The organism is uncultured Microbacterium sp. (assembly GCF_947488465.1).
Classification (GTDB): Bacteria; Actinomycetota; Actinomycetes; order Actinomycetales; family Microbacteriaceae; genus Microbacterium.
The window spans coordinates 56579-171921 of the sequence record NZ_CANKZA010000001.1; the positions used below are offsets into that span (position 1 = coordinate 56579).

Genomic DNA, 115343 nt, shown 5'->3' on the forward strand with positions numbered 1-115343 from the left:
GTTCGCGTGTCGCCGCATCGACGCGCGGTGCCGGAGCGGCGGGGGCGGGCGCAGGCAAGAGCGCGAGGTGCTTGTGCACTTCGTCGCGCACGCGCAGTTCGGTCGCGAGGTCTCCGGCGACCTGCAGTGCGGTGCGCGCGGTACCTTCACCGAAGGGCGCCGGCATCCATGATCCGCAGTACAAGACACCGCGGGCGCGACCGGCCACAAGAACGGGTACCGCAAAGAGGGTTGAAATCCCCTCACCCAGCACGGCGCGGTCGTAGTCGTGGGTGATGTTGCGGGATGACCGGTAATCGAGGGCGAGTCGCGGACGCTTTTCGACGAGCGCGCGTCCACCGAGACCGCGGGAGGCGTGGACGACCAGCCCGGCCAGGTGTTGTGTGCGATTTCCGACGACCGACGTGACTTCGACCATGTTGGCGGTTTCGAAGCCGCCGAAAGCCACCGGCAGCCCGGTGCGCTGGGCGAGATCGCCCACGGCCCGAGAGAGCAACTCGGTGTCGCTGGCGAGGGCGGGGAGTGCCATCGCGTGCTACCTACTTCCGGGGGTGACGGCCACGTCACCCGTTTTCGTAGCGTCGAGGCTAGCACGCGACCCGTCGAGGAAGACCGGCCCCTCGAGCGTCAGGAGGCGGGCCGATGACCCTCGCTGCCGCAGCGACCAGCGGTGCGAACGATCCGGTGCTCAACATCGCGATCTTCGGCGCCTTCGTGGCCGTGACGCTGTTCATCGTCATCCGCGCCAGTCGCAACAACAAAACAGCCGCCGACTACTACGCGGCCGGGCGCTCGTTCACCGGTCCGCAGAATGGGTTCGCGATCGCCGGGGATTACCTCTCGGCAGCATCCTTCCTCGGCATCGTCGGCGCGATCGCGATCAACGGATACGACGGGTTCCTCTACTCGATCGGGTTCCTGGTCGCATGGCTCGTCGCTCTCCTTCTCGTCGCCGAGCTCATGCGCAACACCGGCAAATTCACGATGGCCGATGTGCTCTCATTCCGGCTCAAGCAGGGGACGCGATCCTCGGACCCGGGTTGCAGTATGGCCAGAACCCGTGGGACTTCATCTCGCTCGCCATCGCGCTTGTCCTCGGCGCGGCGGGTCTGCCCCACGTGCTCATGCGCTTCTACACCGTGCCGACGGCGAAGGAAGCGCGTCGCTCGGTCGTCTGGGCGATCTGGCTGATCGGTCTGTTCTACCTGCTGACGCTCGTCCCCGGTTACGGGGCCGGCGCTCTCGTCGGACCCGACGTGATCAAGGCCGCGTCCGGTGGTGTGAACTCAGCTGCACCGTTGCTGGCGCAAGCGCTCGGTGGGCCGTTGCTGCTCGGATTCATCTCGGCGGTCGCGTTCGCCACGATCCTCGCCGTCGTCGCCGGACTCACGATCACGGCGGCCGCGTCGTTCGCGCACGACATCTACGCGAACGTCGTCAAGAAGGGCAACGTCCCGCCGGACGGCGAAGTCAAGGTCGCCCGCCGCACCGTGATCGTCATCGGGATCCTCGCGATCGTCGGCGGCATCGGCGTGCAGGGGCAGAACGTGGCGTTCCTCGTGGCGCTGGCCTTCGCGGTGGCGGCGTCGGCGAACCTGCCGACGATCATCTATTCGCTCTTCTGGCGCAGGTTCACGACCCGCGGTGCGGTGTGGAGCATGTACGGAGGCCTTGCGGCCGCCGTCATCCTCATCGTGCTCTCGCCCGTGTTCTGGGGCACCGAGACGAGCGTGTTCAAGAACATCGGCACAGCGATCTGGCCGCTCAACAACCCCGGCATCGTCTCGATCCCGCTCGGGTTCTTCCTCGGCTGGCTGGGGTCGGTGACCTCGACCCGCAAGGAAAGCCCCGAGAAAGCCGCAGAAATGGAAGTCCGCTCGCTGACCGGCTACGGGGCCGAGAAGGCGGTGGATCACTGATCCGCTGATCGCGATCGACACAGCGAGGCCGGGGTGATGTCGTCACCCCGGCCTCGCTCGGTGTCGTCCGGCGGCCTACACGCCGGACGGGTCTGCGGCGGCGACGCGTTCTTCGAGGGCGAGGAGGCAGCGCTTGCGTTCGGGGTGACCGCCGTACTCGCCGATCGAACCGTCGCTGCGGACGACCCGGTGAGCCGGGATCACGAGCGAGATCGGCGTGCGCGCACACGCCGATCCCACCGCACGGTTCGCGCCGGGGGAGCCCGCATCGATCGCGACCTCGGCGTACGACGCTGTCTGCCCGAACGGGATGCGGGTGACGGCCTCGAGCGCCGCACGGACGAACCCCGTCGTGTCGCCGAGATCGAGAGGCAGATCGAAACGGCGCCGCGCGCCCGCGAAGTACTCGTCGAGTTGCGTGCGCACGTGCGCGGTGGCCGCGGCATCCTCTCTCAGAACGCTCCGGCGGTGCAGCCCGATGCGCTGCACCGCGTCGCCGGGCGGACCGTCGAGGAACTCAAGGTGGGCGAGGCCCTCATCCGTGATGACGATGAGGGCCTCGCCGATCGGTGTCGGGTGCACCGAGAACGCTGCGTGAGTCATGCCTCCATGATGACCGGATGCCCGGTCGCCACTGGTCTCTCCAGCCCCGATCCGTGGACAACCGGCCGGAACACCCGGTTGGGGAGGAAGCTCTGCTGGCCAATTGCGGCGATATCGGCCGGTCTAGCGCCCTTCTGCGCCGCGGCAAGCCTAAGGTGGCACGTGTGTGGCGAGCAGATGGCGGAGCTGTGCGAGGCGTGAACGAGGCCGAGCACGAGATCTCGGTGTCCCCGGGCGACCTCGATCTGTCCGAACCCGGGGTGACCGTGCAACATGTCGCGGCCTCCGAACGCGGACGCATCCGCGAAGAAGCCGCGCAGCTGGGTGGCCTGTCGACGCTCCTGCGTTACACGGACGTCGGCGATGCGGGCATCGACATCACGAAAGCCCACCCGGGTAGCCTGCCGCAGTTCATCACCGGCCGCTCGACGCTCCTCTCCAATCTCTTCCGCGACGAAGTGGCGCTGCGGACGGCCCGCATCGCCGCCGAGCGCATCGCCGCCAAAGACGTCGAGCTCCGTACGACCCGCGGACTCGATACCGTCAACCTCGCCGTCGGTATCGCTGCGTGGCGCATCGGTGGTGTGGCCTACGCCGCTCCCGTGTTGCTGCGTCCACTGGCGATCCGTCGTCACCACACCGATTTCGATCTGAAGCTGCACGGCGCGTTCACGATCAACCCCGAGCTCGTCGAAGCGGCTCGCACCCACTTCGGCATCGTGATCGACGGCCGAGCGCTCGCCGGGCTCGCCGATGAGGGCGGCGTCTTCAAACCGCAACCCGTGATCGATCACCTGCGCGCCCTCACAGCACACATCGACACGTTCACGGTGCAGCCGCGTCTGGTCGTTTCGACCTTCACCGACGTCGCCGGGGCGATGGAGCGGGATGCCGCCGACCTCGACCACCCGTTCCTCAACGCCCTCGCCGGGCACGTTTCCGACCGCGAGGCCGTCTCGCTCGTGCGGGGTCTTCCGAAGATCATCGGCGCCGACGACCGGCCCCCGGCATCCGACCGTCTTCTGCTCGACGCCGACGCCGAGCAGGAAGCCGTCCTGGCGCGCATTGCAACGGGACAATCGCTCGCCGTCCACACACTGCCGGGTACGGGTGGCACGCAGACCGTCATCAACGCCGTCGGTGAGCTCGTGCGGGCCGGTAAGCGCGTACTCGTCGTCAGCGCGCGCCGGTCGACCCTCGAGGGGGTGCGCCACCGTCTCGCCGGCATCGGACTGCCGGGCCTCGCCGTCTCGCCCGGGCAGCTGCGGCGCGATCTCATCCGCGCCATCGCGCGGAACGAAAAGGCCGCACCTCCCAAGGTCGCCGACGTGGACGATGCGCTCGTGCGCCTGCGCACCGTGCTGCGTGACTACCGCGTCGCGCTGACCCACCGGCATCCGCAGATCGGCGTCTCGCCGCTTGAAGCCCTCCGTACCCTCACGACCATCGCCGCCGGCGTTCCGCAGCCGAGCGCGCAGACGCGGTTCGACCTCGCCACCCTCCGCACGCTCAGCACACGGCGCGCCGAAGCCGCGACGACCTTGTCGACGGCGGCCCGACTCGGAGAATTCCGGTTCGGTCCCGACGACTCGCCCTGGTATGGCGTCGCCTTCTCGACGACCGAAGAGGCCCGTGCCGCGCACGCGCTCGCCGGGCGCCTGCACCGCAGCGACGTGCCCTCGATCCTCGAGCGTGGCTACGAGCTGATCGGTCAGACCCGCATGCGCCCGTTCGCGACGGTGAGCGAGCTCGGCGGCTACATCCAGCTTCTGCAGGGCATTCGCGCCTCGCTCGACCGCTTCAGCATGACCGTGTTCGAGCGCCCGCTGGACGAACTCATCCAGGCGCACGGTCCGCGACGCGATTCGACCACGATGTCCGGTCCGCAGCGCCGCCGCCTGAAGCACCTGTCGAAGGAGTATGTCCGCCCGGGCATGCACATCACGGACATGCACGAAGCTCTCCTGCGCGTGCAGCAGCAGCGTGCCCAGTGGGAGCGACTGGTGGATGCGGGGGTCACCCCCGAGATTCCCCTCGGACTCGACGACGTCGCCACCGCGTGGCAGCGTGTGAGCGCCGACCTGGGCGACCTCGACCGCGCGCTCGGTCGCACGGACGCCCTCGCCGCCTTGCCGATCCCGCAGCTGGTGCGCACGCTCGCCGGTCTCGCCGCCGAGTCGGACGTGTTCGACAACCTCGTCGAGCGGGCGACCCTCCGCGGAGAACTCGCGGACATGGGTCTCGAACCGCTGCTCACCGAACTGTCGATGCGCCACGTTCCGGAAGGCGACGTCGCCGCCGAGTTCGAGTTCGCCTGGTGGCAGTCGGCTCTCGAAGCGATGCTGCGCTCGGACCGCGCGCTTCTCGGCGCCAACACCTCGGTCGTGGATCGCCTCGAGCGCGACTATCGTCTGGTCGACGAAGCCCACGCCGGATCTGCCGGCCCGCTTCTCGCGGCGGAACTCGCGACGCGCTGGAAGATCTCGATCGTCGACGAGGCGAACGAGACCTCGGCGCTCAAGCACGCTCTCCGCGGCACGACGGCCACGACGGCCGAGATCGTCCATGCGGCGCCGACCCTCCTGCGCACGCTCGCGCCGGTCTGGCTCGCCTCACCGTACGAAGCGCCGGCGATTCCGGATGCCGTCGACTTCGACGTCGTCATCATCGCCGACGCAGCCGCCCTGTGCCTCAGTGAAGCTGCCCCGGCCCTGCGCCGCGGACGTCAGATCGTGGTCTTCGGTGACCCGGTCACGCAGAAGCCGACGCCGTTCCGGATCTCGGCCGGCATGCCCGCCGACGACGAGGACGAGCCCGAGGTTCCCTTCGACGAGGTCAGTGTGTTCGCGCGCCTGGCGGAGCTCATCCCCGTCGAGACGCTGACCCGCAGTTACCGCGCCGGCGGGGAAGATCTCGCTCAACTCGTGAACGACGCGTTCTACGGGGGCGAGATCGTCTCGCTGCCGTGGGCCGGTTCGTACCTCGGTCGCGGCAGCCTGAGCGTCGACTACGTCGAGGGCGGGACGGGAACGCCCGATCCGATCACCGGCGCGGTCGAGAGTCCCGATGCCGAGCTCGCCCGCGTGGTGACCCTGGTCGTCGAGCACGCCGTCAACCGCCCGAGCGAGTCGCTCATGGTGGTCACGGCATCCACCCGTCACGCCGAACGTGTGCGCGCCGCGGTCGCGTCGGCCTTCGCGGGACGCGCCGACGTCGCCGACTTCGTCGGACGCGACACCGCCGAGCCGTTCGCCGTGCTCGGCCTCGAAGAGTCGGTGGCGGAAAGCCGCGACCGGGTGATCTTCTCGCTCGGGTTCGGGCTGACCAAGCACGGCCGGGTGCTGAGCGACTTCGGCGATCTGTCCGGCCCCGACGGGGAGCGTCTGCTGACGGTCGGGATGACCCGTGCGCGCCGGTCGATGGTGATCGTGTCGTCGATCCGGCCGTCGGCATTCGACGAAGGACGCCTCGAATCGGGCGCCGCGACACTCATGTCGATCCTCGGGGGCATCGCCGCCCGCGCCCGCGAATCGCGCTTGGAAGACCTCGCCGATCCGCTCACCCTCACCCTCGCGCAACATCTGCGCAGTCTCGGGGTGTCGGTTGACGTCGACTATCACGGGCGCCTGCCGCTCGTCGCGCAGTACAAGGGCAAGGCCGTCGTCACCGAGAGCGATTCGGATGCGATCGGCGAGAGCCTGCGCGAGACCCTGCGTCTGCGCCCCCAGATCCTGCGGCGCCTCGGCTGGCACTACATCCGTGTGCACGCGTTCGATCTCTACAGCGACCCGGCCGGCGTGGCATCGCGCATCGCGGCGATCCTCGGCGTGCAGCCCGAGACGCCCACTGCGCAGACCCCCACCCAGCCGATCGATGTCCCCTGACCGTCAGCGCATCGAGCGGGTCCGCGGATCGCGGCGCGCGCGTCTGACCCCCGCGCCGGGGACCGACCCCTCTCCCGACGTGCCGGGAGAACACGGCGATGCCCCGCCACCTCAGGGTGACGGGGCATCGGGTCCGAACGACGAGCGGATGCTGCGGGACGTCCCGCCGCACTACTAGCCCCCGCGCGGAGCCGGAGCGCGTGGCGTTTCGACTCGCTTCGCTCGCGGGGCGACCGGGAGTGGAAACGCGCTCAGTTGGCGGCGGTGTTCTTGCCGAGCAGGTCGCGGATCTGCACGAGGAGTTCCTGCTCGGTGGGGAGCTTGTCCTCTTCGGGCTCGACGACGCCCGCCTTGGCAGCCTGACGCTCCTTGAAGTGGTTCATCGGAACGACGAACACGAGGTAGACGACCAGTGCGACCGCGAGGAAGCTGATGACCGCGTTGACGAGCCCACCGATCGGGAAGGTGACCGGGCCGTACAGGCCCTGGACCGTCGGTCCGACCGCGCCGGTTTCTTCGTCGGCCGCCCAGACGAGCGAGATCAGCGGAGTGATGAGGGCGGCGACGATCGCATTGACGACGGCGGTGAACGCCGCGCCGATGACAACAGCGACCGCGAGGTCGATGACGTTGCCGCGCATGATGAAGTCTTTGAAGCCCTGGATCATGTCAATGACCTTTCTGTGAGACGGCGAGTCGCCGTGCGGTCCCGATTATACGGGTGAGGATTTCGCCTCGGTCTTTGATGATGTCGGAGAAGTCGTGGCCGCGCCACCGGACGCGTCCGCGGAGCTCGAGGCGGCTGCGCGCGAATCGGTGCGGTAAAAACCTCCGCCGTTGAAGGTGACGCCGATCGAGCCATACTGCTTGCGCAGTGCGCCGCCGCACTCGGGGCATTCGGTCAGCGCGGCGTCGGAGAACGACTGGACAGCGTCGAAGCGGTGGCCGCAGTGCGTGCAGGCATAGGCGTAGGTAGGCATGGGTCCTCGGTGAGTTCAGCGCCGGTGCGGCGCGAGGGTGACAGTACGAGTGGGGGTGACGACACCCGTGACGGGCTGGTCGTGCAGGTCGCGGGGCACGTCATCGACGAGTTCGGAGTCGAAGATCACGGCGTAGACGGGCGGGCAGTGCTCCATCGACCCGAGGGTCTTGTCGAAGTAGCCGCGTCCCCAGCCGAGTCGCATGCCGGTCCGGTCGACCGCCGCGGCAGGAATTACGAGGAGATCGACGTCGTTCACCGCCAGCGGGCTCAGCACCTCACCGGTTGGTTCCGGCATCCCGAAGAGACCTTCTGCAATCTCACCGTCCGGGTCGGCGACCGCCCAGTCGAGTAACCCGTCGACGCGGGTGATGGGCAAGAGCACCCGGATGCCGCGCGCGACCGCGCCGCGGATGAACTCCTGGGTGCCGGGCTCGGTGGGCGACGACAGGAAACACGACAGCGACCGTGCGCCGAGCGCGTCGACGAGGGCGTCGAGTTGCGCTTTCACGCCCGCCGCGGCCGTCTCGTGGGCGGCTTCGGAGCGGAGCTGTCGGCGTTCGCGCAGATCGGCGCGGAGCGCCCGCTTCGCGTCGTCGATGCCGTCCGTCATGGTCCGATTCTAGGCGGCGAACATGTGGCCACCTGTTTCGTCCCGGATACGTCGTTGTCACATGCGCTGGCTAGGGTGTACTCATGAGCCGCACTCCGATCAAGGCCGTCATCCCCGCTGCGGGGCTCGGCACCCGATTCCTTCCGGCGACCAAGGCGATGCCGAAGGAAATGCTCCCCGTCGTCGACAAGCCAGCCATCCAGTACGTCGTCGAAGAAGCGGTCGCTGCCGGGATCGATGATGTCCTCATCATTCTCGGGCGCAACAAGAACAACATCTCGAACCACTTCGACTCCATGCCGGAGCTCGAGTCGAACCTCGTCAAGAAGGGCGATCAGGAGAAGCTCGACCGTGTCGTGCACTCCAACGATCTTGCCGACATCCACTACGTCCGCCAGGGCGAGCCCAAGGGGCTCGGTCACGCGGTGCTTCGCGCTCGCCACCACGTCGGCGATTCCACGTTCGCCGTCCTGCTCGGCGACGACCTGATTGACGAGCGCGACCCGCTGCTACCGAAGATGCTCGCCGAGAACGCGGCATCCGGCCTCACGGTCGTCGCGCTCATGGAGGTCGATCCGGAGCAGATCCACATGTACGGCGCCGCCGCGGTCGAGCCGACGGATGACCCGGATGTCGTGCGGGTCACGGGTCTCGTGGAGAAACCCAATAAAGAAGACGCGCCGTCGAACTACGCCGTCATCGGCCGGTACGTCCTCACTCCGGGCGTGTTCGAGATTCTCGAGCGCACCGAACCCGGAAAGGGCGGCGAGATCCAGCTGACCGACGCGCTCCAGGAGCTGGCCACGACCGACGGCGTGCTCGGCGTCGTGTTCCGCGGTCGCCGCTACGACACCGGCGATAGGGTTGACTACATCAAGGCCATCGTGCAGTTGGCTGCGGACCGTACCGACCTCGGCCCCGACCTGCGCCCCTGGCTGAAGGACTTCGCGGCGCAGCTCTGACGTCGCCTCGCCGAGGGGAACGACCGTGGATCTGACGGGACCTCGGCAACACGGACCGATCTCGATTCGGCTCGTGAAGCAGCGCGATGCCCGCATCATCCAGAACGAGTTGCTCAGCAACCGCGGATGGTTGCGCCCGTGGGAGGCGACGAGCCCGGACGGACCGGTGTCCTTCGACATGCGTTCCGGCATCCGTCGCCTCTTGCAGCAGTACCGCGACGGTGGCGGGATTCCGCTCGTCATGGAATACAACGGCGAGATCACCGGGCAACTGAACGTGTGGGGGATCGCACGCGGCTCTCTGGCGTCGGCGACGATCGGCTATTGGGTCAGTGAGCGGTTCGCGGGCCTCGGCATCACGCCCACGAGCGTCGCGCTGGCCACCGACCTGTGTTTCCGCGAGATGCGGCTGCACCGGATGGAGATCTGCATCCGCCCCGAGAACGTCGCGAGCCTGCGCGTCGTCGAGAAGTTGGGGTTCCGGTACGAGGGGCTTCGCCGCCGGTACATCCACATCGCCGGTGATTGGCGCGACCACTACGTGTTCGCCCTCGTGCGCGAGGACGTCCCCGACGGTGTGCTCGAGCGATGGATCTCGGGCCTGGTTCCGGCGAATGCCGCGGCCATCCCCCCGGCGGATCGCCTGCCCATCTGACGGTGTGACCTTCACCTTCGAGTCGAACTTCAGACACGCGGTCGGATGACCGTGTGTCGCGGGCATCGGGACCTAGCGTGGTCCCCATGGGTGGGCAGGTTCTCGGAGGCGGCGTGGTCGTCCTCGTCGCGGTCGTGCTGTGGCTCGTCTATCTGTTGCCGTCGTGGAATGGTCGTCATCAGTACAACGCAGCCGAACGCAATGCCGTGCGCCTGAGTCAGGCGCTTCGAGTGCTCGCCGAAACGAGCGAAACGCCCCGCGAGGTGCAGCTCGAACTCAACGCCCGCACGGCGCTCGCTCAGCAGCGCCTCGCCCGGCGCATGCAGTCCGAGCGCGAGCACGCGCAACTCGAGAACGCGAAAGCCGAGTTGGCCGTCGAACGCGCGCAGGCGCGGATGGATGCCGCCCTCGCCCGCGAGCGCGCGGCCGCCGAGGCAGCTGCCGCCGCGGCCATCCCCGCCGTCCGCCGCGCGCGCGCACGTCGTCGCGCCCGGCTCGCAGCCACGATCGTCGGTCTGGTCGCCGTCGCACTCGCCGTCTGGGGTGCCGTGGATCTGATCCTCACCGGGTCGCAGCTTCTGCTGTGGTCGTCGGTCGCCGTTGCCAGTGCCGCGGTGCTCATGCTGCAGCGCATGGCCACCGTTCAGCGCCGCACCGTGCAGCGTGAGGTCGTCGCGATGACACCGCGCATTGCGGGCGATGTGCAAGATGTCGCGCTGGCGACCGACCGTGTGGCCTGGACGCCGCGTGAACTGCCCCGGCCGCTGACCGCTTCGGCGGGATCACGCGCGGCCGCTGTGCTCGATCAGGCCGACGCGCGCGCGGCGCTTCGTCGCGCTGCCCTCGAAGAAGCCATGCGTGCGCGTGCCGAACGCGCGCGCCCCACGTCGTTGGATGCCGCACGAGCGGCACGCGTCGACGAGTTCGCCGGGGGCGCCGCGGCCGGAGATGACGCGATCGAAGCACACGTGCGGCAACTGCTCGAGCGCCGCGCGTCGGGTCAGTGAGCCGAGTTCGGGGAGCCCCCGGCGGCGTGATAACCTGACGGAGGTTCACGGGCCTATGGCGCAGTTGGTAGCGCGCCTCGTTCGCATCGAGGAGGTCAGGAGTTCGAATCTCCTTAGGTCCACCAACGCAGAAGTGCCCCCGCTTGCGGGGGCACTTCTGCGTTAACGGTGCGCTCAGCGGAAGGTCAGGACCTCGTCGCCCCGTCGGTGCGACCCGCTTCGTACCGGTCCCACGCGGGCGCGCCGTCGACATCGGGCGCGAGACCGTGGGCGAACGCGGTCCAGCGGCTCTGCATGCGCTCGGAGATCTGCTCGGCCGAGCGGGTCAGCGGGGTTCAGCTGCTGGGGGCACGCGGGGCCGAAGATGACGGCATCCGTCACGCCGTCGAGATCGGTGGCGGGCGCAGGGTCCCGCCAGCGCAGGTCACCGGCGGGCGCCTGCGCGAAGGGCGTGCCTCTCGTTCGGGCGGTCTACAAGGACGGGATCGCGCTGGGCTGAACGGGCTCAGCGCCCGGGGGCGTCGAAAGACCAGGCATCCGGGTCGATCGCCGTCGCGACGTCCCACTCGGGCGTCTCCCACCGGAAGGTCGCGACCGCGCACGTCGGCATGTGGCCGATGCCGCCGTCCGACAGTCCGGCCGCCAGCATGGTCATCCCCGGATCGTGCGCGACGATCATCACCGATGCGGCTCCGCGCCCGGCGGCGGCGGCCAACAGTGTCTTCGGTGACGAGCCGTAGAGGTCGGGCGACAACTCGGGGTCGAGCTCGAACCGTGCGCCGAAGAAGCCGGCCGTCGTCCGTGCGCGCAGGGCCGTCGAGGCGAGGATCGCGTCGATCGTGATTCCGGTCGCCGCGAGCCGCTCCGCCATCGCGGGGGCATCGCGCAGTCCGCGCGGGTTCAGCGGGCGATCGTGGTCGTCCAGCTCCGGGGTGCCCCAGTCGCTTTTCGCGTGCCGCACCAGGATGAGGGTCGTCATGTCGTCGCCTTTCGGGTGTGGACTCCCGCGAGAAGTTCCAGCACGCACAGCGCGGCGAGGCGCACCGTCCGGCCGTCGGGAGCATCGGCCGTCGCATCGACCTCGACGATGTCGGCACTGCGCACGCGCGCATCGCTCGACACCGTGCGGACGAGAGTGCGGAGTTCCCACGCCTGCAGACCGCCGGGCACGGATGCCGGGCATCCCGGAGCGACGGAGCGATCGCACACGTCCACGTCGATGTCGAGATGGATGCCGCCCTCTCCGGCCCCGGCGACCGCGAGCGCCTCGGCGGCGACATCGGGGAGCCCGCGGCGGCGGACGTCGTCGATCGTGATGACCGTGATGCCGAGATCCGCGGCGCGCCGGGCGTACGCGGCGGAATTGGCGAAATCCGCGATGGCGACCTGCACGATCCGTCGCGGATCGAGCCCGTCTTCGACGAGCCGCCGCACGGGGGAGCCGTTGGAAACACCGTCGCGCAGATCGAAGTGGGCGTCGAGCGTGACGAGTCCGCCGGCATCCGCTCCCTGCGCGTGCGCGCCGGTCGGCGACAGGGACGTCCGGAACGCGGGCGCGCCGAGGAGCACGGCATCCATCGCCTCATCGGACGGATCGGGCCAGTCGCCGGCGCGCGGCCAGAGGGCGTCGTGGGAGAACGCCATCAGCCGACGTACACCCAGGCCGCCCGGCCGCTGCCGAGCATCACGCGCTCGCGGCGGTACAGCTGCACCTCGTACTCGTCGGCGGCGTCGATCTCATCGAGCGTGACGTGCAAGACCTTGCCGACCACCTTGTCGACGGGGTTGCCGGTGTGCCGGATGACGGGGTGAACCGAGAGCCCCGACACATCGACGACGCGCTGATCGGTGATTTCGGTGTAGTCGATCGTGTAGCCGGGCAAGGTATCGCTCTCGCCCGCGACGATCCGTCCGAACGTGTCGAGTTGCACCTCGGCGAATTGGAGCGTGCCGTAGGTGAACAACAGCTGGTCGTCCGGTCCCTCGCTCACGACCCCAGGCTACTCGCGCCGCGCGCGTCAGCCCAGTAGTGCGTGGGCGATCGAGAAGATCGCGAGTCCAGCGAGAGCGCCGACGATCGTGCCGTTCAATCGGATGTACTGAAGGTCGCGTCCGACCATGAGCTCGATCTTCTCGGTCGTCTCGGCGGGATCCCACTTCTCGACCGTGTCGGTGATGATCGACGCGATGTCGTGGCGGTAGCGATCGACGAGGAAGACGGCGGCGTCGGCGACGCGTTTGTCGACGCGGTGCTGGAGGGCGGTGTCGGTCGACAAGCGCGAACCGACTTCGCCGAGTGCCGCGGTGACCCGGCGGCGCAGGGCGCTGTCCGGATCGTCGAGGGAGCGCAGGAGTCCCGCTTTCGCCGTGTTCCAGGCTTCGGCGGCGAGGGCCTGCACGCGGGGGCTGTCGAACACGGCGATCTTCGCGTCTTCCAGGCGTGCGATCGTCGCGGGATCGTGCTGCAGGTTGCCGGCGAGGCGAGTGAGGTACGCGTCGATCGCGATCCGTGCAGGGTGGTGCGGGTCGGCCTGAACGGCGGCGGCGAACTTCACGGCTTCGTTGTAGACGGTGTCATCGACGAGGCGCATCGCGACGGAGGGCACCCACGAGGGCAGACGCCGCGAGACCAGTCCGCTGAAGGAGTCGCGGTTGGCGGTCAGCCACGTCGAGATCGAGTCGATTCCGAGGTCGACGGCGCCGCGGTGGGCATCGGCATCCACCACTCGCTCGAGCCATCCGCCGAGCGCTTCGGCCCACGAGGGGCTCAGGAGATGTTCGCGAGCGAGGTCGGCGATGAGGTCCTGCACTTCGTCGTCGCTCAGAGCCGTGAGGACGCCCGAGGCCATCGCCGATGCTTCGCGTGCGACGGTCTCGGCGTGCGCGGGATCGCGCAGCCACTCGCCCGCCTTCGCGGCGATCCCGGTCGACTCGAGTTTGGCGCGGACGACCGAACCCTCGAGGAAGTTGGTCTCGACGAACTCACCCAGGCTCCGGCCGATCTCGTCCTTGCGCCGCGGGATGATCGCGGTGTGCGGGATCGGAATGCCGAGCGGATGCCGGAAGAGCGCCGTCACGGCGAACCAGTCCGCGAGGGCACCGACCATGCCGCCCTCCGCGGCTGCGCGCACGTACGCCATCCACGGGTACTGCTCCTGCAGCACGAAAGCGATCACGAACACGACCGCCATGAGGATCAGTGCACCGAGCGCGACGCCCTTCATCACGTGGAGGGCTCGGCGACGCTCCTGATCTGCGGGGCTGAGGAGCTCAGTCGGGGTGCGGGCCATCAGGCTATGGTGTCACGCGCACCGCCCCGGAGCGCGCGGCGCTCCCGGCGCGTATTCTGGCGGGCGTGATCGACGACATCAAGAAGCGCGCCCGGCACCGCACCAGCATCCTGGAGGGACAGGTGCGTGGACTTGCGAAGATGATCGAAAACGAGGACTACTGCATGGACATCATCGCCCAGTCCCGGGCGATCCAGAAGGCACTCGCGTCGCTCGACAAGCTCCTCCTCGAGAATCACCTGCGCACGCACGTGGCGCACATGTTCGCCGAGGGCGGCGAGGATCGCGAGCGGGCAATCGCGGAGCTGCTCAAGGCCTACGATCTCGAGACCCGCTGAGGTTCAGCTGCTGACGGGACCGAGCCACGCCGAGGCGACTGTCGCGTGCGCCGACTCGGGGTCGGACGGGTGGAACATCCCGGCCAGCACGTCGCGGTACAAGCGGCTGAGCTCGGAGCGGGTGAAGTAGGACGATCCGCCGGTGACCAGCATCGCCTCGTCGACGATCTGCTTGGCCGCGACGACCGCGCGATGCTTGAGCCCGGAGAGCTTCGCGAACCAGAGGGCGCCGTGATCGGCCTGCGCGTCGACGTCGCGCGCGAGGCCGTCGATCTGGGGGAGAAGGCCGTCGTAGGCGAGGGCCATCTCGGCGATGCGCCAGCGGATGTCGGGGTCGTCGCTGTAGGGCTTGCCGGTCTTTTTCGAACTGCGATGTTTCGCGGTCTCGACCGCGAGATCGAGCGCGCGGCGCGCGATCCCGGTGTAGACCGAGGCCAGCAGGACCTCGAAGACGCTGAAGATGCCGAAGACGATCGGATCGGGGTTCGGACCGGGAGCGACCCGGCGGACGACCCGGTCCGCCGGGGCTACGGCCCCGCGCAGTTCGGTCGTGCGCGACTGGGTACCCCGCATCCCGAGCGTGTCCCAGTCGTCGCGGGTGTGGACGGCGTCCGTCCGCGGCACGAACGCGTAGATCAGCTGCGGATCGTCCGGATCCGTGGTGTCGAGACCGTGGAGCCCCAGGTGCGTCCAGACGGGACCGAGCGAGGTGAAGATCTTCGTGCCGGTGAACGCGTAGCCGCCGTCTTCTTGCGGCACGGCGGTCGTGTCGCTGCCGAAAAGCACCAGGTCGTTGCCCGCCTCGCTGATCCCGAACGCGAACACCTCACCGGCGGCGGCGCCCTCCTGCACGAATCGCAGATCGTCGATCCCGCGGTCGGCGAGCACCTGGGCGACACCCGTCCACACGAGGTGCATGTTGATCGCGAGAGCGGTGGATGGCGCCGCGGATGCCAGGCGCTGCTGCAGGATGGCAGCCTCGGCGAGTCCCAGGCCTGCTCCACCGAGCGCCGTGGGAACGAGGATCGCGAGATATCCGGCGTCGCGGAGCTCGGCGAGGTCTTCCCCCGGGAACCGGTTCTCGGCATCCACGGCCGTCGCGCGAGAACGGATGCGCTCGAGGAGGTCGTCGGGGAGCAGGAGGGTCGGGTCGAATGAGCTCACGATCCCATCCTGCCCCTGTCGGCGCGGGACGGGGCAGGATGGAGGGATGATCTCCACCGATTTGGCCCTCGCCCTGCGCGACGCGGGGCTCGTGTGGCGGCCCACCTCCGGAGATCGGTTTCAGCTGGATGAGCCGGAGTTCGAGGCCGATGTCTTCACCGTGAGTGAGATGACGATCGAGCCGCGCGAGTATCCGACGGGAGCGATCCTCGCCTTCAACGGCACGACCGAGTGGGCCCTGGATTCCGTCGCTCAGGGTGACGCCCTGTGGTTGACGCGGGAGGATCAGCTGCGTGAACTGCTGCGCGGCGCGTTCCGGCTCCTCGAGCGCACGGACGATTCGCACCGCGTCGAGATCGTGTTCGCGGGGGAGCGGAGGGCGTTCGAGCATCCCCAACCGGAGGATGCATATGCGCTCGCGCTCCTGCACGTGCTCCGTCGGATCGCCTGAGCCGGGTCAGCGCAGCGCCGCGCGCAGGTGCGCGAGGGTGTCCTCCGGCTTGTCGCGGTGCGGTGAATGTCCGGCGCCGGCGACGATCGACATCGTCACGACCGGATTCTGCCGCACGTCGTCTGCCAGTGCCCCGGTGAAGATCGAGTAGACCTTCGGGTCGCTCGCGATGATGTGGGTGGGCACGGTGAGCCTCGCCGCGGCCGCCCGCACGTCCCACGGCGTGTTCTGGATGCTGGTCTGTTCGACGGCCCAGCGGCTCGCCTGCCGGGCCGACAGTGCCTTGAGTTCGATGTCGTGCGGATGCCAGTCCGGGTGCTCCGCGCGCACGGCATCTTCAGTCGGATCGGCGAACGCGCGCCGCTGGCTGTTGCGGACCACCTGTCGGTCACGGTCGGCCAGGTGGACGGCCGGATCGATCAGAACGAGCCGGCGCGTCCAGGCCGGCACGTCCGCGCTCGCGAGCGTCGCGGCGGCACCGCCCAGCGAGTGTCCGATGACGAGATCCCACGGTTCGCCGTCCGGTGCACCGGTATGGACGACATCGGCGGCATAGGCGGCGATCGAGTAGTCGAGCGCGCGCGGCGCGAGCCCGTGACCGCGCAGATCGACGGCCTGCGCCTGCCAGCCGGCATCCGCCAACGCGACCCCGTAGCGCCACATGAGCGCGCCGTTCGAGCCGAGACCGTGGATCAGCAGCGCATGCTGGCGGGCATGCGGAGATCCCCAGGAGAGCGTCGGGAGCGTGACGGGTGCAGGCATGGATCCAGCGTACGAGCGTGCGGTCAGGTGATGACGTCGACCGGCGCGGTATCGGGGATCGGGCTGACGTCGCGGCCACGGAGGTCGGGGAAGCCCCCGACGAACACGGCCGAGACGATGACGCCGGCAATGGCGAAGGCGGCGGCCGCCCAGTATGCGCCGGCGGGGCCGACGCCGTCGATCAAGAAGCCGGCGATCGCCGAACCGAGAGCCGCGCCGATCAGCTGCCCCGTACCGATCCAGCCGTAGGCCTCGGCGGTGTCGCTGAATCTGACGCTCGCCGAGGTCATCGCGAACATCATCGCCAGCGCCGGGGCGATGCCGACACCGGCGACGAGGAGAGACGCCGAGACCCACCACGCGGTGGTGTCGGTGATGTCGATCACCGCGAACACCGTCAGCACGAGGCCGAGCGTCACCGCACCGAACCGGCGGGCCATCGACCAGGGCCCGATCGGCACGTGCCCGAAAGCGAGGCCGCCGGCGAGGCTGCCGATGGCGAAGACGGCCAGAACCAGGCCCGCCTCGAGGCCTCCGTGGCCGAACGTCGCGACGACGCCGGCCTCGACCGCCGCGCACGCGCCGATCAGAAGGAAGCCGGTAACGGTGGCCAGGAGCACCACGGGACTGCGGAGGACCTTTCCGAATGCGCGGCGACTGCGCGGGATGCGTACCCGACCCACCTCGGGGGAGAGGATGAACCACGCGCCGCCGCCGAGGAGGATCACGACGATCAGCAGGAGTCCGGGCACCGTGCCGACCTGGGTCGCCACCACGGTGATGACGACGGGCGCGAGGATCCAGATGATCTCCTGCAGGCTCGCGTCGAGTGAGAACAGCGGGGTGAGCTGGCGCGAGTTCACGAGCTTCGGGTAGATCGTGCGGACAGCGGACTGTACCGGGGGCGTCGACAGGCCCGCGAGCAGGCCGAAGAACATGTATCCCGCAACCTCCATCGGCACGAGGGCCAGGACGAGGATCGCGGCCGCGCACACGGCGGTGGTCAGGGTCAGGACGCGACGGATGCCCCAGATACCCATCCAGCGGCTCGTCACTGGTCCGCTGGTTGCCTGCCCGATCGACGCCGCGGCAAGCACGAGACCCGCGGCGCCGTAGGAACCGGTCGTCTGTTCGACGTGCAACAGGATCGCCAGGCTGGTCATGCCGTTGGGGAACCGCGCCGTCAGTTGCGCCGCAATGATGCGTGCCACGCCCGGCACGCGCAGCAATTCCCGGTATCCCGCCACCTCTCCACGCTACCGCTCGCGCGGCGCCGGCCGACACGCCGACGACACGCCCACCCGTGTTTCCACAGGGGAAGTGATGTCGGTGGCCCGGCGTAGCGTGCGGTCTGTGGATGGATGCCGGAGCCGCGCACGAAATGCGCGTGATTCAGGCGTTTTCCGATGCGAAGAAAAGGGGCGCTGTTGTGGATGAAACGGTGGACAACATGTGTTGTACCTGTTGAGAACGGTGCAAAACTACACGGATGTAACTACTACCCCTTGTGGTGCTATCCAATGTCCGTACCCATATGTAGTATTGGACTCCCGGTGGAGGTTTGCCGGTCACCGGCACCTCACGGGTACCACCCACGGGACGATTTCAGGGGAGAAAACAGAGAACATGGCGATCACGGTTTACACGAAGCCTTCATGCGTGCAGTGCAACGCGACCTACCGCGCACTCGACTCGAAGGGCATCGAATACGACATCCTCGACCTGTCGGAAGACCCGGCGGCGCTCGAGCACGTGAAGTCGCTCGGCTATCTGCAGGCACCCGTCGTCGTCACCGACGAGGGTCACTGGTCGGGCTTCCGTCCCGACAAGATCGACGAGCTCGCCAGCCGCTTGGCCTGACGTCCCGTGTGACGACGCTCGATCAACGACGGCAGGAGAGCGGACATGCTGACAGCGACGCGCGCTCCGTTGCTCGTCTACTTTTCGAGCATTTCGGGGAATACGGCACGCTTCGTCGAGAAGCTGGGTCTTCGCGCCGTGCGCATTCCGCTCCTGCCGTCCGACCCGGCCGCGGTGGTCGATGAGCCCTACGTGCTCGTCACCCCCACGTACGGGGGCGGGCAGGGACGCGGAGAGGAAAAGGGTGCTGTACCCAAGCAAGTCATCCGCTTCCTCAACGATGAGGGACACCGGAAGAACATCCGCGGAGTGATCTCGGCGGGCAACACCAACTTCGGCGAGGCGTTCTGTCTCGCCGGCGACATCATCAGTCGCAAGTGCTCCGTGCCGCACTTGTATCGACTAGAACTTTTCGGCACGCCAGAGGACGTCACCCGCGTGGGCGACGGATTGGAACGATGGTGGAAGCTGCAGTGACCGAGGCGATTGTCAAGAACGACGCGCGATTCGACGGGATGGACTACCACGCCCTCAACGCGATGTTGAACCTGTACGGCGAAGACGGGAAGATCCAGTTCGACGCCGACAAGCGCGCCGCGCGGGAGTACTTCCTCCAGCACGTCAACCAGAACACGGTGTTCTTCCACTCGCTCAAGGAGCGCCTGGACTACCTCGTGGAGAAGGAGTACTACGAGGGCGCTGTGCTCGAGAAGTACTCCCTCGAGTTCATCCAGAAGCTCAACGACTTCGCCTACGGGAAGAAATTCCGCTTCGAGACGTTCCTCGGCGCGTTCAAGTACTACACGAGCTACACGCTGAAGACCTTCGACGGCAAGCGCTACCTCGAGCGTTTCGAAGACCGCGTCGTGATGACCGCGCTCGGTCTCGCAGACGGCGACGAGAAGCTCGCGCACGATCTCGTCGAGGAGATCATCTCCGGCCGCTTCCAGCCCGCGACGCCGACGTTCCTCAACTCGGGCAAGGCGCAGCGCGGTGAGCTCGTCTCGTGCTTCCTGCTGCGCATCGAAGACAACATGGAGTCGATTTCGCGCGGAATCAACTCGTCGCTGCAGCTGAGCAAGCGCGGCGGGGGTGTCGCGCTGCTGCTCTCGAACATCCGCGAATCGGGTGCGCCGATCAAGCAGATCGAAAACCAGTCCTCGGGAATCATCCCGGTCATGAAGCTCCTCGAGGACAGCTTCAGCTACGCTAACCAGCTCGGCGCGCGTCAGGGTGCCGGAGCGGTGTACCTGAACGCCCATCACCCCGACATCATGCGATTCCTCGACACGAAGCGTGAGAACGCCGACGAGAAGATCCGCATCAAGACGCTGTCGCTGGGTGTCGTCGTGCCGGACATCACGTTCGAGCTGGCGAAGAACGGCGAGGACATGTACCTGTTCTCCCCGTACGACGTCGAGAAGGTCTACGGAGTGCCATTCGGCGACATCTCGGTCACCGAGAAGTATCGCGAGATGGTCGACGACGCACGCATCAAGAAGACCAAGATCAACGCCCGCGAGTTCTTCCAGACGATCGCCGAGATCCAGTTCGAATCCGGCTACCCGTACATCATGTTCGAAGACACGGTGAACAAGGCGAACCCGATCAAGGGTCGCATCAACATGTCGAACCTCTGCAGCGAGATCCTGCAGGTGAACACGCCGACGACCTACAACGAGGACCTCTCGTACAAGGAGATCGGTAAGGACATCTCCTGCAACCTCGGGTCGATGAACATCGCGTTGTCGATGGATGCCGATGACCTCGGCCAGACGGTCGAGACCGCCATCCGCGCCCTCAGCGCCGTCAGCGAGCAGAGCCACATCGCGTCGGTTCGCTCGATCGAGGACGGCAACGACCGCTCGCACGCGATCGGCCTCGGTCAGATGAACCTGCACGGTTACCTCGCGCGCGAGCACGTGCACTACGGCTCCGAAGAAGGCATCGACTTCACGAACATCTACTTCTACACGGTGCTCTTCCACGCGCTGCGTGCATCGAACAACCTGGCCATCGAGAAGGGTGAAGCCTTCGACGGGTTCGAGGACTCGACCTACGCAAGTGGGGCGTTCTTCGACAAGTACATCGAGCGCGCCTGGGTTCCCGAGACCGAGAAGGTCGCAGAGCTCTTCGCCGGCAAGCACATCCCGACGCAGGAGGACTGGACGGCGCTGAAGGCATCCATCCAGCAGCACGGTATCTACAACCAGAACCTGCAGGCCGTGCCGCCGACGGGGTCGATCTCGTACATCAACAACTCGACGTCGTCGATCCACCCGATCGCCTCGAAGATCGAGATCCGCAAGGAAGGCAAGCTCGGCCGCGTCTACTACCCGGCCGCGTTCATGACGAACGACAACCTGGAGTACTACCAGGACGCGTATGAGATCGGCTACGAGAAGGTCATCGACACGTACGCCGCGGCGACGCAGCACGTCGACCAGGGCCTCTCGCTGACGCTGTTCTTCAAGGACACCGCCACCACGCGCGACATCAACAAGGCGCAGATCTACGCGTGGCGCAAGGGCATCAAGACGATCTACTACATCCGCCTGCGGCAGATGGCGCTCGAGGGCACGGACATGAGCGAGTGCGTCTCGTGCATGCTGTGACCCCGCGTCCGACGACTCGAATCTGGAACTGATATGACTCCCGAACCGCTCAAGCTCCTGACGAACGTGCAGGCCATCAACTGGAACCGCATCGAGGACGACAAAGACCTCGAGGTCTGGAACCGTCTGGTGAACAACTTCTGGCTGCCCGAGAAGGTGCCGCTCAGCAACGACATCCAGTCGTGGAACACGCTGACGCCCGACGAGCAGCTGCTCACGATGCGCGTGTTCACCGGGCTCACGCTGCTCGACACGATCCAGGGCACCGTCGGGGCGGTCTCGCTCATCCCCGACGCGATCACCCCGCACGAAGAAGCCGTCTACACGAACATCGCCTTCATGGAGTCGGTGCACGCGAAGAGCTACTCCTCGATCTTCTCGACGCTTGCGTCGACGAAGGAGATCGACGAGGCGTTCCGCTGGTCGGTGGAGAATCCGAACCTTCAGAAGAAGGCTCAGATCGTCATGGACTATTACCGGGGCGACGAGCCGCTCAAGCGCAAGGTCGCCTCGACCCTGCTGGAGAGCTTCCTGTTCTACTCGGGCTTCTACCTGCCGATGCACTGGTCGTCGCGAGCGAAGCTCACGAACACGGCCGACCTCATCCGCCTCATCATCCGCGATGAGGCCGTGCACGGGTACTACATCGGGTACAAGTTCCAAAAGGGCCTCGAGAAGGTCACGCAGGCCGAGCGTGATGAACTCAAGGACTACACGTTCTCGTTGCTGTACGAGCTCTACGACAACGAAGTGCAGTACACGCAGGATCTCTACGACGGTGTCGGTCTCACCGAGGACGTCAAGAAGTTCTTGCACTACAACGCGAACAAGGCGCTCATGAACCTCGGCTACGAGGCGATGTTCCCGGCGACCGTGACGAACGTGAATCCGGCGATCCTGTCGGCGCTCTCACCCAACGCGGATGAGAACCACGACTTCTTCTCGGGATCGGGTTCCAGCTACGTCATCGGCAAGGCGGAAGCCACCGAAGACGACGACTGGGATTTCTGAGAACCGCGGACTTCCTGCGGCGTATCGGATGTCGAAAGGCCTCCGGCTTCGCGCTCATCTCGAGCGGTGCCGGAGGTCTTCGCCGTGCGTGGGTGATTCAGCCCGCGGCGACGGCGAAGAGAGAGCGGATGTTGCCCTCTGGATCTGCGAAGAACGCGGTGTGGTGACCCCAGTCGGTCAACACCGACGCAGCGACGAGGGCCCCGCCGTGGGCGGTGATCTTCGCCAGGTGAACATCTATCTCGTTGACTCTAGATCCACGTACCGGCACCCGGTGCTCGCCGCTCCCGCGTGGGAGCTCAGTCGTAGCCGAGGACCACGCAGACGGCGGTATCGGTCGATGGTTCGAGAGTGCGCGGGGGTTGGTCTTCGTCCACGCTCCCACGGTAGGGCTGTCCGCCTCTGCGACCATCAGCGGCTCGCCGTGACAATTCGCACGGCCGACCTCCGGCCACGCAGCGGCGCGGCCTTCTAGAATCGGTGTCGTGGCAGAGAATCCCGCATCCGCTGACGCGCCGCGCTTCAGTCCGGTGATCGCGTTGCTCGCGGTCTCGGCGATGTGGGAGGGACAACTCTCGGTGGTGCTGAAGGACCTCGGCATTTCCACCCGCAAGTTCGCACTCCTTGGCCATATCTACGCAGAGCCCGGGATCTCCTTCTCGGAGCTCGCCCGCCGCTCGCACATCACGGTGCAGTCGGCGCATACGGCCGTGCGCACGCTCGTAGATGACGGACTGGTCGAGGATGCCACGTCCCACGCCGGTGCGGCCAGTGACCTCAACGTCACTGCGCGCGGTGTGCAGGTCCTGCGCGATGCGAAAGACCGGCTCGCGCAACTCGACGGGGCGCTGGCTGAGCGTCTACCGAAGGTCGCGCAGTCTCTCGACGGTATCCGTGCGGGGATCGTCTAACCTTCACATAGACTGAAGGAATGTTCCGTACCCCGCACGCCCTCTTCCGCACCCTCGCGATCGCTGAAGTGGTGTCGTGGACACTGCTGATCACCGGCCTCATCCTGCGCGCGACGCTCGGATGGAACATCGCCGTGACGATCGGAGGCGGCATGCACGGGTTCGTGTTCCTGTCGTATGCGGCGACGGCGATCCTCGTGGCACTCAACAACCGCTGGCGACTGGGACCGACGCTTCTCGCGCTCGTCGCCGCGATCATCCCCTACGCCACCGTTCCCGTGGAGCTGTGGCTGCAACGCCGCGGGCTGCTCGCCGGCGAGTGGCCGACTGTCGCCGCGCCCGCCGACACGCGCTGGTACGACGGGCTGTTGGTCTGGTTCCTTCGCCGTCCGTGGGTGCTCGCGCTCCTGATCGCGGGCGCGGTCGCGACGCTCTTTGTGATTTTGCTGCTGATCGGACCTCCCGGCGGAAGTAGGGTGGCGGAATGATCCGCCTCCTCGCTCGCTTCGCGCTGGCCGCTGTGCTCCTCGTCGCCGGTGCGGCGCACCTGGGGCCGATGCGTCGCGGATTCCGCATCGTCGTACCCGACTGGGCCCCGCGCGCGCTGCGCACGGACAAAGATACGATCGTGGTGGCCTCGGGGGTCGTCGAACTCGGGCTCGGCGCGGCGTTGATCGCCCTGCCGCGCGAGCGGCGCCGGGTCGGCATCGCCGTCGCGGCACTGTTCGTCGCGGTGTTTCCCGGCAACGTGCACCAGTGGCGCACCGGTGCATCGGCACCCGGACTCGACACCGACGCGAGACGGCTCGCGCGCCTGTTCCTGCAGCCCATCCTCGTCGTCTGGGCGCTCTGGTCTACCGCACGGGCCTGACCGTCGCCCGTCTGACTCTCACGCGCGCCCGGTTTTCTCGCCGGCATGGCGGCGTGCCGGCATCCGTCCCCGCGGTCGCACCATCATCCGCCGCCTCGTCTCTCGCCGCCGCGGCCTCGCCTCTCGCCGCCGCGGCCTCGCCTCTCGCCGCCGCCGCCTCGCCTCTCGCCGCCGCCGCCTCGCGCCGCCGCCGCCTCGCGCCGCCGCCATCTCGCCTCTCCGACCCGGTCCGTATTCAGTCTGTGCGCGATGGCGGCGCGGGTGGATTCCTGTGATTCCGCGGGCGGCACCGCGTTCTCCTAGCGCCCAGACTGAATACGGTACGGCGCGGTACGGCGCGGCGGCTGCACGTGCCCAGAGGTGGGAGATGTCGCGGGCTTCGGATGACGTGACGGGATTCGGAGAATGTCGCCGGATTCGGGACGCCGGAGTGTGGAATGATCCGAATCCGTGACATATGTCCGATTCTGGCGCGCGCCCCGCGCGCGAGGCTGGCGCTGGCGCGCGCGGCGAGCGCGGATCGGCGGGGTCAGCGCCGGGTGGACACCGTCACCGTGAATTTGGCGTCGCGGGCGATCTGGCGGGTCGGGCCCACGAGTCGCTCGAGCGTCGGCCGATAGCCGAGCGCGGAATTCCACACGCACCAGAGCTCGCCGCCGGGCCGCAGCACCCGGGCCGCATCGGCGAACAGGTGCGGCGCGACCTGACCGGTGACCGCGGCGCCGCTGTGGAACGGGGGGTTGAGGACGATGAAGGATGCCGAGGCATCCGCGCGCGCCGAGAGCGCGTCGTCGCGGTGGACCGCGACCTGCCCGTCGACGCCGTTCGCCCGGAAGGTGGCCGCGGCGGAAGCGATCGCGACGGCCGACTGGTCCGTCGCGAGAATGTGAGCGCCCGGATGCGTGCGGGCGAGGTGAGCGGCGATGAGCCCCGTGCCGCAAGCGAGGTCGATCCACGGATCGTCCGCAGTTCCGCCCGGGGGAGTGCCGGGGAGATGGCGGAGGAGGAACCGGGTGCCGATGTCGAGGCGCGGACCGGCGAACGCACCGCCGTAAGCGCAGACGGTGAGCGCATCGATCGCGGCGGTGGCGGGCACCGGGTCGCGCCCGTCGTGCGGGCCGCGCGCGATCAGCACGCGGGACTTCTGGCGCGCATGCGTCACGTCGACCGTGTCGAAGAACTCGCCGAGCACCTCGTTCATCGCGCGCGTCATATGTTTGAGCCGTCCGCCCGCGAACACCTGCACGTCCGGTTCTGCATGTGCGGCGATCAGGCCGGCGACATCCCGCAGCTGCTCGAGGGAGCGCGGCAGGCGGAGCAGCACGATCCTCGCCCCGCGGACGAGGTCGGCGCTCAGCGGGAGCGAATGGAACCCCGACACAGCGAGGTCGGCAGCGTTGGCGGCGAGAGCGCGCTCTCCGGTCAAGGCATCTTGATGCACGCGCACCGCGGTGGCGCCGTCGTGGATGGCGGCGAGGGTGAGCGCGCCGTATCCGTCGCCGATCACGACGACCGTGCCGGCATCGCCGTCCGCACGCGCCGCGGCGGACTCGTCCAGCAGCAGCCGGTCCGCGGCATCTGTCGCAACGAGACCGGGCGCTTCGATGTCAGGACGACGGCGCAGCGCGTCGAACGGGAAGCTCACTCCGAACCCGTGTCGGCATAGCGCAGGCGCGCATCGTCAGGCGTGCATTCGTCGCCGATGCGGATGCCGGGAGCGAGCCTGCCGGCCGCCCGCAACTCGAGCAGGGTCTCCGCGGTGCGCCGGCGCAACTCCCACGGATCGATCGTGTTCACGTAGATCTTCGTCCCGCCCTCGAAGCCGGCGGGCGTGGAGATCCGCCACTTCAGCACGACGCGCCACGGCATGGGCCACGGTGCGCCGGGAGGGCGATAGTGCCACTCTTCGTTCGTCGGCACGTGCACACCGGTGGCCGCGTGGAGCGCGTGGACGAGGTCGGAGACGGCGCGGACGCCGCCATCCGAGTGGTCCTGAGGGAGGTTCGCAGTGGATGTCGAAAAGACCTCGAGCGCCGGGTAGCGGTGCCCGACGCCCGCGAACGCCACCGCGCCGTCGGTGGCGGCCACGATCAGCCGTTCTTCGACGGCGAGATCGGCGATCTCGTGCTGGTAGAGCAGTCGATCGGCCGAGAGCAACCGGAGCTCGTGATCGACCTGGGGTCCGTGTTCATCGATCGCGACGAGCTGCTTGTGCAGATGCTCGAACGAGGCGCCCGCGGGGCGGAGCCAATTCTGGAAGACGGTGACATACGCCGCGTTCGGTTGCGCCTGCTGGATTTCGGCGAGCGATCGGACGGTGAACGCCGTGTAGGCAGCGTGTTCGTCGGGAGTGAGGGTGCCGGCCGAAGCGAGCTGATCGTCGCTGTGGGCACCGTCGACGACGTGACGCCGCGCGACGATGACGTCGTGCGACCCGCCCAACAGATCGAGTGCCGCTTCTTCGAGTGACGGATGCTGGATGCCACTCGAGTTCGCGCGGATGTCGGCGAGTGCCTCGATGTGCGCGCGACCCTCCGCCGTCGACAGATACTCCTGCGCCCACTCGAACAGCGATGACGGCTGCCGGAACCCGTGGTTCTCGCGCCAATACTCGGCCGAGACGATCTCGAAGAGGTTGCCGAAGCGTCGGAACTCCGCCACGGTGTGATCGAGCTCGGCCGCAGGAACGTGGCGGAGCAGAGTGAAGTCGTCGCCGACGAGACGTGCTTTCTCGGGGGTGGTTTCCAGATATCGGTCTTCGCAGAACGCACACAGCCGGCGGTGCTCGCCGCGACCGAGCGGGAGGATTTCGTCCCGAGGGGCGGCGATCGGGCGGTTCGCGCGGCCGGGAACCGTCCACACACGGGTTCCGGTCAGCGGTCCGATCTGCTTGACCGTTCCGTCCGGAAGTCGTTGGATCGCCGGTCGTGCTCCATCGCTCACCCCTTCACCCTACCCAGTGCAGGCATACTGGCCGTATGCGGAGCGTGGCGCGATGGATGCTGGCGGGGGGCATGGTCTTCGCGGGCCTGTCCCATCTTTTCTGGGCGCGGAAGGAGTTCCAGGCGCAGGTGCCGGACCTCGTGACCGACGTTCTCCCGATCGATAAGGACGGGGTCGTGGTGGCCTCCGGCGCTGTGGAGATGATGCTCGGCGCGGCCCTCGTCGTCCTCCCGAAGGAGCGAGGTCGGATCGGGGCGATCCTCGCGGCCTTCTTTGTCGCGATCTTCCCGGGGAACATCGCGCAGGCCGTGGGTAAGCGCCCGGCGTTCGGCCTCGACAGTGACGCGGCCCGGTGGGCGCGATTGGCGTTCCAACCGCTGCTCGTGGCGTGGGCCCTCTGGTCCACCCGCGACTGAAGAACGACGAAGGGGTGGATGCTGCGGCATCCACCCCTTCGTTGTTCATGACGTGCGCTCAGCGCCCGGCGGGCACCCGCACCGATTCGGTCTCGGCTTTGAGGCGCTCGCGGTCGACCCGGTCGATCTCGTGGAGCGAGATCCCCTTGGTCTCGCGGAGCGAGATCACCGCGACGAGCGTGATGGCGGCGGCAGCGGCGAGATAGAACGCGACGCCGACCCACGATCCCGTCGCCGACAGGATCGCGGTCGCGATGATCGGTGCGAGCGAGCCTGCGAAGATCGAGGTGACCTGGTAGCCGAGAAACATGATCGGACCGAAGACGAGCGTCGCGGCCGTGGCATAGAGGAAGAACTCATACCATTCGACGACGGTGCCGGCCATGGATGCGGTGACGACGCGACGAAGGCTGGAGACCTTTTCGTCGGATGCGGGCGCTGTGGCCATGCGCTGATACCTCCTTGTAGAGCGCGGGACGGCACCCGGGGGAGTGTCGATCAGCGACGCTACCTGAAATGTGATTCAGGTACAAGGTTCAGATGCGCACACCGCGTGTGCGCGGGCGCACAGAGATCAGGCGACGGGCGTTTCCGTGGGATGCAGGCGGACGCGGACGATGTTCGTCGTCTCGTCGATGTCGGCGACCGTGGGATAGGCCTTCACGAAGTCGGAGAACGAGCGGTGCCCGAGCGCCTTCTCACTGAAGGACGGATCCATGCGCTTGAGCAGGTTCTTCACCGCAGAGAGGTGCAACCACTCGTCGTCGGTGCGCACCTGTTCGAGCTTGAGCGCGCGGCTCAGGAGCTCCGATGCCGGGTCTTCCGCGGGCTTGCGGCGGCGCGACGACGAGGAAGACCCGGCATCCGCCTTCTTCTGCGCAGCCTGCGTTGCCGGAGGCGGCACGACGCCGGGAAGGGAGTCGTAGGAGTCGAACTGATCGCACGCAGCGGCGAGCGACTTCGCGGTCGACCCGGCCACCCCGACACCGACGACGATCCGGCCGAGTCGCTTGCAGCGTTGCGCGAGCGGCACGTAATCGCTGTCACCGGCGACGATCACGACGTGTGTCAGGTCGGGAAGACGGAACATGTCCTCGACCGTGTCGACGGCGAGACGGATGTCGGCGCCGTTCTTCGCGTAGGCGGCGGCGGGGAAGAGCTGGACCAGATCGACGGCGCGCGCGACGAGCTGCGACCGGTAGAACGCGTTGACCGGCGACGACCAGTCGGCGTACGCGCGGGTGAGCACAAGGGTGCCGAACGATGCCGCGTAGTCGATGATCGCGCCGACGTCGATCGTCGCGTCCTTCAGGCGCTGGGCAATTGTGGGCTCATCGGGGTCGGCGATGATCTTCTGCCGGTCGCCGGCGTAGGCATTGCGGCCATGGACGCGGTCGTACCAACTCATCACGATGTTGTCGAAATCGAGATACACCGCGACACGGGGATTCTGCGGATCGGGCATGTCATCGCTCCTGGGGGTAGGCCACGCCCAGCTGGGCACGGATCGAGTCGAGCGCGCGCATGATCGCGACGGATTCGCCGAACGGCAGCAGGTCGCTGTCGGTGCGGCCCGCCGCGATGATTTCCTCGGCAGCGAGGGCTTGGAACTGCATGCCGCGGCCGGGGACCTCGGAGACGTACTCCTCGAGGACGGTGCCATCGGTCGCGGTCACACGGAAGGACGTCGGCGTGTACCAGACCGTGTCGATGTCGATGCGCGCGCGGGTGCCCACGATGTGGGCGATGTTGGGGCCCGCAGCGCGTGACGAGGTGATGAGCGACGACACCCCGCCGGCCGTGTGGGTGCTGGAGATGACGGCTTCGGTGTCGGCGCCGGTCTCGGCGAGACGTCCGACCGCGCGGATCTCGTCCATCGGGCCGAGGATGTCCCACGCGAACGACACGGGATAGACGCCGAGATCGAGCAACGCGCCGCCGCCGAGTTCCAGGGCGTTGAGTCGGTGCGTCGGATCGGTCGGCAGGCTCTGTGTGTGGTCCGCGATGACGGCACGCACGTCTCCGAGGGTGCCGTCGGCGACGAGTTCACGGATCCGGATCATGTGCGGCAGGTAGCGCGTCCACATGGCCTCCATGGCCAGCAGACCCTTCGAGCGCGCGAGATCCTGGATTTCGGCGGCTTCACCGGCATCCAACGTCACGGGCTTCTCGATCAGGACGTGCTTGCCGGCGCTCAGCGCGAGCAGCGCGTGCTCCCGGTGATGGCTGTGCGGTGAGGCGACATAGATGATGTCGATCTCGGGATCGGCGACCAGGTCTTCGTAGGAGCCGTGAGCGCGCGGGATCTGGAACTCGGCCGCGAAGGCTGCCGCGGCGTCAGGGCGGCGGGAGCCGACGGCAACCAGGTCGAGGTCCGCCGTGCGCAGGTCCTTCGCGAAAGCGTGGGCGATGCCACCCGGAGCAAGGATTCCCCAGCGCAGTCCAGTCATGCCTCGAGCCTATCGGCGTGCGGCTCGCCGGCGGTGCGTGCCGCGTACAGGAAGATTCCGCCGAGTACCGGAGAAACCGGGTGGAAACGGAGCTTTCGGACCAATGTTCCTGTACGCGATACACGGTTTGGGGAGCGCCCGACGGGGCGCACCTTGTGCGTAGGCTCGGACGGTGACCGAATACCGTGACCTCCCCGCCGACGCCGCGCTGGAGCGCTTCCGCGAGTTGCTGCGCATCCCGACGGTGTCGCATGCCGATGAAGTCGACATCGACTGGGCACGCTTCGATGAGTTCCTTGCCGCGCTCATCCGGCTGTACCCGCAGACACACGCGACGCTGGACCGCGAGGTCATCGCCGGGCACTCCGTGCTCTACCACTGGGCCGGGGCGACCCCAGCCGACCCGCTCGTGTTGATGGCCCATCTGGATGTCGTTCCGGTCGCCCCGGAGGAATGGACGCATCCACCCTTCGCCGCCGAGATCATCGGGGCGGGGGAGGATGCCGAGATCCACGCGCGCGGCGCGATCGACGACAAAGGGTCACTCGTCGCGATCCTGGAAGCCGTCGAACACCTCGTCGAGAGTGGCCATACGCCCGCCCGCGATATCTATCTCTCGTTCGGGCACAACGAAGAGACCGCCGGCGAGGGCGCGCAGGAGATCGTCCGGGCGCTGCAGTCCCGTGGCATCAGGCCCGGGCTCGTCCTCGACGAAGGCGGGGCGGTCGTGGACGGCGTCGTTCCCGGAGTCACCGTGCCCACGGCGATGGTCGGCGTCGCCGAGCGCGGCGTCATGACGGTGCATCTCACGGCGCGCGAGGCGGGTGGGCATGCCTCGACCCCGCCGGCGACGCCGGCGACCGTCCGTCTAGCCCGGGCCATCGACCGCGTACACCGGCATCCGTTCCCCACTCGCATCGCGCCGCCCGTGCGAGCCCTCTTCGCGACCCTCGCTCCGCACACGCACGGGCCGTTGCGCTGGGTCTTCGGTCATCTGGCTCTCACCGGGCCGCTGCTCGCGGGCGTCTTCCCGAGGCTCGGGCCCGAGATGAACGCGCTCGTGCGGACAACCGCCGTCACGACCGAGCTGTCCGGCGCCCCCGGCGAGAACGTCCTGGCGACGACAGCGCGCGCGTCGATCAACATCCGGCTCCTCACCGGCGACACCGTCGCGTCGGCCGAGGCGCACATCCGACGTGCCGTGGCGGACCCTGCCATCGAGGTCGAGGTGCGGCACGGATCCGATCCGTCGCCGGTCTCGCCCTGGCAGGGCGAGCCCTGGCGCCGCATCGCGACGGCGGTGGCCTCGGCTCTCGGCGAGGACATCGTCACGACGCCGTACATTCAGCTCGGTGCGAGCGACAGCCGCTGGTTCACGCCGATCAGCGCGCACGTTTACCGGTTCACGCCTTTCCATCTCACACGCGCCGAGCGCGATGCCCTCCACGCGCACAACGAACGCATTCGGGTCGAGGTGTGGCTGCGCGGGATCGGGTTCTATCGGGATCTCATCCGCGCGAGCTGACCGCGAGCGCAAGGATCGCCGCCTGAGCGGGGCCATGCGGCCGACTCGGCATGACGATCTCCGCAGAATGTTGCGATCTCCGCATCCGAAAGCGCTTGCGCGTGCGGAGGAGGCGACATTCTGCGGAGTTCGTGCGAGTGGATGCCGGAGACAGGGATGCCGGAGAAGGATCGGGGCGTTCAGTGCGGGGCGTGGTACTCGGTCTCGCCGTGCTTCCAGTAGCCCTTGATGATCACCTGGTCCGGCGCCAACGCCCAGCGGTCCAGGAGCAGCGCGCGGCCCGGCTTCACGATGGCCTGCTCGGCGGCGATGAAACCCAGCACCGCACCCGGCGGCCGGTCGCCAGCCGTCAGCGCGTCCAGGTGTTCGGCGAGCGCCGAACCCGGCGCGGCGGAACTGCGATGGACGAAGGAGACCTCTATGCCGGGGGGCGTCTCGAGCGGCACGGCATGCATGCCCTCGATGATGACCCGGCCGGATGCCGCGGCATCCATCTGCGCGACGAATCTGCGGATCGCGGGGATCGCCGTCTCGTCTCCCGCGAGCAGCCACGCGTCGGGACGACCGATGAGGACCTTCGAACCGCGCGGTCCGCCGATCGCTGCCGTCGAGCCGATCGGGGCGCGTGCCGCCCACGGGGCCGCGATGCCGTCGTCGCCGTGGATCGCGAACTCGAGGTCGAGCCACCCCGCCTCCGCATCCCACGCGAGCGGCGTGTACTCGCGGCTCGGCGCAGCGCGCAGGTCGTCGATCGATGCGTCGGCGGCGTCCGCGAAGAAGACCCGGATGTGGTCATCGGCGCCGAGCGAGGTGAAGCCGACGAGCTCATCGCCCTCGAGGCGCACGCGTACGTAGGTGGGCGTGATCCAGGTGCGCGCCGCGAGGCGTACGCGACGGAAGCGGAGGTCGAGTCCGCGCGGCTCCAGGCGGAAGGTGGTGTTCATGTCACTCCGATTCATCGAGGGGGTCACTCCCACAGCACGACGAGGCGCTCGCCGAGCTTTTCGACGCGGGCTGGCGTGTCGTAGAGGGCGGTGAGCTGCGTCGCGGTGATGACAGAGCCGACCGGGCCGTGGTGCACGACGCGGCCGCTGCGCATCGCGATGATGTCGTCGGCGAACTGCGCCGCGACGTTGATGTCGTGGAGCACGACCACGATCGTCATGTCGCGCTCGGCGCACTCGCGCCGCAGGAGTCGCATGAGGCTGACCGCATGCCGAGGATCGAGGTTGTTGAGCGGCTCGTCGAGGAGCAGGTGATCGGTGTCCTGTGCGATCGCCATTGCGACGAACGCGCGTTGCCGCTGCCCGCCGGAGAGCTCATCGAGGAACCGGCCGCGCACCTCGCCCAGGTCCAGCAGGGCGATCGCCCGCTCGATGCGGGCGCGATCTTCGGCCGTGCGGCCCGATCCGCCATGCGGAAAGCGGCCGTAGGCGACGAGATCTTCGACGCTCAAGCGGATCGCCAGATGATTGTCCTGGCGGAGGATCGCCAGGCGACGCGCGATCTCGCGCGATCCAGCGGTGTGGACATCCACACCGTCGACCGTGATCGTGCCCTCCGTCGTCTGGATGAGCCGCCCGATCGCGGAGAGCAGGGTCGACTTGCCGGCGCCGTTCGGCCCGATGATCGCCGTGAGGCCGCGCCCGATCTCCAGCGTGACGTCGTCGACGGCAACGAGGCCCCCGTGTCGCTTGATGACGGCATCCGTCCGAATCATGTCAGCGGGCCCTTCCGGTGAGAACGAGGATGATGAAGAAGATGCCGCCGGCGAACTCGATCACGACCGGCAGTTCGGTGGAGAAACCCAGCATCCGATCGAGGATCAACTGGCCTCCGACGAGGGCGATGACCCCGATCGCGATCGCGGCGGGGATGCTGCGCACGTGCCGGTGCCCGACGGCACCGTAGGCGAGGTTCGCGACGATCAGCCCGAAGAACGTCACCGGACCCACGAGAGCGGTGGATGCCGCCACCAGCGCCGCGATCACGATCACGACGTGCATGACGGTGCGCCGATGCTCCACCCCGAGCGAGATCGCGGTCGTCTCCCCGAGCGAGAGCACGTCGAGCGCGCGCCGAATCGGCCAGAGCGAGGCGATCGCGAGCACCACCAGCACCCCGGTCGGCAGGAGAAGCTCCCGGTCGACCGAGGTGAAGCTCGCGAAGGCCAGGTTCTGCACGATCGCGAACGTGTCGGGGTCGAGCAGGCGCTGGAGGAACGAAGTGACGGAGCGAAAGAGGACACCGAGCACGAGCCCGGCGAGGACGATGACATGCAGGTCCAGTCTCCGCCGGAGGAACAGCCAGGAGTAGAGCAGCACGATCGACCCCGCCATCAGGACGAGTTCGACCGTCCACGACGCGAGCGGCGGGGCCGAGACCAAGAGCGCGGGGCCGATCGCGAAGGCGACGACCACCTGGATGGCGAGGAAGACGGCGTCGAAGCCCATGATCCCGGGCGTCAGGATGCGGTTGGCCGTGATCGTCTGGAACAGCACGGTCGAGACTCCGACGGCTGCGGCCGCGATCACCATTCCGGCAATCGTGCGGGTGCGGATGTCGAGCGCGTACTCCCAGCGGCCGGGGAGATCGGTGAACAGGTACAGCACGATCACGAGGACAGCGAGCGCGGTCAGCGCGGTAAGCCTCAGGGCGGGAGAGCGGAGAGCGGCTCGGGTTGTGGCGATCATCGGACGCTTCCCGCCACGGAACGGCGCCGGCGTGCCGGCCGCGCCGCATCCGACGGCTGCGCGGTGCCGAGGAGCATCCACAGGAAGACGATGCCGCCGAGAACGCCCATGACGATCGAGATCGGCAACTCGAACGGAAAGCGCACGAGACGCCCGACGATGTCGCACAGCAGCACGAGGGAGGCGCCGAGCAGGGCGACGATCGGCACGGATCGCCGCATGTTGTCACCCACCCAGCGGCTGACGATGTTCGGAGCGATCAGGCCGAGAAAAGGGATCGCGCCGGTGATGACGACCATGACGCCCGTGACGATCCCGATGATGCCGACCCCGAGCGCCATGACGCCGCGTGTGTTGAGCCCGAGTCCGCGTGCGGTGTCCTCACCGAGACCCGCGACGGTGAACCGGTCGGCGGCGATCCAGGCGATGAGGGCCGCCGCGGCGGCGACCCAGAGCATCTCGTACCTCCCGCGGATGATGCCCGAGAAGTCCCCGATGCCCCAGCTGAGGAGCTCCTGCAGCATGTCGGCACGGTAGGCGATGAAGGTCGTGACGGCGCCGATGACGCCCGCGTAGAGGATGCCGACGATCGGTACGAGGACGCTCGAACGAGAGGGGATGCGGCGGATCAACGCGAGGAACCCGATGACGCCGACGAGCGCTCCGACCGATGCGATGATCGCCGTGATCCCGAGCGGCAGGCCGGGGGAGAGGAGGAGAAGCAGCAAGAGGGCGAAGCTGGCGGCATCCGTCGCTCCGGTCGTGCTGGGCTCGACGAAGCGGTTGCGGGTGAGCAGCTGCATGATCAGCCCGGTGACAGCGAAGGCGATGCCCGCGAGGATGAGGGCGACCGTGCGGGGAACGCGGCTGGCGACGAGGATGAAGCCGTCGAGTTCGGCGACACCGATCAACAGCGAGATCGTCGCGAGGGCGGCCGTGGAGACCACCCCCGCGACGATCAGCGTCGTGGGGGACAGGCGTTTCAGAAGTCCGCTCCCCGCGAGTCAGGGAACAAGGTCAGCTCGCGACGGCGTCGTGGACCGAGGAGAGGACGGTCTGGATCGCGGTGAGGCCGTTGATGACGATGTAGAGCTCGCTGGCGGGCAGGTAGATGATCTGTCCCTCCTGAGCAGCGGTCGTCCGGTCGACGATCTCGTTGGAGAGCGTCTCTTCGGCGGTGCTGCCTTCACCTGTCGCCGCGCCACGGTCGAACGCGATGATCCAGTCGGGGTTCGCGGTCAGGAGGAACTCGTTCGTGACGGTGTCGCCGTGAGGTGATCCCTCGGCGCCGGGGAGCTCGGCCGCGGCGACCGCGGGGGTGAACCCGAGCTCGTCGAAGAAGTAGCCGAAGCGCGAGCCCTCGCCGAACGCACCGTACTCGCCGCCGGAGATCGAGAGCACGAGCGCGGTGCCCGATGCCTCGGACTGGATCGTGGAGGTGAGTTCCTCGATGTCCGCCGTCAGCTCAGCGACCTTCTCCTCCTCGCCGAAGATCTCGCCGAGCTGAGCCGCCCGCACGAGGCCGGCTGCCGGGTCGAACGTGCCGCCGTAGGTGCCGGTGAGGTCGATCGTCGTGGCGATCTTCGCGAGCTCGTCGTACTGTCCCGTGCTCCGGGCCGCCGTGACGATGAGGTCGGGCTCGAGCTCGTTGACGGCCTCGAAATCGGGCTCGAAGAGCGTGCCCACGGTCGGAAGATCCGCGTACTCGGAGAGGTAGTCCGGAAGGGCGATCTCCGGGATGCCGATGACCGAGTCGCCGGCGCCGATCGCGTGCAGGGTGTCGAGGGTCGCGATGTCGAAGGTCACGACGGCCTGCGGCTGGAAGGGCACCTCAACCGAGCCGCGCGCGGCGTCGGTGTCTTCCTGCCAGGACGTCTCGCCCTCTTCCTCGACCTGGATGAGGGTGGGCTGGGCGTTGTCGACAGCGACTGTCGATGCGGTGGTCGGGGCCTCGTCATCGGCGTTGGCGGCCGGGGAGGAGCAAGCGGTCACAGTCAGGGCGACGGCCGCAAGACCGACGAGCGGCCAGAGCGTGCGAGATGAGGTGATCATGTAGGTAAGCCTAGCCTTACCCGACCCCGGTCTCAAAACGCAGGGTCAGGGGATGAGCACGACCTTGCCGTCGATGCCGTCTGCCACGAGGTGGTGCGCCGCCGCCGCGTCGGCGAGCGGTACCTGGGCGCCGAGCTCCACCGTGAACCGCCCGGCGGCCAAGAGCGCGAGCGTGACGGGGATCGCCTCGGCCCGCCACGCCTTCTCCTGAGCACTGAGGGGCACCGGACTACCACCCATGAAGGCGCGGATGCCGAGGTCAGCGGCATCCTTCCCCCGCACGAGAGTCGCGATCCGGTCGCGGTCGGCGACGAGGGTGAGCGAGGTCTCGAGAGCCTCGTCGGTGCCGGCGATGTCGATCGCGGCGGTGACACCCTGCGGTGCGGCGGCGCGAACGCGACCTTCGAGCCCCGGCGCGTACGAGATCGGCGTGGCACCGAGGGAGCGCACCCGATCGGCGCGGCGATCGCTCGTCGTCGCGAGGACCGTGGCGCCCCAGAGCACGGCGAACTGGATGACGGCCTGACCGACGGCGCCCGAGCCGCCGTGCACAAGCAGCGTGTCGCCGGGTCCGACGGCGAGCGAGCGGAGGGTTTGGTACGCGGTGCCCGCAGGGATGCCGAGCGCAGCGCCCTCCGAGGCGGACACCTGCGGCGGACGTTTCGCCGCCTGACCGGGCGTGACGACGACATCGGTCGCATAGAGCCCGGCCGCACCGAAGAGGACGACAGTATCGCCGACACGGAATCCCTCGACGCCGTCACCCACCGCGGTCACCACCCCGGCCCCGTCGCCGCCCACGCGGCGTGGTTCGACGATGTCACCCGATGCGCGAGCGCCGGAGCGCAGCTTGAGGTCGAGCGGATTCACCCCCGCCGCCTCGATGCGCACGCCCAGCTCGCCCGGACCGGGCAGAGGCGTGGGAATGTCGGTGACGGTGAGGACCTCGGGCTCTCCGAACGCGGTGTATGTGATGACGGTGCTCATCAGGCAGTCAACCTCCTTGTCGTCGCGGCTTGTCTGCCGCGTATCACCCTCCGGCGAGGGCCTTCGTGACGCGTTGCAGCGAGACCGCCTCCGCGGTGCCCAGCTGCTGAGCGAACACACTCACGCGCAACTCTTCCAGCAACCAGCGAGCTCGGGCGAGGGGTGCCGCCGCATCGGAGGGGAGGGGTACAATGCCCCCGGCATCCGCGTATGCCGCGCTCGCGCGCTCGAACTCGGTCATCCGCTGCCGGTCGCGCCCCGGATTGTCGGCGAGACCCTGCACCCGCTGCAGGGCACCCTGCAGGTAGCGGGGAAGGTGCGCGAGCCGCGCGAGGCCGGTGCGCGAGATGAACCCGGGGAAGATGAGGGCGCTCACCTGTGCTTTCACATCGCCCAGGGGAGTGAGGAGCGTCAGGGAGTTCTGTGCGCGGACCGCTCGATCTACGTCGCGCTGCAGCGCGAGGATGCGCGCCGCGAGGGAGACGGCCTGGAAGAGTTCGTCGACCACGGCGGCGGAAAACGCATCCCGCACCGCCTCGAACTGTTCCGGATCGCGCGGGTTCGGCACCGTCCGGTCGAGTACGGCGTCCGCGACGGCAACTCGAGCGTCTTCGATGAGGGCTTTCGCCGACGGGTAGGGCGAGGTCGCGAGCACGAGCTTCTCGGCGGCGGTGAGATGTTCGAGGACGTACGCGCTCGGTGACGGGACGGCCAGAAGAAGGAGCCGCCGCACACCCGCCCGCGTGAGGCGCGCGGCGCGCTCGGGCGTCGCCTCGATGCGGAGGGCGACGCTCGTCTTCTCGTCGACCAGGGCGGGGTAGCCGCGCACGACACCGCCGGCTACCCGAGAGTCGACGACGTCCGGGAGGGTCCCGACATCCCACGTGGTGATCCCCGCGCGCTCGGCAACCCCCGTCGTCCCACTTTGTGCGGGCCGTGTCCCACTTTCGGCAGGGAGTGTCCCACTTTCGGTCGATTCTGGTGCTCCAGACCAGCCTTTTGTGGGACGAGGGCCTCGGGGCGAGTCCGCGGGATGCGCGAGGGAACGTGCGACCTGCTCGCGTGCGCGGCCGGCAAGCTGCGCCTGCAGCTCGGCGAGGTCATGCGAGCTGCCGATCGTCCGGCCCCGCGGATCGACCGCGCGAAAGCCCATCGTGAGGTGGGCGGGCACGCGCGAGAGGTCGAAGTCGGCAGGTGTCACGGGTTGATTCGCGACGCGTTGGATGCGGGAGGCCAGCGCCGCCCGCAAGGACAGCGGAGGGAGCCCCGCGTGCGACTCGGGACCGGCGCCGGCGAGGTCGTCGCCGAGGGTGGTGGCCCAGTCCGCCGCGGGCACGACGTGGCGCCTGATCGCCTTGGGGAGTGCGCGCAGGAGTGCGGTGATGAGTTCCCCCCGCAGCCCCGGCACCTGCCAGTCGAAGCCGTCCTCGCGGAGCTGGGCGAGGAGCGCGAGCGGAACGACGACGTTCACACCATCATCCGGTGCGCCCGGTTCGAAGCGATACGCGAGCGAGAGCGTCTGATCGCCCTGAATCCACCGCGTCGGGAAGTCGCGCTCGTCGGCGCGGGACGAGTCATCGAGAAGGTCGGCCTCGGTCATCTCGAGAAGGCGCGGAGTCTGTGCCGATGTCTCGCGCCACCACGTCTCGAAGGACCGGACGTCGAAGACATCGCGGGGGATGCGGGTGTCGTAGAACGCGAAGACGGCTTCGTCGCCGACCAGGATGTCCCGCCGTCGCTCGCGCTCTTCGACCTTCTCCAGCCGTCGCCGCAGGTCGTGGTTGCGCCGCTCGAACGCCGTCAGACGCTTGTCGAGGTAGTGCGTGTTCCACTCGCCCTCGACGAGCGCATGGCGCACGAACAGTTCGCGGGCGAGGTCTCGGTCGATCCGAGCCAACTGCACGCGCCGCCGCGGGATGATCTCGATCCCGAACAGCGTGACTTTCTCGGCTGCGACGGCGGCCCCCGCATCCTTCGACCAGTGCGGGTCGGTGATCGTGCGGTGTGCGAGGTCGCCCGCCAGCTCTTCTGCCCAGGCCGGGTCGATTGCGGCGACGGTGCGGGCGTAGAGGCGCGAAGTCTCGACGAGTTCGGCCGCCATCACCGCATCGGGAGACGCTTTGCGCAATCCCGATCCGGGGAAGATCGAGAACTTCGCGCCGCGCGCCCCGCGATACTCCGCCAGCGGGCGCCGTTTGGGATCGGTGCGCTGCGTGGAGCGCGTGTCGAGGATGCCGATGTGCGACAGCAGACCGGACAGGATCGCCCGGTGGATGAGCGCGGGGTCCGCAGCCGACCCGGTCGCCGAGTCGGCGTCGGTGCGCGAACGCGCGTCGGACTCGCGGGTGAGCTGGCGGAGCTGACGGTGGACGTCGAACCATTCCCGCACCCGCACATAGTTGAGGAACTCGCTGCGGCAGAGTCGACGGAAGGCGCTCGAGGAGAGCTCGCGCTGCTGTTCCTGGAGGTGGTTCCACAGGTTCAGCAGAGTGAGGAAGTCGCTCGTCGGGTCGATGAACCGCGCATGCATGCGGTCGGCCTGCTCGCGCTGTGCGCCGTCCTCGGCGGACGGGCGCTCGCGGACGTCCTGGATCGAGAGCCCCGCGACGATCGCGAGGACATCGCGTGTGACACCGAGCCGTCGGGCTTCCTGCAGCATCCGAGCGAAGCGCGGGTCGATCGGCAGCCGGGCGATCTCACGCCCCCACCGCGTGAGCTTCGGCGTGCTCCGGCCGGTTTCGATCGCGCGGAGCTCGGTGAGCAGGTCGAGCGCCGCCTTCACGCCGCGTGAGTCCGGGGGAGTGAGGAAGGGGAATTCCGAGATGTCGCCGAAGCCGAGGGCGAGCATCTGCAAAATGACGGAGGCGAGCGAGGTGCGCAGGATCTCCGGCTCGGTGAACTCCGGACGGGCGTCGAAGTCGTCTTCGGCGTAGAGACGGATCGCGATGCCGTCGGACGTGCGACCCGCGCGACCCGAGCGTTGTTGCGCCGAGGCCTGCGAGATCGCTTCGATGGGGAGCCGCTGCACCTTCGAGCGAGCGCTGTAGCGCGAGATGCGGGCGGTGCCTGCGTCGACGACATAGCGGATGCCGGGGACCGTCAGACTCGTCTCGGCGACATTTGTCGCGAGGATCACACGCCGGCGCACCCCGGCGATCGACGAGGCTTCGAAGACACGATGCTGGTCGGCGGATGACAGACGTCCGTAGAGCGGCAGGACCTCGGTCGGCCGAGCATCCTGCGCGTACATGCCGCGGACGGCATCCATCGCGTCCCGGATCTCGGCCTCCCCGGGGAGGAAGACCAGCACGTCGCCGCTGGACTCGCGGTCGAGCTCCCTGAGCGCCGCGGTCAGCGCGTCGACCTCGTCGTCCGTCTCGGTCGCCGGGCGGTAGCGGATCTCGACCGGGTAGGTACGCCCGGAGACCTCGATGATCGGCACCTCACGAGTGCCGCCTGCTGAGAAATGCCGCGCGAAGCTTTCCGGGTCGATCGTGGCGGAGGTCACGATGACCTTCAGATCCGGCCGTTCCGGGAGGATGCGGGTCAGGTAGCCGAGGAGGAAGTCGATGTTGAGCGACCGCTCGTGCGCCTCATCGATGATGATCGTGTCGTAGCGCCGCAGCAGTCGGTCGCGGTGGATTTCGTTGAGCAGGATGCCGTCGGTCACGAGCGCGACCTTCGTGTCGGCGGAGACCTGATCGGTGAATCGGACCTTGTACCCGACCGCGCCGCCGAGTGGCACCTGCATCTCCTGCGCGATGCGCTCCGCGATCGTGCGCGCCGCGATCCGGCGGGGCTGTGTGTGTGCGATTTTCTCGCGACCCAGTTCAAGGCAGATCTTCGGCAGCTGCGTGGTCTTGCCCGACCCCGTTGCGCCGGCGACGATCACGACCTGGTGGCCCTCGATCGCGCGCGCGATCTCGTCGCGCGCGGCGCTGACAGGCAGCTCCGGCGGGTACGAGATGACGGGTTCGGCGGAAGGCATAGCCCTCCATCGTATGCGGCCTCAGCCGGCGGTGGGCACCGGCCCATTCGTTCGCGAGACGCCAGATCCCTGGTGAGACGCGACGCAGGGCGTTCCGTCTCGCCGCCGATCTGCCGTCTCGCGGGAGGTGGTGCGGATGCCTACGCTGGGGGTATGACGACGATCCCCACCCTCACGCTCAACGACGGCCACACGATTCCGCAGCTCGGCTTCGGGGTGTTCAAGGTCGACCCCGCCGAGACCGAACGCATCGTTTCGGATGCGCTCGACGCGGGCTACCGGCACATCGACACGGCCGCGATCTACGGCAACGAAGAGGGCGTCGGCCGCGCGCTCGCCGCGAGCGGCATCCCGCGTGACGAACTCTTCATCACGACCAAGCTCTGGAACGACCGGCAGGCCGGCGAGGCACCGCTCGCCGCGATCGATGAGAGCCTCGGCAAGCTCGGACTCGACCACGTCGATCTCTACCTCGTGCACTGGCCGGCGCCCGCAAACGGCAATTACGTCAACGCGTGGGAGAAGATGGTCCAGATCCGGGATGCCGGAAAGGCCACGAGCATCGGCGTCTCGAACCACCTTCCCGCACACCTGGAAGAGGTCATCGCCGCGACCGGGGTCACCCCGGCGGTCGATCAGATCGAGCTGCACCCGGCGTACCAGCAGCGTGATGTGACCGGATTCGCGGCAGACCACGGCATCCTCATCGAGGCATGGGGTCCGCTCGGTCAGGGCAAGTACCCGCTGTTCGACGAGCAGCCGGTCGCGTCCGCGGCGGCCGCGCACGGCAAGACCCCGGCGCAGGTCGTGCTCCGCTGGCACGTGCAGCAGGGATTCATCGTGTTCCCGAAGTCGACGAGTGCCGCCCGCATCCGCGAGAACCTGGATGTCTTCGACTTCGAGCTCACCGCGGATGAGCAGTCCGCGATCACGGCGCTCGAGCGGGACGGCCGCGTCTCGGCGCACCCGGACGAGGTGAACTGAGCGGCTAGATCCACCCCGGCATCCAGTTGTGCAGGCGGTAGAAGTCGTAGGGCACCTGCGTGGCCGACCACAACGGATACCAGAAGATCGATAGCGCGATCACGACGCCGAGGAACACCAGCACGACCCGCTGACCGGCCAGACGCCGGTCAGCGGGGGCGTGCGCGGCACCGATGACGTCGCGGAGTGCGAACGTCAGGGCGAGCAGCAGGAACGGCCAGATGACGATCGTGTAGAACTGGAAGATCGTGCGCTCCGGATACATCACCCAGGGCAACCAGGTGGCCGCGATCGCGACGAGCACAACCGCATGACGCCAGTCCCGGGCAACGACGAAGCGGTAGACCAGATAGATCATCGCCGCCATGCTCGCGTACCACAGCAGCGGATTCGGCATGCTGTACAGGATTTCCAGGCATCCACTCGCACCGCCCGTGCAGCCGTTCTCCCCGTCGGCGGAGCTACCGGCATACATCGACGTCGGCCGCCAGAGCAGCGGCCACACCCACGCCGGACTCATGTAGCTGTGCGGTGAGCTCATGCCGGCCATCGAGGTGTAGATGGTCTCGTGATAGCGCCAGAGGCTCTGCAGCGACAGGGGCACCCAGCCGAACACGCCGGTCGCCGGAGAGCCGTCGGCGGCGTGGCGGTCGTAGCCGCCGTCGCTGGTGAGCCAGCCGGTCCACGAGGCGAGATACACAACCAGGGCGATCGGTACGAGAAGGACGAAGGATGCCGCGCCCTGGCGGACAGCATCCATCGGCCAGAACGTCACCCCCAGACGTCGACGCTCCAGCGCATCGGTCACGACGAGGTAAAGGCCGATCGCAGCCAGCACCCAGACGCCGGACCATTTGACCGCCGTCGCCGCTCCCGCCGCCGCGCCGGCGGCGATGACCCAGGGACGGTTCCAGAGGACGGCGCCCCACGCGGGAGGCTCATCACCACGCAGGCGCGAGGCGATGGCGGCCGCGAGGCGATCGAGATGTCGCCGGCGATCGATGACCGTGAACCAGAAGGCGAGGAGCACGAAGAAGGTGAGGAAGATGTCGAGCAGCGCGACCCGACTCATCACGATCCCGAGGCCGTCGATCGCCAAGAGGAACGACGCCACGCTCGCGAAGACGGTCGAGCCGGTCAGGGCCCTCGCGAGGAAGAACAAGACGAGGACGCAGGCCGTGCCGAACAGAGCCGTCGCGACGCGCCAGCCGACCGACGATTCCGGCCCGAAGAGGGCCATGCCAGCGCCGATGAGGAACTTTCCGAGCGGCGGGTGGACGACGAAGCTCGCGGCCGTCGTGAAGATGTCGGTCTCGCCGGCGGCGAAACGTGCGTCCGCACCCTCGGGCCACGTTGCGGCGTAGCCGAGGTTCCACTGGCTCCACGCATCCTTGACGTAGTACGTCTCGTCGAACACGAGCGCGTGCGGGTTACCGAGGTTCCAGAACCGCAGGATCGCGGCCAGAAGCGTGATGAGGACCGGCGCGAGCCATCCGTACAGCCGCTGCAGGCGCGGCTCCGCGGCCAGGCGCGTGCGCCAGCCGTCGTAGAAGGATGGCCGCTCGGCAGGCAGCAGCGGCGGGGCGGTGCTCGTCACGACGACCAGCCTATGCTGGGGCGGTGATCATCCTCGCGGCGACCCCCATCGGCAACCTCGCGGATGCCTCCGGACGCCTGCGCACCGCACTCGAGACGGCAACCGTCGTCGCGGCGGAGGACACGCGGACGACCCAGCGGCTCCTGCAGGGGCTGGGGATCGAGAACCGCCCCCGGCTCATCGCGCTCCACGACCACAACGAGAAGCAGCGTGCGGCGGAGCTCGTCGCCCGCGCGCGGGACGAAGATCTGCTCGTCTTGAGCGATGCGGGCATGCCGACCGTCAGCGACCCCGGCTTCGCGCTGGTCGCCGAAGCCGTCGCGCAGGGCGTGACCGTCACGGCCCTTCCCGGGCCGAGCGCCGTCATCACGGCACTCGCCGTCGCGGGCCTGCCTACCGACCGATTCACGTTCGAAGGATTCCCGCCGCGCAAGGCGGGGGAGCAGCGTCGGACCTTCGGCGCTCTTGCCTCCGAGCCACGGACGATGGTGTTCTTCGAAGCTCCGTCGCGGCTCGCGGCGACACTCGAGACCATGGCGGGCGCCTTCGGGGCCGATCGGCCGGCCGCCGTCTGCCGGGAACTCACCAAAATGTTCGAGGAAGTCGTCCGCGGGTCGCTGGGCGAGCTGGCCACGTGGGCGGCGGACGGCGTGCGCGGCGAGATCGTCGTCGTCGTCGGCGGTGCTCCCGTGCGCGCGGTGTCGGCGGTGGATGCCGTCGCTCACGTGCAGACGCTCGTCAGCGGCGGCATCCGTTTGAAGGATGCCGCCGCTGAAGTGGCCGCACAGACCGGCCTGTCGAGCCGAGATCTGTATCAAGCGGTGCTCGCGCAGCGCTGATCTCGATACACCGCGCCTGCGGCGCGGCACTCGATCACCGGGGGAGCGAAGCGCTGAAGGTCAGCCCTTGACCGACCCGGCGGTGAGGCCGCCGACGATGTAGCGCTGCAGCGTGAGGAACAGCACCAGAACCGGGAGTGAGGCGAGGATGGCCCCGGCCGCGAACAACCCCCAGTTGCTGGCGAGCTGGTTCGAGACCCACTGGAACATGCCCACCGCGAGCGTCCAGTTGTCTTCCGAGACGAGCACGATCTTGCTGATGATGTAGTCGCCGAACGACGCGATGAAGGCGAGCAGCGCCACGACCGCGAGGATGGGCGTGACCAGCGGCATGATGATGCGCCAGAAGATCTGTGCGTGCGTCGCGCCGTCGATCTTCGCCGACTCGTCGAGCTCCTGCGGGATCGTGTTGAAGTAGCCGTACATCAGGAACGTGTTCACGCCGAGCGCACCACCGAGGTAGATGCAGATCAGGGAGATCTTGGAGTTGAGTCCGAGGACGGGAAACACCTCGCCGATCGAGAGAAGCATCAGGAAGATCGCGACGAAGGCGAGGGCCTGAGGGAACATCTGGATGATCAGTAGCGCGGTCAACCCCACGCGGCGACCGCTGAAACGGAACCGCGAGAAGGCATAGGCGGCAGCGGCGCCCATGAGAACCGCGCCCAGCGCGGCCGACACGCCGATGACGAGCGTGTTGCCATACCAGGTCCAGTAGCGCGTGTTGGCGAGAGCCTGATAGTTGCCAAGATCGAAGGCGCTGAACAGGCTGTTGCTCCCCGACAGGCTTCCGCCCGGGTTGAGCGATGCCGAGAGCACGTACACCAGAGGGAAGATCGCGTAGAAGATGATGACGAGGGCGAGCAGGTATTTCCAGCCCACCTCGAGTGCCCACCTCTTACGGACGGCGCCGCGTCTGCTCGCGTCGAGGTGGACGGATGCCTTCGCCTCGCGGGCGGTGGTTTCGGTCGGAGCAGACATCAGGAGTACTCCTCGAGCTTCTTGGTCTGGCGGAACGCGATGGCCGAGATGATGGCGACGACGAAGAAGACCAGGATCGACAGGGCACTCGCCAAGCCGTAGTCGGCCTTTCCGCCGGAGACGCCCGAGATGTCCCAGATCGCGGAGATCAGGATGTCGGTGTAGCCCAGCGTGTAGGGCGCCCCGGGGATGACCGGGCCGCCGCTGTTGAACATGTAGATGATCGTGAAGTTGTTGAAGCTGAACGCGAACGACGAGATCAGTAGCGGCGCGGTAGCCACGAGAACGAGCGGCAGGATGATCGAGCGAAGCTGTCGGAACCGGCCCGCGCCGTCGATTTCGGCTGCCTCGAGTGCGTCCGCCGGCAGCGCCTGGATCGCGCCCGTGCAGACGAGGAAGAAGTACGGGAAGGTCAGCCACACGTTCACGAAGAGCACGGCGAACCGGGCGAGCCACGGGTCGCCGAGCCAATCGATCGAGGCGCCGCCGAAGAAGAACTGGTTGATGACGCCGAACTCGCTGTTGAACATGCCCCGCCACAGCAACGCCGACATGAATGCGGGGAAGGCGTACGGGAGGATGAAAAGCGTCCGGAGGATCTTGCGCCCCTTGAGCCGCTCATCGTTGTAGATGATCGCGAGGACCAGGCCCATCGCGAACGGCACGGCGACCGAGAGGAAGGCCCACGCGAATGTCCAGGCCGTCACGAGGGCGAGCGGCTGGATCATCGAGGAGTCGGTGAACAGTCGCAGGAAGTTGTCGAAACCGACGGTCACGACCCACCCGGTCGGCAGGCTCTGGCCCTCATCTGAGGTGAACAGGCCGGCATCCGTCGCGCGGTAGACGGTGTCGGTGGACGTGTCGGTGATCGTCTGGGCGCTCTCGTCCCACACGAGGTTCGAGATGTAGACCGCTCCCGAAGCGCCGTCGCGCGTGCGGATCGAGCCATCGTTCGGGTCGTCGGACACCGGGACGCGGAGCGCCGTGATCTCGTTCTGCATACTGATGATCTGGTTGACCGACAGAACGTTCCACCCGGGTACGTCGGTGGGTGCGCTCGTGGAGGTGGTCTCGCCGACGACCTCGAGCGGACGGTCGGGGGACCCGGCCTTGATCTCGCCGTCGTCGACTATGGCGAAGCCGTAGGTGCCGCCCTGCTCGACGATCGACAGCGGGTAGCTGGGGGAGTCGTCCACGCGACGCTCACCCTGAATGAGGGCGGCCTGGACCGCCTGCTCTTGCGACCCGACGTGCCCGGCTCCGTAATTCGTGAAGGCGATGTAGGCCGTGTACGCGAAGATGAAAACCTGGAAGATCAGGAGGAAGGCGAGCCCCGGCAGCAAGTACTTCAGGGGCAGTGCGCGCTTGGTGAAGTAGACGATGTCGGCGGCGAGAAGCAGCAGCACGGCCACGGCGAAAATCAACCACGACTCCGCTTGGAACGCCGCGACGATGCCCAGGAGGCCAAACGCGTTGATCACGGCCATGAGGCCGAGCTTCACGAGGAAGCCCCAGCCGATGCCGCTCCAGCGTCGCGCGTGGGCTTCGGGCGGGCTCTTGCGGTCAACCTGTGGGACCGACATATCTGTCTCCTTCTGGGGGGAGGGATGTTCCGGGCGTGGGGAGGACCCCACGCCCGGAACGGGGATGTCAGCCGATGGCCGCTTCGACGTCGGTGATCATGCTGGCCCATGTGGATGCCGGGTCGGCACCCTTGATGATCTGCACCTGCGCGGTGTTCCACAGCTCCCAGACCGCACCCATCTGGGGGATCGAGGGCTGCGGCACGCCGTTCGCGGCGGAGGCGAGGAAGCCGGCGACCACGGGGTCGGAGGCGACCTTCTCGGCGACGGTCTTCCACGCGGGCAGGCGCGGGTCGGCGTCGTACAGTGCCTGCTGCGCCTCGTCCGTGGCGAGGTAGGTGGTCAGGAACTGCTGCGCGACAAGCGCGTTCTGGCTCTGCGAGCTCACGTAGAAGCCCTGCACGCCGACGAACGGAGCCGCCGTCTCGCCGCCAGCGGACGGAATCGGGTTGACCGTGATGTTCACGCCCTGCGCGGTCAGCGTCTCCACGGCCCAGGGGCCCTGGATCGTGTACGCGGCCTTGCCCGAAGCGAACAGCTCGTTGTTGATGTCGTAGTCGATCGTCGTGGAGATGTTGCCGGTGCCGGTTTCGCCGTTGGCGCCGAGCCAGGTCGCGAACGCGGCGCCCGCGTCGCCGCCCATGCCGACCTCGGTCGTGTAGGAACCCGAAGCATCCTGGACGAACACCGGAGCACCGAACGACGTCTGGAAGCCGTACATCGTGTACGCGTCGCCGGTCTGTCCGGCCGTGTTGATGACGAACGGGCGCTCAGCGCCGGCAGCCTGGGCCGCCGCGATCATGTCGTCGTAGGTCGCAGGAGCGTCCTCGCCGACGAGGTCGGTGTTCTGGATCAACGCGATGCTCTCCAGCGCATACGGGAAGCCGTAGACCTGGCCGTCGTAGGTGAACGCATCGATCGCGACCTGCTCGAGCTGCTCGGCGGACGCGCCGAGGTCGACGGTGTCGATGACTCCGGCTTCGACGAAGGCGCCGAGGAAGTCGTGGGCACCGATCGTGATGTCCGGGCCGTTGCCGGTCGGGACCTGGTTGATGAAGTCGGTGCGGACGTCCTCGAAGTTCTTCTGAACGAGTTCGATCGTGCCGCCGGTCTCCTCTTCGAACGTCTTCGCGGCCGCCTCGATGGCGGGCTTGCGGTTCTCATCGGTCCAGATCGTGAGGGTCACGCCGCTGGCGTCGATCGCCTCGTCGGTTTCGCTTGCTGTGGGGGTCGTGCTGCCAGAGCAGCCGGCCAGCAACAGGGTGGACGCCGCAAGGGCTACGACGCCGATGCCCATCTTTCGCATGGATCTTCCTTCCGTGGTGGGTGTATCTCTCGGTGCGACGACCACACGGGTCGCGGGGTCTTGCGCACACGGCAACGAAAGGGTCACGCTCGTCGAGGCGACGCGGTGACGTTCATCGGTTCGGTTCTTCGTTGTCCGTGACTCAGGGCTGTGACCGGTCACAGCATCCGCACCCAGCATACGTCGACCGTTCCCGGATGGCGGCGTTCGTTATGAAACTGTGACTGGCTACAGCAAAAGTGGTCAGACCCTCAAGGGAACCAGCACAGGCGCGGTAAAGTCACCGTCGTGGGATCGACAGACGCGACGCGCAAGCCGACGATTCGCGACGTCGCGGCTGTCGCGGGCGTCTCCTACGGCACCGTGTCGCGCGTCATCAACGGCGGACACTGGGTGTCCCCGGATGCCCGCACCGCCGTTGAGGACGCGATCCGCGCGACGGGCTACACGGCCAACCACGCGGCGCGTGCGCTCGCGACCGGGCGGGCGAACTCCCTCGCCTTCCTGCTGACCGAGCCGCAGAACCTCCTCTTCTCGGATCCGATGTTCGCGTTGCTGCTCCGCGGAGCCACCGAGGCGCTGGCAGAGCGGTCGATGACACTTGTCCTCCTCATCGCCGATACCGCAGAAGAGCAGGCGAACGTCGAACGCTACGTGCGCGCCGGCCACGTCGACGGCGTGCTGCTGGTCTCGTCGCACGAGTCCGATCGCCTGCTGGCATCGCTCGTCGCCGCCGGCGTCCCGACCGTCTGTACCGGCATCCCCCTCGGTGAGACGGCGGGCATTTCGACCGTCTCGGTCGACGAGGTCGCCTCAGCGCGCATGATGACGCGTTACCTGCGCGATCAGGGGCATCGCCGGATCGCGCTCATCACCGGGCCCAACGACACACCCGGTGGGCGGTTCCGCCTGGTGGGATTCCGCGAGGAGATGGGGGATGCGTTCGATCCCGACCTCGTCGCTCAGGGGAGCTACGAGCAGGCCACGGGAGATGCCGCCATGACGGCTCTCCTCGAGCGTGCTCCCGACATCGATGCCGTCTTCGCCGCCAGCGATGTGATGGCGGTGGGCGCGATCGCCGCGCTCCGGCGCGCCGGCAAGCGGGTCCCCGAAGATGTCGCGGTGGCAGGCTTCGACGATTCGGGCCTCGCGGCCACTCACGCTCCGCCGCTGACCACGGTCCGCCAGCCGTGGGCGCAGATCAGCGCGGCGATGGTCGACATGTTGCTCGAGGTCATCGCCGGCGCCACCGTGCCCTCGGTGGTCTTGCCGACGACGCTCGTCGTGCGCGATACCGCCTGAGGCGCCACGTCACACGAGCCGGAGCCGTGCGCGACGACGCCTAGAATCGACGGGTGAGCACCGGCCGATCCTTCTACATCACGACGCCCATCTACTACCCCTCCGACCTGCCCCACATCGGGCACGGGTATACGACGGTGGCCGTCGACGCCCTCGCGCGTTGGCACCGACAGGCGGGCGACGACACCTGGATGCTCACCGGCACCGACGAGCACGGGCAGAAGATGATGCGCGCCGCGTCCGCCAACGGCGTGACACCGCAGGAGTGGGTCGACAAGCTGGTCGAGGGCTCCTGGTTCCCGCTGCTGGACACCCTCGAAGTGGCCAACGATGACTTCATCCGCACGACTCAGCCCCGCCACGAAGAGCGTGTGCAGCAGTTCGTCCAGACGCTCTACGACCGCGGATACGTCTACGCGGGCGAGTACGAAGCGCTGTACTGCGTCGGGTGCGAAGAGTTCAAGCCCGAACCCGAGATCGTCGACGGGAGCGGCGCGTTCGAGGGTCTGAAGGTCTGCGCCATCCACTCGAAGCCGCTCGAGCTGCTGCAGGAGAAGAACTACTTCTTCAAGCTGAGCGAGTTCGCCGAACCCCTCTTGGAGCTCTACAAGAACGAACCCGACTTCGTGCGGCCGGAGTCCGCCCGCAACGAAGTGGTCTCCTTCGTCAAGAGTGGTCTCAAGGACTTGTCGATCTCGCGGTCGGCGTTCGACTGGGGCATCCGAGTTCCGTGGGACGACAGTCACGTCATCTACGTCTGGGTCGACGCTCTCTTGAACTACGCGACGGCCGTCGGATACGGCACTGATCCCGCCGAGTTCGAGCGCCGCTGGCCTGCGTTCCACATCGTCGGCAAGGACATCCTCCGCTTCCACGCGGTCATCTGGCCCGCCATGCTGATGGCGGCCGGTCTCGACGTGCCACGTGGCGTGTTCGCGCACGGCTGGCTGCTCGTCGGCGGCGAGAAGATGTCGAAGTCGAAGCTCACCGGCATCGTGCCCACCGAAATCACGGATGTCTTCGGGGCCGATGCGTACCGGTTCTATTTCCTTTCGGCGATTGCGTTCGGTCAGGACGGATCGTTCTCGTGGGAAGACCTCTCGGCGCGGTACCAGGCCGAGCTCGCGAACGGCTTCGGCAACCTCGCATCGCGGACGACCGCGATGATCGAGAAGTACTTCGAGGGCGTCGTTCCGCCTCCGGCTGCATACTCCGAGGCCGATCTGCGCATCCAGAAGATCGTGGCGGACGCCGCGACGGCCGCAGACGCGGCCATCGACCGGTTCCGCCCGGACGAGGCGATTTCGGCGATCTGGACGATCGTGGACGCGCTCAACGGATACATCACCGAGAACGAACCGTGGGCGCTCGCGAAGGTCGAGGCGGAGCGTCCGCGACTCGGGACGGTGCTCTACACGGCGGCCGAGGGTCTGCGCGCGCTGACCGTGTTGCTCAGCCCGATCATGCCCGAGTCCACGGGAAAGCTCTGGATGGCACTCGGGATCCCGGGTCGCCTCGTCGACGAACCCATCCGCGACGCGGGCGCCTGGGGCCGCCTGGCGCCGGGAACGGTCGTCAACGCCCTGGCCCCCCTGTTCCCCCGCATCGAGCAGTCCTAACCTGTCGCCCCGTGTCCCACTCCGTGCGGGCCTTGTCCCACTCCGTGCGTACCTTGTCCCACAAATGGCTGGTTCGACAGCGTCAGAACGACCGAAAGTGGGACACGCATGAGTGAGACCGCACAGTCGGGGCCTGCCCCCGCGGATCCGTCGCAGTACGTCCGCGTGCGTGAGAAGGGTACGCGCGACGTGTCCTATCCCGCGGCACCCGACCCGCTGCCCGTGCTGGTGTACGACAATCACGCCCACCTCGAGATCGAGGACGGCGAGGGACTCGACCTGGGCGACCACCTCGCGCGTGCGCGCGCGGTCGGTGTCGCCGGCGTCGTGCAGGCCAGCGGCGACGTGGATTCCAGCCGATGGTCGGCGTGGGCCGCGGCATCCCACCCCGGTGTTCTCGCGGCCGTGGCGATCCACCCGAACGAGGCGCCGGCGTATGTCCAGCGCGGCATACTCGGCGATGCGATCGCCGCGATCGATGAGCTCGCCGCGCAGCCGCGCGTGCGGGCGATCGGCGAAACCGGGCTGGACTTCTTCCGCACAGAGGAGGACGGGCACGCCGCGCAATTCGAGAGCTTCGAAGCGCACATCGCGCTCGCGAAGAAGCACGACATAGCGATGCAGATCCACGATCGCGACGCGCACGATGCCGTGCTGGAAACCCTCGCCCGCGTCGGCACACCGGAAAAGACGGTGTTCCACTGCTTCTCCGGCGACGCGGCGATGGCGCGGATCGCCGCCGACCGCGGCTACTGGCTCAGCTTCGCCGGGAATGTCACCTTCAAGAACGCGCAGAACCTGCGCGACGCCCTGGCGCTCACCCCGCGGGAGCGGATTCTCGTTGAGACCGACGCGCCCTTCCTCACCCCGACGCCACTTCGTGGACGCCCGAACGCGCCCTACCTGATCCCGGTCACCGTTCGCTTCATGGCCGCTGAGCTGGGCGTGGACCTCGCCGAGTTCTGCGCGCAGCTGGCCGCCAACACGGTCGAGGTCTACGGCGAGTTCTGACCGCTGGTTCGGGAACGCCACGGACGGCTCAGTCGCACGGCCGGTGGTGCGGATGCGGCCGGGTGGGGCTGGTGTGGCGCGCTGGAGCGCTCGTGCCCTACGACAGGGCGCGGCGGGATGAGTCTCCTGCGAGTCGCGACGCCGGCGGGCGGAGTCACCGGCGGGCGGAGACACGCGCGGCGGACGTGCCAGGTGACCCAGTTGCATGGGCTGTGGTGCGGATGTGTGCGCGTGGGTCTGATGTGGTGCGCAAACCTCGTTGCGCCATACGACTCGGCACGAGGGGCTAGCGCGTCGTCGAGCCGCGGACGATCTCCCACGGCAGGTCGATGACCCGCGGGTCTGAGCCCGACACATCGCCGAGCCGCGCGAACATGGTTTCGGCCGCGAGCTCCGGATGCACGCAGACATGCGTGACGCCCAGGCGATCGTTCAGCGCGCAATCGGTCGTGCAGAGCGCCACGAGTTGCAGATCGCGCGGGATCACCCGGCCGGTCGCCTCGATCTGCAGATAGATCTCGGGCCCTTCCTCGCAAAAGGAGAAGATCGCGTCGGCGCCCGCATCGAGCAGGGTTCGCACTTCGCGGGCAAGGCGCCGCCGGCCCGGGTCGACCCGCGCGACGATCGGCGTGCGGCTGCGCACCGCGGTCCAGGCGAGGTAGGCGCTCTCGCCGATCTGGTCGCGGGGCACCTCGCTCTCGTCGACGAGCAGCCCGATGTGTTCCGCGCCGGCCTTGGCGAGAAGCGTCAACGCGGCGCGCACTGCTGAGTCATAGCCGGTGCGGATGCTGAGGCCCGCCGCCCCGGCGATGTACAGGTCGTTCGCGACGACGGGGACGCCGCGCGCGACCGCTTCACGCAGCACCGCACGGTCGTCGGCCGGATCCGGAAAATACAGCACGTCGATCTGTGCGCCCTGCACGAGATCGGGCCGGGAATCGGGAAGCACGGTGACGGCGAAGCCGTGCGCGGCGGACGCGCGTACGAGCGCGTTCAGCTGGCGTGTGCGACGCAGCGCTCGGCGCTCGGCCGCGTCGTTCTCGGGGTCGTCGGACATGACGAACCCGACCGACATCGTCCGCCCGCCGCGGAGGGCGGCGGCCGACCTGTTCGGCGAATAGCCGAGCTCAGCGGCGACGGCCTTGATGCGTGCGCGGGTCTCGGGACGGAGATTTCCGCGGTCGTTGAGGGCCTGGCTTGTCGCCGCTGTCGACACCCCGGCGCGCTCGGCGACATCACGTAGCGTGACCGCTCGCGTCGCGGCGGGGGTCACGGTGTCTCCGGATCGGCACCGTCGAAGACCGTCGCGATCGCATCGGCCCACGCTGTTCCCGCACCGGCCGCGGCTTGTCCGTGTCCACGGGCGATCAGCGAGTGCAGGAGCGCACCCGAGAAGTGCCGGAGCGCCGCCTCGGTCTCCGGAGGTGCGCCCCGGCTCCGTGCGCGGTCGATTTCGGCATCGAGCACGCCGTGCACATGCGCCCGCAGGGCGACGACAGCGGGGGAAACCTCGTGCACGCGCCGCGCGGCGGCGTGGCGCTGCGCGGCGGTCGCGACGATGAGCTGAGCCTCGCCCAGCGTCGCGAACTCATCGATCGGAGCATGGACGCGGATCGTATCGAGGTCGAGGAGGTCGATGCCGGGCAGGGCACGGACCCCCGGATCGACGTTGCGCGGCATGCCGAGATCGATCACCAGCTGCTCGCGGGGATGAGCGCCGCGCGCCGCGCCGTGTTCCTCCACCGTGAGCGCATACGAGTCGGTGACCGTCGTGCAGGTCACCACGACGTCGGCAGCGGCCGCTTCGGCGGTGAAATCGTCGGCTCCGACGACGCTCAGATGCTCGCGCTGCGCAAAACGGCTGTGGCCCGAGCGGGAGTGCACTCGGATGTCGGTCGCACCGACGTCTCGGAGCGCAGCGAGAGAGGCGGCGGCGTAGCGGCCGGAGCCGACGAGGAGCACGCGGGCATCGTCCCAGGAGGAAATGCGGGAGCCGGCGAGTTCGACGGCGAGGCGGACGAGAGAGCGGCCGGACTCGCCGAGCCGGGTGGAGTTCTTCACCGCGCGCGACGTTTCGGTCGCGCGTTGGAAGAGATGCTCCAGAGCGGAGGTCGTCAGGCCGTCGCGGCGGGCAGCATCCAGCGCGCGGCGCACCTGCCCGGCGATCTCGTCTTCACCGACCGCGACCGAGTCGAGCCCGGAGGCGACCGCGAACAAGTGGTGGGCGACGCGATTGCCGTGGGCGAAATCGACCGTCTCGCGAACCGCGCGAAACGGCAGGTCGGTGAGGTCGGCCAGTTGCTCCATGGCGGCATCCATCGCGGGGACGGGGGATCCGTCGGCGAGATCGAAGTAGGCCTCGAACCGGTTGCAGGTCGACAGGACGACCGCGCCCCGGATCGAATCGTGCGCCTCGCGCAGTCGCGGGGCGACCTCATCGCCGATTACCGTCAGGCGTTCGAGCGAGTCGAGCGGAGTGGTGCGCTGATGAGCGGACAGACAGACGAGCACGCGCAGAACACCTCCCAGGATCCCGGCTAGTATAACGATTAACTGATCCCGCAGCGTCACCCGAGGAGTTCATCATTCCGGCTTTGCAGCACCCCTTCCACGCGCATGACACGCGGAACTCGCGCCTGGTGAGGGCGCTGCGCGGCGAGCGACCCGCGGAAACCCCGGTGTGGTTCATGCGGCAGGCCGGGCGATCGTTGCCGGAGTATCGGGCGCTGCGCAATCAGGGCACGATGCTCGAGGCGTGCCTCGACCCGGCCCTCACGAGCGAGATCACGATGCAACCGGTGCGACGCCACAAAGTGGATGCCGCGGTTTTCTTCAGCGACATCATCGTGCCGCTGGCCCTCCTCGGTCTCGACGTGCAGATCGCGGCCGGACGCGGTCCCGTCTTCCGCGAGCCCGTGCGGACGGCGGCCCAGATCGCGGAGGTCATCCGCATCGATCCCGCCCTCGTCCGCGAGCGCGGTGGCGCGGTCGTCGACGCCGTCGCGCGTACGACCGCGATGCTGGCGGAGGAATCCGCGGTGCGCGGCGAGCCTCTGCCGCTCATCGGATTCGCGGGAGCGCCGTTCACTCTCGCGGCGTACCTCGTCGAGGGCGGGCCCTCGAAGGACCACATGGCCGCGCGGAGTCTCATCCATGCCGAACCGGCCGCGTGGGAAGACCTCACGATGTGGCTCGCCGCCGTCACCGGACAGTTTCTCGCGCTGCAGGTCGATGCCGGAGCGAGCGCCGCGCAGCTCTTCGATTCGTGGGCCGGCGCGCTCTCGCCCGAGGACTACCGACGCACGGTCCTCCCCGCCTCAGCGGCAGCGCTCGCGCACGTGCGCGGGTTCGACGTGCCGATCATCCATTTCGGGGTCGGCACGGGAGAGATCCTCGCCGACATGGCCTCGATCGGCGTCGACGGTCTCGGCGTCGATTACCGTGTGCCGCTGGATGAAGCGGTCCGCCGCGTCGGCCGTGACGTGACCCTGCAGGGCAACTTCGACCCCGCGTTGCTGTTCGCCCCGGAAGGCACCCGTACCGCGGCCGCCCACCGCATCCTCACCGAGGGGCTCGCGGCGCGTGCGCACGTGTTCAACCTCGGGCACGGAGTGCCGATGGATGCCGATCCCGCCGTGCTCACGGCCCTCGTCGAGACGGTGCACGCCTGGCGGGCTCCGTGAGCAGCGCCGATCTCGTGGTCGTCGGCGGCGGCGTCGCGGGCCTGGTGATCGCGCACGACGCGGTACGAGCGGGTCTGAACGTCACTCTCGTCGAAGCAGCGGATCGCGTCGGCGGACTTCTGCAGCGTGCGGAGTTCGGTGACATCGCCTTCGACATCGGTGCCGAATCGTTTGCGACCCGCACGTCCGGTGTCGCCGACCTGATCGCGGATGCCGGTCTTCCGCTCACGCTCGTCAGTCCGGCATCGGGTGGTGCGCACCTGGTCACGGGTGCAGCGAGCGGGATGCTGCGCGCACCGTTGCCGCGGAGGACGGTCCTGGGGATTCCCGCCGACCCGTCGGCGGCCGACGTCGTCCGGATCCTCGGCTCAGACGGCGCGGCGCGCCTGGCCGCCGAGCGCGATCTCCCGGCCCTCACCGCTGCCGATGAGCCGTCGCTCGCCGAACTCGTCGCGACGCGGTGCGGGCCGCTCGTGCTCGAGCGGCTCGTCGAGCCGCTGTGTCAGAGCGTCTACTCCCAACCGGCCGGGGCGGTGCGTCTGTCACGCCTGCACCCGATGCTCTGGCGCGCGGCGGTGTCGGGCGGCTCGCTCCTCGCCGGCGCAGAGGCCTGCGCGACGGATGATCGTGCCGGCGCCGCGGTCGGGGGGATCGCCGGGGGAATGTGGCGTCTGGCAGCAGAGCTCGATGGCGCCGCCCGTGCGCAGGGTGCGCAGATTCGCACGGGTGTGAGCGTTCTCCGACTCACCCCGGAGGAGGGGAGCGTCGCCGTCATCACGGCTGAGGCCGTCCTGCGCGCCGAGCGTGTGGTCGTCGCGACCGGCTCCGCCGCGGCACGGGCACTTCTCGAACCCGCCGACGCGCCCCTCGAATCCACACGCCGTGTCCGCGTCATAGCCGCGCTCGTCGACACCTCGGCGTTCGATGTCCGCCCGGTCGGTTCGGGCGTGATCGTGGCGCCGACGGTACCCTCAGCGGCCAAGGCGCTCACCCACGCGAACGCGAAGTGGCCGTGGCTCGACGAGACGCTTCCGCCCGGTCGTCACCTGTTCCGTCTGTCGGCGCGTGCGGCCGATACGCCCGGACTCGAGACCCCCGACGACCTGGCGCGGGAGATCACGCTGCTGACCGGCATCGCGGTGGATCCCGGAGACATCATCGCGTCGACCGCCACCGACTACCCGGATGCCGTCGTCCGAGCGCCGGTCGACGACCTCCGTCGCAGCGAACTGCGCACCGCCGGCATCCACCTCGCCGGTGCATCCGTGGCCGGCGCGGGCCTCGCGTCCGTCATCCCGCACGCCCGCGACCTCGCGGCATCCCTCTCGTCCGTTTCGTCCTCAAGGAGCACCGTATGAGCGACCATCAGAATCCGTTCGGCTACACCCTCTTCGCGATCCTCGCCGGGCCGCGTCCTCGTACGGCGACGCCGACCGGCGCCGACCTCGACGAGCTGGCGAGCGTCATCGAAGGTCTCCCCTCGGACGGAGTGACGGTGCGTGGGCTCTACGACGTGACCGGCATGCGCGCCGATGCCGACCTCATGGTCTGGGTGCACGGCGAAGACCCCGCGGCGCTCCAGGCCGCGCTCCGCGCGATCCGGCGCACGACGCTCCTCGGCGGCTATGCCAACATCTGGAGCGCGATGGGCGTGCACCGCGAGGCGGAGTTCAACAAGCGGCATGTGCCGGGGTACCTCCGCGGCGAGCACGCGCGGCAGTGGCTGTGCCTGTATCCGTTCGTGCGCAGCTACGAGTGGTACCTGCTCCCCGAGCCGGAACGCTCGGCCATGCTCATGGAGCACGGACGCAAGGGCGCCGCCTTCACCGACGTCGTGGCCAACACCGTCTCGACGTTCGGGTTGAGCGACTACGAATGGTTGCTCCCGCTGGAGAGCGACGAGCTCACGAGCCTCGTCGACATGATGCGTGACCTGCGCGCCACCGACGCGCGACGCCACGTGCGCGAAGAGGTGCCGTTCTACACGGGTCGACGCGTCGAGGTGTCCGAACTCGCGGAGGTGCTGAGCTGATGGCCGAGAACATCGGTGCCGCTTTCCGACCGAAGCCGCCGCGCGCGACCCGAGCCGAGGTCGCCCACGGGTGCGCCGTCGCCGGCGCGACCGACGCGAACTGCGCCGGCGAGCCGCACGCGACCACGCCGCAGGCCTATGACGCGGTGCTGCTGCTCGGCTTCGGTGGTCCGGAGGGTCAGGACGACGTCATCCCGTTCCTCCGGAACGTGACGGCGGGCCGGGGCATCCCCGACGAACGCCTGGAAGAAGTCGCGCACCACTACCGCCATTTCGGCGGCGTATCGCCGATCAACCAGCACAACCGCGAACTGAAAGCGGCGCTGGAAGCGGAGATCGCGGCGCGTGATCTCGGGCTTCCGGTGTACGGGGGCAATCGCAACTGGATGCCGTACGTCGCCGATGCCCTCCAGCAGGCGCACGATGACGGGCACCGGCGCTTCCTCGCGATCGCGACGAGCGCGTATTCGTCGTACTCGTCGTGCCGTCAGTATCGCGAAGACCTCGCGGATGCCGTCGAGGCGACGGCGCTGTCGCTGAAGGTGCAGATCGACAAGGTGCGGCCCTTCTTCGACCACCCCGGATTCGTCGAGCCTTTGACCGAGGGCGTGCGTGCGGCGCTCGAGGACCTTCGCGGGCGGGGTCTCGACCTCGACACCGAGGTCGAGGTGCTCTTCTCGACCCACTCGATCCCGAACGCCGACGCCGACCGTTCGGGCCCGCCCGAGCGCGCGCTCGGGGCGGGCGGGGCCTACGTCGCTCAGCACACCGCTGTTGCACAGCGCATCATGGCCGATCTCGGCGCGGCCACGCCCTGGCAGCTGGTGTTCCAGAGCCGGTCCGGCCCGCCGCATGTCCCGTGGCTGGAGCCCGACATCAACGACGCGATGGAAGAGTTGCCCGCGCGCGGCCGTAAGGCCGTCGTGATCGTGCCGCTCGGGTTCGTGAGTGACCACATGGAGGTCCTCTGGGACCTCGACACCGAGGCGATGGAGACCGCCGAACGCCTCGGGCTGCTGGCGCTGCGCACACCCACCCCGGGGACGCACCCCGATTACGTGCGCGGGCTTGTCGACCTCGTCGAAGAGCGTGTCGCGGGCACGGCGCCGGCGGACCGCCCGCACCTGACGGATCTCGGCCCCTGGTATGACGTCTGCCGCACGGGATGCTGCGAGAACAAGCGTCTCGGCTTCCAGCCGGCGCTGGCCGGACTCGCGCCGTGAGCGCACTGCGCCTCGGCACGCGGGCGAGTCTGCTCGCGACCACGCAGTCGGGCCACGTCGCCGATGCCCTGCGCGCCGCCACCGGGCGCGAGGTCGAGCTCGTCCCGATCACGACGGCCGGTGACGTGCTGACCGGGCCGCTCGCCCAACTCGGGGGCACCGGCGTGTTCGTCGCGGCGCTCCGCGAAGCCCTGTTGCGCGGTGACTGCGACCTCGTCGTGCATTCGATGAAGGATCTCCCGACCGCGGATGTGCCCGGTTTGCGGATCGCGGCCGTGCCGCCCCGCGTGTCCGCGCGTGACGCACTGTGCGCGCGCGACGGGCTGACTCTCGACGAACTTCCGCGCGGTGCCCGCGTCGGGAGCGGTTCGCCGCGTCGCGTGGCGCAACTGCGGCGTCGACGCCCCGATCTGGAGGTCGCCGGCATCCGAGGAAACGTCGACACCCGACTGCGCAAGGTCGATGACGGCGAGTTCGACGCGATCGTGCTCGCCGAAGCCGGCCTCACCCGCATCGCCCGCACCGAGCGCATCACCGAGCTGTTCGCCGACGCGGACTGGCCGACCTCGGCCGGCCAGGGAGCGCTCGCCGTCGAGGTCCGTGCGGGTGACGCCGTCGGCGATGACGTCGCGCTGATCTCCGAGGTCGCCTCCGCCGAGGTCGCTCTGCTCGAGCGCGCGGTGCTGCGCCGTCTCGAGGCGGGGTGTGCCGCTCCCGTGGGTATCGGTGCGAGCCACGTGCCGGGAGATGACCGAGTGGCGCTCGTCGCCGAGGTCTATGCGCTGGACGGTGCCCGCGCGGTCCGCGTCGAGCGGACCTTCGCCCGCACCGCGGTCGCCGACGAGGCCGGACGCGCGCATGCTGCGGACGTCGTCGTCACGGAACTGCTGGATGCCGGAGCGGGCGACCTGGCCGACCTCGCCGGGAGCTCCCGGTGACGGATGGAACGCTCCGCCCCGGAGCCCTCGCCGGAGCGCGCGTGTTCGTGCCGCGCGGAGGTGCGTGGGGCGAGCGGGTGAGTCGCGAGATCGAACGTCGCGGCGCGCACGCGGTCGTCGCACCGGTGATCGGGTCCGCACCGCCGCGGGACATCGGCGCGCGCGATCGCGCCTTCGCGGCGCTCGCCGCGGGGGAGTACGAGTGGCTGTTCGTCACGAGTGCGGCCGGGGTCGAGCAACTCGTCGCGCACGGCATCACGGTTCCCGCCACGACGCGGGTCGCGACGGTGGGACCCGTCACCGCGCGGGCGCTGACCGACGCGGGGGCGAGCGTCGCCTTCGTTCCCACCGGGCGGTCCTCGGCCGCCACGATGATCGCGCAGTGGAGCGTGGGCCGCACGCCAGCGGCGACGGGACGATGCCTGGTGCTCCGATCGGATCTCGCCGCCGCCGTCGTCAGTGATGAATTGGAGATGCAGGGCTATGCCGTCGACGTGTGTATCGGCTACCGCACGGTCGGCATCGACCTTTCCGCAGACACGGTGGCGGCGTTGCGCACCGGCGCGTTCGATGTCGTGTTGCTGACGTCCCTGAGTGTGGCGCGGGAACTGCGTCGCCAGGTGGGCACGCTCGATGCGCGTACTCTGGTCGCGTCGATCGGTCCCGGCACGACGAAGGATGCCCGCCATCTCGGGTTCGACGTCGGCCACACCGCTCACACGCAGACCGTCGACGCTCTCCTGGCCGAGCTCGACGCACGCACATCCCCCCGCGATCCCGGATCGGAGGATCCCCGATGACCGATTTCCCCACTCGCCGACTGCGACGCCTGCGCGGCACGCCGGCTCTGCGTCGACTCGTCGCCGAGCATGACCTGACGCCGCGCCGGCTCGTGCTCCCGGTATTCGTGAAGGAGGGAATCACCACGGCGCAGCCGATCGCGACGATGCCGGGCGTGAGCCAGCATCCGATCGACGGCGTCGCCGGACTCGTCGAAGAGGCCGTCACCGCCGGGATCGGCGGGATCATGCTGTTCGGCGTTCCCGAAACGCGCGATCCCCGGGGCTCCGGCGCGATCGACCCGGATGGCATCCTGAACCGCGCCATCGCGGCAGCCACGGCGGCTGCCCGCGGGCGGATCACGATCCAGGCCGACCTGTGCCTCGACGAGTTCACCGACCACGGCCATTGCGGTGTGCTCGCGGACGACGGCAGCGTCGACAACGACGCGACGCTCGAGGTGTATGCGCGGATGGCGGTCGCGCAGGCGCGCGCGGGGGCCGACATCCTGGGGCTCTCCGGAATGATGGACGGGCAGGTCGCGGCCTGCCGCGCCGCGCTCGAGGCCGACGGGCGCACCGACGTCGTGATCCTGGCGTACTCGGCGAAATACGCCTCGGCGTTCTACGGACCGTTCCGCGACGCGGTCGAGTCGACGCTCACGGGTGACCGCCGGACGTACCAGCTCGATGCAGCGAACGGCCGCGAAGGCGTGCAGGAAGCTCTCGCCGACATCGACGAGGGCGCGGACATCGTGATGGTCAAGCCCGCCGGCACGTCGCTCGATGTGCTCGCGCGCGTGAGCGACGTCTCGTCGGTCCCGGTGTGGGCCTATCAGGTCTCGGGGGAGTACACCCTCATCGAGCATGCCGCGGCATCCGGTCTGATCGAGCGTGACCGCGCGATCGGCGAGAGTCTGATCGCGATCCGCCGTGCCGGCGCCGAGGCGATTCTGACGTACTGGGCGATCGAGGTCGCCGGCTGGCTGCGCGCCGGAAAGGACCTGGCATGAGCGCCACCAATGATGAGCTCTTCGCCCGCGCCCGCGCCGTGATTCCGGGTGGCGTCGATTCGCCCGTGCGGGCGTACGGGTCGGTCGGGGGCACCCCGCGGTTCATCGTGAACGCGTCCGGTCCGTACGTCACGGATGCCGAGGGCCGCCGCTACGTCGATCTCGTCGCCTCGTGGGGTCCGGCGCTGCTCGGTCACGCGCATCCCGACGTCGTCGCGGCGGTGCAGGAGGCCGCGGCGCGCGGCCTGTCCTTCGGCGCCCCGACGCCCGCCGAGGCAGAGCTCGTCGAGGAGATCATCACGCGCGTGCCGTTCGTCGAGCGCGCGCGGCTGGTGTCGACCGGCACCGAGGCGACGATGACGGCCATCCGCCTCGCTCGCGGTTTCACGGGCCGCGACCTGCTGATCAAATTCGCCGGGCACTATCACGGGCACTCCGATGGGCTCCTTGCGGCGGCCGGGTCCGGCCTCGCGACGTACGCGTTGCCCGGGTCGGCTGGTGTCCCCGAGGCCGTCGCCGCGCAGACCCTCGTCGTTCCCTACAACGATCGTGCGGCGCTCAACGCGGCCTTCGCTGCCCACCCGGGCCGGATCGCCGCAGTGATCACCGAGGCCGCGGCCGCCAACATGGGGGTCGTGGCCCCGGCATCCGGGTTCACCACGTTCCTTGCAGAGCTCTGCCATCGCGAGGGAGCACTGCTCATCAGCGACGAGGTCCTCACCGGGTTCCGTGCCGCGCGAGGCGGCTATGCGCAGGTGCTCCGCGAGGCCGGAGAGACCGTCGCGCCGGACCTCGTGACGTTCGGCAAGGTGATCGGCGGGGGCCTTCCGGTGGCCGCCGTCGGCGGTCGTGCCGACGTCATGGAGATGCTCGCACCGACGGGTCCCGTCTACCAAGCCGGCACGCTCAGCGGGAACCCGGTGGCGGTCGCGGCGGGCCTGGCGACGCTGCGGCTCGCCGACGACGACGTGTATGCGCGGGTCTCTGCCGCATCCGAAGTCGTGTCGGGTGCCGTGTCGGCGGCCCTCTGGACCGCGGGCGTTCCGCACGTCGTCCAGCGCGCCGGGACTCTCTTCAGCGTGTTCTTCGGCGCGGAGGTCGCGGGCGGAGTCCCGGACTACGCGACGGCGCAGCGCCAGGACTCTGCGGCGTACGGACGGTTCTTCCACGCGATGTTGGATGCCGGTGTCTCCCTGCCGCCGTCGGCCTACGAAGCGTGGTTCCTCACGGCCGCGCACGACGACGAGGCGCTCAGTCAGGTCCTCGCTGCCCTTCCCGTCGCCGCTGCGGCCGCTGCCTCTGTCATCTGACCGCCCGATCCCGCGCGCTGACCCGGCAGAATGAGCCCACTTTTCCGGGAGGAGGACGGGGAAGGTGCGCGGATCAGCGGGTCACTGCGCGTGGAGGGCGACGGCGGTCAGCCACGCCAGCACGCTCGAGAGTGAGGTGCCATCGTCGAGATCGTCCGCCGAGACCGCCGCCGCCCAGGCCTCGGCGGCGGCGAGGCCGTCGGCGCCGCTCAGCGCGGCGTATTGCGCGACCGAATCGCCGAGCGGACCGGCGAAAGCGGCGCCGCCGCCGGCATCCGCCACATTCGCCGCGACGCGTTCCGGGTCGTCCGCGAGGTACTCCAGCGAGACCGGGCCAAGAGGCAACAGCTGGATGCCGAGGATCGCGGACGGCTCCGCGCTGAACCACGTCGCGTAGTCGCGCTTGTCGCTCCAGGACAACGACACGATGGAGTGCCCGTAGCCCGCGGGCAGGTCGTCGGGTTCGAGCCACAGACGTGTGGCGGCATCCGCCTCCGCGGACAGGAGCCAGGTCGCCCGCTCGGCCAGAGCAGCATCACCGGTGACATCGGCCCAGAGGGCCAGCCCATTCCACGCGGCAACTGCTTCGGAGGAAGACTCCTGGTTGTTGCCGTCCGAGAACGGCGCGAGCCCCGCAGCCCACGAATGTCCTCGATAGGGGTCGAACACGCGGATCTCCGGCACGTCGCCCGCGCCGGCGGCGATGTCGGCGACGAGCGCATCCATGACCGGGCGCAGTGCGTCACTCGTCTCCGGACGGTACGCGGCGAGGATGGCTGCCGCGGTGAGGAAGTAGCCGTAGTGGAAATGGTGGTCGTTGCCGTCCTCGGCGCCGAACGCCGCGGGCTTTCCGACGACGAGGTGCAGTCGGTCGTCGTAGACGAAACACCGCTCGCTCGCGGTCGCGCACGCCCGTGGATCGAGCCAGGGCTCGAGCTGACCGGCGAGGGCGTCGGCGGCCAGGTCGGCCAACTCGTCCTCACCGAGAGACGCGGCCAGGGAGAGCAACGCGGCGGTCCGGGCCACCGATTTCCCGCCGAAGTAGGTGTCCGCGGGCGCGGGGGTCACGGCGCCGATGTCGATCCCGAGCTGGGTGACCAGCGCGGTCCGCGGCGCCTCATCGATCCCGTCGAAGTCGTAGCGGGATGCCGCCTCGATCACCGGCACGGTCCACTCCAGCCCGTCTGCCACGCAGGGCGTCGCGTCGCCATAGGGTGTCGTGAACGTGCCGAGTCGGGCGTCGGGCGTGCAGGCGTCGTGCCCCGCGAACGGGACGAGGACCGTCCGGCCGGCGCCCTCATACGTGAGCTGCGTGCGCGCGGTGACGCTGTCGGTGGACGCCGCGACGGTGACGGCGGTCACGGGATCGCCGACCGCGGTCGCCCAGGCAGCCGGCGACCCGCCGTCGGGTACGGCGAACACCTGTGCTGCGCTCCCCGCAGGCACCGTGAGCGTGCTCCCCTCTGCCCGCGCACCGGGGGAGAGGATGCCGTACTCCTCGCCGTCGACGACAACCGTCCACACGGATTCCGACACGCTGTCCAAACTGCCTCCCAGTGCAAGCGTGGTGTCGGTGATCGTGCGCACGCCGACGGTTCCCGCACCCTCGGCGATGGTGACATCGGCGATGGGGCCCGCAGCATCCGCGTACTGCATCGTCACCGAGACCGGGTCGTACGCCGTGACCGTGAACTCCGACGCGTCCAGACCCACCGACAGCCCTCCCGTCAGCGGCGCCGCGATGGTTGTCGCGGTCACCGCGACCGGCGGCAATTGCAGCGTGAACCCGTCCATCCGTGGCCCGAATGCGAGCGGGTACGGATAGACCGGCTGCGGGTCGGCGGAAAAGACGAGGCTGGAGAACCATCGGCTCGTGGGTGGGGTCAGGCCATCCGCGAGACGCAGCACCGGGGCCGTCGAGATCTGTTCGACCGGCATCCCCTGCACGCCGGCACTGTCCCCGTGGCGGGGCGTCACCGGCGCCGGCGTCGGAGTACACGCGGTGATCAGGAACGTCAGTGTGAGACCGACCGCGATCGCGCCCGCGCGCCTCATAGACCGATCTTCCGGAGGAAGTCGCCGACGGCGTCGGTCACCCCGGCCAGGGGGCCGTCGTCGCGGAGGTGGACGGTGGCTACAACCGGCGTTCCGGGCTGATAGAGCCCTCCGAAGTCCTCGGCGGCCAGGCTCGCGCTCGTGACGGTGATCACCGAGGTGGCCCGACCGGCCACGGTGTCGACGTCGATGTCGTCGACGACTCCCGAAACGGTGAGATCGTTCGGCAAGCGCAGATCGACGACAGACCCGTCGGCGATCCGCCCGTAGTCGCGTGCGGTGAGGGTGAACTCGGCGGTCACGGCGAGGGTGCCGGCCTGATCGATACGCGCGACGACCTGTCCGCCCTGGACGAAGTCCCCAACCGGTGCGCTGACCTCCGAGACCGTTCCGTCCACGGTCGAGACGATCACGTACGACCCGTCCGATGCCACCGGGAACGCGAAATCCTCGGCTGTGACGGCTTCGGTGGCGAGATCCCGGGCCAAGGCCGGGCTGCGCACCGAGAACAGATCTTCGCCCGCGGTCACGTCGTCGCCGACCTCGACGAGGCTCTCGGTCACGGTGCCGGCATATGTCGTGCCGACGTCGAACTCCTGTGCGGTCATGGCGGCGCTCGTACTCTCGGCGCGGGTCTGACGTTGCGCGAAGATCACGGTGAACGCGGCGACGATCGCGACCACGAGGAGGAGCCCTCCGGCGAGGCGGAACCGCGCGCCCCAGGTCATCTCGCCACCCCCTGCGTGAGGAGCACCGGTTCAGGATGCCGAGGGAGGGGGCGGGCGACGATCGTCACGGGGTCCGTCGTGGATTCTGGCTCCGGTGAGGGAAGAGCGCGGCGAGTGGGGTGCCGGGTGAGGTGCTGTTCGCGGAACGCGGTCGCGAGGAAGGCGCCCATGATGACCGTGTTCGTCAGGTTCCACGCCGTCGCCAGCGTCAGGGTGCCATTCTGGATGTCCCGGTAGATCGCGACGACCGAGGTCAGCGTGAGGAAGACGAAGAAGAGCACCTGCGGCACGATGAACTCGAACGGGGAGCGGCGGCTGGCCGCGCCGGTCACGTGCCATCCGGTGTCTTTGCCGGTCAGGACATTCCACAGCGCCTTCGCGTAGATCGGAAACGACACGGTCGCCAGCGTCAGCGTCTCCCAGCGGAAGGAGCCGACGACGAACCAGGCGAGCACGATCTGCATCAGGTAGAAACCGCAGTAGAACAGGGCCCAGGTCCACACCGTCACGCCGAGGTTCATCGGTCGCAGGTCGAAGTAGATCTCGAGCGGTGGGACGAGGAGCAACAACACCGGGCAGATCCCGGTGAGATAGAACGTCGCCGTCACGAAATACTGGATGCGCTGGTCGCCGGTGAGCTTTCGGCGAGGGCTGAACGGATTGTGCGACAGCAGAATCTCGAAGCCGCCGGTAGCCCACCGCAGTTGCTGCTTGCTATACGCCTCGATCGTCTCGGGGGCGTCGCCGACGGCGAGAATGTCGGCGATGTAGACCGACGTCCACCCGCGCTCGTGCAGGGTGAGTGCAGTCCAGACGTCCTCGGACTTCGAATCGGTGTGGATGCCGCCGATCTCATCGATTGCGGCCCGCCGGAAGACCACGTTCGTCCCCACGCAGAAGGCAGCGTTGAACCGGTTGCGACCGCGCTGGACGAACCGATAGAACACCGACTGCATATAGGCGGCGCCGCGGGAGATGACGGTGTGGAGATTGCCGTAGGCCTGGGGTGTCTGCACGAAGGCGACGTTCTCCTCGACGAAGAACGGGATCGTTTCGATGAGGAAATCCGGATCGGGGACGAAGTCCGCATCGAAGACCGCGAAGAACTCACCCTTCGCGATCGACAGGGCGTGATTGATGTTGCCCGCCTTCGCGCCATTTCCGCTCAGTCGGCGCACGTACCAGGCACCGAGCCGAGCTGCGATCTCCTTGATCTCGTCCGAGCGGCCGTCATCGAGCACCCAGGTGCGGTGCGCGCCACGGAGGGCGACAGCAGCAGTCACGGTGCGCTCGACGGTGGCGATGTCTTCGCCGTACACGGTCACGAACACATCGACGAGAAGCGAGCGCCCCCCGAGCATCATCTCGTCGCCCCGCGACGGCGTCGACGGGAGGAGCGTGCGTTTGGCCTCGTGGTACGCGAACCCGCGCGGCTCGTAGCCGGAAGCCAGAATCGTCCACATCGACAGCAGGGCCTGCCCGACGAGGATCGTTTCGGCGACGAGCACCATGCTGTAGGGCAGGAGATCACCGCGCGCATCGGGATTGAGCAGGAACAGCATGTACGCCACGACACCGATCGTCGCGATCACCGAGACGAGGATGAAAAGCGCCGAGGTTTCGCTGGCGCGTATCGTCTTGCCGCGTCCGTCCACCCGCGTGAGATTGCTGTGCAGCGTACTGGTCATGTTGCGTCCCCCCGGAAGCATCGATGGACTCCAGCGGCTGCGTTGGCGCTATCTCCATGGTGCGGCCGTGCCGATTCGACGGGGTTCCGCGGATGTGAACGTCGCGTGACGATTGGCTGGACGGTCTCCCGGGTAGGGTGAAGGCCATGCCCGTGACCCTTCTCGGTGCGTCGGAGATCCGCGCGCTGGCCGCTGACCTCGATGTCACACCGACGAAGAAGCTCGGTCAGAACTTCGTCGTCGACGCCAACACCGTCCGCAAGATCGTGCACGTCGCGCAGGTGGTGGCATCCGACCGCGTCGTCGAAGTCGGCCCGGGCCTGGGATCGCTGACCCTCGCGATCCTCGAGACCGACGCGCGCGTCACGGCCGTCGAGATCGACCATCGCCTCGCCGAGCGCTTGCCGGCGACCGCGCTCGCGCACGGCGTTCCGGCCGGCGCGCTCACGGTCGTCGACGCCGACGCTCTCCGGATCACCGAACTCCCCGGTGACCCCAATGTCCTCGTGGCCAACTTGCCCTACAACGTCAGCGTGCCGGTCTTGCTGCACTTTCTGGAACACTTCCCCGGCATTGAACGCGGCGTCGTGATGGTCCAGGCGGAAGTCGGCGAGCGTCTCGCCGCGCCGCCCGGATCGAAGGTGTACGGCGCGCCGAGCGTGAAAGCCGCCTGGTACGGGCCGTGGCGTCTGGCCGGCACCGTCTCGCGCCACGTGTTCTGGCCGGTGCCGGGCGTCGACAGTGTGCTCGTCGGATTCCGCCGCGACCCTGAGCCGCGCGGCACGGAAGAAGAACGCCTGCGCACGTTCCAGATCGTGGATGCCGCGTTCCAGCAACGTCGCAAGATGCTCCGTCAGGCGCTCTCCGCCGTTCTCGGCGGGTCAGCGGCCACCGCATCGGAGATCATGATCGCCGCGGGAGTGGACCCCACGGCGCGGGGTGAGCAGCTGACGATCGAGCAGTTCGTCGCGATCGCCCGCGCGGCCGGCTGAACCGGCCCGACAGTGGACACCGACACGTCGTGTCGCGTTCACACGGCGTTACGAAACATGTCTGTAACATATGGCCATGCGCATGGCCGAGCACCCGGCTCCCGAACGGGTCCTGCTCCACCTCAGTGATACCCATCTGCGCGCGGGAGATTCGCGCATCTGGGACGCCGTCTCCGGCGCCGAGCACCTCGCCCGCGCGCTCGGTGTCATCGAAGCTTCGGGAGTCGCGCCGGATGCGATCGTCGTCACGGGCGACCTCGTCGATCTCGGTGAGCGCGCCGCCTACGCCGACCTGCGTGCGATGGTCGAGCCGTTCGCCGCCCGGCTCGACGCGCCCGTCGTGTGGGTGATGGGCAACCACGACGACCGTGCGGCCTTCCGGGCCGAACTATGGGATGACCACTCCGCCGACCTCCGGCCGATCGACCGGGTCGACGAGTTCGATGGTTTGCGCATCATCACGCTCGACACGTCCGTGCCGGGCCACCACCACGGCGAACTCTCCGACGCGCAACTCGCCTGGCTCGCCGGCATCCTCGCGACGCCGGCGCCCCTCGGCACGATCGTCGCGATGCACCACCCGCCCGTGCCGAGCGTCCTCGCGCTCGCGGCGACGGTCGAACTGCGCGAGCAGCGCCGGCTGGAGCAGGTACTGCGCGGCACCGATGTGCGCGCGATCATCGCCGGCCACTTGCACTACTCGACGTTCGCGACGTTCGCGGGTGTCCCGGTGTCGGTCGCCTCATCCACCTGCTACGCGCAGGATCTGACTGTCCCGGTCGGCGGCACGCGGCCGCAGGACGGCGCACAGTCCTACAACTTGGTGCACATCTTCGACGACACCGTGGTGCACTCGGTGGTGCCCGTGGATGTGCCCCGGGTCATGGAATACACCGACCCGGCGGCTGCGCGCCAGCGCCTCGCCGACGCCGGTATCGCGGGAGTCAGTGTCCAGCGGCCGTCGGCGCCGCCGACGCGACCGCTGCAGATCGTCCGCTGACGGCATCCGCTTCCCACGGGGCCGCGACCGGGAACATCCGCTCGAGCGTGTCCCGCAGAAGCGCCACGCGCAGCTCTTCGGGGACCTCGGTCTCGCCACCGTCGTTGAGGCAGAACATGTCCGCGTCGCGACGCCGCTCGAGCCTCTGCATGGCTCGCAGCGACGACGCCAGCGTCGTCTGCACGTACCGCACGCGCGGCTCAGCAGTCGACACCGCACGCCCCGTCATCAGCGCGTAGTAGTGGTACAGGCTGTTGGTCATCGAAATGTCCGTGGCCGAGCGGAACCGTGACGCCGCGGTCCGGGCGAAGTCGGCGGCGAACTCCTGTTCGAGCTCGGCGGCGACGCTGCGGCGCAGCGGCGCCGCACAGTGCTCGAGGTCGCGCAGGATCGTCCGACCGAACCGCTCGTGCAGCAGCTCGCGGTTCACGCGGAGGGCGTTGTCGTGCCCGGAGCGCTCGAGCCGGGTGGGGCCGGAACCGATGCGGATCGCGCACTCGACGAACTTCGACAGGCCGCCGGCCGTGAAGAACATCTCCGGCGAGACCGTGCGGCCGAAGAACATGTCGTCGTTGGAGTACAGGAAGTGCTCCGCGAGCCCCTCGATCCGGTGCAGCTGAGCTTCGACGGCATGCGAGTTGTGGGTCGGCAGGACCGTGGGGTCGGCGAAGAACTCTTCGCTGCGCACGATCGTCACTTTCGGATGCTCGATGAGCCACGCCGGGGGAGGGGAATCGGTCGCGATGAAGATCCGGCGTACCCAGGGCGCGTGCATGTGCACGGACCGCAGCGCGTACCGCAACTCATCGACGTGTCGATAGCGGGCCGGGCCGTCGTCGCCGTCGCCGACGACATACTCTTCGAGCTGTGCAGCGCGCTGGCGCTGGAAGGTGCTGGAAGACCCGTCGACCCACGAGAAGACCATGTCGATCTCGGCGGTGACTTCGCCCGGCTGCGGATCGAACATCCCCGCGATCGTGCGCCACGTCCGTCCGTAGCGTTCCACGGTGGCCGGGACGAGATCGGCGGCCGCGAACACGCGTCGCGTCAATGCCGTCGGATGCGGGGCATGCACGGTGCCGTCGTGTGTGCGCCACGCCTCCACGCGCACCGACTCGGCCAGGCCGTAGCGAAGTGCGCCGTTCGACGTCACGCGCGGGCGGAAGACCCGCAGCGACCAGGGCATCCCGGAATCGAAGACCGGAAGGTCGGCGGCGAGACGCGCCTGCGCTCCGCGCGGCTTGACGTAGAGCGGTTGCTCTCGCGAGAGATCCGCCAGGGCGCGGTGCGCCGCTTCCGACTCTCCGGCATCCACCACGATGACCGGCGTGCGCAGGTCGTGTCGCACGAGCAGCGGATCGATCCCCGCCGCCGCCAGCGCATCGGCGATCATCCCGAGGTCAGCGACATGCGCCTGCTCGGGGGTCACGTCATCGTGGATGATGTGCAGCACACCGTCCACCCAGCGAAGATCATCGCGCGTCAGCAAAGCCGACCAAGGGTGGGTGTGCGGGGGGAGCGCCTTCAGTGGCGGCATGTGTCCTTCTTTCCAAACCGTCGTTCTTGCAACGATAAGCGGGATTCGTTTCTCCGACGTTTCGCCGGGGGCTCACCTGTCCTCGGTGCTCGCTAGCCTGGGGGAGTGACCGACACCGAAGACCGTTTCCCGCCCTCTCGCGGCGGAGACCTCCACCGTCCCTACGCAGCCGCCACCGATCGCTACACCAGCTCGCCGGGCTTGCGTCGCGTCGGCCAGAGCGGACTGTATCTGCCGCCCATTTCGCTGGGGCTCTGGTGGAACTTCGGGGACAACTATCCGTTCGACGGTCAACGCGCGCTGCTGCGTCACGCTTTCGATCGCGGGATCACCCACTTCGACCTCGCCAACAACTACGGGCCGCCGTACGGCTCGGCCGAGACGAACTTCGGCCGGATGATGCGCGAGGACTTCGCACCGTACCGCGATGAGCTGATCATCTCCTCCAAAGCGGGCTACGACATGTGGGACGGCCCCTACGGACACTGGGGCTCGCGCAAGTATCTGCTCGCCAGCGCCGAGCAGTCGCTGCAGCGCATGAGCATCGACTACGTCGATATCTTCTACTCGCACCGCTTCGATCCGGTGACACCGCTGGAAGAGACGATCGGGGCCCTCGACACCCTCGTGCGGCAGGGCAAAGCGCTCTACGTCGGCATCTCCTCCTACAGTGCGGCTCAGACCGTCGAAGCCGCGGCGATTGCGCGGTCGCTCGGCACCCCGCTGCTGATCCACCAGCCGTCGTACTCGATTCTCGATCGGTGGATCGAAGACGGGCTCACCGGTGCACTCCGCCAGGAGCGGATGGGGGCGATCGCCTTCGTGCCACTCGCCCAGGGTCTGCTGACCAGCCGGTACCTCGGGGATGGAACGTCCGAGCGGTCGCAGCAGCGCTCGTCGCTTCCGGGCGGGGCGCTCAGCGACACGGCCCTGCAGGGTCTCCGATCGCTGGATGTCATTGCCAAGGAGCGTGGCCAGAGCCTCGCCCAGCTCGCGCTGCAGTGGGTGCTCCGCGATGAGGTCGTCGCGTCGGCGCTGATCGGCGCTTCGCGGACGGAGCAGATCGAAGAAAACCTCGCCGCTGCTTCCGGTCCTGCCTTCGACACGGAGGAGCTCGAGCAGATCGATGTCATCGCCGCCGGGATCGGTGACATCTGGGCGGCGTCGGCGTGACCTTGAGTCGCGTGCAGGACGGGCGGGTGCGTGTGCGTGCCCCCGGGAAGATCAATGTGTTCTTCGCCGTGGGCGACGTTCAGCCGGACGGCTACCACGATGTCGCGTCGGTGTACCAGGCCGTCGGCCTCTTCGAGGACGTGTGGGCAACAATCGGCGAGGGCTACACCGTGGAGGTGACCGGCACCGTCGATGTCTCGGGTGTGCCGTTGGATGACCGGAACCTCGCGGTTCGCGCCGCTCGATCGGTCGCGCGCGCCGTCGGGTGGGAGGGCGGCATCCATCTCGAGATCCACAAGGGTGTCCCGGTCGCCGGCGGCATGGGGGGTGGGTCGGCGGATGCCGCGGCGACCCTCGTGGCCGTCAATGCGCTCCTCGGGGGAAACCTCAGCGCTGCCGAGCTGCACGTCCTCGGCGCCGAGCTCGGCGCCGACGTTCCGTTCGCCCTGCTCGGGGGGACGGCCGTCGGCACCGGTCGCGGCGACGAGCTTGCACCGGCGCTCGTCCGCGGGCGGTTCGAGTGGGTGCTCGTGACGCGCACCGACGGCTTGTCGACGCCCGCGGTCTACGGCGAACTCGACCGGTTGCGGGCGGCGCCCGACATCCGACCACCCATCGCCGTGCCGACCGTCGCTCCGGGCGTGCTCGCGGCACTCCGCGCCGGAGATGCGCTCGCGCTGGCCGGTGCGATCGCCAACGACCTCCACCCTGCCGCCTGCAGTCTTCTCCCCGCGCTGAACGAGGTCATCGATCGCGGTCTCACCGCGGGCGCCCTTGCCGGGTTCGTGTCCGGATCGGGGCCGACGATCGCCTTCCTCGCCGCTCCCGGCGGCGCAGACGCGCTCGCCCGGACGCTCCGCAGCGCCGGCTTCTCGGCCCTGGCGGCGCACGGCCCGGTGGCCGGTGCCCGCGTGCTCGCCTGATCCTTCTTCCCCCTCCGCCTCATTCGATGGGAGCCCCCATGTCCGATCTCGCCACCCTGTTCCACGACGCGCCGCTCGACGACGGTCTCCGCAGCGGGGTCGCCGCGGCCGCGCTGGAGGTCCGCCGCGTCGACGACGCCGACCGCGCGCAGACCGATGCCTGGCTGGAAGCGGTCTCGCGCGGCTTCTTGGACGGCGAGCGCACCGAGGTCCAGCGGCAGGCATACTTCGACCACACCGCGCACCGGCGGAAGGTGGCCGTCTACGACGCCGGGTCGCCGCAGCCGGCGATCCCGGTCGCCACGTTCGCGTCCTGGGCAACCGAGCTCTCCGTGCCGGGCGGTACTGTTCCGGCGTGCGCGATCAGCTCGGTCACCGTCGCCCCCACGCATCGGCGCCGCGGGCTTCTGCGGCATCTGATGTCGGGTGAACTACGTACCGCCGCCGCGCTCGGCTTCCCGCTGGCGGCGCTCACCGTGAGCGAGTCGAGCATTTACGGCCGGTTCGGTTTCGGCGCGGCCGTCTCCGCTGCCGGGTGGGAGATCGACGTCCGGCGGGCGGGCTGGGTGGGGCCTGCCGCCTCCGGTCGCATCGACTTCGTGAGCCGCGAGCGAGGTCGGGAGATCGCCGAGTCGTTGCACGCTCGCATCCGGCCCGGGATGACGGGCGAAGTCGAACGCCCCGGCGGTCAATGGGATTTCGCGTTCGGCACCCGCCCCGATGCCGACAAGCCCGAGCGGCTGCGCGTGCTGCACTACCGCGGCGACGGCGGGGAGGTCGACGGCCTGGCGCTGTACTCGGTGAGTGAGAACGAGGCCGACTTCGCGTCCTCCACGATCCATCTGACCATGCTCCTGGCCGCCACCGACGCGGCGTACGCGAGCCTCTGGCAGTTCCTGCTGTCGATGGATCTGATCGCCACGATCCACGCGGGCGAGCTCGCCGTCGATGAGCCGCTGTGGTGGATGCTCGCCGACCAGCGGGCGGCGAAGATCACCCTCCGCGACCACCACTATCTGCGGGTGCTGGATGTTCCGGCCGCGCTCGGCGCGCGACAGTTCGGCGCTGCGGACACGCTTGTGCTCGAGGTGGAGGACCCGCTCGCGATCGCCGGCGCCACCTTCGTGCTGACCGTGGACGAATCGGGAGCGGCGTCGGTCGACCCCGTCGATCATGCGCCGCTGGGCGAGCTTGCGGTACGCATCGGGATCACCGAGCTGTCCGCGATCCTGCTCGGCGGGGTCTCGCCGGTGACCCTCGCGCGGGCCGGTCGCCTCCAGACCGACGACCCGGCGCGTGTCGCCCGTGTGTTCGGCACGACCGCGGCACCGCGATTGAGCTTCTGGTACTGATGCTCCGGCCCGCCAGCCCGCGCTGCTCGGCATCCTCCCCGCGCCGAGCGCCTACCCTGGAGAGGACATGGCACATCTTCTCGGGGCCGAAGGCCTCCACCTCGAATTTCCCACCAAGGTCGTCTTCGACGGCGTCTCTCTCGGCGTCGACGAGGGGGATCGCATCGGCATCGTCGGCCGCAACGGCGACGGGAAGTCGAGCCTCATGGCAATGCTCGCCGGCCGTCTCGAACCCGACTCCGGACGCGTCACCGTCCGCGGCGGGGTCCGTGTCGGCGTCCTCGATCAGGGCGACACCCTCGACGATTCCCTGACGATCGCGCAGAGCGTCGTCGGCGACCGCCTCGAATACGAATGGGCGGGGGATGCCGGCATCCGCGATGTCATTTCGGGTCTCGTCGGCGACCTCGACTGGGACGGACCCGTTCTCGGGCTCTCCGGTGGCCAACGTCGCCGGGTCGCGCTGGCGCGCCTCCTCGTCGGCGACTGGGACGTGCTCGCACTCGACGAGCCCACCAACCACCTCGACGTCGAGGCCGTCGCCTGGCTGGCCGCACACCTGAAGCGCCGCTGGGCGGCGAGCTCAGGGGCGCTGCTGGTCGTCACGCACGACCGGTGGTTCCTCGATGAGATCTGCACGCGCACGTGGGAGGTGCACGACCGGATCGTCGAACCGTTCGACGGGGGCTACGCCGCCTACATCCTGCAGCGCGTCGAGCGCGACCGGCAGTCCGCCGTGATCGAGCAGCGTCGCAAGAACCTCGCGACGAAAGAGCTTGCGTGGCTCCGCCGAGGAGCTCCCGCGCGCACCGCGAAGCCGAAGTTCCGTATCGACGCGGCGAACGCGCTCATCGCCGACGTCCCCGAGATCCGCGATCCCGTGCAGCTGCAGTCGCTCGCCGTCACGCGACTCGGGAAGGACGTCGTCGATCTGATCGACGTCGGCGTCTCGTACGACGGTCGTGACGTGCTCCGCGATGTGACCTGGCTGGTCGCGCCGGGGGAGCGTACCGGCATCCTGGGCGTCAACGGTGCGGGCAAGTCCACCCTGCTCGGCCTCATCGCCGGCACGGTCACGCCCTCGAGCGGTCGGGTCAAGCGCGGGTCGACCGTCAAGGTCGCGACCCTCACGCAGCGGATGGATGAACTCACCGAGCACATGGCATCGCCCGTGCGCACCGTGATTTCGGGCCTCCGCACCAGCTACACGATGGGATCCGGATCGAAGGCGACGGAGCTCACGCCCGGCCAGCTGCTCGAGCGGATGGGCTTCTCGTCGGCGCAGTTGTCGACCCCCGTCAAGGATCTCTCCGGAGGGCAGCAGCGCCGGCTCCAGCTGCTGCTGATCCTGCTCGACCAGCCCAACGTCCTGATCCTCGACGAGCCGACCAACGATCTCGACACCGACATGCTCGCCGCGATCGAGGACCTCCTCGACACGTGGGCGGGGACGCTCCTCGTCGTCAGCCACGACCGGTACTTCCTCGAGCGCGTCACCGACCAGCAGTACGCGGTCCTGAGTGGGCATCTGCGTCATCTTCCCGGAGGGATCGACGAGTACCTCCGTCTCCGCGAGATCGAGCGCTCCGGCGGCGCGAAGGCATCGGTCGGGTCCGCCGCGCGGACGCCGGCCCTCGCCGGCGCCGAACTGCGCTCGGCGCAGAAAGAGCTCGCTGCGGCCGAGCGACGCATCCAGAAGCTCACGGCGCAGGTGGATGCCGCCCGTACAGCCCTGGCCGACCACGACCAGTCCGACTTCGCCGGGCTCGCGGAGCGGATGCAGGCGATCACCGCGGTCGACGGCGAGATCGCGGCGCTCGAGGAGCGCTGGCTCGAGCTCAGCACTCTTCTGGACTGACACCCGCCCGGCGTTCGCGTCTCGCTGAGTTGTCTTCTCGATACCCCCGGGGGTATGCTGTGACCCGTGCCGATCGCCGCACAGCGAAGGGAAACAGCAGACATGAAGATCGTGGTCGTCGGCGGGGTCGCCGGAGGAATGAGCTGCGCCGCCCGCGCGCGGCGGCTAGATGAGAACGCCGAGATCATCGTGCTCGAGCGCGGTGCGCACGTGTCGTTCGCCAACTGCGGACTGCCCTACTTCGTCGGCGGGGAGATCACCGATCCCGATGCGCTGCTCGTCCAGACCCCCGCGTCGTTGCGCGCGTCGCTCAACCTCGATGTGCGCACCGGTCACGACGTGGTCGCCGTGGATGCCGCCGCCCACACCGTCACGGTCGCCACAGTCGACGGGCTCGAGGAGATCTCCTACGACGCCCTCGTGCTCGCCCCCGGAGCCCAGGCCGCACGTCCTCCGATCTCAGGACTCGACTCCTCGCGCCTGCGCACGCTGCGCACGGTCGAAGACGCCCTCGCGCTCCGCGAGAAGGTCGAATCCGGCGCCCGTCGCGCCGTTGTCCTCGGCGCCGGATTCATCGGCATCGAGGCGGCCGAAGCGCTCGTGCAGCAGGGGCTGGAGACGACCGTCGTCGAGTTCGCCGCGCACGTTCTTCCGCCGCTCGAAGACGAACTCGCGTCCCTCGTCACCGATGAGCTGCGCCGCATCGGCATCGATGTGCGCGCCGGCGTCGCCGCGACGGCGATCGAAACCGGTGCCGACCACGATGTCGTCGTGCTCGGCGACGGGTCGCGCATCGACGCCGACCTGATCGTTCTGTCCGTGGGTGTGCGCCCCGACACAGCCGTCTTCGAATCCGCCGGCGTCGCGTGCGAACGCGGCGCGATGATCGTCGACGAGCACGGACGCACGTCGCTGCCGGACGTGTACGCCGTGGGCGATGCCACGGTCTCGACCGACGCGGTCACCGGCACGCGCCGCCCCGTAGCCCTGGCCGGCCCCGCCAACCGGGCCGGGCGTCTGGTCGCCGACGCGATCCTGCGTCCCGAGACCGCGCGTCCGATTCCCCAGCCGGTCGGCACCGCGATCGTGCGCGTCGGGGACCAGACGGTCGCCCTCACCGGCGCCAACCGCGCCGCGTTGCACGCGGCGGACATTGCCTTCCACTCGCTGCACCTGCACCCCGGTCAGCACGCCGGGTACTTCCCGGGCGCGTCGCAGATTCACCTGATCGTGCACGTGCGCGCGTCGGACGGACTCGTGCTCGGGGCGCAGGCGGTCGGCGGCGACGGTGTCGACAAGCGCATCGATGTGCTGGCCACCGCCATCCGCGCCGGGTGGAGCGTCGATGAGCTCATCGACCTCGACTTGGCCTACGCGCCGCCCTACGGGTCAGCGAAAGACCCCGTCAACATGGTCGGGATGCTGGGCGAGAACGTCATGAATGACACCGTGCGGCTCTGGTACGCGCAGGACGTGGCCGCCGTGCAGGAGTCGGCTTTCATCCTCGACGTCCGCACCCCCAAAGAGTTCGCATCCGGCCACCTGCCGGGCGTCCTGAACATCCCGCACACCCAGCTCCGTGCGCGGCTCGACGACGTGCGCGCCGCAGCGGCCGGCCGCCCCGTACGGGTCATGTGCCAGTCGGGCGTACGCTCGGCGATCGCTCACCGTGTGCTCGCGCAGGCAGGCTTCGACTCGGCGTCGATGTCGGGCGGCATGCTCACGCTGCGCGCCGTCCTGGGCGACCGTGCCGTCGCTGTCCTGGTCGGCAACTGAGGAAGAGGAGAATCATCCATGTGCTACGCCGTGACGTGCAAGAAGTGCGGTAAGACGACCTGGTCGGGATGCGGACAGCATGTCGACCAGGTGATGCGGGGCGTTCCCCGTTCGCAGCGATGCGAAGGTCACGCCAAGGAGCCCGGCAACGGGTTCTTCTCCCGGCTGTTCGCCCGATGACTCGTAAGCAGGAGGAACCGATCATGACCACGACCGACGCCGACGCGCAGCGCCGCATCCTCCATCGCCTGCGTCGTGCGCGCGGCCAGCTGGAAGCGGTGATCGCCGCCGTCGAGCAGGAGAAGCCGTGCCGTGACGTCGTGACGCAGTTGTCTGCTGTCTCGAGCGCGCTGGACCGTGCGGGATTCGCGATCATCTCGACCGCGATGAAGGACTGCCTGGCCGACCCCGAAGCAGCGGAAGCCGAGGATGGAGTGACGACGGCCGAGCTGGAGAAGCTCTTCATGATGCTCGCCTGAGGGCGGTGCTCACGATCAGGAATCGAACTCCAGGCTGAGTTTGCGCAAGAGCGCGGCGAGGCGTTCGCGATCGGCACGCGGAAGTACCGCGAGAAGCTCGGCCTCAGCGTCGACCAGGCGGGTGATGGCGGCATCCACGCGCGTGCGGCCGTCGTCGGTCAACGTGACCAGGACGCTCCGCCCGTCCGCCGGGTCAGCTTCACGCCGCACGAGGCGGCGGCCGACAAGGCGATCGATGCGGTTGGTCATGGTGCCGCTGGAGACGAGGGTCTGCAGCAGCAGTTGCTTGGGGCTCAGCTGAAATGGCTCGCCCGCGCGGCGGAGCGCCGAGAGCACATCCCATTCCCACGGCTCCAGGTCGCTGCGGCGGAAGGCCTCACGGCGAGCGCGGTCGAGGTGGCGCGAGAGACGGTCGACGCGGGAGAGTACCGCCAAGGGCGAGAAGTCGAGGTCGGGCCGCTGGGTGCGCCAGGCGCCGAGGATCCGGTCCACCTCATCGTGCTCGCTGCTCATGGGTTCATTATCGCGTTTCGTGTGCGCGTGGGAGCGGGCGGCGCGGTCGTGGCAGACTGGATGCGTGGTGTGCGCCCCCGGGCGTCGCCCGTGATCCGCCGTAGTGTAATGGCAGCACGACAGCCTTTGGAGCTGTTCGGTCTAGGTTCGAATCCTGGCGGCGGAGCATGACGCACAACCCGCTGGACTCCTCGCTTGCCGTGGTCATCCTCGCCGCCGGTCAGGGCACCCGGATGCGTTCGGCTCTGCCGAAAGTGCTCCATCGCATCGGTGGTCGCCCCCTGGTCGGGCACGTGCTCGACACCGCACGCGATCTCGCTCCGGGGCACGTGGTCGTCGTCGTCCGCCACGAACGCGATCAGGTCGCGGAAGCCGTTGTGGGCATCTCCGATGAGGTCATCGTCGTCGACCAGGATCAGATCCCCGGTACGGGGCGGGCCGTCGAGGTCGCTCTCGCCGCACTGCCCGATTTCACGGGCGACGTGCTGGTGCTCTCCGGCGACGTCCCGCTGCTGGATGCCGACACGCTCACCGGGCTGATCCGCGATCACCGGTCTTCCGGCGCGGCCGTGACGCTCCTGTCCGCCGTTCTCCCGGACGCCACCGGTTATGGCCGCGTCATCCGTACGACCGACGGTGCCGTCGAGCGCATCGTCGAGCAGAAGGATGCCTCGGCCGCGGAGGCTGCCGTCACCGAGATCAACGCCGGCGTCTACGTCTTCCAGGGTCCGACGCTCCGCGCCGAACTTACCCGGGTCGGCACCGAGAACGCCCAGGGGGAGAAGTACTTGACCGATGTCATCGGCCTCGTGCGTGCTGCCGGACTCGCGGTCACGGCATCCGTCACCGCCGACGTCTCGCTGACTCTCGGGGTGAACGACCGTGCACAGCTGGCCGAAGCCGGGCGCCTGCTCAACGCGCGGACGGTTCGTCGCTGGCAGCTGGAGGGTGCGTCGATTCAGGACCCCGCGACGACGTGGATCGATGTCACCGCGACGCTCGCTCCCGATGTCACGGTTCTCCCGAACACTCACATTCTGCGCGCGACCGCCGTCGCAGCCGGCGCCGTGATCGGCCCTGACACGACGCTGGAAGACTGCGAGGTCGGCGAGAACGCGACCGTGCGGCGCTCCGATGCCACCCTCGCGGTGATCGGTGCCGGTGCGACGGTCGGGCCCTTCGCGTATCTGCGACCGGGCACGGTTCTCGGCGCGCAGGGGAAGATCGGCACGTTCGTCGAAACGAAGAACTCCACGATCGGTGTCGGCAGCAAGGTCCCGCATCTGTCGTACATCGGCGACACGACGATCGGCCGCGGGGTGAACCTCGGCGCCGGCGCGATCACTGCGAATTACGACGATCTCGCGAAGCACCGCACCGAGATCGGCGACGACGTGCACTCCGGCTCGCACAACGTGTTCGTCGCGCCCGTTAGGATCGGAGACGGCGCGAAAACCGGGGCCGGCGCCGTCATCCGCAAGGATGTGCCGCCCGGTGCACTCGCGCTGAGCGTCGCCCCTCAGCGCAACATCGAGGGATGGGTCGAGAATCATCGACCGGGTACGGCGGCGGCGGATTCCGCTGCACGCTCCCGGTCTGCACAGGGAGCGGACGATGGCGCGCAAGAAGCACACGGTTGACCTGGATGTCGAGCGCGGCATCGCGCCGGGTATCGTCGCCAAGACCAAGAAGCGACTGGTCGTCGCCTCCGGGAGCTCGCACGCCGAACTCTCGGCGCAGGTAGCGGAGCACCTCGGTACCGAGCTCGTCCCGACCGAGCACCGCACGTTCGCGTCGGGCGAGATCCTCACCCGCTTCGAGGTGTCGATCCGCGGGTGTGACGCGTTCATCATCCAGTCGTTCGGTCCACCCGTGAACGAGTGGATCATGGAGACGCTGATCATGCTGGATGCCGCCAAGCGCGCGTCCGCGAAGCGCATCACCGTCGTCGCCCCGTACTACCCCTATTCCCGTCAGGACAAGAAGGGTCGCGGTCGCGAGCCGATCAGCGCGCGCCTGGTCTCGGACCTCTTCAAGACCGCCGGCGCCGACCGGATCATGAGCGTCGACCTCCACGCCGCGCAGATCCAGGGCTTCTTCGACGGACCCGTCGACCACCTGTTCGCCAAGCCCGTGCTCCTGGAGTACTTCGAGAAAACGCTCTCGCCGGCTGACCGGGACAAGCTCACCGTCGTCTCACCCGACACCGGACGCGTGCGCGTCGCCGACCAGTGGTCCGATTCGCTCGGCGCACCCCTCGCGATCATCCACAAGCGTCGCGACCCGAACGTCGCCAACCAGGTGACGGTCAACGAGATCGTCGGTGACGTCTCCGGGCGTGTCTGCCTGCTTGTGGACGACATGATCGACACCGGCGGCACGATCGTCAAGGCCGCTCAGGCGCTCAAGGCGAACGGCGCGGAGCGGGTCATCGTGGCGGCGACACACGCGATCTTCAGCGACCCCGCGTCGACCCGGTTGCAGGATGACGCGATCGACGAGGTCGTCGTGACCGACACGGTTCCGATCCCGGACGAGAAGCGGTTCGCGGGGCTGACGATCTTGCCGATCGCGCCGCTGCTGGCACGGGCGATCAAGGAAGTCTTCGAGGACGGTTCGGTCACGAGCATGTTCGGCGGCGACGCCTGAGTTTCGCCGCTCGGCAGTACCCCGTCCGCGCGTAGGATCGCGGCATGGCCGCATCGCCCGCACCCGCCGCTCTCACCGACGCCGACCTCACGCTCGCGCGTCCCTTCGCGCGGGAGGTCGATGATGTCCAGCGCGCACTGCAGACGGGTGCCGGCGGCCTCGCTTCCGGCGATGCCGCGGCGCGGCTCGCGGTCGCCGGGCCCAACCTCCTGCCGGAGCCGAAACGGACGCCGGCGTGGCTGCGGTTCCTGGGGCACTTCAACGACACGCTCATCTTCATCCTCCTCGCCGCCGCGGCGATCAAGGCGGTCATGGGGGACTGGCTCGACTTCTGGGTCATCGTCACCGTCGCCGTCATCAACGCCGTCATTGGCTATGTGCAGGAGGGGCGTGCGGAGAAGGCGCTGGCCGGCATCCGGGGCATGCTGTCGGCCGACGCAACCGCGCGGCGCGACGGTTCTTGGACGACGATCGCGGCGGCCGACCTCGTTCCCGGTGACATCGTGCGGCTGATGCCGGGCGACAAAGTTCCGGCTGACGTGCGCCTCACTGCGGCGACGCAGTTGCGGATCGATGAGTCCGCCCTGACCGGCGAATCAGTCCCCTCGTCGAAATCCCTCGATCCCGTGCCGGACGACGCCGGGGTGGGCGACCGCTCCTCCATGGCTTTCTCGGGCACGATCGTCTCGGCCGGTCAAGGTCGGGGCATCGTCACCGGTACCGGCGCACGCACCGAGATCGGCACGATCCAGGAACTCGTCGGCGAGGCGGGGAGCCTCGCGACGCCGCTGACGAAGCAACTCGATTCGTTCGGAAAGGTGCTGACCCTCGTCATCCTCGGCATGGCGCTGGTGATGATGGTCATCGGTCGCTATCTGCACGGGATGCCCTTCGCCGAACTCATCTCGGCGACAATCGGCTTCGCCGTCGCGGCGATTCCGGAAGGACTCCCCGCGCTCGTCACGATCACGCTCGCGATCGGTGTGCAGCAGATGGCGCGCCGCAACGCCATCACGCGCAAGCTCCCCGCCGTCGAGGCTCTCGGCTCGGTCACGACGGTGTGTTCGGACAAGACCGGCACCCTGACGAAGAACGAGATGACGGTCCGCACGGTCATCACCCCGCTCGAGCGCTACGAGGTCTCCGGTCTCGGATACGACCCCACCGGCACCATCACTCCGGCCGGGGGCGGCGATCTCGCCGCCGTGCTCGCCGTCGCGGACCTCTGCAACGACGCCCACATCACGCGCGGTGAGGAGGGGAGGTTCTCTCTCGTCGGCGAGCCGACCGAAGGCGCGCTCAAGGTCGTCGCGATGAAGGGCGGCGCGGGTGTCAGCGGCACCCGGCGCGTCGGGGTCGTTCCCTTCGACTCGGAGAACAAGTTCATGGCGACCCTCAACGAGGCCGCCGATGGGTCGCGCGCGATCCTCGTGAAGGGCGCTCCCGACCGGCTGCTCGATCGGTCGCTGACACAGCGCGGCTCGGCCGGTGCGGAGCCGCTTGACCGCTCCTTCTGGGATGCCGCGGTGGACGAGCTGAGTGCGCAGGGTCTGCGTGTGCTCGCCGCCGCACGCAAGCCCACGCGCGCTGACGACGTGAGCATCGACGACCTCGGCGATCTGGAGTTTCTGGGTCTGTGGGGAATCGTCGACCCGCCGCGTCCGGAGGCGATCGAGGCGATCGCCGACTGCCACACCGCCGGCATCCGGGTGAAGATGATCACCGGCGACCACGCGGGCACGGCTGTCGCGATCGGGCGTGAGATGGGGCTGATCCCGCAGACGCCCGGCGACGACGACGTCCGTGTTCTCACCGGTGGCGAGCTGGAGGCGCTTAGTCAGGAGCAGCTGAAGGCGGTCGTGCAAGACGTCGACGTCTATGCCCGCACGAGTCCCGAACACAAGATCCGGATTGTCCGCGCACTGCAGTCACACGGCGAGGTCGTCGCGATGACCGGCGACGGGGTCAACGACGCACCTGCGCTCACCCGTGCCGATGTGGGCATCGCGATGGGCATCAAGGGCACCGAGGCCACCAAGGAAGCTGCCGAAATCGTGCTGGCCGACGACAACTTCGCCACGATCCGCAGTGCGATCGCCGAAGGTCGGCGGATCTACGACAACTTGCGCAAGTCGGTCGTCTTCCTCCTCCCGACCAACGGGGCGCAGTCACTCGTCATTCTGATCGCGATCGTCTTCGGGCTCACCCTGCCGCTCACGCCGGTGCAGGTGCTGTGGGTCAACATGGTGACGGCGGTCACCCTGTCGCTCGCGCTGGCCTACGAACCGGCAGAGCGCGGCATCATGAACCGCACGCCGCGTGCGGCGGGCGGGCCGATCATCGCCGGGCGGGAACTCGGCTTCGTTCTGCTCGTCTCGCTGCTCATCGGTGGGGCGACGCTCGCGGTCTTCGGGATCTCGGTGGCCCGGGGAAGCGATCTCGACGTCGCCCGGACCGAAGCGGTCACGATGCTCGCCCTCGGCCAGCTGGCCTACCTGTTCAACTGCCGTTTCCTCAGCCGGTCGAGCTTTACGACCGCGGTGTTTCGCGGCAACCGGATGGTCTGGTGGTCGGCGATCGCGCTCCTCGCGTTGCAACTGATCTTCACGTACGTGCCGTTCATGAACGCGCTGTTCGGCTCGGAGCCGCTGGATCTGATCGGCTGGGCACTGCCCCTGGTGTTCTCCTTCGTCATCTTCGCCGTCGTCGAAATGCTCAAAGCCGCGCGCCGTCGTCGCGAGTGACGACGACAGGATTCAATGCAGACGCATAGGTTCCGCAGGGTGGGTGCCGATCCCGTGCGCTCTAGGGTGAAAACCACCTGGTGGAGACAACGCCACACGGGCACCCCAGAAGGAGGACCATCATGATCCGCACCACTGTCGTACCCTCGCGCCGTACGCTCCGCTCCGGAGCTGCGGCGGCATCCGTCCTCGGAATCGTGGCACTGGCCGGCTGCGCCACGACCGCGACCGCGGAGGAACCCGCGGCCACGCCGACAACCGCCCCCGTCGAAACCGGCTCGACCGGCTCGGCCACCACGGGCGCATACACCGACGGCACCTACACGGAGGACGGCACGTATGTCGACGGGGGTGGCGTGGCCGAGACTGTCTCCGTGACGATCACGCTCGCCGATGACATCGTCACCGCGGTCGAGGTCGTCGGCGACGCGGCCAGCCCGCAATCGCGCCAGTATCAGGAGCAGTTCATCGGGGGGATCAGCGAGGTCGTCGTCGGTCAGGAGATCGACGCGCTCGACGTGAGCCGTGTCGCCGGGTCATCCCTCACGAGCGGCGGGTTCAACGACGCCCTCGAGAAGATCAAGACCGACGCCGCCGCGTGACCGCGGTGGGCGTCTGGGATTTCGACGCCATCGGCACCCGCTGGCAGATCGTGATGCCTGCCGCGCCGGACGACGGCGTGCGCGAGCGTGTCAGCGCCGTGATCGATGCGTTCGATCGGGAGTGGTCGCGTTTTCGCCCCGATTCGCTCGTCACGACCCTGAGCGGCGGCGGCCGGGTCACGGCACCGGTGGATGCCGCGGACATGCTCGACACGTACGTCGCGCTGTCCCGAGCGACCGAAGGGGCGGTGAACCCGCTGGTCGGCGGGTCGCTCGCGCGCCGCGGATACGACGCGGCTTACTCGCTCACTGACGGGGGAGCGGCGCCGGCGCCGGCAGCTTGGGACGATGTGCTCTCCTGGGCGCACGGCGTTCTTCAGCTGTCAGCGCCCGCCCTGATCGACGTCGGCGCCCTCGGGAAGGGGCGTCTCGTCGACCTCGTCGCGGCCGCACTCGGCGACGAGCCTGCCGTCGTGGATGCCGGCGGAGACATCCGCGTGCGCGGACGCACCGAGCGCATCGCGCTCGAGCATCCGTACGACTCCGCGACCGCGATCGGTGTGTGGGAGATCACCGACGGAGCGCTGTGTGCTTCGGCCACCAACCGGCGCGCGTGGGGCGACGGGCTCCATCATGTCCTGGATGCGCGGACGGGGCAGCCTGTCCGCACCGTCGCCGCCACCTGGGCGGCCGCGCCGACGGCGATGATCGCCGACGCGGCGGCCACCGCGCTCTTCTTCGACGGCGGGGTCGCGCTCGCTCACGAGTGGGACGCCCCGTGGGTGCGCATGCTCAGCGACGGCCGCGTCGAGTGGTCGCCCGGGTGCCCCGCAGACCTTTTCCTCCCGCGATAGTTTGGATCGTGATGACTCGACTGACCGCCCTCTGGAACCGATTGCTCGCCGTGGTCGGCCGCGTGTCGATGTACCGTCTCGTCCTCGTGTCGCTCGGCATCCTGACGCTCATCTCCCTCGTGCTGGCCCTGTTCGACCAGGTCGCGCCTTCCGCGCCGGCGCTCGTGGCGACCTTCGTCGTCCTCAACGTCGCGTGCGTCGCCGTCGATGCGCTCGGTCAGCGCCTCACCGGCCGGACCTGGCGCATCGAGTCGTCCCTCATCACCGCGGGGATTCTGCTTTTCGTCCTGTACCCGACCGTCGAACTACTGGGGCTCGTCGGCGTGGCGATCGCCGGTGTGCTGGCCTCGGCATCCAAGTACGTGGTCGCGTGGCGCGGCCGGCACATCCTCAACCCGGCAGCTTTCGGTGCGATGGCGCTGTCGATCGTCACGGTCGCCAGTGGGTCCTACGGTCTCGGCGCGGCCGGCTGGTGGGTCGGTGCTCCCGCCCTCGCGTTGCCGGTGATCGTCCTCGGTGTGCTCGTCGTCGCGCGAGCCGACAAGCTGCGGCCCGTGTTGCTGTTCCTCGCGATCGCGCTACCGGTGAACCTCGTGCGCGTCGCACTCGCGTACAGTGGCGCGGGCGTCGCCGTCGATATCGGCACGATCGTCTCAACCGTGCTGTGGTCCTCACCCTTCTTCTTCCTCGCGGCGTTCATGTTCTCCGAGCCGCTGACGCAGCCGCCACGCCGCTGGCAGCAGTACATCGTCGCCGTCGTCGTGGGCGTTTTCGCCGGGGCGCCGCTGACCCTCGGCGCACTCACGCTCGGGCCCGAGGCGGCGGTCGTCATCGGCAATCTGGTGGCATTCGGCTTTGCCTACGCCACACGTGTGCGCCTGCAGTTAACCTTCGTCGGTCGGCAGTCGCTCACACCGAGCGTCGAGGAGCTGTCCTTCCGGGCCAGCCGGCTGCTGCGATTCGAGGCGGGTCAGTATCTCGAACTCGAAGTGCCGCACGCGCACGCCGATGCCCGCGGCACGCGCCGCGAGTTCAGCATCGTCTCGGCGCCCGAGGAGCTGCCGATCGTGAAGATCGCGATGCGACGCGGTTCGCAGTCGACCTACAAGCAGGCGCTCGCCGAGATCGAACCGGGCCGTGAGCTCTCCGTCACGGGGATCTGGGGGGACTTCATCCTGCCGCGCCGCACGGACACTCCGGTGTTGCTGGTGGCTGCCGGCATCGGGGTGACCCCGTTCGTATCGCAGCTGCGTCATCTGCGGATGTCGGGCGGCTCGCGCGACGTCGTCTTCATCTACGTCGCGTCGGGCGCCGAGGAGCTCGCGTTCCGCGACGACCTCGAGCGCGCCGGCATCCCGGTCATCATCTTCACGCGTGACGAACCCACCGATCTTCCGACGCACTGGCGCTGGGCAGAGGGGGTGCGACTGGATGCCGAGGGCCTCCAGCGTGTGGTCCCCGACCTGGCCTCGCGCCACGCGTACATCTCGGGTCCTCCGGGTTTGATCGCCGATCTGGCGCCGGCGCTCGAGAAAGCCCAGGGTCTGACCACGGACGCCTTCGCGGGCTACTGACCGCTCCCGATTGAGGAGTCGCAATCTGCGGGTCTGGTCGCTCCCGCAGGGCAGATTGCGCCCCCTGGATGCGAGGCGCACGATCACGGGGACCTGATGCGCCCCCTGTGCGTGTGCAGGTGGGCAGATCGGGTCCCCTGGATGCCGCGGTGCTCCGCGAAGGCTAGCCGACCCAGCCGTGCCTGCGCAGTGCGGACGCGACGGATTCCGCCGCGCGCGGGTGGGCGCCGCGGATATGCGCAGCCGTCACGCGGATGACCTCCCAGCCGAGAGCTGTGAGCGCGGCGTGTTTCTCGATGTCGCGCTCCCACTGCACGCGACTGGTGCGATGGTGATCGCCTTCGACCTCGACGATCGTGCGGAAGTCGAGATAGGCCGCGTCAACGATGCCGATCAGAGCGCCGGACGGGTGTCGGATCTCCAGGTCCAGCACGGGCTCCGGGAGCCCCGCGGCGGCAGCGAGCAATCGGTAATCGGTCTCGAGCACGGACATGCTGCCGACGCGCACATCGGAGAGCGCCGCGGCCAGCCGCGCGCGGTTCTTTCGCCCGGGAGCGTTCGTCGCGCACGCAAGGTGCTCGATCGATGCGAGCTGCTGCTCCGGCATCGGGCGACCCCGGTGATCGCGGGGGATGCGCACGATGGCGTCTCCGAGCGCGACGAGGTCGCGGTGCGACAGCTCACCGCCGAGCATGGCAAACGTTGCCGCGGGGCTCGTCAGCCGGATGCCGCCCCAGACACGCACGCTCGTCAGGTGCGGGGCGAGCTTCCTGCCGCGGATCCCGGGCCTGCGTGGAGCGCGGTGCGGCGAGAGGACCGCGGCATCCAGTCGATCGCCGTGGACACAGGGGAGTCCCCAGACGACCGCGGCGGACCGCCCCGCGAGAAAGGTGTGATCCGGGGCGACCGCGAAATACGCACGTGCTTGGTCGAGAACGTACTCGCGCTGAAGGCGGTCGCGAGCGAGCGGCTCCGTGAGGTCGATGGCGACGGACGGCGTGCGACGCCGGCGCATGCCGTGGAACGGTGCGTCGAGGTCCGCGGCGCGCATTCGCCCCGCGGAGTGACCGAGCGCCAACGCTGTGCCGACCCGAAATGCAGGCGCGAGTTCGACGTGCAGGGGCGTCGGGAGATGCGGCATCCCTCGATCGTGCGCGCTGGGCCGCGCCTCCGTCTCCCCTGCTTCACGATCAGTGGACAACTACGCAGATCTGTGTGCGGGGGAGGAAGCGGCGACGCTCCGCCGCCACCAGGATGCCGGTGACCCGATCTGCGGGTTCAGCCCGGGCGGGTGGGCAGATCGGGCCCCCTCGAGCGCCGAGCGCCGGTCAGGATGCCGGGGTCCCGGGCCGCGCGGGGAGTCGCACCTCGAACACGGTGGCGCCGGGTTCGCTTTCCACGGACAGCGTGCCGTGGTGCGCTGTCGCGATCGCCTTCGCGATGGACAGGCCCAGCCCGGTACCCCCGGTCTGGCGTGCGCGGGACGAGTCGGCGCGCGCGAAGCGCTCGAAGAGTTCATCCGCGACCGCGGGGTCGATGCCGGGCCCGTCGTCGGCCACGCGCACCACGGCATCGCCGTCCTCGAGTCGCACGGTCGTGGTGACGCGGGTGCCGTCCGGAGTGTGTACGCGGGCGTTCGCGAGCAGGTTCGCGAGGACCTGGTGGAGACGCGTGGCGTCTCCGGCCACCACAACGGGCTCTTCCCCGACATCGATGATCCACTCGTGGTGCGGGCCCGCTGCCTGCGCATCGGCGACCGAGTCCACGGCGACGCGCGTGAGGTCGACCGTGCCGTAGACGAGCTCTTTGCCCTCGTCGAGGCGGGCGAGCAACAGCAGGTCTTCGACCAGGGTCGTCATCCGCAGCGACGCGGCCTGGATCCGCTCGAGCCCGTGTTGGGAATGCTGCGCCCCGGCTTCGATCTGCGCTGTCGTCGCCCCCGCCCCCGCGCCGAGGCTCAGGGCCTTCAGTGACAGCTCGGAGTAGCCGCGGATCGCGGCCAGGGGGGTGCGCAGTTCGTGGCTCGCATCGGCGACGAACGCCCGCATCCGCTCTTCGTTTCGCTGACGGGCGGCCAAGGAGGTGTCGACGTGGTCGAGAAGGGTGTTCAGGGCGGCACCCACTCGGCCGATTTCATCGGAGTCATCGGCTTCGGATGCCGGGACCCGCTCGGAGATCGTCACATCGCCGGAATCGAGAGGTTGTGCTGCGACGCGCGCCGCCGTGTCGGCGACGGAGCGAAGAGGTCTCAACGAGCGGCGGATCACGATGGCGATCACGGCAGCGAGCACCAGCAGGCCGCCGAGCGTCAGGAGCGTCACCGTCGTGAGGATCTGCGCGACCGTGGAACTGAGTTCGGATGTGGGCATCCCGACGATGTAATACAGGCTCCCGGACGCGCCCTGCAGTTTCACGCGATACTCGCCGAGACCGGCGACGGAGACCGTGCCCCAGCCGTCGGGTTCGACACTGCCGACGACGCTCTCCGCGTCGGTGAGCGCCACGACGTCGCCGTCCTGGTCGATGTACGCGCCGCTCGTGCCGTCGTATGACTGCATCACGAGAAGAGTGCCGACCTCCTGGCGCCCGTTGTCGAGCACAGAGGCAGCGGTGCTGGAGCTACTGGGGAGGAAGAGGATGCGGCTCGATGCCGCCGTCACTTGGGCGTCGAGGTTGGTCCGCATGATCTGACCGAGAATCGTCCCGGTCGCCAGCCCCACGGCGATGAGGATCAACGCCACGAGTGAGACGACCGTGATGATCAGGCGGGTCTGCAAGCTCCAGCGTCGACGCGTACGCGAAGCGGTCACTGGGGTGCTTTGATCATGTAACCGACGCCGCGCACGGTGTGGATGAGCGGGTCGCGGCCGGCATCGATCTTCTTCCGCAAGTAAGAGATGTACAACTCGACGACCGACGACCGGCCACCGAAGTCGTAGTTCCAGACACGGTCGAGGATCTGCGCCTTCGAGACGACACGGCGCTGGTTTCGCATGAGGAAGCGGAGGAGCTCGAACTCCGTCGCCGTCAGCTCGATCTCGGTCCCGTCGCGTTCGACTTCGTGCGAATCCTCATTGAGGGTCAATGCGCCGACGCGCAGGATGGGGTCCGACCCACCCGCTGTGGCATTCCCGGCCCGGCGCATGAGACCGCGGAGACGCGCGACCACTTCTTCGAGACTGAACGGTTTCGTGACATAGTCGTCACCGCCCGCCGTGAGGCCGGCCACGCGGTCGGAGACCGCATCCTTCGCGGTCAGGAACAGAACGGGGACGTCGTTGCCGGAGTGCCGCAGTCGCTGCAGCACGGCCATGCCGTCGAGGTCCGGCATCATGATGTCGAGGACGAGTGCGTCGGGATCGAACTCGCGCGCCACAGTCAAGGCGTCGTAACCCGACCCGGCCGTGCGGACCTCCCAGCCCTCCATCCGGAGGGCCATCGACAACAGGTCGGTCAACATCTGCTCGTCGTCCACGACCAACACGCGCAGCGGCGATCCGTCGGGACGGTGCAGGGCCGGGGAGGGGGTGAGCGCGGTCATTCCCCTATTGTCGTGGCCCACCTGTGGAGCGGCTATGGCCGAGCCTATGCAGAGTCTATGAATTGGATCCGAAGCGTTCGGGGGTGCCGTGCGCTGCGGCCTAGTGTTGCAGCATGGTCGCCTTCCACACCGTCGTGTACGTCGACGGCTCGCCTGTCCTCACCGATGCGTCGCCCACCGAGGCGCTCGCCGAGGCGCGGGCCCGGGACGGGCTCGCCTGGATCGGGGTGACTGGCGCGACCGATGACGAGGTGCGGGCGCTCGGATCCGACCTCGGGCTGAACCGGCTCGGTGTCCTCGAGGCGCTCCGCGGGCATCAGCGGTCGAAGTTCGAGCAATACGGCGATGATCTGTTCCTCGTCCTCCAACCCGCGCGCTACGACGATGCATCCGAGACGGTCCAGTGCGACGAAGTGGACGTGTTCGTCTCGGAGAAGCTCGTCGTCGCGATCACGCGGACACCCCAGGTCGACCTGAAGCAGGCCCGTGAGCGCCTGGAGAAGCATCCGGAGGTCTTCGCCAACGGTGCGCTGGGTGTCGTGTGGGTGATCACCGAATTGGTCACCCGCGGGTATCGCGGCGTCCTCGACGGCGTCGAAAACGACATCGATGAGATCGAAGAGGAGCTCTTCGGAGAGCAGCCGGATGTGTCCCGCCGCATTTTCGGCCTGCAGCGTGAAGTGATCGACCTGCAGCATGCCACCGCGCCGCTGCCGGACATCCTCGATCGTTTGCGCGGGCTCTCCGCGCGGCACCACAGCAGCCTGGGGGAGTCGGCCTTCCGGGAGGTGACCGACCGTGCGCGCTACGTAGAAGGTCGCGTCTCGGGGTTTCGGCAGACGCTCGACACCGCGCTCAGCATCCACGCGACGATGGTCGAGCAGCGCCGCAACGAGCAGATGAAGGCAATGACCGAGACGAGTCTGCAACAGAACGACCAGGTCAAAAAGATCTCGTCCTGGGCCGCCATCGGTTTCGCGCCGACGCTGATCGCCGGGATCTACGGCATGAATTTCCGCGCGATGCCCGAACTCGACTGGGCCTTCGGCTATCCGTTCGCGATCGCCCTGATGGTGGCCGTCAGCGCCGGGCTCTACGTCGTGTTCAAGAAGAACGACTGGCTGTGACATGAGATGGCCCCCGAGGATCTCGGGGGCCGCCTCTCTGTCAGTGCGTGTCTTCGGCTTCGATTTCGGTGCGGTCGCCCGACCACAGCGTGTGGAACGTACCCGGCTTGTCGGTGCGGCGATATGTGTGCGCGCCGAAGAAGTCGCGCTGTCCCTGGATGAGGGCGGCGGGCAGGCGCTCCGCGCGCAGACCGTCGTAGTAGGCCAGCGACGAGCTGAAGGCGGGGGCGGGGATGCCGGCGCCCGCGGCGACCTGGACGATGTCGCGCCAGGCATCCTGCGCCCGGCCCAGGGCCTCGACGAAGTACGGAGCGCTGAGGAGGACCGGCAGTTCCGGCTCCGCGGCGTAGGCGTCGGCGATGCGGTTCAGGAACTGGGCGCGGATGATGCACCCGCCGCGCCAGATCCGGCTGATCGCTCCGAGATCGATCGTCCAGCCGTACTGCGCGGCGCCGGCGCGGATCTCGTCGAAGCCCTGCGAGTACGCGACAATCTTCGACGCGTAGAGCGCGAGGCGCACCTGCTCGATGAACGCGTCGGCATCCGGAACCGTAAAGGCGTCGTCGGACGGCCCGGGGAGAGCACCCGACACATCTCGCTGCTCCCGATGGCTCGACAGTGAACGGGCGAACGTGGCCTCGGCGATCCCGGAGACCGGCACACCCAGATCGAGCGCGGTCTGCACCGTCCAGGCACCCGTGCCCTTGGCGCCCGCTTCATCGACGATGACGTCGACGAGCGGCAAGCCGGTCGCCGCATCGTTCTGGCGCAGCACCTCGGCGGTGATCTCGATCAGGTAGCTCTCGAGCTCCCCACGGTTCCACTCGGCGAACACGTCGGCGATTTCGGCGGGAGTCTTACCGGTTCCGCGGCGGATGAGGTCGTACGCCTCGGCGATCAGCTGCATGTCGGCGTACTCGATGCCGTTGTGCACCATCTTGACGAAGTGGCCCGCGCCGTCGTGACCCACGTGCGTGACGCAGGGCTCACCCTCGGCGACCGCGGCGATCGAACGGAGGATCGGGCCGAGCGTGACCCATGCGGCGTCGGGGCCACCGGGCATGAGGGACGGGCCGAGAAGTGCGCCCTCTTCGCCACCCGAGACGCCCATGCCGACGAAGTTGAAGCCGGCCTCGCCGACCGCCTTCTCGCGACGGATCGTGTCGGTGAACAGCGAATTGCCGCCGTCGATGATGATGTCGCCCGGTTCGAAGACGCGCATGAGCTCGTCGATGACCGCGTCGGTCGGCCGACCGGCCTTGACCATGATGATCGCAGTGCGCGGCTTCTGCAGAGCGGCGGCGAACTCCTCGTACGTGCTCGCCGGCACGAACCCGGCTTCGGGGTGTTCCGTGACGAGCGTCTCGGTCTTCTCGTAGGAGCGGTTGAACACGGCGACCGTGTTGCCCTCGCGGCTGGCGAGATTGCGAGCGAGATTCGATCCCATCACCGCGAGTCCTACGACTCCGATGTTGGCGGTGGATGCGGGCATGGAGAACTCCTCAGTGTTCAGGGGTCGAGATCGAGAGTACCGGGCGCGTCACAAGTCGCGCACTTCGCCAGAAACAAGTGTCAGGTGCTCACGGGCGGCGGTCTCCGCGGCGACCTCGTCAGCGGCGGCGATGGCGCGGGCTGTGGCGAGGTGGGCTTCGAGCGTGCCGACGCGCGGGATGCGGGGCGTCAGGCCGCGGGTCGAGCGTCCCCGCAGGATCTCGGAGATCGGTCCGACCAGCTGGTGGAAGAGAGCATTGCCGCTCGCCTCCAGCAACAACGCGTGATAGGCGATGTCGATCGCGAGATACGCATCGCTGTCGCCCTCTCCGCGCGCGCCATGGTCGCTGAGCTCCGTCGCGAGGCGCACGAGTTCGGCGCGCTGGGTCTCGGTGGCGTGTTCGGCCGCGAGACGGGCGGCGACCGGTTCGACCGCGACGCGCAGTTGCGTCAACTCGACGAGGAGATCTCGTCGTCGCGGCCCGTCGAGCGTCCACTGGATTACGCGTGCATCGAGGCTGTCCCACTCCCCGCGGGGACGCACGATGAGCCCGACGCGGCGTTTGGAGGAGAGGAGTCCGTGGGCTTCGAGGACCCGTACGGCTTCCCTCACGACGGTGCGCGACGCACCGTGCTCGCGCTCGAGCGTCGCGGCAGTCATGACCGTGCCCTGCGGAATGTCTCCACCGGCGATGCGGCGTCCGAGGACCTCCACGAGGTGTGCGTGTGAGGCCTTGTCGGGGAGGGGGAGGGGCATCGGGGTCCTTCGTTCGTGGCCAGCGTAGCGTGTGCCGGAACGAAAAGTACGACTATTACTTGTCAAAAGTAGTACTTATGTGGCAACGTGTCCCGCACGACGTCGGGACCGGTCCCGACTTGTGGATGATTCACTGGAGAACACACCCATGGATGAGTGGACGCAAACCCTCGGCGCGGTGCCGTTGCTGCTGATTGCAGCAGGCGCGATCGCCGTAATTCTGATCTTGATCATTCGCGTGAAGCTGCACGCGTTTCTCGTGTTGGTGCTGGTCTCGCTGCTGACAGCGCTGGCGACCGGCATCCCGGTGGGGGAGATCGGTAAAGTCCTGGTCGACAGTTTCAGTGGCACGGTGGGTGCGGTCGCCCTGCTGGTCGGTCTCGGAGCGATGCTCGGTGCGCTCGTGGAGACCTCCGGCGGTGCCCGTGTGCTGGCGGAGAAGATGGTCTCGATCTTCGGCGAGAAGCGGGCCGCGTTCGCGCTCGGCGTCGCGTCGCTCATCATGGGCTTCCCGATGTTCTTCGATGCGGGCCTGATCGTCATGTTGCCGATCATCTTCGCCGTGGGGCGTCGCATCGGTGGCAAGCACATGCTGCTGTTCGGCATCACCGCTGCGGCCGCCTTCTCGGTCATGCACGTCTTCGTACCCCCGCACCCCGGCCCGATCACGGCGAGCGAGACGTACGGCGCGAACTTGGGCCTCGTCCTGCTCCTCGGTCTGGTCGTCGCTCTCCCAACCTGGTACATCACCGGCTACCTCTGGGCGAGGTTCGTCGACAAGCGCATTCCGCTCCCCATCATGAATCTCTTCGGGGGTGAGGATGTGCAGCCCACCAACCCGCCGAAGGCGGGAACGGTGATCGGCGTGCTGTCGATCCCGCTGTTCCTGATCTTGCTGAACACGGGCGTCTCGTCGTTGGTATCCACCGGCACGCTCGACGGGGAAGCCGTCTGGGTCCAGGCGCTCCGCCTCATCGGCACCAGCCAGATTGCGCTGCTCATCTCCGTCCTCGTCGCCCTGTTCGTCCTCGGGACGCGACGCGGTGTCCACGGCACCGCCCTGGAGAAGATCGTCGACTCGTCGCTCGGTCCGATCTGCTCGGTCGTCCTCATCACTGGTGCCGGAGGCATGTTCGGCGGGGTGCTGCGCGCCTCCGGCATCGGCGACGCCCTGTCGGACTCCCTTGCCTCGATCGGGATTCCGGTGATCTTCGCCGCGTACCTCATCGCTGTCGTCCTCCGTGTCGCGCAGGGCTCGGCGACGGTGGCACTCGTGACCGCCGCGGGCCTCGTGGCCCCGGCGATCGTCGCCGCGGACTTCTCGCCGCTCCAGATCGCGTGCGCCGTCCTGGCCACCGCCGCGGGTTCCGTGTTCGCGGGTCACGTGAACGACTCGGGATTCTGGCTCGTGGGTCGCCTCATGGGAATGGACGTCAAGACGACGCTGAAGACCTGGACCGTCCAGCAAGCGCTCGAATCGGTCGTCGGCTTCGCCATCGTGCTCGTGCTGTTCGGGCTGGTGTCCTTTGTCTAGTCAGCCCCCGCTGTTCGACCTGACCGGCAAAACCGCGCTGGTCACCGGTTCGTCCCGCGGGCTCGGCCATGCTCTGGCCGACGCGCTGGCGGCCGCAGGAGCGCACGTCATCATCCACGGGCGCGACCCGCGGTCGGTGACCCGCTCCGCCGAGCTCATCGCCGAGCGCCGCGGGGGAGAGCCCGACACGGTCACGTTCGACGTGACCGATGCGGCGGAGGTCGAAAAAGCGATCGGTCTTCTCGTCGGCCGCGTCGGGACTCCCGACATCCTGGTCAACAACGCGGGAATCCAACGGCGGGCGCCGATCGGCGAGTTCTCGATCTCGGACTGGGATGCGGTGATCTCGGCAAATCTCTCCAGTGCGTTCTACGTGTCGCGCTGGGTCGTTCCGGGCATGATCGACCGGGGCTCCGGGAAGATCGTCAATGTCGGATCGGTCCAGTCGGCGCTGGCCCGTCAGACCATCGCACCGTACTCGGCGAGCAAGGGCGGTGTCGCCTCTCTCAGCCGGGGGATGGCCGCCGACCTGGCCCGCTTCGGCATCCAGGTCAACACACTCTCCCCGGGGTATTTCGCGACCGAGATGAACGCCGCCCTCGTCGCCGACGAGGACTTCACCGGATGGGTGTCGGCGCGAACGCCCGCCGGACGGTGGGGCCGCGTGGAGGAACTGAGCGGACCACTCGTCTTCCTCGCATCTTCGGCGAGTGATTTCGTCAGCGGCCAGAACCTGTTCGTCGACGGCGGCATGACCGCCGTCGTGTGATCGTGGACGAGAAAAGAGATCGCATGGATGCCGTCGTCATCACCGGAAAGCGCGACATCGCGGTGTCGGACCTCCCCGTTCCCCTTCCTGCCGCCGGTCAGGTGCGGCTACGCATCGGCTACGTCGGTGTGTGCGGATCAGATCTGCACTACTTCTTCGAGGGAGCCAACGGCGCCTTCGTCGTCACGGAGCCTCTTGTTCCGGGTCACGAGGTCTCCGGCTGGGTCGACAGCGACCCGTCGGGCGAGTTCGCGACGGGCACCGCGGTCACCGTGCACCCGGCGCGGTTCGGAGCGGCGCATCCTGATGTGCCCGCGGCGCCGCATCTGTGGCCGGGCGGGTCCTACCTCGGGAGCGCGTCGACCGTTCCGCACACGCAGGGAGCGATGAGCGAGTACCTGCTCGTGGAGCGGGACATGATCCGAGCGCTGCCGTCCGAGCTTCCGCTGCGCCGCGCGGTGCTGGCCGAGCCGCTCGCGGTCGCTCTGCACGGCGCGGGACGAGCCGGCGACCTCGCGGGCGCCCGGGTTCTCGTGTGCGGTGCGGGACCGATCGGGCTACTCTCCCTCGTGGCCGCGCGCGCCCGCGGTGCGCGCGAGGTGACGGTCAGCGACCTGTTGCCCGAGCCGCTCGAGCGTGCGCGTCGACTGGGCGCGGACGCCGTGATCCAGATCGGGGTCGACGATGTCGGCAGTGAAGAGTTCGATGTCGTCTTGGAATGCTCGGGAGCGGCCGCAGCCGTGACCGCTGCGCTGATCGCCGTCCGGCGGAGAGGGGTGGTCGTCCAGATCGGGATGCTTCCCGCGGAACCCCGTCCGATCTCCCTGGCGCCGCTCGTCTCGAAGGAAGCGACGTTGGTCGGTGCGTTCCGCTTCTTCGACGAGATCGACGAAGCGATCGTGCTGCTTACGGCACATCCCGCGATCGAATCGGTCATCACGCACGTCTTCGGTCCGCAGCATGCGCGCGTCGCCTTCGACACGGCGCGGGAGTCGGCGCAGAGCGGCAAAGTGGTGGTCCAGATGGGGGTGGAGGCAACGTGAGCGCACCACGGATCGTGGTGATGGGGCCGAGTGGGTCGGGGAAGACCGCGGTCGGCGCCGCACTCGCCGTGGACTTCGGTGTCGGGTTCGTCGACGCCGACGACCTGCATCCCGCGGCGAATGTCGCGAAGATGGCCTCCGGAAGTCCGCTCGACGACAACGACCGCTGGCCCTGGTTGGACCTCGTCGGAGCGGAGTTGACACGCAACGCGGGGCTCGTCGTCGCGTGCTCTGCCTTGGCCCGCAGATATCGCGAGCGGATCGTCGCCGCCCAGCCGAGCACCATCTTCGTGGAACTGCTGGTGTCCCGCGATGAGCTCGACCGTCGCATGCGTTCACGCCAGCACTTCATGCCGCCCGCGTTGCTCGATTCGCAGCTCACGACGCTGCAGCACCTGGAGCCGGACGAGCCGGGCGTGCGGGTCGAGAACGTTCAGGGTGTGATCCAGACCGCCGGGCGAGCGCGCTCGGCCCTGGACGCGTATCTCTCGCGCACGAGATAGGGCGCCGGTTCCGGTGCGCCGGCGACGGCGTGGCATGCCGTGATCGGTCTCCGGGGGCGTGGGACACTTCGACCATGCGCATCGTGGTCATGGGTCCGTCGGATTCGGGGAAGGCTCTCATCGGTGCTGCCGTGGCGGCATCGTTGCGATCACCGTTCATCGACGGTGACGACCTGCTAGTGTCCGTGGCGGCGCGGTTCGCGCCCGCGGACGTCCCCGCCGCCTGGCTGGACGGCATCGCCTGGGCTCTGCGGCACCCGGCCGTCGTCGTCGCCTGCCCGCTCCTGGCGCGGTCGGGGCGCGACCGCATCCGCTCGCGGGTGTCAGATGTGATCTTCGTCGAACTCGTGGCCACGGCATCCCCTGTGATCCGCACGCGGGTTCCGCGCCGGGATCGCGCAGCGCGGGTGGCGAAGCTGGATCAGCCGCCGGCACGTGTCGAACCGCTCGGGTCCGATGAAGCGGGCATCAGGGTCGCGGATGATGCCGATCTGGGATCGGTGGTTCAGCGGATCGTCGACCTGCTGGTGCGTGCGCCCGCTCAGTCCTTGCGGTAGCCCGAGCGTCCCATCGACCAGAGGGCACCGATGACGCCGACGGTTGCGCCGATCGACATCAGCCCGATCAGCCACATGAACGCGTAAGAAAGCCAGCCGTAGTCCATGGGAGCCTCCGTCGGGGCAGATCAGCGGTGCGTCGGATCGTGACGTGCCCATCGTAGCGGGCTGGTAGACTGGCGGCTGTACTTCGGCGAGGGATGCTGCGACAGCATCCGTGATCGACGCGGTGATGTGCTCTTGGGAAACCCTGGCCTTCCTCACGCGTGTGCGTTCGAGTCGAAACCACAGACCCAAACCTGGGCTTTCCGCCCGCAAGGAGAACATCATGTCCACTGAGATCGACACCAAGGTCGTCGCCGAGGTTCGCGAGAACTTCGGCAAGGGCTTCGCCCGCCGCCTCCGCGCCGCCGGAAAGATCCCCGCCGTCATCTACGGTCACGGCACCGACCCCGTGCACGTGGCGCTGCCGGGTCACCAGATCGCGCTGCTCATCCGTCGCGCCAACGTCGTGCTCGAGCTCGACGTCGAGGGCACACAGCAGCTGACGCTGGTCAAGGACGTCCAGAAGGACCCCGTGCACCAGATCATCGAGCACATCGACCTCCTCGTCGTGAAGAAGGGTGAGAAGGTCCAGGTCGACATTCACGTCGTCGTCATCGGTGAGCCCGCCGCCGGCACCGTCATCAACCTCGACAACACCACGGTGTCGCTCGAGGTCGAGGCCACGCACATCCCGCAGAGCGTCGAGGTCGACGTCGAGGGCCTCGAGGACGGCGCGCGCATCACGGCCGCCGACCTGAAGCTCCCGAAGGGCGCCGCGCTCATCACCGACCCCGAGACGCTGATCGTCGCGGTCGGTGTGCCGTCGAACACCGCCGCTGACGAGATCGAGGCTGCCGACGAGGCCGCTGCCGAAGAGCAGTCGGGCGACGCAGCTGTCGAGGCCGCCGAGTAAGGACGATCCACGGTCGAAACCCGTCCCCACCGATACTGGTGCGGGCGGGTTTCGTCGCCCGGAGGGAGACATGGCAGACACGTGGCTGGTCGTGGGGCTGGGAAATCCGGGACCTCGGTACGAGTCGACCCGTCACAACGTCGGACAGATGGTCATCGACGAGCTGGCGGCCCGGCGAAGCGAGACCTTGCGCGCGCACAAGGCGCAGGCCCGCGTCGCGGAGACGTGGCTGACCCCGGGGGGCGCGAAGCTCGTGCTCGCCAAACCGAACTCGTTCATGAACGTGTCGGGCGGGCCGGTGTCTGCGCTCGCGCAGTTCTACGGTGTTCCGGCGGAGCGTGTGATCATCGTCCACGATGAGCTCGACATCCCGTTCGATGCGATCAAGCTCAAGATCGGCGGCGGCCACGGCGGCCACAACGGCGTGCGGGACGTCGCCAAGGCGCTCGGAACACCGGAATTCGCTCGCGTGCGGGTGGGCGTGGGTCGCCCGCCGGGTCGCCAGGACCCCGCCGACTGGGTGCTCGACCCGTTCGGTTCCACCGAGCGTAAGGACCTACCGCTGCTCCTGGCCGAGGCCGCGGATGCCGTGGAACTCGTCGTGGGCGATGGCCTCCTCGCCGCGCAGCAGCGTTTCCACGCTCCGCGCCCGTCGTGACCTCGGCGGCGGCGGCGGGGATCAGGCGGCGCCGGCCGTGATTCCGCCCAGCACGGATGCACCGACGATCAGCGAGAACACCACGGGGCCCAGGGCGGCGATGATGACCGCGGCGATTCCCGCGCCGCGCCCGCGCCGCGTGGCGATCGCGACGATGCCCTGTACGAATGCCCAGATTCCGAGCACGGTGCCGGCCCAGAACCCGATCTCGGCCCACAGCGCCAGCCCGCGCACGGGGCTCAGCACCATGAGCAGCTGATCGTTCGAGAGGTTCTCCAGCCCCTCGGGGCTGAGGGTCAGGGCATCGGTCATCGCGCCAACGGCGGCGGGATAGGCGGTGACGGCACTGAGGATGCTGGCTCCCGCGGCGGCGGTGATGGCGAGGACCAGAGCGATCACGCCGAGGCGCGGGGATCGTCCGCCGGACGACACGGGCGCGGCGCCGGTGAACACCGGCGGTGCTCCCGGCGTGGGCTGGCTGACACCTGCGGCGCTCGTCGGCGCCGGAAAGACCGGGTAGGCGCGCGGTGTGCTCGGGTGCGGAGGGGGGTTCGCGGTCACGGCCCCATCCTAGGCAGTCGGACCAGCGATGCCGGAGCGTGTCGGTGGGGACGACGTAGACTCTCCCGGTGACAGTTTCCGGGATCGTGCGCGCCCTTGCGCAGGCAGAATCGTTCCAGAACGCGCATGCCGCGGCCCTCGCAGACACCGATTTTTCGGTCATCGCCGGGCTCGATGCTCCCGTTCTGGCCGCATTGCTCGAGCGTCGTGTGGCGGCCGGGCAGCCGGCGGTCCTCCTCGCCATCGCGCCCACCGGTCGCCGCGCCGAAAGCCTCGGCGCGGCGCTCGAGGCTCTCGTGCCCGACGCGTCTGTTCTGCATTTCCCCGCGTGGGAGACGTTGCCGCACGAGCGACTGAGCCCCAGCGCCGAAACCGTCGGGAAGCGGCTCGAGGTCCTCCGCCGGCTGGCGGAGTATTCCGGTGATGGGCCGCTCATCGTGACCGCATCCGTGCGGAGCGCCCTGCAGCCGGTCGCCGCCGGCCTGACCGATGCGGGAGTGCTCGAGGTGACGGCGGGTCGTCGGGGAACCGAACTCGACACGGTCGTCCGGCGGTTGGTCGAACTCGCTTACCTCCGCGTCGACATGGTCTCGCGCCGTGGCGAGTTCGCCGTCCGCGGCGGCATCATGGACGTCTTCCCGCCCGCGGCCGAACACCCCTACCGCGTCGAGTTCTTCGGTGACGAGGTCGAACAGATCCGCGCGTTCTCGGTGGCCGACCAGCGCTCCCTCCCGGGAGAGGTCGCGCAGGTCACACTGCTCCCGAGCCGCGAGTTGCTGCTCACGTCCGAGGTCCGCGCGCGCGCCGCCGACCTCCTCCCACGGTTCCCCGGGCTACGCACGATGCTCGAGAAGATGAGCGCCGGTATCCCGGTGGAAGGGATGGAGTCGCTCCTTCCCGTCGTCGCCGACGCGGTCGTTCCCCTTGTGGACTACTTTCCGCGCGGCACCGCGGCCGCCGTCGTCGACCCGGAACGGTCGGTCACCCGTGCGATCACGCTCGGCGAGACGAACCGCGAGTTCCTCGAGGCCGCGTGGAGCGCCGCGACGGCGGGCGCCGACATGCCCGTCGACCTCGGCGCGGGCGACTTCCTCTCGCTCCCCGAACTGCACGCCGCCACAAGCGAGCGCGGCGGTCGGTGGTGGACGCTCAGCACATTCGACTCCGGGGCAGCGGATGCCGCGGCTGAAGGCCTCATCGACAGTTCGGTCGTGCGCATTGCCGCGACGTCGGTGCCCTCCTTCCACGGCAATGTCGACGGTGCGACGGCTCACGTCGGTGAGCTCATCGCTGAGGGGTGGCGCGTGATCGTCACCGCGTCGGGCGTCGGACTCGTCGACCGTGCGCGTGACGTTCTCGGCGAGCACGGCATCACTGCGCGCGCGACCGACCTCCTCGACACCGTCCCCGAGCCGGGGGTGGCCGTGTGCGTCGTGGCGAATCTGGAGAGCGGATTCGAACTGCCCGACGCGCGACTGGCCGTGCTGACGGAGAGCGAGTTCTACGGCCGGACGATCGGTGCCGACGGGCGGGTCGTCAAAAAGCTCGCCTCGCGCCGCCGAAACGTCGTCGACCCGTTGCAGCTGAAGACGGGTGACGTCGTCGTGCACGCGACGCACGGCATCGGTCGATTCGTCGAACTCGTTCAGCGGGAGGTGTCCAGCGGCGGTCGCAACGCGGTGAAGACGACGCGCGAGTACCTCGTGCTCGAGTACGCGCCGTCCAAGCGCGGGCACCCCGGCGACAAGCTGTTCGTCCCCACCGACCAGCTCGACCTGCTGAGCAAGTATGTCGGCGGCGAGGCGCCCGTCCTCTCGAAGATGGGCGGTAGCGATTGGGCCGCGGCCAAGGGCAAGGCACGCAGAGCCGTCCGTGACATCGCGGTCGAGCTCGTCAAGCTCTACTCCGCACGCATGTCGGCCAAGGGCTACGCGTTCGGGCCCGACACCCCGTGGCAGCGTGAGCTGGAAGAGGCGTTCCCGTTCGCCGAGACCCTCGACCAATTGCAGACGATCGATGAGATCAAGGCCGACATGGAAAAGCCGATCCCGATGGACCGGTTGCTCTCGGGCGACGTCGGGTTCGGCAAGACCGAGGTGGCCGTGCGTGCCGCGTTCAAAGCGATCCAAGAGGGCAAGCAGGTCGCGATGCTGGTCCCGACGACTCTGCTCGTCAAGCAGCACCTCGAAACGTTCCAAGAGCGCTTTGCCGGGTTCCCGGTGCAGGTGCGCGCGCTGTCCCGCTTCCAAAGCGATAAGGAAGCCCGCGAGACGCTCGCCGGGCTCCTGGAGGGCACCGTCGACATGGTCATCGGGACACACCGCATCCTCACCGACAAAATCATCTTCAAAGACCTCGGTCTCATGATCATCGACGAGGAACAGCGCTTCGGAGTCGAGCACAAAGACGCGCTGAAGAAGATGAAGACCAACGTCGACATCCTCGCGATGAGCGCGACGCCCATCCCGCGGACGCTGGAGATGGCGGTCACCGGCATCCGGGAAATGTCGACGCTGGCCACCCCGCCCGAGGACCGCCATCCGATCCTCACCTACGTCGGACCCCGCAGCGACAAGCAGATCGCCGCGGCGATCCGCCGTGAGCTCTTGCGCGAAGGCCAGATCTTCTTCGTGCACAATCGGGTGCAGTCGATCCAGCGTGTCGCCGCGCAACTCGCCGAACTCGTCCCGGAGGCACGTGTCGCCGTCGCGCACGGGCAGATGGGGGAGCACGCGCTGGAGGAAGTCGTCGACGGATTCTGGGAGCGCAAGTTCGATGTGCTCGTCTCGACGACGATCATCGAGACGGGGTTGGACATCTCCAACGCCAACACGATCATCATCGACCGCGCCGACAAGTACGGTCTGAGCCAGCTGCACCAGTTGCGCGGACGCGTCGGCCGCGGTCGGGAGCGGGCCTACGCGTACTTCCTCTATGACGAGATGAAGCCGCTGTCGGAAACGGCGGCCGATCGCCTGGAGACGATCGCCGTCAACAACGACCTGGGGTCGGGCATGCAGGTCGCGCTCAAGGACCTCGAGATCCGCGGTGCCGGCAACCTCCTCGGCGCCGAGCAGGCCGGTCACATCGCCGGCGTCGGGTTCGACCTGTACCTCCGGATGATCGGTGAGGCCGTCGCGACCTTCCGCGGTGAAGACGTCGAGGGCCCCGCCGAACTCCGCCTCGAACTGCCGGTAGATGCCCGCATTCCCGACGCGTATATCGACAGCGAACGTCTGCGCCTCGAGGCGTACCAGAAGCTGTCGGCCGCGGCATCCGCGACCGCGAAGGATGACGCGCTCGACCTCGTCGCCGAAGAGCTCACCGACCGGTACGGTACACCGCCGATCGAGGTCGAAGGATTGTTCGCGGTTGCGCGTCTGCGCCGCCGGGCGGCTCTTTCCGGCCTTGCCGATGTCGTGGCGATGGGTCCGAATCTCCGCGTCGTTCCTGCGCCGGAGGCCGACTCGATGCGCCTGCGCGTGCAGCGCCTCTATCCGAAGTCCAAGGTGCTCGCCGGTGGTGAGGCGATGATCGTGCCGTTGCCGACGGCGGGAGGCGACCATCTCTCCGATGCCGACCTCATCGCGTGGGTGCGACAGCTGCTCGACCAGCTCTTTCCGTTGCCGGTCGCCGCCGACGCCGAGAAGCTCGGCTGATCACACCGTGATCGAGCCGTTGCTGAGAAGCACGACGGCGGCGATCGCGCCCCCCAGCGCGGCGGCGAAGATCACCCATTCACCCGGGGCGAACACCCGTGCGCCCGCCGCGCGGCGAGCGAGAGCGAACAACGCGGTCCCGGGAACGAGGATCAGCATCGCCAGCAGCACGTATTCGCCGCCCGCGGCGTAGAGCAGGAAAGCGGTGTAGCCGGTCGCGAGCGCGGCCACGATCACCGCAGCGATGGCCCGGCCGCGGGTGCTCCCGTGCGCATCGCCGAATGCGACGCGGAGACCGAACCCGGCCGTGAGGAAGTACGGGATGAGCGCCAGTGCGCTGGTGAGGTTCAGGGCGACGTCGAACGCATCGTTCGCGAACAGGACGACCACCATCAAGATCTGGACGAGCACCGTCGACATCGTGAGCGCACCCACCGGCACGTCCTTCGCGTTCGTGCGGGCGAACACGGCCGGCAGGTCGCCGTCACGTGCCGCGACGAGAAGGACCTCGGCCGCCATGAGCGTCCATGACAGGTACGCCCCGAGCACCGCCACGATGAGCGACACCCCGACGAACACCGCCCCCCACGGCCCGACGACCTCGGCGAGCACTCCCGCGATCGACGGCTGTGGGAGAGCGGCGATCTCCGCGCGCGGCAGGATGCCGAACGAGACGATCGTCACGGACACGAAGATCGCGAGGACACTGAGGTAGCCGAGCACCGTCGCCCGGCCGATGTCGCGGCGCCCGCGGGCATGGCGCGAGTACGCGCTCGCCCCCTCGATGCCGATGAATGCGAACACCGTGACCAGCAGCGTGCCGCGCACCTGCTCGAACAGGGGAATCGCCTGGTCACCGGTGAGGTTTGCCACGAAGACCGCGGGATCCAACGCGAAAATGCACAGGAAGACGAACACGACGATCGGCAGGACTTTGGCGACGCTGACGATGCGGTTGACCGCGGCGGCCTCGCGCGTCCCGCGACGCACGAGGAAGAAGAAGACCCACAGCCCCACCGAGGAGATCCCCACCGCGAGCGGGGTGTCACCCGCGCCGAGCGCCGGGGCGATCGCGCCGACCGTCGACATGATGAAGACCCAATAGAACACGTTGCCCGCGCACGCGCTCGCCCAGTAGCCACAGGCGGAGAGGAACCCCAGATAGCGTCCGAAGCCCGCCCGTGCGTACGAGTAGACACCGGCATCCAGATCGGGACGACGCAACGCGAGACGCTGGAAGACGAGCGCCAGCAGGAACATCCCGGTACCGGCGAGCGCCCACGCGATCAGCGAACCCGCGACGCCGGTCTGGGCGGCGAAGGTGCTGGGGAGCGAGAAGACGCCCGCGCCGATCATCGAGCCGACGACGAACGTCGACAGGGTGAGCGTCGAGACCTTCGTGGCGGATGCGGCGGACTCTGCGGCCATCGGCGGATTCTCCCGGGAGGTGCTCAGATCACGCCCTGCGCGAGCATCGCGTGCGCGACGCGTTCGAAGCCGGTGATGTTGGCCCCGGCGACGTAATCGCCGGGTCGTCCGTACCGCTCGGCGGCCTCGAACGCGGAGCGGTGGATGTCACTCATGATTGCACGCAGCTTCGCTTCGCTGTCATCGAAGCTCCAGCGTTGGCGAGCGGCGTTCTGACTCATCTCGAGGGCCGAGGTCGCGACACCACCGGCATTGGCAGCCTTGCCGGGTCCGAAGAGCACGCCGGCCTGCTGCAGCGCCGTGACGGCACCGGGAGTGGAAGGCATGTTCGCCCCCTCAGAGACCGCGATGACGCCGTTGGCGATGAGGGTGCGCGCAGCATCCTCATCGAGCTCGTTCTGCGTCGCCGAAGGGATCGCGACATCGACCGCGATCTCCCACGGGGAACCTCCCTCGACGAACCGGGCAGACGGTCGCTCGGCCGCGTAGGCGGAGATGCGCGCGCGCCGGACTTCCTTGATCTCGCGCAGCAGGGCGACGTCGATCCCCGCCTCATCGATGACGTACCCGGACGAGTCGGATGCGGTGACCGGCACCGCGCCGAGTTGCCGGGCCTTGTCGATCGCGTACGTGGCGACGTTTCCCGATCCGGAGATGGAGACGCGCTTGCCCGCGAGCGAGTCGCCGCGGACGGCCAGCATCTCTTCGGCGAAGAACACTGCGCCGTACCCGGTCGCCTCGGTGCGCACCTCGGCCCCGCCCCACTGGACACCCTTGCCCGTGAACATGCCGGATTCGTGCCGGTTGGTGATCTTGCGGTACTGACCGAAGAGGAAGCCGATCTCGCGTGCGCCGACACCGATGTCACCGGCGGGAACATCGGTGTGTTCGCCGAGGTGGCGGTAGAGCTCGTTCATGAACGACTGGCAGAACCGCATGATCTCGGAGTCCGACCGGCCGTGCGGGTCGAAGTCGCTGCCGCCTTTGGCGCCGCCGATGCCCTGACCGGTGAGGGCGTTCTTGAAAATCTGCTCGAACCCGAGGAACTTCACGATCGACAGGTTCACGCTGGGGTGGAATCGCAGGCCGCCCTTGTAGGGCCCGAGGACGGAGGAGAACTGTACGCGGAAGCCGCGATTCACCTGGAGGCGTCCGGCGTCGTCGGTCCACGGCACACGGAAGAGGATCTGCCGCTCGGGCTCGACGATCCGCTCGGTGATGCCGCCGGCGACGTACTCGGGGTGGGCCTCGAGGACGGGGGCGATGGAATGCAACACCTCGTGGACGGCCTGTTGGAATTCGGGTTCGTGGGGGTTTCGTCGCTGCACCGTGTCGAAGACGGAACGGACGGCATCGGGAAGCGGAGCGAGGGTGTCGGTCACGGTGGAGCTTTCTGGCCGAAGGGTGGGGCAGGGTGGGCAACGAGGCCCGTTTCACCCTAGCGGCGGACATGAGGGGCCTCGACGCATGTTGCACCAGCGCCCTACGCTCGGGTCGAGGAGGTCATCATGCAGTTCGAACATGTGGGTGCCTGGCCCCGCATCCATCCTGATGCCGTCATCGCCCCCACCGCCGTCATTTCCGGGGACGTCGTGATCGGCGCGGGATGCCAGGTCTTGCACGGCGCTGTCATCACGTCCGAAGGAGGACCGGTGACCGTGGGCCAGAACACGATCGTGATGGAGAACGCTCTGGTCCGTGCGAGTGCCGCGCATCCGGTTCACCTGGGCGCGCACGTCCTCGTCGGCCCGATGGCGAGCGTCTCGGGAGCGAGCATCGCCGACGAGGTGTTCCTCGCGACCGGGACCCGCGTCTTCAACGGTGCCCGAATCGGCGAGCGATGCGAGGTGCGCATCAACGCGGTCGTACACCTGCGCACAGTCCTCCCGCCGGACACCGTCGTCCCGATCGGGTGGATCGCGGTGGGCGATCCTGCCCAGGTGCTCTCCCCGGACCGTCACGACGAGATCTGGGCGCTACAGAAGGACCTCGATTTCCCCGGCTATGTCTTCGGTCTCGACCGTGCAACACCGGACCTGATGGTCCAGCTCACCGAGCGCTACGGCGCCGCGCTCGCCCGCCACGCGCACGACCGCCGCACCGACTGACTCTCTCGCTCCCCGTTGCTGAGACGGCACGCGCCCGCTGAGACGGCCGTCGTCGGCTGCCGTCTCAGCGGGATAGTCCCCTCTCATGGGTGGATGCCCGGGATCAGCCCGTGTTCTGGAGCCCCGCCGCGACGCCGCTGACCGACAGCAGCAGCAGGCGCTGCCACTCGGGTGGGGCGTCGGAGGCCGACTCGCCGGTGCGGAGCACCCGAAGGGCCCGCAGCTGCAGCAGGGAGAGCGCGTCGACGTAGGGGCTGCGCATCTTCACCGCGCGCTGCAGCACCGGCTTGTTTGCGAGCAGGCCCTCACCGCCGGTGATCTTGATCACCCAGTCTTGCGTCAGGAGCATCTCGTCCATCACGAGGGAGGCGAGATCGTCACGGTCGCCGAGGTCGAGGTAGCGACGGGCGATGCGCGCGTCTGCCTTCGCAAGGCTCATGCCGACGTTGTCGATCACTGTGCGAAAGAGCGGCCATTCGGCGTAGGCGCTCCGGAGGAGATCCTCGTCGCCGACCGCGTCGAGCGCCGTACCGAGGCCAAACCAGCCGGCCAGGTTGATGCGGGCCTGCGACCACGCGAACACCCACGGAATGGCGCGGAGATCTTCCAGCGACTCGACTGACAGGCCTCGCCGCGCGGGACGCGAGCCGAGCGCGAGCAGGCCGATCTCCTCCATCGGCGTGACGGTGGCGAACCACTGCGCGAATCCCTCGTTTTTCACGAGCGAGAAGAACCGCTCGCGCGAGGCGGTGTCCATCGTGGCAGCGACCGGAGCGAAACGCTCGGCGGCGTCGCGGTTGCGCTGCTCGATCGAGGGCGCGGATGCGAGGAGCACCGCCGCCGCGACCTGATCGATGTGACGCATCGCGATGGCCGGGTCTCCGTAACGGGCGAAGATGACCTCGCCCTGTTCGGTCAGCTTGAAGCGGCCGTCCACCGAGTGCGGCGGCTGCGCGAGGATCGCCGAATTGGCAGGTCCGCCGCCGCGGCCGAGCGCGCCGCCGCGGCCGTGGAAGAGGGTGAGGTGGATGCCGGCATCCTGCGCCCATGCCGCGATCAACGCCTGCGCCTCGTACAGGGCGAGGTTCGCCGCCACGGGGCCGACATCCTTCGAAGAATCGGAGTAGCCGAGCATGACTTCCAGGCGACGGTCCGTCGCGTCGAGCCGCGCGGCGAAGTCGGGGTGGCTGACGATCTCGGCCATGATCCCGGGCGCTGCCTGCAGGTCGGCGAAGGTCTCGAAGAGGGGGATGACATCCAGCACCGGCGCGGTGCCGCCGGGGCCGACCGCGAAGCGGGCCAACTCGTGGACGGCAGCGAGATCGGCAGCCGACGTCGTGAACGACACGATGTAGCGACCCGCGGCGCGCGGCCCGTAGCGACGCTGGACTTGCGCGATCGTGCGGAAGACTTCCAGTACCTCTTCGGCCTGTGTGCTGAGCGCGCCCCCCGCGCGGCATTCCTCGAGCACCTTCGCGTGCACGGCCGAGTGCTGGCGCACTTCGAGTTCAGCGAGGTGGAACCCGAACGTCTCGACCTGCCACAGCAGTTGCTGGAGGTGCCCGTAGGCCTGCCGCGGTGCGCCGGCGGCGACGAGCGAAGATTGCACGATACGCAGGTCGGCGAGCAGGTGCTCCGGGTCCCGGTAGGCGAGGTCCGCGTCGCGCCGGCGGGTGGCGGTGATGCGGCGGGTGAGGAGCAGCATGACCCGCTTGTGCGGCTCGCCCTTCGCGCGCTTGGCGGCGTCGGCAGCGCCGTCTTCGTCGGCAGCGGCGAGGCTCTGCGCGAGAGCGGTGAGCGCCTCGCTCGGAGGGGTCGACTCCGCATCGAGCGTGAGGGCTTTCGCGATGCGATCGGCCGAGCGTTCCAGGCCCAGCAGAATGTGCTCGGCTGCAATGGCGGCCGCCTTCTTGGTGACCGCGGCCGTCACGAACGGGTTTCCGTCGCGGTCGCCACCGACCCAGGTTCCGAGGCGCACGAAGGGACGAACCACCGGCGCGCGGCCACCGGCCGCCGGTCCTTGAAGGGCGTCGTCCACGCGGCGGTAGACGTGCGGAACCGCGGTGTAGAGCGTCTCGTCGAAGACCGCCATGATCGCGCGCACTTCGTCGACCGGGGTCGGCTTCTCGACGCGGAGCGGGGCGGTACGCCACAGCGTGTCGATCTCCTCCAGCATCCGCCGTTGCGCGCGCCGTTCGTCGGCCCCGCCGCGAAGCGAGGCGTCGTTTTCGCCGAGAAGGGTCACGAGCCGCCGGATGCTCGTGGACACCGCGCGCCGGCGCGCTTCGGTGGGATGGGCGGTGAAGACGGGGTGGAAGCGCATGTTCTGCAGGCGCTTCAGCGCGGTGTCGTCGCCGACTTCGGCAGCCAACTGCACGAAGGCAGCAGCCACCGAGTCGGTGGCATCCTCTCGTTCGGGCCGTCCGTCACGTTCGCGCAGTACACGCACACGCTGGTGCTCCTCGGCGAGGTTCACGAGGTGGAAGTATGCCGTGAACGCGCGCGCGACTTCGTCGGCCCGCTCGACCGAGAACGACTCGGCGATCGAGGCCGCGCGTTCGAACGCTTCGGGGGAGTCGTCGGTGTACGCCGCGATGGTGGCTTGACGGAGGCGTTCGACGTCGTCGTACAGACCGGGGGAGCCGCTTTCGCGCAGGACACGACCGAGCAGGGAGCCGAGCATGCGTACGTCGGCACGCATCTGTTCGGGGAGTTCCTGCTCGGCGTCGCCGCGGCCGACGAGGTCGATGGCTTCGGTGCGGGTGAGTTCGCGCATCCCTCCACGCTAATGGGCCGGTGTTACGTGCATGTCACGGGTAGAATCGCTCGGGGTGTGCCGGGAAGTCTGGTCGGCGTTCGTGTCCCCGACCCCGAAAGGTGCCCATGGCACTCCTGCGTTCCGCACGGTTTCCCGCCATCCTTCTCCTGGTTGCTGCGGCGCTGGGCCTTGTCCTGGCGAACTCTCCTGTTGCCCCGGCGGCCTTTGCGATCGCCGACGCCCACCTGGGGATACCCGGCGTCATCGATCTCTCGGTCCGGCATTGGATCTCGGACGGGTTGCTCGCGATTTTCTTCTTCGCCGCCGCGATCGAGTTGCAATACGAACTCACCACCGGTCAACTGAACTCGGCCAAGCGTGCCGTGCTCCCCGCGCTCGCCGCCGCCGGCGGCGTCATCATCCCGGTCGCTGTCTACCTTCTGGTCGCCGGCGGATCGGATGCGGCGTCCGGGTGGCCGATCCCGACGGCGACCGATATCGCCTTCGCGCTCGGGGTACTCGCGGTGTTCGGGCGAGGCCTGCCGCCGGCCGTGCGGGTGTTCCTGCTGGCTCTGGCGATCCTCGACGACATCGTCGGGATCGTCTTCATCGCGGTCCTGTTCACGTCCGACGTGAACTTCGCGATGATCCTGCTCGCGCTTGTCTTCATCGTGATCTTCGCGGTGTGCAGCCGCCTCGTCGACACACGCGGGGGCCGGTGGGCAGTCGTCGGCATGGTGATCTCCGGGATCGGCACCTGGTACGCCGTGCATGAGTCGGGGGTGCACGCGACGATCGCGGGCGTGGTTCTCGGTCTCGTGATGGCCCAGCAGCCTGCGCTGCGGGTGCGCCATGAGATCGAACCGTGGGTCAACGCCATCGTGCTGCCGTTGTTCGCTCTGGTGGCTGCGCTCGTCGTGATCCCGCAGGTGTCAGCGGGTGAGTTGTCGCCGGCGTTCTGGGGCGTGCTCCTGGCACTTCCGGTCGGAAAGCTCATCGGCATCGCCGGTGCGGGCTGGATCGCGCAGCGGGTTCTTCGGGTTCCTGCGGCGCAGGCGCTGCCGTTCGGTGATCTCCTCGCGGCCGGTGCCCTCGGCGGCATCGGGTTCACCGTGTCGCTCCTCCTGTCGGAACTCGCCTTTGCGGGGGCGCCCGGCATCCGGGATCAAGCGACGCTCGGCGTGCTCGCCGGGTCCGGCATCTCGTTGATTCTCGCCGCCGGGCTCGTATCCTGGCGGGCATGGCATCATCGACGGGTTCTGCAGGCGAGTTGAGCGAGACTGACCCTCTTCGGGGTGCCGCCGACACCATGCGGGCGGTGCGCCAGGGGTGCGTGTGGTCGCAGCAGATCACGCACGCCGATCTCGTGCCCTACCTCGTGGAGGAGAGCGCCGAGCTGATCGACGCCGTCGAGGCCGGTACGCGCGCCGATCTCCGCGAAGAGCTCGGCGATCTGCTGTGGCAGGTCCTCTTCCACGCAGCGATCGCCGCGGAGGATCCCGACGACCCGTTCGACATCGATGACGTCGCCGCGACGCTGTCCGAGAAGATGATCCGCCGGCATCCCCACGTCTTCGCGGATGCCGTGGCCGCGACGCCCGAAGAAGTCCTCATCCATTGGAACGCCGCGAAGGCGGCCGAAAAGCACGAGCGTCGCTCCGTGCTCGACGGGATCTCGCCGCACATGCCACCCTTGTCCCTCGCCCAGAAGCTCCTCGGCCGTGCCTCCGCGCTGGTGACCCCGCCGTCTGCCTCGGCCCCCACCCCGTCGGCGAGACACCCTCTGCGCACCGAGACACCGGCAGCGGAACGGAGTCTCGGTGCGGCGGTGGTGTCTCGCGGCAGCGGGGGCTGGAGCGGGGTGCAGAGCGAAGAGGAGCTCGGCGAGGTGCTGCTCGAGGCCGTCGGGGCAGCGCGCGAACGGGGCTGGGATGCCGAGCGCGCCCTGCGCGGGGCGATCCGCCGCCTCGAGGGCGAGATCCGCGCGGCCGAAGCCGGCTGACGGCGAGGGTACTCGAGCCCTGGCGTTCACAACTCCGGAGATCGTGCACCCAGCAGCTCCAATCGGGTGACAGGCGCCCGCCGTGGACCGAATCTCCGGAGTTGTGAACCGCAGGCCCGGGACACCGCCGCGCAGCGACCGGCGGTCGACCTGGAAGAATAGGCCCGTGGCATCCGTGAACCCGCCGCGCGGCATGCGCGATTTCCTCCCCGCTGACAAGGCCCGGCGCGAGCGTGTGCTCGCCGTGATCCGTGAGCGCTACCGCGCGCACGGGTTCGATGAGATCGAGACCCCCGTGGTCGAGGAGTACGCCCGCCTACACGCGGGCATCGGCGGCGACAACGAAAAGCTCGCGTTCAACGTGCTCAAGCGCGGGCTGGATGCCGACGCCGTCCGCGCCGCGGCCGACGACCCGGCGGCGCTGAGCGACCTGGGGCTGCGCTACGACCTCACCGTCCCGTTGGCGCGCTTCTACGCCAGCCACCGCGCGGAGTTGCCGAGTGTGTTCCGCTCCATCCAGATGGCCCCGGTGTGGCGCGCCGAGCGCCCGCAGAAGGGGCGCTACCGCCAGTTCGTGCAGTGCGACATCGACATCATCGGCGATGCCACCGCGCGCGCCGAGGCCGAACTCCTCGTCGCGAGCCTCGACACCCTCGATGCGCTCGGCCTCGAGGGTGGCTCGATCCGCATCAACGACCGTCGCGCGCTCGACTGGATGCTGGACAGCTTCGGCTTCACGGCAGAGGAGCGTCCGGGAGTGCTGATCACGATCGACAAGCTCGACAAGATCGGCGTCGACGGTGTGGTCGCCGAGCTTGCGGACCGTGGCGCGGCACCGGCCGCTGTCGACACGTTCCGCTCCTTCATGATGCGGCCCCAGACCCTGGAATACCGCCCGTACGGCGAAGGCCAGATTCGCAAGGCGCTGCCTGTCGGCGCGCCCGACGACATCGTCGCCCACCTGGTCGCGATCGGCGAGGCCGTCGCGGCCGCGCGTCCCTCGGCGGATCTTCCCGGCGAGATCCCGCTCGTCTTCGATCCGTTCCTCGTGCGGGGCATGGGGTACTACACCGGCACGATCTTCGAGCTCGCGCATCCGAGTGTGGCGTATTCGCTCGGCGGCGGTGGGCGTTATGACGGCATGATCGGACGCTTCCTCGGCCAAGACGTGCCGGCGGTCGGGTTCTCGATCGGGTTCGAGCGCATTGTCGACCTCCTGAGTGGGGGAGAGGATGCCGCGGCATCCGCGGTCGTGCTCGTCCACGACCGCGACGTCCCCGTCGCGGAGCTCGTCGCCCTGAAAGCCGCGCTGATCGGCGAGGGCGCGCGCGTCCGGCTGGAACAGCGCACGAAGAACCTCAAGGCGCTCCTCGAGCGCGCTGCGGCGGATGGCTACACCGCCTTCGCGACGGTAAGCTCCGGCATCACCCGCGCCGACCTGGACCTCAAACCCCTGTCCTGACTCGGGTCATCGTGCGGTCACTCGGGTGACGGCATCCGTTCATCGGCATGCGCTGACATGTGTGCATGACTCGTGGCCGCGACGTACCGCAGCGCCCCGCTGTCGTCGCGGCCGTGGGCACTCTCGCAGCGGCCGGAATCTTCTTCCTCGGCGGACGAGCGATGCTCGTGCGGCAAGCCGCCGTGGCGCGCCGCCGCATCGGCAAACCCTTCGAAGACGATGCCCTGGTTGCAGACCGCGTGTGGGGTGAACGCTCCACGGACCCTCGCTCGAGCTCGTCGTCTTCGGCGACTCGATCGCCGCCGGCCTCGGCGCCGAGCGCCGCAAGGACACCCTCGGTGCACGTCTCGCGCGCCTCGAGCGGCGTCCCGTCCGGCTGCGCACGGCTGCCGTGGTGGGTGCCGAGTCGTCCATGCTCGGGTCGCAGATCGACGGCCTACCGGCGGGCTACCGCCCCGATGTCGCCGTGATCGTCGTCGGCGGCAATGACGTAACGCACCGTGTTCCGGTGTCGACGTCGGTTGCCCATCTCGACGAGGCGATCGGGCGCTTGCAGGATCTTGGTGCCGCGGTGGTCGTGGGCACCTGCCCGGACCTCGGCTCGCTCCGCCCCGTCCCGCAGCCGCTGCGTGCACTGGGCGCGCGGCTTTCGCGCCACCTGGCCGATGCGCAAGCGGAGGCCGTCGCCAGCAGGAACGCGCGTGCCGTGTCGCTGCGCCGTGCCGTCGGCCCGTTCTTCGTGACGCAGCCCGACGAAATGTTCAGCCTCGACCGCTTCCAC

At 68.6% G+C, this 115343-nt stretch carries 101 protein-coding genes, 2 tRNA genes and 3 pseudogenes (2 of these 106 running past the window's edge); 60 read left to right on the forward strand and 46 right to left on the reverse strand.

Going from position 1 to position 115343, the window contains the following annotated elements:
* A protein-coding gene (locus Q0653_RS00270; protein WP_298743897.1) for a LuxR C-terminal-related transcriptional regulator crosses the window boundary here: on the reverse strand, window positions 1-529 show its 5' portion. The gene continues 335 nt to the left of window position 1, outside the view; the window shows 529 of its 864 coding nt (coding positions 1-529); its start codon is at window positions 527-529; its stop codon lies beyond the left edge, outside the window.
* A gap of 113 nt (window positions 530-642) precedes the next feature.
* On the opposite strand from Q0653_RS00270, the pseudogene Q0653_RS00275 reads away from it, so the two are divergent.
* Window positions 643-1919: pseudogene (locus Q0653_RS00275) on the forward strand (hypothetical protein).
* A gap of 75 nt (window positions 1920-1994) precedes the next feature.
* Here Q0653_RS00275 and Q0653_RS00280 read toward each other — a convergent pair.
* The gene (locus Q0653_RS00280) at window positions 1995-2522 is read right to left on the reverse strand and encodes a methylated-DNA--[protein]-cysteine S-methyltransferase (protein ID WP_298743895.1); all 528 of its coding nucleotides are present in this window, start codon (window positions 2520-2522) and stop codon (window positions 1995-1997) included.
* Between the two features lie 197 nt (window positions 2523-2719).
* Between Q0653_RS00280 and Q0653_RS00285 the strand changes: the two genes are divergently transcribed.
* Entirely contained in the window at window positions 2720-6406 is a 3687-nt protein-coding gene (locus Q0653_RS00285; RefSeq protein ID WP_298941748.1) for an AAA family ATPase, read from the forward strand.
* A 251-nt stretch (window positions 6407-6657) separates the two neighbouring features.
* On the opposite strand, the gene mscL is transcribed toward Q0653_RS00285, so the two are convergent.
* The 3 genes from mscL to Q0653_RS00300 are packed head-to-tail and all read right to left on the reverse strand — an operon-like array spanning window position 6658 to window position 7998.
* Window positions 6658-7074: a large conductance mechanosensitive channel protein MscL gene (gene mscL / locus Q0653_RS00290; protein WP_298743890.1), complete on the reverse strand. Its 417-nt coding sequence runs from the start codon at window positions 7072-7074 to the stop codon at window positions 6658-6660.
* Between the two features lie 45 nt (window positions 7075-7119).
* Window positions 7120-7386 (reverse strand): FmdB family zinc ribbon protein, encoded by a 267-nt coding sequence (locus Q0653_RS00295; RefSeq protein ID WP_298743888.1) that lies wholly within the window; start codon window positions 7384-7386, stop codon window positions 7120-7122.
* Between the two features lie 15 nt (window positions 7387-7401).
* On the reverse strand, window positions 7402-7998 hold the full coding sequence (locus Q0653_RS00300) for a 5-formyltetrahydrofolate cyclo-ligase (protein ID WP_298743886.1): 597 nt from the start codon (window positions 7996-7998) through the stop codon (window positions 7402-7404).
* Between the two features lie 83 nt (window positions 7999-8081).
* On the opposite strand from Q0653_RS00300, the gene galU reads away from it, so the two are divergent.
* From galU to Q0653_RS00320, 4 genes are all read left to right on the forward strand, one after another.
* The gene (galU, locus tag Q0653_RS00305; protein ID WP_298941751.1) at window positions 8082-8960 is read left to right on the forward strand and encodes a UTP--glucose-1-phosphate uridylyltransferase GalU; all 879 of its coding nucleotides are present in this window, start codon (window positions 8082-8084) and stop codon (window positions 8958-8960) included.
* Window positions 8961-8985: 25 nt separating this feature from the next.
* Complete coding sequence (locus Q0653_RS00310; RefSeq protein WP_298743883.1) at window positions 8986-9615, forward strand: GNAT family protein; 630 nt, start codon at window positions 8986-8988, stop codon at window positions 9613-9615.
* A gap of 86 nt (window positions 9616-9701) precedes the next feature.
* Window positions 9702-10622 (forward strand): large exoprotein, encoded by a 921-nt coding sequence (locus Q0653_RS00315; RefSeq protein WP_298941754.1) that lies wholly within the window; start codon window positions 9702-9704, stop codon window positions 10620-10622.
* A gap of 49 nt (window positions 10623-10671) precedes the next feature.
* Window positions 10672-10747: transfer RNA gene (locus Q0653_RS00320), tRNA-Ala, on the forward strand.
* Between the two features lie 49 nt (window positions 10748-10796).
* On the opposite strand, the pseudogene Q0653_RS00325 reads toward Q0653_RS00320, so the two are convergent.
* The 5 genes and pseudogenes from Q0653_RS00325 to Q0653_RS00345 form a co-directional block, all read right to left on the reverse strand.
* A pseudogene (locus Q0653_RS00325) lies at window positions 10797-11066 on the reverse strand (hypothetical protein); the annotation flags it as partial.
* A 61-nt stretch (window positions 11067-11127) separates the two neighbouring features.
* Window positions 11128-11601: a histidine phosphatase family protein gene (locus Q0653_RS00330; protein WP_298743880.1), complete on the reverse strand. Its 474-nt coding sequence runs from the start codon at window positions 11599-11601 to the stop codon at window positions 11128-11130.
* Window positions 11598-12200, reverse strand: coding sequence for an arginase family protein (locus Q0653_RS00335; RefSeq protein ID WP_298943061.1), 603 nt, complete (start codon window positions 12198-12200; stop codon window positions 11598-11600). The genes Q0653_RS00330 and Q0653_RS00335 overlap by 4 nt, the downstream gene beginning before the upstream one ends.
* Window positions 12201-12265: 65 nt before the next feature.
* Window positions 12266-12613 carry a gamma-glutamylcyclotransferase family protein gene (locus Q0653_RS00340; protein WP_298941756.1) on the reverse strand — a complete coding sequence of 116 codons (348 nt, stop codon included), beginning with the start codon at window positions 12611-12613 and terminating at the stop codon, window positions 12266-12268.
* A gap of 27 nt (window positions 12614-12640) precedes the next feature.
* The gene (locus Q0653_RS00345; protein ID WP_298941758.1) at window positions 12641-13912 is read right to left on the reverse strand and encodes a DUF445 family protein; all 1272 of its coding nucleotides are present in this window, start codon (window positions 13910-13912) and stop codon (window positions 12641-12643) included.
* Window positions 13913-13977: 65 nt separating this feature from the next.
* Here Q0653_RS00345 and Q0653_RS00350 point away from each other — a divergent pair, with 65 nt between their 5' ends.
* Window positions 13978-14250: a metal-sensing transcriptional repressor gene (locus Q0653_RS00350; protein ID WP_298941760.1), complete on the forward strand. Its 273-nt coding sequence runs from the start codon at window positions 13978-13980 to the stop codon at window positions 14248-14250.
* 3 nt (window positions 14251-14253) lie between these two features.
* On the opposite strand, the gene Q0653_RS00355 is transcribed toward Q0653_RS00350, so the two are convergent.
* Window positions 14254-15414 (reverse strand): acyl-CoA dehydrogenase family protein, encoded by a 1161-nt coding sequence (locus Q0653_RS00355; RefSeq protein ID WP_298941761.1) that lies wholly within the window; start codon window positions 15412-15414, stop codon window positions 14254-14256.
* Between the two features lie 46 nt (window positions 15415-15460).
* Here Q0653_RS00355 and Q0653_RS00360 point away from each other — a divergent pair, with 46 nt between their 5' ends.
* A complete protein-coding gene (locus Q0653_RS00360) occupies window positions 15461-15865 on the forward strand; it encodes a pilus assembly protein CpaE (protein ID WP_298941762.1) in 405 nt (134 codons plus the stop codon).
* A gap of 6 nt (window positions 15866-15871) precedes the next feature.
* On the opposite strand, the gene Q0653_RS00365 is transcribed toward Q0653_RS00360, so the two are convergent.
* Together Q0653_RS00365 and Q0653_RS00370 are read right to left on the reverse strand one after the other, a co-directional pair.
* On the reverse strand, window positions 15872-16627 hold the full coding sequence (locus tag Q0653_RS00365) for an alpha/beta hydrolase (protein ID WP_298743870.1): 756 nt from the start codon (window positions 16625-16627) through the stop codon (window positions 15872-15874).
* Between the two features lie 23 nt (window positions 16628-16650).
* Window positions 16651-17874, reverse strand: a complete 1224-nt coding sequence (locus Q0653_RS00370; RefSeq protein ID WP_298743869.1) for an MFS transporter — start codon at window positions 17872-17874, stop codon at window positions 16651-16653.
* Window positions 17875-18253: 379 nt separating this feature from the next.
* Here Q0653_RS00370 and nrdH point away from each other — a divergent pair, with 379 nt between their 5' ends.
* From nrdH to Q0653_RS00410, 8 genes are all read left to right on the forward strand, one after another.
* Entirely contained in the window at window positions 18254-18487 is a 234-nt protein-coding gene (nrdH, locus tag Q0653_RS00375) for a glutaredoxin-like protein NrdH (RefSeq protein WP_203189564.1), read from the forward strand.
* Window positions 18488-18532: 45 nt separating this feature from the next.
* On the forward strand, window positions 18533-18964 hold the full coding sequence (gene nrdI / locus Q0653_RS00380) for a class Ib ribonucleoside-diphosphate reductase assembly flavoprotein NrdI (RefSeq protein ID WP_298743866.1): 432 nt from the start codon (window positions 18533-18535) through the stop codon (window positions 18962-18964).
* Window positions 18946-21102 (forward strand): class 1b ribonucleoside-diphosphate reductase subunit alpha, encoded by a 2157-nt coding sequence (gene nrdE / locus Q0653_RS00385; protein WP_298743865.1) that lies wholly within the window; start codon window positions 18946-18948, stop codon window positions 21100-21102. The genes nrdI and nrdE overlap by 19 nt, the downstream gene beginning before the upstream one ends.
* A gap of 33 nt (window positions 21103-21135) precedes the next feature.
* Window positions 21136-22113, forward strand: coding sequence for a class 1b ribonucleoside-diphosphate reductase subunit beta (gene nrdF, locus Q0653_RS00390; RefSeq protein ID WP_298743863.1), 978 nt, complete (start codon window positions 21136-21138; stop codon window positions 22111-22113).
* 485 nt (window positions 22114-22598) lie between these two features.
* Window positions 22599-23024, forward strand: a complete 426-nt coding sequence (locus tag Q0653_RS00395) for a helix-turn-helix domain-containing protein (protein ID WP_298743859.1) — start codon at window positions 22599-22601, stop codon at window positions 23022-23024.
* A gap of 20 nt (window positions 23025-23044) precedes the next feature.
* Window positions 23045-23512, forward strand: a complete 468-nt coding sequence (locus tag Q0653_RS00400; RefSeq protein WP_298941766.1) for a DUF3817 domain-containing protein — start codon at window positions 23045-23047, stop codon at window positions 23510-23512.
* The gene (locus tag Q0653_RS00405; RefSeq protein WP_298941768.1) at window positions 23509-23895 is read left to right on the forward strand and encodes a hypothetical protein; all 387 of its coding nucleotides are present in this window, start codon (window positions 23509-23511) and stop codon (window positions 23893-23895) included. Before Q0653_RS00400 ends, Q0653_RS00405 begins: the two co-directional genes overlap by 4 nt.
* Before the next feature lie 53 nt (window positions 23896-23948).
* The gene (locus Q0653_RS00410) at window positions 23949-24170 is read left to right on the forward strand and encodes a hypothetical protein (protein ID WP_298941770.1); all 222 of its coding nucleotides are present in this window, start codon (window positions 23949-23951) and stop codon (window positions 24168-24170) included.
* Between the two features lie 254 nt (window positions 24171-24424).
* Here the strand turns inward: Q0653_RS00410 and Q0653_RS00415 are convergent, their stop codons facing one another.
* Together Q0653_RS00415 and Q0653_RS00420 are read right to left on the reverse strand one after the other, a co-directional pair.
* Complete coding sequence (locus Q0653_RS00415; RefSeq protein WP_298941772.1) at window positions 24425-25540, reverse strand: methyltransferase; 1116 nt, start codon at window positions 25538-25540, stop codon at window positions 24425-24427.
* The gene (locus tag Q0653_RS00420; RefSeq protein ID WP_298941775.1) at window positions 25537-26838 is read right to left on the reverse strand and encodes a DUF4921 family protein; all 1302 of its coding nucleotides are present in this window, start codon (window positions 26836-26838) and stop codon (window positions 25537-25539) included. The genes Q0653_RS00415 and Q0653_RS00420 overlap by 4 nt, the downstream gene beginning before the upstream one ends.
* Before the next feature lie 35 nt (window positions 26839-26873).
* Here Q0653_RS00420 and Q0653_RS00425 point away from each other — a divergent pair, with 35 nt between their 5' ends.
* On the forward strand, window positions 26874-27254 hold the full coding sequence (locus Q0653_RS00425; RefSeq protein WP_298743848.1) for a hypothetical protein: 381 nt from the start codon (window positions 26874-26876) through the stop codon (window positions 27252-27254).
* A 58-nt stretch (window positions 27255-27312) separates the two neighbouring features.
* Here the strand turns inward: Q0653_RS00425 and Q0653_RS00430 are convergent.
* The 3 genes and pseudogenes from Q0653_RS00430 to Q0653_RS00440 form a co-directional block, all read right to left on the reverse strand.
* Window positions 27313-27558, reverse strand: a pseudogene (locus Q0653_RS00430) (MFS transporter); the annotation flags it as partial.
* Between the two features lie 270 nt (window positions 27559-27828).
* Window positions 27829-28719 carry an NYN domain-containing protein gene (locus tag Q0653_RS00435; RefSeq protein WP_298743846.1) on the reverse strand — a complete coding sequence of 297 codons (891 nt, stop codon included), beginning with the start codon at window positions 28717-28719 and terminating at the stop codon, window positions 27829-27831.
* Between the two features lies 1 nt (window position 28720).
* Complete coding sequence (locus Q0653_RS00440; RefSeq protein WP_298941778.1) at window positions 28721-29704, reverse strand: Gfo/Idh/MocA family oxidoreductase; 984 nt, start codon at window positions 29702-29704, stop codon at window positions 28721-28723.
* A 172-nt stretch (window positions 29705-29876) separates the two neighbouring features.
* Here Q0653_RS00440 and Q0653_RS00445 point away from each other — a divergent pair, with 172 nt between their 5' ends.
* Complete coding sequence (locus tag Q0653_RS00445) at window positions 29877-31229, forward strand: M20/M25/M40 family metallo-hydrolase (protein ID WP_298941780.1); 1353 nt, start codon at window positions 29877-29879, stop codon at window positions 31227-31229.
* Window positions 31230-31408: 179 nt separating this feature from the next.
* On the opposite strand, the gene Q0653_RS00450 is transcribed toward Q0653_RS00445, so the two are convergent.
* The 7 genes from Q0653_RS00450 to hrpA all read right to left on the reverse strand — a co-directional run bounded on the left by Q0653_RS00450 (window position 31409) and on the right by hrpA (window position 40949).
* Window positions 31409-32173, reverse strand: a complete 765-nt coding sequence (locus tag Q0653_RS00450; protein ID WP_298941782.1) for a siderophore-interacting protein — start codon at window positions 32171-32173, stop codon at window positions 31409-31411.
* A gap of 23 nt (window positions 32174-32196) precedes the next feature.
* The gene (locus Q0653_RS00455) at window positions 32197-32949 is read right to left on the reverse strand and encodes an ATP-binding cassette domain-containing protein (RefSeq protein WP_298941784.1); all 753 of its coding nucleotides are present in this window, start codon (window positions 32947-32949) and stop codon (window positions 32197-32199) included.
* Between the two features lies 1 nt (window position 32950).
* Window positions 32951-33922, reverse strand: a complete 972-nt coding sequence (locus Q0653_RS00460; RefSeq protein WP_298941786.1) for an iron chelate uptake ABC transporter family permease subunit — start codon at window positions 33920-33922, stop codon at window positions 32951-32953.
* Complete coding sequence (locus tag Q0653_RS00465; protein WP_298941788.1) at window positions 33919-34869, reverse strand: iron chelate uptake ABC transporter family permease subunit; 951 nt, start codon at window positions 34867-34869, stop codon at window positions 33919-33921. Before Q0653_RS00465 ends, Q0653_RS00460 begins: the two co-directional genes overlap by 4 nt.
* Before the next feature lie 70 nt (window positions 34870-34939).
* Entirely contained in the window at window positions 34940-35974 is a 1035-nt protein-coding gene (locus Q0653_RS00470; protein WP_298941793.1) for an ABC transporter substrate-binding protein, read from the reverse strand.
* A gap of 45 nt (window positions 35975-36019) precedes the next feature.
* On the reverse strand, window positions 36020-36961 hold the full coding sequence (locus Q0653_RS00475; RefSeq protein ID WP_298941795.1) for an NADP-dependent oxidoreductase: 942 nt from the start codon (window positions 36959-36961) through the stop codon (window positions 36020-36022).
* 43 nt (window positions 36962-37004) lie between these two features.
* A complete protein-coding gene (gene hrpA, locus Q0653_RS00480) occupies window positions 37005-40949 on the reverse strand; it encodes an ATP-dependent RNA helicase HrpA (RefSeq protein ID WP_298941796.1) in 3945 nt (1314 codons plus the stop codon).
* Window positions 40950-41102: 153 nt separating this feature from the next.
* Here hrpA and Q0653_RS00485 point away from each other — a divergent pair, with 153 nt between their 5' ends.
* A complete protein-coding gene (locus tag Q0653_RS00485; protein ID WP_298941798.1) occupies window positions 41103-41933 on the forward strand; it encodes an aldo/keto reductase in 831 nt (276 codons plus the stop codon).
* 4 nt (window positions 41934-41937) lie between these two features.
* On the opposite strand, the gene Q0653_RS00490 is transcribed toward Q0653_RS00485, so the two are convergent.
* Window positions 41938-43530: a phospholipid carrier-dependent glycosyltransferase gene (locus tag Q0653_RS00490; protein ID WP_298743824.1), complete on the reverse strand. Its 1593-nt coding sequence runs from the start codon at window positions 43528-43530 to the stop codon at window positions 41938-41940.
* Between the two features lie 23 nt (window positions 43531-43553).
* On the opposite strand from Q0653_RS00490, the gene rsmI reads away from it, so the two are divergent.
* Window positions 43554-44369, forward strand: a complete 816-nt coding sequence (gene rsmI / locus Q0653_RS00495) for a 16S rRNA (cytidine(1402)-2'-O)-methyltransferase (RefSeq protein ID WP_298941801.1) — start codon at window positions 43554-43556, stop codon at window positions 44367-44369.
* A 60-nt stretch (window positions 44370-44429) separates the two neighbouring features.
* Here the strand turns inward: rsmI and Q0653_RS00500 are convergent, their stop codons facing one another.
* The 3 genes from Q0653_RS00500 to Q0653_RS00510 form a co-directional block, all read right to left on the reverse strand.
* Entirely contained in the window at window positions 44430-45350 is a 921-nt protein-coding gene (locus Q0653_RS00500; RefSeq protein ID WP_298941803.1) for a sugar ABC transporter permease, read from the reverse strand.
* Window positions 45350-46933: an ABC transporter permease subunit gene (locus Q0653_RS00505; RefSeq protein ID WP_298941805.1), complete on the reverse strand. Its 1584-nt coding sequence runs from the start codon at window positions 46931-46933 to the stop codon at window positions 45350-45352. Before Q0653_RS00505 ends, Q0653_RS00500 begins: the two co-directional genes overlap by 1 nt.
* A 67-nt stretch (window positions 46934-47000) precedes the next feature.
* Complete coding sequence (locus Q0653_RS00510; RefSeq protein WP_298941807.1) at window positions 47001-48239, reverse strand: extracellular solute-binding protein; 1239 nt, start codon at window positions 48237-48239, stop codon at window positions 47001-47003.
* A gap of 288 nt (window positions 48240-48527) precedes the next feature.
* On the opposite strand from Q0653_RS00510, the gene Q0653_RS00515 reads away from it, so the two are divergent.
* The 3 genes from Q0653_RS00515 to Q0653_RS00525 all read left to right on the forward strand — a co-directional run bounded on the left by Q0653_RS00515 (window position 48528) and on the right by Q0653_RS00525 (window position 52171).
* Entirely contained in the window at window positions 48528-49541 is a 1014-nt protein-coding gene (locus tag Q0653_RS00515) for a LacI family DNA-binding transcriptional regulator (protein WP_298941809.1), read from the forward strand.
* A 53-nt stretch (window positions 49542-49594) separates the two neighbouring features.
* Entirely contained in the window at window positions 49595-51160 is a 1566-nt protein-coding gene (gene metG, locus Q0653_RS00520; RefSeq protein WP_298941811.1) for a methionine--tRNA ligase, read from the forward strand.
* A gap of 108 nt (window positions 51161-51268) precedes the next feature.
* Window positions 51269-52171: a TatD family hydrolase gene (locus Q0653_RS00525; protein ID WP_298941813.1), complete on the forward strand. Its 903-nt coding sequence runs from the start codon at window positions 51269-51271 to the stop codon at window positions 52169-52171.
* Window positions 52172-52457: 286 nt separating this feature from the next.
* Here Q0653_RS00525 and Q0653_RS00530 read toward each other — a convergent pair whose 3' ends face one another.
* Both Q0653_RS00530 and Q0653_RS00535 read right to left on the reverse strand, forming a co-directional pair.
* Window positions 52458-53444 (reverse strand): LacI family DNA-binding transcriptional regulator, encoded by a 987-nt coding sequence (locus tag Q0653_RS00530; protein WP_298941815.1) that lies wholly within the window; start codon window positions 53442-53444, stop codon window positions 52458-52460.
* Complete coding sequence (locus Q0653_RS00535) at window positions 53441-54742, reverse strand: glutamyl-tRNA reductase (protein WP_298941817.1); 1302 nt, start codon at window positions 54740-54742, stop codon at window positions 53441-53443. Before Q0653_RS00535 ends, Q0653_RS00530 begins: the two co-directional genes overlap by 4 nt.
* Window positions 54743-54765: 23 nt before the next feature.
* Here Q0653_RS00535 and hemE point away from each other — a divergent pair, with 23 nt between their 5' ends.
* From hemE to hemL, 8 genes are read left to right on the forward strand one after another with little or no spacing between them, the layout of a single operon-like run.
* Entirely contained in the window at window positions 54766-55854 is a 1089-nt protein-coding gene (hemE, locus tag Q0653_RS00540; RefSeq protein WP_298941819.1) for a uroporphyrinogen decarboxylase, read from the forward strand.
* The gene (locus tag Q0653_RS00545; RefSeq protein ID WP_298941820.1) at window positions 55851-57212 is read left to right on the forward strand and encodes an FAD-dependent oxidoreductase; all 1362 of its coding nucleotides are present in this window, start codon (window positions 55851-55853) and stop codon (window positions 57210-57212) included. Before hemE ends, Q0653_RS00545 begins: the two co-directional genes overlap by 4 nt.
* Window positions 57209-57886, forward strand: coding sequence for a hydrogen peroxide-dependent heme synthase (gene hemQ, locus Q0653_RS00550; RefSeq protein WP_298941821.1), 678 nt, complete (start codon window positions 57209-57211; stop codon window positions 57884-57886). Before Q0653_RS00545 ends, hemQ begins: the two co-directional genes overlap by 4 nt.
* Window positions 57883-59109 (forward strand): ferrochelatase, encoded by a 1227-nt coding sequence (locus tag Q0653_RS00555; RefSeq protein ID WP_298943063.1) that lies wholly within the window; start codon window positions 57883-57885, stop codon window positions 59107-59109. The genes hemQ and Q0653_RS00555 overlap by 4 nt, the downstream gene beginning before the upstream one ends.
* Window positions 59106-60047 (forward strand): hydroxymethylbilane synthase, encoded by a 942-nt coding sequence (hemC, locus tag Q0653_RS00560; RefSeq protein WP_298941822.1) that lies wholly within the window; start codon window positions 59106-59108, stop codon window positions 60045-60047. The genes Q0653_RS00555 and hemC overlap by 4 nt, the downstream gene beginning before the upstream one ends.
* Window positions 60044-60847 (forward strand): uroporphyrinogen-III synthase, encoded by an 804-nt coding sequence (locus tag Q0653_RS00565; RefSeq protein ID WP_298941824.1) that lies wholly within the window; start codon window positions 60044-60046, stop codon window positions 60845-60847. Before hemC ends, Q0653_RS00565 begins: the two co-directional genes overlap by 4 nt.
* On the forward strand, window positions 60844-61839 hold the full coding sequence (gene hemB / locus Q0653_RS00570; RefSeq protein WP_298941826.1) for a porphobilinogen synthase: 996 nt from the start codon (window positions 60844-60846) through the stop codon (window positions 61837-61839). The genes Q0653_RS00565 and hemB overlap by 4 nt, the downstream gene beginning before the upstream one ends.
* Complete coding sequence (gene hemL, locus Q0653_RS00575) at window positions 61836-63149, forward strand: glutamate-1-semialdehyde 2,1-aminomutase (protein WP_298941828.1); 1314 nt, start codon at window positions 61836-61838, stop codon at window positions 63147-63149. The genes hemB and hemL overlap by 4 nt, the downstream gene beginning before the upstream one ends.
* 81 nt (window positions 63150-63230) lie before the next feature.
* Here the strand turns inward: hemL and Q0653_RS00580 are convergent, their stop codons facing one another.
* From Q0653_RS00580 to Q0653_RS00590, 3 genes are read right to left on the reverse strand one after another with little or no spacing between them, the layout of a single operon-like run.
* Entirely contained in the window at window positions 63231-65204 is a 1974-nt protein-coding gene (locus Q0653_RS00580; protein WP_298941830.1) for a glycosyl hydrolase, read from the reverse strand.
* The gene (locus Q0653_RS00585) at window positions 65201-65932 is read right to left on the reverse strand and encodes an HlyD family efflux transporter periplasmic adaptor subunit (protein ID WP_298941832.1); all 732 of its coding nucleotides are present in this window, start codon (window positions 65930-65932) and stop codon (window positions 65201-65203) included. Before Q0653_RS00585 ends, Q0653_RS00580 begins: the two co-directional genes overlap by 4 nt.
* On the reverse strand, window positions 65929-67620 hold the full coding sequence (locus Q0653_RS00590) for a glycosyltransferase (protein ID WP_298941834.1): 1692 nt from the start codon (window positions 67618-67620) through the stop codon (window positions 65929-65931). Before Q0653_RS00590 ends, Q0653_RS00585 begins: the two co-directional genes overlap by 4 nt.
* Window positions 67621-67766: 146 nt before the next feature.
* Here Q0653_RS00590 and rsmA point away from each other — a divergent pair, with 146 nt between their 5' ends.
* Together rsmA and Q0653_RS00600 are read left to right on the forward strand one after the other, a co-directional pair.
* The gene (gene rsmA, locus Q0653_RS00595; RefSeq protein WP_298741912.1) at window positions 67767-68612 is read left to right on the forward strand and encodes a 16S rRNA (adenine(1518)-N(6)/adenine(1519)-N(6))-dimethyltransferase RsmA; all 846 of its coding nucleotides are present in this window, start codon (window positions 67767-67769) and stop codon (window positions 68610-68612) included.
* 76 nt (window positions 68613-68688) lie between these two features.
* On the forward strand, window positions 68689-69612 hold the full coding sequence (locus Q0653_RS00600; RefSeq protein WP_298741908.1) for a phosphodiesterase: 924 nt from the start codon (window positions 68689-68691) through the stop codon (window positions 69610-69612).
* On the opposite strand, the gene Q0653_RS00605 is transcribed toward Q0653_RS00600, so the two are convergent.
* Window positions 69557-71149, reverse strand: coding sequence for a stealth conserved region 3 domain-containing protein (locus tag Q0653_RS00605; RefSeq protein WP_298941837.1), 1593 nt, complete (start codon window positions 71147-71149; stop codon window positions 69557-69559). The two genes, Q0653_RS00600 and Q0653_RS00605, sit on opposite strands and share 56 nt — an antisense overlap.
* A 105-nt stretch (window positions 71150-71254) precedes the next feature.
* Between Q0653_RS00605 and Q0653_RS00610 the strand changes: the two genes are divergently transcribed.
* The 6 genes from Q0653_RS00610 to Q0653_RS00635 all read left to right on the forward strand — a co-directional run bounded on the left by Q0653_RS00610 (window position 71255) and on the right by Q0653_RS00635 (window position 78710).
* On the forward strand, window positions 71255-72322 hold the full coding sequence (locus tag Q0653_RS00610; protein ID WP_298941839.1) for an aldo/keto reductase: 1068 nt from the start codon (window positions 71255-71257) through the stop codon (window positions 72320-72322).
* Window positions 72319-73245, forward strand: coding sequence for a 4-(cytidine 5'-diphospho)-2-C-methyl-D-erythritol kinase (locus Q0653_RS00615; protein WP_298941841.1), 927 nt, complete (start codon window positions 72319-72321; stop codon window positions 73243-73245). The genes Q0653_RS00610 and Q0653_RS00615 overlap by 4 nt, the downstream gene beginning before the upstream one ends.
* Before the next feature lie 38 nt (window positions 73246-73283).
* Window positions 73284-74597 (forward strand): GNAT family N-acetyltransferase, encoded by a 1314-nt coding sequence (locus Q0653_RS00620; RefSeq protein ID WP_298941843.1) that lies wholly within the window; start codon window positions 73284-73286, stop codon window positions 74595-74597.
* A gap of 67 nt (window positions 74598-74664) precedes the next feature.
* On the forward strand, window positions 74665-76455 hold the full coding sequence (locus Q0653_RS00625; RefSeq protein ID WP_298941845.1) for an ABC-F family ATP-binding cassette domain-containing protein: 1791 nt from the start codon (window positions 74665-74667) through the stop codon (window positions 76453-76455).
* 102 nt (window positions 76456-76557) lie between these two features.
* Window positions 76558-78231: an FAD-dependent oxidoreductase gene (locus tag Q0653_RS00630; protein WP_298941847.1), complete on the forward strand. Its 1674-nt coding sequence runs from the start codon at window positions 76558-76560 to the stop codon at window positions 78229-78231.
* Between the two features lie 203 nt (window positions 78232-78434).
* Window positions 78435-78710, forward strand: coding sequence for a metal-sensitive transcriptional regulator (locus tag Q0653_RS00635; RefSeq protein WP_298941849.1), 276 nt, complete (start codon window positions 78435-78437; stop codon window positions 78708-78710).
* A gap of 15 nt (window positions 78711-78725) precedes the next feature.
* Here Q0653_RS00635 and Q0653_RS00640 read toward each other — a convergent pair whose 3' ends face one another.
* On the reverse strand, window positions 78726-79223 hold the full coding sequence (locus tag Q0653_RS00640; RefSeq protein WP_298941851.1) for a MarR family winged helix-turn-helix transcriptional regulator: 498 nt from the start codon (window positions 79221-79223) through the stop codon (window positions 78726-78728).
* A 94-nt stretch (window positions 79224-79317) separates the two neighbouring features.
* Between Q0653_RS00640 and Q0653_RS00645 the strand changes: the two genes are divergently transcribed.
* The 7 genes from Q0653_RS00645 (at window position 79318) to Q0653_RS00675 (ending at window position 87646) form a co-directional block, all read left to right on the forward strand.
* Window positions 79318-79389: transfer RNA gene (locus Q0653_RS00645), tRNA-Gln, on the forward strand.
* A gap of 1 nt (window position 79390) precedes the next feature.
* Window positions 79391-80863: a bifunctional UDP-N-acetylglucosamine diphosphorylase/glucosamine-1-phosphate N-acetyltransferase GlmU gene (gene glmU, locus Q0653_RS00650; RefSeq protein WP_298941853.1), complete on the forward strand. Its 1473-nt coding sequence runs from the start codon at window positions 79391-79393 to the stop codon at window positions 80861-80863.
* Window positions 80838-81872 carry a ribose-phosphate diphosphokinase gene (locus Q0653_RS00655; protein WP_298741889.1) on the forward strand — a complete coding sequence of 345 codons (1035 nt, stop codon included), beginning with the start codon at window positions 80838-80840 and terminating at the stop codon, window positions 81870-81872. Before glmU ends, Q0653_RS00655 begins: the two co-directional genes overlap by 26 nt.
* A gap of 44 nt (window positions 81873-81916) precedes the next feature.
* Complete coding sequence (locus tag Q0653_RS00660) at window positions 81917-84616, forward strand: HAD-IC family P-type ATPase (RefSeq protein ID WP_298941856.1); 2700 nt, start codon at window positions 81917-81919, stop codon at window positions 84614-84616.
* A 122-nt stretch (window positions 84617-84738) separates the two neighbouring features.
* On the forward strand, window positions 84739-85218 hold the full coding sequence (locus Q0653_RS00665; RefSeq protein WP_298941858.1) for a hypothetical protein: 480 nt from the start codon (window positions 84739-84741) through the stop codon (window positions 85216-85218).
* Between the two features lie 5 nt (window positions 85219-85223).
* Window positions 85224-86072, forward strand: coding sequence for an FAD:protein FMN transferase (locus Q0653_RS00670; protein WP_298741966.1), 849 nt, complete (start codon window positions 85224-85226; stop codon window positions 86070-86072).
* 11 nt (window positions 86073-86083) lie between these two features.
* Window positions 86084-87646: a flavodoxin reductase gene (locus Q0653_RS00675; RefSeq protein ID WP_298941860.1), complete on the forward strand. Its 1563-nt coding sequence runs from the start codon at window positions 86084-86086 to the stop codon at window positions 87644-87646.
* Between the two features lie 163 nt (window positions 87647-87809).
* Here the strand turns inward: Q0653_RS00675 and Q0653_RS00680 are convergent, their stop codons facing one another.
* The 3 genes from Q0653_RS00680 to Q0653_RS00690 all read right to left on the reverse strand — a co-directional run bounded on the left by Q0653_RS00680 (window position 87810) and on the right by Q0653_RS00690 (window position 91187).
* The gene (locus Q0653_RS00680) at window positions 87810-88787 is read right to left on the reverse strand and encodes a DUF559 domain-containing protein (protein WP_298941862.1); all 978 of its coding nucleotides are present in this window, start codon (window positions 88785-88787) and stop codon (window positions 87810-87812) included.
* A gap of 187 nt (window positions 88788-88974) precedes the next feature.
* On the reverse strand, window positions 88975-90456 hold the full coding sequence (locus Q0653_RS00685; RefSeq protein WP_366521944.1) for an ATP-binding protein: 1482 nt from the start codon (window positions 90454-90456) through the stop codon (window positions 88975-88977).
* Window positions 90453-91187 (reverse strand): response regulator transcription factor, encoded by a 735-nt coding sequence (locus Q0653_RS00690; RefSeq protein WP_298941864.1) that lies wholly within the window; start codon window positions 91185-91187, stop codon window positions 90453-90455. The genes Q0653_RS00685 and Q0653_RS00690 overlap by 4 nt, the downstream gene beginning before the upstream one ends.
* A 113-nt stretch (window positions 91188-91300) precedes the next feature.
* On the opposite strand from Q0653_RS00690, the gene Q0653_RS00695 reads away from it, so the two are divergent.
* Window positions 91301-92314 (forward strand): magnesium and cobalt transport protein CorA, encoded by a 1014-nt coding sequence (locus tag Q0653_RS00695; protein WP_298941866.1) that lies wholly within the window; start codon window positions 91301-91303, stop codon window positions 92312-92314.
* Window positions 92315-92354: 40 nt separating this feature from the next.
* Here the strand turns inward: Q0653_RS00695 and gndA are convergent, their stop codons facing one another.
* Both gndA and Q0653_RS00705 read right to left on the reverse strand, forming a co-directional pair.
* Window positions 92355-93806 (reverse strand): NADP-dependent phosphogluconate dehydrogenase, encoded by a 1452-nt coding sequence (gndA, locus tag Q0653_RS00700; protein ID WP_298941867.1) that lies wholly within the window; start codon window positions 93804-93806, stop codon window positions 92355-92357.
* A gap of 48 nt (window positions 93807-93854) precedes the next feature.
* A complete protein-coding gene (locus tag Q0653_RS00705; RefSeq protein ID WP_298941869.1) occupies window positions 93855-94562 on the reverse strand; it encodes an FCD domain-containing protein in 708 nt (235 codons plus the stop codon).
* Between the two features lie 148 nt (window positions 94563-94710).
* On the opposite strand from Q0653_RS00705, the gene Q0653_RS00710 reads away from it, so the two are divergent.
* From Q0653_RS00710 to Q0653_RS00730, 5 genes are all read left to right on the forward strand, one after another.
* Window positions 94711-96096 carry a GntP family permease gene (locus Q0653_RS00710; protein WP_298941871.1) on the forward strand — a complete coding sequence of 462 codons (1386 nt, stop codon included), beginning with the start codon at window positions 94711-94713 and terminating at the stop codon, window positions 96094-96096.
* Window positions 96089-96865 (forward strand): SDR family oxidoreductase, encoded by a 777-nt coding sequence (locus Q0653_RS00715; RefSeq protein ID WP_298941874.1) that lies wholly within the window; start codon window positions 96089-96091, stop codon window positions 96863-96865. Before Q0653_RS00710 ends, Q0653_RS00715 begins: the two co-directional genes overlap by 8 nt.
* 23 nt (window positions 96866-96888) lie before the next feature.
* Window positions 96889-97908 carry a zinc-binding dehydrogenase gene (locus Q0653_RS00720; protein WP_298941876.1) on the forward strand — a complete coding sequence of 340 codons (1020 nt, stop codon included), beginning with the start codon at window positions 96889-96891 and terminating at the stop codon, window positions 97906-97908.
* The gene (locus Q0653_RS00725) at window positions 97905-98411 is read left to right on the forward strand and encodes a gluconokinase, GntK/IdnK-type (protein WP_298941878.1); all 507 of its coding nucleotides are present in this window, start codon (window positions 97905-97907) and stop codon (window positions 98409-98411) included. The genes Q0653_RS00720 and Q0653_RS00725 overlap by 4 nt, the downstream gene beginning before the upstream one ends.
* Window positions 98412-98485: 74 nt before the next feature.
* Window positions 98486-98968 (forward strand): hypothetical protein, encoded by a 483-nt coding sequence (locus Q0653_RS00730; protein WP_298941880.1) that lies wholly within the window; start codon window positions 98486-98488, stop codon window positions 98966-98968.
* On the opposite strand, the gene Q0653_RS00735 is transcribed toward Q0653_RS00730, so the two are convergent.
* Entirely contained in the window at window positions 98953-99075 is a 123-nt protein-coding gene (locus Q0653_RS00735) for a hypothetical protein (protein ID WP_298941882.1), read from the reverse strand. The genes Q0653_RS00730 and Q0653_RS00735 overlap by 16 nt on opposite strands.
* 221 nt (window positions 99076-99296) lie before the next feature.
* On the opposite strand from Q0653_RS00735, the gene Q0653_RS00740 reads away from it, so the two are divergent.
* Together Q0653_RS00740 and pth are read left to right on the forward strand one after the other, a co-directional pair.
* Window positions 99297-99926: a 50S ribosomal protein L25/general stress protein Ctc gene (locus Q0653_RS00740; RefSeq protein WP_298741874.1), complete on the forward strand. Its 630-nt coding sequence runs from the start codon at window positions 99297-99299 to the stop codon at window positions 99924-99926.
* Window positions 99927-99996: 70 nt separating this feature from the next.
* Entirely contained in the window at window positions 99997-100584 is a 588-nt protein-coding gene (gene pth / locus Q0653_RS00745; protein WP_298941883.1) for an aminoacyl-tRNA hydrolase, read from the forward strand.
* Between the two features lie 21 nt (window positions 100585-100605).
* On the opposite strand, the gene Q0653_RS00750 is transcribed toward pth, so the two are convergent.
* Complete coding sequence (locus tag Q0653_RS00750; RefSeq protein ID WP_298941885.1) at window positions 100606-101145, reverse strand: hypothetical protein; 540 nt, start codon at window positions 101143-101145, stop codon at window positions 100606-100608.
* 68 nt (window positions 101146-101213) lie between these two features.
* On the opposite strand from Q0653_RS00750, the gene mfd reads away from it, so the two are divergent.
* Entirely contained in the window at window positions 101214-104804 is a 3591-nt protein-coding gene (gene mfd / locus Q0653_RS00755; RefSeq protein ID WP_298741867.1) for a transcription-repair coupling factor, read from the forward strand.
* Here mfd and Q0653_RS00760 read toward each other — a convergent pair whose 3' ends face one another.
* The gene (locus Q0653_RS00760) at window positions 104805-106232 is read right to left on the reverse strand and encodes a basic amino acid/polyamine antiporter (RefSeq protein ID WP_298941886.1); all 1428 of its coding nucleotides are present in this window, start codon (window positions 106230-106232) and stop codon (window positions 104805-104807) included.
* 23 nt (window positions 106233-106255) lie between these two features.
* Entirely contained in the window at window positions 106256-107614 is a 1359-nt protein-coding gene (gene gdhA, locus Q0653_RS00765; RefSeq protein ID WP_298741862.1) for an NADP-specific glutamate dehydrogenase, read from the reverse strand.
* Window positions 107615-107740: 126 nt separating this feature from the next.
* On the opposite strand from gdhA, the gene Q0653_RS00770 reads away from it, so the two are divergent.
* Window positions 107741-108340: a gamma carbonic anhydrase family protein gene (locus Q0653_RS00770; RefSeq protein ID WP_298741860.1), complete on the forward strand. Its 600-nt coding sequence runs from the start codon at window positions 107741-107743 to the stop codon at window positions 108338-108340.
* A gap of 103 nt (window positions 108341-108443) precedes the next feature.
* On the opposite strand, the gene Q0653_RS00775 is transcribed toward Q0653_RS00770, so the two are convergent.
* Complete coding sequence (locus Q0653_RS00775; RefSeq protein ID WP_298941889.1) at window positions 108444-111116, reverse strand: phosphoenolpyruvate carboxylase; 2673 nt, start codon at window positions 111114-111116, stop codon at window positions 108444-108446.
* 107 nt (window positions 111117-111223) lie between these two features.
* On the opposite strand from Q0653_RS00775, the gene Q0653_RS00780 reads away from it, so the two are divergent.
* From Q0653_RS00780 to Q0653_RS00795, 4 genes are all read left to right on the forward strand, one after another.
* On the forward strand, window positions 111224-112372 hold the full coding sequence (locus Q0653_RS00780; RefSeq protein ID WP_298941892.1) for a Na+/H+ antiporter NhaA: 1149 nt from the start codon (window positions 111224-111226) through the stop codon (window positions 112370-112372).
* A complete protein-coding gene (locus Q0653_RS00785) occupies window positions 112339-113100 on the forward strand; it encodes a MazG nucleotide pyrophosphohydrolase domain-containing protein (RefSeq protein ID WP_298941894.1) in 762 nt (253 codons plus the stop codon). The genes Q0653_RS00780 and Q0653_RS00785 overlap by 34 nt, the downstream gene beginning before the upstream one ends.
* Window positions 113101-113293: 193 nt before the next feature.
* Window positions 113294-114562, forward strand: coding sequence for an ATP phosphoribosyltransferase regulatory subunit (locus Q0653_RS00790; protein WP_298943068.1), 1269 nt, complete (start codon window positions 113294-113296; stop codon window positions 114560-114562).
* Between the two features lie 295 nt (window positions 114563-114857).
* Window positions 114858-115343, forward strand: the 5' portion of a protein-coding gene (locus tag Q0653_RS00795; protein ID WP_298943070.1) for an SGNH/GDSL hydrolase family protein. 93 nt of this gene lie beyond the right edge of the window; 486 of the gene's 579 nt are visible here — the first part of the coding sequence; it begins with the start codon at window positions 114858-114860; its stop codon lies off the right edge, out of view.

Excerpts from the sequence above, each read along its gene's own strand:
- Q0653_RS00735 (WP_298941882.1), bottom strand. The coding sequence starts at position 99,075 with ATGGACTACGGCTGGCTTTCTTACGCGTTCATGTGGCTGATCGGGCTG.
- Q0653_RS00770 (WP_298741860.1), top strand. The coding sequence starts at position 107,741 with ATGCAGTTCGAACATGTGGGTGCCTGGCCCCGCATCCATCCTGATGCC.
- Q0653_RS00300 (WP_298743886.1), bottom strand. The coding sequence starts at position 7,998 with ATGACGGACGGCATCGACGACGCGAAGCGGGCGCTCCGCGCCGATCTG.
- Q0653_RS00775 (WP_298941889.1), bottom strand. The coding sequence starts at position 111,116 with ATGCGCGAACTCACCCGCACCGAAGCCATCGACCTCGTCGGCCGCGGC.
- Q0653_RS00680 (WP_298941862.1), bottom strand. The coding sequence starts at position 88,787 with ATGCCGCATCTCCCGACGCCCCTGCACGTCGAACTCGCGCCTGCATTT.
- Q0653_RS00345 (WP_298941758.1), bottom strand. The coding sequence starts at position 13,912 with ATGGCCCGCACCCCGACTGAGCTCCTCAGCCCCGCAGATCAGGAGCGT.
- nrdE (WP_298743865.1), top strand. The coding sequence starts at position 18,946 with ATGGTGGAAGCTGCAGTGACCGAGGCGATTGTCAAGAACGACGCGCGA.
- Q0653_RS00600 (WP_298741908.1), top strand. The coding sequence starts at position 68,689 with ATGCGCATGGCCGAGCACCCGGCTCCCGAACGGGTCCTGCTCCACCTC.
- Q0653_RS00485 (WP_298941798.1), top strand. The coding sequence starts at position 41,103 with ATGACGACGATCCCCACCCTCACGCTCAACGACGGCCACACGATTCCG.
- Q0653_RS00365 (WP_298743870.1), bottom strand. The coding sequence starts at position 16,627 with ATGCCTGCACCCGTCACGCTCCCGACGCTCTCCTGGGGATCTCCGCAT.
- Q0653_RS00295 (WP_298743888.1), bottom strand. The coding sequence starts at position 7,386 with ATGCCTACCTACGCCTATGCCTGCACGCACTGCGGCCACCGCTTCGAC.
- Q0653_RS00760 (WP_298941886.1), bottom strand. The coding sequence starts at position 106,232 with ATGGCCGCAGAGTCCGCCGCATCCGCCACGAAGGTCTCGACGCTCACC.
- Q0653_RS00455 (WP_298941784.1), bottom strand. The coding sequence starts at position 32,949 with ATGATTCGGACGGATGCCGTCATCAAGCGACACGGGGGCCTCGTTGCC.
- Q0653_RS00625 (WP_298941845.1), top strand. The coding sequence starts at position 74,665 with ATGGCACATCTTCTCGGGGCCGAAGGCCTCCACCTCGAATTTCCCACC.
- Q0653_RS00500 (WP_298941803.1), bottom strand. The coding sequence starts at position 45,350 with ATGTCTGCTCCGACCGAAACCACCGCCCGCGAGGCGAAGGCATCCGTC.
- Q0653_RS00660 (WP_298941856.1), top strand. The coding sequence starts at position 81,917 with ATGGCCGCATCGCCCGCACCCGCCGCTCTCACCGACGCCGACCTCACG.
- Q0653_RS00470 (WP_298941793.1), bottom strand. The coding sequence starts at position 35,974 with ATGATCACCTCATCTCGCACGCTCTGGCCGCTCGTCGGTCTTGCGGCC.
- Q0653_RS00360 (WP_298941762.1), top strand. The coding sequence starts at position 15,461 with ATGATCTCCACCGATTTGGCCCTCGCCCTGCGCGACGCGGGGCTCGTG.
- Q0653_RS00730 (WP_298941880.1), top strand. The coding sequence starts at position 98,486 with ATGCGCATCGTGGTCATGGGTCCGTCGGATTCGGGGAAGGCTCTCATC.
- Q0653_RS00790 (WP_298943068.1), top strand. The coding sequence starts at position 113,294 with ATGCGCGATTTCCTCCCCGCTGACAAGGCCCGGCGCGAGCGTGTGCTC.
- Q0653_RS00330 (WP_298743880.1), bottom strand. The coding sequence starts at position 11,601 with ATGACGACCCTCATCCTGGTGCGGCACGCGAAAAGCGACTGGGGCACC.
- galU (WP_298941751.1), top strand. The coding sequence starts at position 8,082 with ATGAGCCGCACTCCGATCAAGGCCGTCATCCCCGCTGCGGGGCTCGGC.
- nrdF (WP_298743863.1), top strand. The coding sequence starts at position 21,136 with ATGACTCCCGAACCGCTCAAGCTCCTGACGAACGTGCAGGCCATCAAC.
- Q0653_RS00740 (WP_298741874.1), top strand. The coding sequence starts at position 99,297 with ATGTCCACTGAGATCGACACCAAGGTCGTCGCCGAGGTTCGCGAGAAC.
- Q0653_RS00665 (WP_298941858.1), top strand. The coding sequence starts at position 84,739 with ATGATCCGCACCACTGTCGTACCCTCGCGCCGTACGCTCCGCTCCGGA.
- Q0653_RS00785 (WP_298941894.1), top strand. The coding sequence starts at position 112,339 with ATGGCATCATCGACGGGTTCTGCAGGCGAGTTGAGCGAGACTGACCCT.
- Q0653_RS00590 (WP_298941834.1), bottom strand. The coding sequence starts at position 67,620 with ATGACCAGTACGCTGCACAGCAATCTCACGCGGGTGGACGGACGCGGC.
- Q0653_RS00505 (WP_298941805.1), bottom strand. The coding sequence starts at position 46,933 with ATGTCGGTCCCACAGGTTGACCGCAAGAGCCCGCCCGAAGCCCACGCG.
- Q0653_RS00585 (WP_298941832.1), bottom strand. The coding sequence starts at position 65,932 with ATGACCTGGGGCGCGCGGTTCCGCCTCGCCGGAGGGCTCCTCCTCGTG.
- Q0653_RS00510 (WP_298941807.1), bottom strand. The coding sequence starts at position 48,239 with ATGCGAAAGATGGGCATCGGCGTCGTAGCCCTTGCGGCGTCCACCCTG.
- Q0653_RS00580 (WP_298941830.1), bottom strand. The coding sequence starts at position 65,204 with ATGAGGCGCGCGGGCGCGATCGCGGTCGGTCTCACACTGACGTTCCTG.
- nrdI (WP_298743866.1), top strand. The coding sequence starts at position 18,533 with ATGCTGACAGCGACGCGCGCTCCGTTGCTCGTCTACTTTTCGAGCATT.
- Q0653_RS00605 (WP_298941837.1), bottom strand. The coding sequence starts at position 71,149 with ATGCCGCCACTGAAGGCGCTCCCCCCGCACACCCACCCTTGGTCGGCT.
- Q0653_RS00630 (WP_298941847.1), top strand. The coding sequence starts at position 76,558 with ATGAAGATCGTGGTCGTCGGCGGGGTCGCCGGAGGAATGAGCTGCGCC.
- Q0653_RS00780 (WP_298941892.1), top strand. The coding sequence starts at position 111,224 with ATGGCACTCCTGCGTTCCGCACGGTTTCCCGCCATCCTTCTCCTGGTT.
- Q0653_RS00280 (WP_298743895.1), bottom strand. The coding sequence starts at position 2,522 with ATGACTCACGCAGCGTTCTCGGTGCACCCGACACCGATCGGCGAGGCC.
- Q0653_RS00435 (WP_298743846.1), bottom strand. The coding sequence starts at position 28,719 with ATGCCCGATCCGCAGAATCCCCGTGTCGCGGTGTATCTCGATTTCGAC.
- Q0653_RS00460 (WP_298941786.1), bottom strand. The coding sequence starts at position 33,922 with ATGATCGCCACAACCCGAGCCGCTCTCCGCTCTCCCGCCCTGAGGCTT.
- Q0653_RS00710 (WP_298941871.1), top strand. The coding sequence starts at position 94,711 with ATGGATGAGTGGACGCAAACCCTCGGCGCGGTGCCGTTGCTGCTGATT.
- Q0653_RS00475 (WP_298941795.1), bottom strand. The coding sequence starts at position 36,961 with ATGAGCACCGTCATCACATACACCGCGTTCGGAGAGCCCGAGGTCCTC.
- Q0653_RS00400 (WP_298941766.1), top strand. The coding sequence starts at position 23,045 with ATGTTCCGTACCCCGCACGCCCTCTTCCGCACCCTCGCGATCGCTGAA.
- hemQ (WP_298941821.1), top strand. The coding sequence starts at position 57,209 with ATGAGCGACCATCAGAATCCGTTCGGCTACACCCTCTTCGCGATCCTC.
- Q0653_RS00675 (WP_298941860.1), top strand. The coding sequence starts at position 86,084 with ATGACTCGACTGACCGCCCTCTGGAACCGATTGCTCGCCGTGGTCGGC.
- Q0653_RS00525 (WP_298941813.1), top strand. The coding sequence starts at position 51,269 with ATGAGTGAGACCGCACAGTCGGGGCCTGCCCCCGCGGATCCGTCGCAG.
- Q0653_RS00635 (WP_298941849.1), top strand. The coding sequence starts at position 78,435 with ATGACCACGACCGACGCCGACGCGCAGCGCCGCATCCTCCATCGCCTG.
- pth (WP_298941883.1), top strand. The coding sequence starts at position 99,997 with ATGGCAGACACGTGGCTGGTCGTGGGGCTGGGAAATCCGGGACCTCGG.
- Q0653_RS00335 (WP_298943061.1), bottom strand. The coding sequence starts at position 12,200 with ATGGATGCCGTGCTCCTCGGCGCGCCCGCGTTCCGGACGTCCCTGTCG.
- mscL (WP_298743890.1), bottom strand. The coding sequence starts at position 7,074 with ATGATCCAGGGCTTCAAAGACTTCATCATGCGCGGCAACGTCATCGAC.
- Q0653_RS00690 (WP_298941864.1), bottom strand. The coding sequence starts at position 91,187 with ATGACCGCGCTCACCCCCTCCCCGGCCCTGCACCGTCCCGACGGATCG.
- gndA (WP_298941867.1), bottom strand. The coding sequence starts at position 93,806 with ATGCCCGCATCCACCGCCAACATCGGAGTCGTAGGACTCGCGGTGATG.
- rsmA (WP_298741912.1), top strand. The coding sequence starts at position 67,767 with ATGCCCGTGACCCTTCTCGGTGCGTCGGAGATCCGCGCGCTGGCCGCT.
- Q0653_RS00640 (WP_298941851.1), bottom strand. The coding sequence starts at position 79,223 with ATGAGCAGCGAGCACGATGAGGTGGACCGGATCCTCGGCGCCTGGCGC.
- Q0653_RS00315 (WP_298941754.1), top strand. The coding sequence starts at position 9,702 with ATGGGTGGGCAGGTTCTCGGAGGCGGCGTGGTCGTCCTCGTCGCGGTC.
- Q0653_RS00405 (WP_298941768.1), top strand. The coding sequence starts at position 23,509 with ATGATCCGCCTCCTCGCTCGCTTCGCGCTGGCCGCTGTGCTCCTCGTC.
- Q0653_RS00450 (WP_298941782.1), bottom strand. The coding sequence starts at position 32,173 with ATGAACACCACCTTCCGCCTGGAGCCGCGCGGACTCGACCTCCGCTTC.
- nrdH (WP_203189564.1), top strand. The coding sequence starts at position 18,254 with ATGGCGATCACGGTTTACACGAAGCCTTCATGCGTGCAGTGCAACGCG.
- hrpA (WP_298941796.1), bottom strand. The coding sequence starts at position 40,949 with ATGCCTTCCGCCGAACCCGTCATCTCGTACCCGCCGGAGCTGCCTGTC.
- Q0653_RS00705 (WP_298941869.1), bottom strand. The coding sequence starts at position 94,562 with ATGCCCCTCCCCCTCCCCGACAAGGCCTCACACGCACACCTCGTGGAG.
- hemB (WP_298941826.1), top strand. The coding sequence starts at position 60,844 with ATGACCGATTTCCCCACTCGCCGACTGCGACGCCTGCGCGGCACGCCG.
- Q0653_RS00440 (WP_298941778.1), bottom strand. The coding sequence starts at position 29,704 with ATGACTGGACTGCGCTGGGGAATCCTTGCTCCGGGTGGCATCGCCCAC.
- Q0653_RS00425 (WP_298743848.1), top strand. The coding sequence starts at position 26,874 with ATGCGGAGCGTGGCGCGATGGATGCTGGCGGGGGGCATGGTCTTCGCG.
- glmU (WP_298941853.1), top strand. The coding sequence starts at position 79,391 with ATGACGCACAACCCGCTGGACTCCTCGCTTGCCGTGGTCATCCTCGCC.
- Q0653_RS00720 (WP_298941876.1), top strand. The coding sequence starts at position 96,889 with ATGGATGCCGTCGTCATCACCGGAAAGCGCGACATCGCGGTGTCGGAC.
- hemL (WP_298941828.1), top strand. The coding sequence starts at position 61,836 with ATGAGCGCCACCAATGATGAGCTCTTCGCCCGCGCCCGCGCCGTGATT.
- Q0653_RS00655 (WP_298741889.1), top strand. The coding sequence starts at position 80,838 with ATGGCGCGCAAGAAGCACACGGTTGACCTGGATGTCGAGCGCGGCATC.
- Q0653_RS00695 (WP_298941866.1), top strand. The coding sequence starts at position 91,301 with ATGGTCGCCTTCCACACCGTCGTGTACGTCGACGGCTCGCCTGTCCTC.
- Q0653_RS00620 (WP_298941843.1), top strand. The coding sequence starts at position 73,284 with ATGTCCGATCTCGCCACCCTGTTCCACGACGCGCCGCTCGACGACGGT.